Annotated in this window: 74 protein-coding genes and 1 tRNA gene; 15 read left to right on the top strand and 60 right to left on the bottom strand. The window is 45.4% G+C overall.

The window, feature by feature from the left end; translation table 11 throughout:
* The 21 genes from AC58PQ_RS23475 to AC58PQ_RS23375 form a co-directional block, all read right to left on the bottom strand.
* Positions 1 to 961, bottom strand: a 961-nt coding sequence (locus AC58PQ_RS23475; RefSeq protein ID WP_497245893.1) for a discoidin domain-containing protein, incomplete at its 3' end; no start/stop codon positions are given.
* Positions 962 to 1,133: 172 nt separating this feature from the next.
* Complete coding sequence (locus AC58PQ_RS23470) at positions 1,134 to 1,982, bottom strand: carbohydrate ABC transporter permease (RefSeq protein ID WP_497245891.1); 849 nt, start codon at positions 1,980 to 1,982, stop codon at positions 1,134 to 1,136.
* A 14-nt stretch (positions 1,983 to 1,996) separates the two neighbouring features.
* Positions 1,997 to 2,920, bottom strand: coding sequence for a carbohydrate ABC transporter permease (locus AC58PQ_RS23465; protein ID WP_497245897.1), 924 nt, complete (start codon positions 2,918 to 2,920; stop codon positions 1,997 to 1,999).
* A gap of 112 nt (positions 2,921 to 3,032) precedes the next feature.
* Complete coding sequence (locus AC58PQ_RS23460) at positions 3,033 to 4,406, bottom strand: ABC transporter substrate-binding protein (RefSeq protein ID WP_497245889.1); 1,374 nt, start codon at positions 4,404 to 4,406, stop codon at positions 3,033 to 3,035.
* 308 nt (positions 4,407 to 4,714) lie between these two features.
* A complete protein-coding gene (locus AC58PQ_RS23455) occupies positions 4,715 to 4,885 on the bottom strand; it encodes a hypothetical protein (RefSeq protein WP_497245887.1) in 171 nt (56 codons plus the stop codon).
* A gap of 827 nt (positions 4,886 to 5,712) precedes the next feature.
* Positions 5,713 to 5,949: a cohesin domain-containing protein gene (locus tag AC58PQ_RS23450; RefSeq protein WP_497245885.1), complete on the bottom strand. Its 237-nt coding sequence runs from the start codon at positions 5,947 to 5,949 to the stop codon at positions 5,713 to 5,715.
* A gap of 890 nt (positions 5,950 to 6,839) precedes the next feature.
* A complete protein-coding gene (locus tag AC58PQ_RS23445) occupies positions 6,840 to 11,171 on the bottom strand; it encodes a GH92 family glycosyl hydrolase (protein WP_497245883.1) in 4,332 nt (1,443 codons plus the stop codon).
* A gap of 60 nt (positions 11,172 to 11,231) precedes the next feature.
* A complete protein-coding gene (locus tag AC58PQ_RS23440) occupies positions 11,232 to 12,053 on the bottom strand; it encodes a carbohydrate ABC transporter permease (protein WP_497245881.1) in 822 nt (273 codons plus the stop codon).
* A 1-nt stretch (position 12,054) separates the two neighbouring features.
* Positions 12,055 to 13,038 carry a carbohydrate ABC transporter permease gene (locus tag AC58PQ_RS23435; RefSeq protein ID WP_497245879.1) on the bottom strand — a complete coding sequence of 328 codons (984 nt, stop codon included), beginning with the start codon at positions 13,036 to 13,038 and terminating at the stop codon, positions 12,055 to 12,057.
* Positions 13,039 to 13,096: 58 nt separating this feature from the next.
* Positions 13,097 to 14,446: an ABC transporter substrate-binding protein gene (locus AC58PQ_RS23430; RefSeq protein WP_497245877.1), complete on the bottom strand. Its 1,350-nt coding sequence runs from the start codon at positions 14,444 to 14,446 to the stop codon at positions 13,097 to 13,099.
* A gap of 72 nt (positions 14,447 to 14,518) precedes the next feature.
* Positions 14,519 to 15,340, bottom strand: coding sequence for a response regulator transcription factor (locus AC58PQ_RS23425; protein WP_497245875.1), 822 nt, complete (start codon positions 15,338 to 15,340; stop codon positions 14,519 to 14,521).
* Positions 15,333 to 16,688 carry an ABC transporter substrate-binding protein gene (locus AC58PQ_RS23420; protein WP_497245873.1) on the bottom strand — a complete coding sequence of 452 codons (1,356 nt, stop codon included), beginning with the start codon at positions 16,686 to 16,688 and terminating at the stop codon, positions 15,333 to 15,335. Before AC58PQ_RS23420 ends, AC58PQ_RS23425 begins: the two co-directional genes overlap by 8 nt.
* The gene (locus AC58PQ_RS23415; protein ID WP_497245871.1) at positions 16,685 to 18,451 is read right to left on the bottom strand and encodes a sensor histidine kinase; all 1,767 of its coding nucleotides are present in this window, start codon (positions 18,449 to 18,451) and stop codon (positions 16,685 to 16,687) included. The genes AC58PQ_RS23420 and AC58PQ_RS23415 overlap by 4 nt, the downstream gene beginning before the upstream one ends.
* Positions 18,452 to 19,786: 1,335 nt before the next feature.
* The gene (locus tag AC58PQ_RS23410) at positions 19,787 to 20,950 is read right to left on the bottom strand and encodes an S-layer homology domain-containing protein (RefSeq protein ID WP_497245869.1); all 1,164 of its coding nucleotides are present in this window, start codon (positions 20,948 to 20,950) and stop codon (positions 19,787 to 19,789) included.
* A gap of 315 nt (positions 20,951 to 21,265) precedes the next feature.
* The gene (locus AC58PQ_RS23405; protein WP_497245867.1) at positions 21,266 to 25,684 is read right to left on the bottom strand and encodes a discoidin domain-containing protein; all 4,419 of its coding nucleotides are present in this window, start codon (positions 25,682 to 25,684) and stop codon (positions 21,266 to 21,268) included.
* 220 nt (positions 25,685 to 25,904) lie between these two features.
* Complete coding sequence (locus tag AC58PQ_RS23400; RefSeq protein WP_497245865.1) at positions 25,905 to 27,029, bottom strand: HupE/UreJ family protein; 1,125 nt, start codon at positions 27,027 to 27,029, stop codon at positions 25,905 to 25,907.
* A gap of 57 nt (positions 27,030 to 27,086) precedes the next feature.
* Positions 27,087 to 27,428, bottom strand: coding sequence for a DMT family transporter (locus AC58PQ_RS23395; RefSeq protein WP_497245863.1), 342 nt, complete (start codon positions 27,426 to 27,428; stop codon positions 27,087 to 27,089).
* Positions 27,418 to 28,218 carry an HAD family hydrolase gene (locus AC58PQ_RS23390; protein WP_497245861.1) on the bottom strand — a complete coding sequence of 267 codons (801 nt, stop codon included), beginning with the start codon at positions 28,216 to 28,218 and terminating at the stop codon, positions 27,418 to 27,420. The genes AC58PQ_RS23395 and AC58PQ_RS23390 overlap by 11 nt, the downstream gene beginning before the upstream one ends.
* A gap of 34 nt (positions 28,219 to 28,252) precedes the next feature.
* A complete protein-coding gene (locus AC58PQ_RS23385) occupies positions 28,253 to 29,950 on the bottom strand; it encodes a putative 2-aminoethylphosphonate ABC transporter permease subunit (protein ID WP_497245859.1) in 1,698 nt (565 codons plus the stop codon).
* Positions 29,951 to 29,963: 13 nt separating this feature from the next.
* Positions 29,964 to 30,998 carry an ABC transporter ATP-binding protein gene (locus AC58PQ_RS23380; RefSeq protein WP_497245857.1) on the bottom strand — a complete coding sequence of 345 codons (1,035 nt, stop codon included), beginning with the start codon at positions 30,996 to 30,998 and terminating at the stop codon, positions 29,964 to 29,966.
* A 74-nt stretch (positions 30,999 to 31,072) separates the two neighbouring features.
* Entirely contained in the window at positions 31,073 to 32,167 is a 1,095-nt protein-coding gene (locus AC58PQ_RS23375) for a putative 2-aminoethylphosphonate ABC transporter substrate-binding protein (RefSeq protein WP_497245855.1), read from the bottom strand.
* A 353-nt stretch (positions 32,168 to 32,520) separates the two neighbouring features.
* Here AC58PQ_RS23375 and AC58PQ_RS23370 point away from each other — a divergent pair, with 353 nt between their 5' ends.
* Both AC58PQ_RS23370 and AC58PQ_RS23365 read left to right on the top strand, forming a co-directional pair.
* Complete coding sequence (locus AC58PQ_RS23370; protein WP_497245853.1) at positions 32,521 to 33,069, top strand: GbsR/MarR family transcriptional regulator; 549 nt, start codon at positions 32,521 to 32,523, stop codon at positions 33,067 to 33,069.
* A 597-nt stretch (positions 33,070 to 33,666) separates the two neighbouring features.
* Positions 33,667 to 34,443 (top strand): ThuA domain-containing protein, encoded by a 777-nt coding sequence (locus AC58PQ_RS23365; protein ID WP_497245851.1) that lies wholly within the window; start codon positions 33,667 to 33,669, stop codon positions 34,441 to 34,443.
* Positions 34,444 to 34,486: 43 nt separating this feature from the next.
* Here AC58PQ_RS23365 and AC58PQ_RS23360 read toward each other — a convergent pair whose 3' ends face one another.
* From AC58PQ_RS23360 to AC58PQ_RS23340, 5 genes are all read right to left on the bottom strand, one after another.
* Positions 34,487 to 36,106 carry a GMC oxidoreductase gene (locus AC58PQ_RS23360; protein WP_497245849.1) on the bottom strand — a complete coding sequence of 540 codons (1,620 nt, stop codon included), beginning with the start codon at positions 36,104 to 36,106 and terminating at the stop codon, positions 34,487 to 34,489.
* An 85-nt stretch (positions 36,107 to 36,191) separates the two neighbouring features.
* Positions 36,192 to 37,712 carry a GMC oxidoreductase gene (locus AC58PQ_RS23355; RefSeq protein WP_497245847.1) on the bottom strand — a complete coding sequence of 507 codons (1,521 nt, stop codon included), beginning with the start codon at positions 37,710 to 37,712 and terminating at the stop codon, positions 36,192 to 36,194.
* Positions 37,713 to 37,767: 55 nt separating this feature from the next.
* A complete protein-coding gene (locus tag AC58PQ_RS23350; RefSeq protein ID WP_497245845.1) occupies positions 37,768 to 39,225 on the bottom strand; it encodes a GMC oxidoreductase in 1,458 nt (485 codons plus the stop codon).
* Between the two features lie 1,096 nt (positions 39,226 to 40,321).
* Positions 40,322 to 44,677 carry a DUF7402 domain-containing protein gene (locus tag AC58PQ_RS23345; protein ID WP_497245843.1) on the bottom strand — a complete coding sequence of 1,452 codons (4,356 nt, stop codon included), beginning with the start codon at positions 44,675 to 44,677 and terminating at the stop codon, positions 40,322 to 40,324.
* A gap of 222 nt (positions 44,678 to 44,899) precedes the next feature.
* Positions 44,900 to 45,994 (bottom strand): putative 2-aminoethylphosphonate ABC transporter substrate-binding protein, encoded by a 1,095-nt coding sequence (locus tag AC58PQ_RS23340; RefSeq protein WP_497245841.1) that lies wholly within the window; start codon positions 45,992 to 45,994, stop codon positions 44,900 to 44,902.
* A 293-nt stretch (positions 45,995 to 46,287) separates the two neighbouring features.
* Between AC58PQ_RS23340 and AC58PQ_RS23335 the strand changes: the two genes are divergently transcribed.
* Positions 46,288 to 46,674 carry a GbsR/MarR family transcriptional regulator gene (locus tag AC58PQ_RS23335; RefSeq protein WP_497245839.1) on the top strand — a complete coding sequence of 129 codons (387 nt, stop codon included), beginning with the start codon at positions 46,288 to 46,290 and terminating at the stop codon, positions 46,672 to 46,674.
* A 52-nt stretch (positions 46,675 to 46,726) separates the two neighbouring features.
* On the opposite strand, the gene AC58PQ_RS23330 is transcribed toward AC58PQ_RS23335, so the two are convergent.
* The 5 genes from AC58PQ_RS23330 to AC58PQ_RS23310 form a co-directional block, all read right to left on the bottom strand.
* Positions 46,727 to 46,894 carry an S-layer homology domain-containing protein gene (locus AC58PQ_RS23330; protein ID WP_497245895.1) on the bottom strand — a complete coding sequence of 56 codons (168 nt, stop codon included), beginning with the start codon at positions 46,892 to 46,894 and terminating at the stop codon, positions 46,727 to 46,729.
* 124 nt (positions 46,895 to 47,018) lie between these two features.
* On the bottom strand, positions 47,019 to 48,638 hold the full coding sequence (locus tag AC58PQ_RS23325; RefSeq protein ID WP_497245837.1) for a type 2 periplasmic-binding domain-containing protein: 1,620 nt from the start codon (positions 48,636 to 48,638) through the stop codon (positions 47,019 to 47,021).
* Positions 48,639 to 48,688: 50 nt separating this feature from the next.
* Positions 48,689 to 50,422, bottom strand: a complete 1,734-nt coding sequence (locus AC58PQ_RS23320; RefSeq protein WP_497245835.1) for a sensor histidine kinase — start codon at positions 50,420 to 50,422, stop codon at positions 48,689 to 48,691.
* Positions 50,419 to 51,975, bottom strand: coding sequence for a response regulator transcription factor (locus tag AC58PQ_RS23315; RefSeq protein ID WP_497245833.1), 1,557 nt, complete (start codon positions 51,973 to 51,975; stop codon positions 50,419 to 50,421). Before AC58PQ_RS23315 ends, AC58PQ_RS23320 begins: the two co-directional genes overlap by 4 nt.
* Positions 51,976 to 52,639: 664 nt before the next feature.
* A complete protein-coding gene (locus AC58PQ_RS23310) occupies positions 52,640 to 55,270 on the bottom strand; it encodes an adenosylcobalamin-dependent ribonucleoside-diphosphate reductase (RefSeq protein ID WP_497245831.1) in 2,631 nt (876 codons plus the stop codon).
* A 289-nt stretch (positions 55,271 to 55,559) separates the two neighbouring features.
* Here AC58PQ_RS23310 and dat point away from each other — a divergent pair, with 289 nt between their 5' ends.
* Positions 55,560 to 56,390 (top strand): D-amino-acid transaminase, encoded by an 831-nt coding sequence (gene dat, locus AC58PQ_RS23305; protein ID WP_497245829.1) that lies wholly within the window; start codon positions 55,560 to 55,562, stop codon positions 56,388 to 56,390.
* 715 nt (positions 56,391 to 57,105) lie between these two features.
* On the opposite strand, the gene AC58PQ_RS23300 is transcribed toward dat, so the two are convergent.
* A complete protein-coding gene (locus AC58PQ_RS23300; protein ID WP_497245827.1) occupies positions 57,106 to 57,945 on the bottom strand; it encodes a lipoate--protein ligase family protein in 840 nt (279 codons plus the stop codon).
* A gap of 209 nt (positions 57,946 to 58,154) precedes the next feature.
* On the opposite strand from AC58PQ_RS23300, the gene AC58PQ_RS23295 reads away from it, so the two are divergent.
* The 3 genes from AC58PQ_RS23295 (at position 58,155) to AC58PQ_RS23285 (ending at position 62,007) form a co-directional block, all read left to right on the top strand.
* Positions 58,155 to 59,945, top strand: a complete 1,791-nt coding sequence (locus AC58PQ_RS23295) for a DEAD/DEAH box helicase (protein ID WP_477589801.1) — start codon at positions 58,155 to 58,157, stop codon at positions 59,943 to 59,945.
* Positions 59,942 to 60,949: a YqhG family protein gene (locus AC58PQ_RS23290; RefSeq protein ID WP_497245825.1), complete on the top strand. Its 1,008-nt coding sequence runs from the start codon at positions 59,942 to 59,944 to the stop codon at positions 60,947 to 60,949. The genes AC58PQ_RS23295 and AC58PQ_RS23290 overlap by 4 nt, the downstream gene beginning before the upstream one ends.
* Before the next feature lie 116 nt (positions 60,950 to 61,065).
* Positions 61,066 to 62,007 (top strand): hypothetical protein, encoded by a 942-nt coding sequence (locus AC58PQ_RS23285; protein ID WP_497245823.1) that lies wholly within the window; start codon positions 61,066 to 61,068, stop codon positions 62,005 to 62,007.
* Positions 62,008 to 62,082: 75 nt separating this feature from the next.
* On the opposite strand, the gene AC58PQ_RS23280 is transcribed toward AC58PQ_RS23285, so the two are convergent.
* From AC58PQ_RS23280 to AC58PQ_RS23265, 4 genes are all read right to left on the bottom strand, one after another.
* Positions 62,083 to 62,274 (bottom strand): YqzE family protein, encoded by a 192-nt coding sequence (locus AC58PQ_RS23280; RefSeq protein WP_497245821.1) that lies wholly within the window; start codon positions 62,272 to 62,274, stop codon positions 62,083 to 62,085.
* A gap of 91 nt (positions 62,275 to 62,365) precedes the next feature.
* The gene (locus AC58PQ_RS23275; protein ID WP_497245819.1) at positions 62,366 to 62,647 is read right to left on the bottom strand and encodes a hypothetical protein; all 282 of its coding nucleotides are present in this window, start codon (positions 62,645 to 62,647) and stop codon (positions 62,366 to 62,368) included.
* Positions 62,648 to 63,124: 477 nt separating this feature from the next.
* Entirely contained in the window at positions 63,125 to 63,778 is a 654-nt protein-coding gene (locus AC58PQ_RS23270) for a Bax inhibitor-1/YccA family protein (protein ID WP_497245817.1), read from the bottom strand.
* 142 nt (positions 63,779 to 63,920) lie between these two features.
* Positions 63,921 to 64,004: transfer RNA gene (locus AC58PQ_RS23265), tRNA-Leu, on the bottom strand.
* A 112-nt stretch (positions 64,005 to 64,116) separates the two neighbouring features.
* Here AC58PQ_RS23265 and AC58PQ_RS23260 point away from each other — a divergent pair.
* Positions 64,117 to 64,302, top strand: a complete 186-nt coding sequence (locus tag AC58PQ_RS23260) for a hypothetical protein (protein WP_497245815.1) — start codon at positions 64,117 to 64,119, stop codon at positions 64,300 to 64,302.
* A 322-nt stretch (positions 64,303 to 64,624) separates the two neighbouring features.
* Here the strand turns inward: AC58PQ_RS23260 and AC58PQ_RS23255 are convergent, their stop codons facing one another.
* Together AC58PQ_RS23255 and AC58PQ_RS23250 are read right to left on the bottom strand one after the other, a co-directional pair.
* Positions 64,625 to 65,410, bottom strand: coding sequence for an adenosylcobinamide amidohydrolase (locus tag AC58PQ_RS23255; RefSeq protein WP_497245813.1), 786 nt, complete (start codon positions 65,408 to 65,410; stop codon positions 64,625 to 64,627).
* Positions 65,397 to 65,660 (bottom strand): hypothetical protein, encoded by a 264-nt coding sequence (locus AC58PQ_RS23250; protein WP_497245811.1) that lies wholly within the window; start codon positions 65,658 to 65,660, stop codon positions 65,397 to 65,399. The genes AC58PQ_RS23255 and AC58PQ_RS23250 overlap by 14 nt, the downstream gene beginning before the upstream one ends.
* 177 nt (positions 65,661 to 65,837) lie before the next feature.
* Between AC58PQ_RS23250 and AC58PQ_RS23245 the strand changes: the two genes are divergently transcribed.
* Positions 65,838 to 66,155 (top strand): hypothetical protein, encoded by a 318-nt coding sequence (locus AC58PQ_RS23245; protein WP_436237542.1) that lies wholly within the window; start codon positions 65,838 to 65,840, stop codon positions 66,153 to 66,155.
* A gap of 73 nt (positions 66,156 to 66,228) precedes the next feature.
* Here AC58PQ_RS23245 and AC58PQ_RS23240 read toward each other — a convergent pair whose 3' ends face one another.
* Positions 66,229 to 66,555, bottom strand: coding sequence for a hypothetical protein (locus AC58PQ_RS23240; protein ID WP_477589817.1), 327 nt, complete (start codon positions 66,553 to 66,555; stop codon positions 66,229 to 66,231).
* A gap of 80 nt (positions 66,556 to 66,635) precedes the next feature.
* The gene (locus AC58PQ_RS23235) at positions 66,636 to 67,205 is read right to left on the bottom strand and encodes a xanthine phosphoribosyltransferase (protein WP_497245809.1); all 570 of its coding nucleotides are present in this window, start codon (positions 67,203 to 67,205) and stop codon (positions 66,636 to 66,638) included.
* Between the two features lie 267 nt (positions 67,206 to 67,472).
* Between AC58PQ_RS23235 and AC58PQ_RS23230 the strand changes: the two genes are divergently transcribed.
* A complete protein-coding gene (locus AC58PQ_RS23230) occupies positions 67,473 to 68,186 on the top strand; it encodes a DUF4309 domain-containing protein (protein WP_497245807.1) in 714 nt (237 codons plus the stop codon).
* Between the two features lie 52 nt (positions 68,187 to 68,238).
* Here AC58PQ_RS23230 and AC58PQ_RS23225 read toward each other — a convergent pair whose 3' ends face one another.
* Positions 68,239 to 68,874 (bottom strand): DedA family protein, encoded by a 636-nt coding sequence (locus tag AC58PQ_RS23225; RefSeq protein ID WP_497245805.1) that lies wholly within the window; start codon positions 68,872 to 68,874, stop codon positions 68,239 to 68,241.
* Positions 68,875 to 69,003: 129 nt separating this feature from the next.
* Between AC58PQ_RS23225 and AC58PQ_RS23220 the strand changes: the two genes are divergently transcribed.
* Positions 69,004 to 70,044, top strand: a complete 1,041-nt coding sequence (locus tag AC58PQ_RS23220) for a YkvI family membrane protein (RefSeq protein WP_497245803.1) — start codon at positions 69,004 to 69,006, stop codon at positions 70,042 to 70,044.
* Here the strand turns inward: AC58PQ_RS23220 and AC58PQ_RS23215 are convergent.
* From AC58PQ_RS23215 to AC58PQ_RS23195, 5 genes are all read right to left on the bottom strand, one after another.
* Positions 69,976 to 70,413: a hypothetical protein gene (locus AC58PQ_RS23215; RefSeq protein ID WP_497245801.1), complete on the bottom strand. Its 438-nt coding sequence runs from the start codon at positions 70,411 to 70,413 to the stop codon at positions 69,976 to 69,978. The genes AC58PQ_RS23220 and AC58PQ_RS23215 overlap by 69 nt on opposite strands.
* Positions 70,414 to 70,442: 29 nt before the next feature.
* Positions 70,443 to 70,721: a hypothetical protein gene (locus AC58PQ_RS23210; RefSeq protein WP_497245799.1), complete on the bottom strand. Its 279-nt coding sequence runs from the start codon at positions 70,719 to 70,721 to the stop codon at positions 70,443 to 70,445.
* A 156-nt stretch (positions 70,722 to 70,877) separates the two neighbouring features.
* A complete protein-coding gene (locus tag AC58PQ_RS23205) occupies positions 70,878 to 74,102 on the bottom strand; it encodes an AAA family ATPase (protein WP_497245797.1) in 3,225 nt (1,074 codons plus the stop codon).
* Positions 74,099 to 75,376, bottom strand: a complete 1,278-nt coding sequence (locus tag AC58PQ_RS23200) for a metallophosphoesterase family protein (RefSeq protein WP_497245795.1) — start codon at positions 75,374 to 75,376, stop codon at positions 74,099 to 74,101. Before AC58PQ_RS23200 ends, AC58PQ_RS23205 begins: the two co-directional genes overlap by 4 nt.
* Positions 75,377 to 75,402: 26 nt before the next feature.
* Positions 75,403 to 76,566, bottom strand: a complete 1,164-nt coding sequence (locus AC58PQ_RS23195; RefSeq protein ID WP_497245793.1) for a glycosyltransferase family 4 protein — start codon at positions 76,564 to 76,566, stop codon at positions 75,403 to 75,405.
* Positions 76,567 to 76,737: 171 nt separating this feature from the next.
* Here AC58PQ_RS23195 and AC58PQ_RS23190 point away from each other — a divergent pair, with 171 nt between their 5' ends.
* Positions 76,738 to 77,874, top strand: coding sequence for a GGDEF domain-containing protein (locus tag AC58PQ_RS23190; protein ID WP_497245791.1), 1,137 nt, complete (start codon positions 76,738 to 76,740; stop codon positions 77,872 to 77,874).
* A gap of 45 nt (positions 77,875 to 77,919) precedes the next feature.
* Here AC58PQ_RS23190 and AC58PQ_RS23185 read toward each other — a convergent pair whose 3' ends face one another.
* The 12 genes from AC58PQ_RS23185 to AC58PQ_RS23130 form a co-directional block, all read right to left on the bottom strand.
* Positions 77,920 to 78,216 (bottom strand): DUF6509 family protein, encoded by a 297-nt coding sequence (locus tag AC58PQ_RS23185; RefSeq protein WP_068669800.1) that lies wholly within the window; start codon positions 78,214 to 78,216, stop codon positions 77,920 to 77,922.
* A gap of 123 nt (positions 78,217 to 78,339) precedes the next feature.
* The gene (locus AC58PQ_RS23180) at positions 78,340 to 78,813 is read right to left on the bottom strand and encodes a DinB family protein (protein WP_497245789.1); all 474 of its coding nucleotides are present in this window, start codon (positions 78,811 to 78,813) and stop codon (positions 78,340 to 78,342) included.
* Positions 78,810 to 79,985, bottom strand: coding sequence for a CaiB/BaiF CoA transferase family protein (locus AC58PQ_RS23175; protein ID WP_497245787.1), 1,176 nt, complete (start codon positions 79,983 to 79,985; stop codon positions 78,810 to 78,812). Before AC58PQ_RS23175 ends, AC58PQ_RS23180 begins: the two co-directional genes overlap by 4 nt.
* A 48-nt stretch (positions 79,986 to 80,033) precedes the next feature.
* Positions 80,034 to 80,621 carry a cysteine dioxygenase family protein gene (locus AC58PQ_RS23170; protein WP_497245785.1) on the bottom strand — a complete coding sequence of 196 codons (588 nt, stop codon included), beginning with the start codon at positions 80,619 to 80,621 and terminating at the stop codon, positions 80,034 to 80,036.
* A gap of 14 nt (positions 80,622 to 80,635) precedes the next feature.
* Complete coding sequence (locus AC58PQ_RS23165; RefSeq protein WP_497245783.1) at positions 80,636 to 81,406, bottom strand: CoA-transferase; 771 nt, start codon at positions 81,404 to 81,406, stop codon at positions 80,636 to 80,638.
* 15 nt (positions 81,407 to 81,421) lie between these two features.
* Positions 81,422 to 82,243: a CoA transferase subunit A gene (locus AC58PQ_RS23160; protein ID WP_497245781.1), complete on the bottom strand. Its 822-nt coding sequence runs from the start codon at positions 82,241 to 82,243 to the stop codon at positions 81,422 to 81,424.
* A gap of 36 nt (positions 82,244 to 82,279) precedes the next feature.
* Positions 82,280 to 84,316 (bottom strand): ABC transporter ATP-binding protein, encoded by a 2,037-nt coding sequence (locus AC58PQ_RS23155; RefSeq protein WP_497245779.1) that lies wholly within the window; start codon positions 84,314 to 84,316, stop codon positions 82,280 to 82,282.
* A gap of 3 nt (positions 84,317 to 84,319) precedes the next feature.
* A complete protein-coding gene (locus tag AC58PQ_RS23150; protein ID WP_497245777.1) occupies positions 84,320 to 85,216 on the bottom strand; it encodes an ABC transporter permease in 897 nt (298 codons plus the stop codon).
* Positions 85,217 to 85,237: 21 nt separating this feature from the next.
* Positions 85,238 to 86,161 carry an ABC transporter permease gene (locus AC58PQ_RS23145; protein WP_497245775.1) on the bottom strand — a complete coding sequence of 308 codons (924 nt, stop codon included), beginning with the start codon at positions 86,159 to 86,161 and terminating at the stop codon, positions 85,238 to 85,240.
* A 21-nt stretch (positions 86,162 to 86,182) separates the two neighbouring features.
* Positions 86,183 to 87,826, bottom strand: coding sequence for an ABC transporter substrate-binding protein (locus AC58PQ_RS23140; RefSeq protein WP_497245773.1), 1,644 nt, complete (start codon positions 87,824 to 87,826; stop codon positions 86,183 to 86,185).
* 20 nt (positions 87,827 to 87,846) lie between these two features.
* Entirely contained in the window at positions 87,847 to 89,178 is a 1,332-nt protein-coding gene (locus AC58PQ_RS23135) for an LLM class flavin-dependent oxidoreductase (RefSeq protein ID WP_497245771.1), read from the bottom strand.
* 16 nt (positions 89,179 to 89,194) lie between these two features.
* Complete coding sequence (locus tag AC58PQ_RS23130; protein ID WP_497245769.1) at positions 89,195 to 90,523, bottom strand: LLM class flavin-dependent oxidoreductase; 1,329 nt, start codon at positions 90,521 to 90,523, stop codon at positions 89,195 to 89,197.
* 253 nt (positions 90,524 to 90,776) lie between these two features.
* Here AC58PQ_RS23130 and AC58PQ_RS23125 point away from each other — a divergent pair, with 253 nt between their 5' ends.
* Positions 90,777 to 91,670: a LysR family transcriptional regulator gene (locus AC58PQ_RS23125; protein WP_497245767.1), complete on the top strand. Its 894-nt coding sequence runs from the start codon at positions 90,777 to 90,779 to the stop codon at positions 91,668 to 91,670.
* A 59-nt stretch (positions 91,671 to 91,729) separates the two neighbouring features.
* Here the strand turns inward: AC58PQ_RS23125 and AC58PQ_RS23120 are convergent, their stop codons facing one another.
* Both AC58PQ_RS23120 and AC58PQ_RS23115 read right to left on the bottom strand, forming a co-directional pair.
* On the bottom strand, positions 91,730 to 92,002 hold the full coding sequence (locus AC58PQ_RS23120) for a transporter suffix domain-containing protein (protein WP_497245765.1): 273 nt from the start codon (positions 92,000 to 92,002) through the stop codon (positions 91,730 to 91,732).
* 12 nt (positions 92,003 to 92,014) lie between these two features.
* Positions 92,015 to 92,968 carry a substrate-binding domain-containing protein gene (locus AC58PQ_RS23115; RefSeq protein ID WP_497245763.1) on the bottom strand — a complete coding sequence of 318 codons (954 nt, stop codon included), beginning with the start codon at positions 92,966 to 92,968 and terminating at the stop codon, positions 92,015 to 92,017.
* A gap of 166 nt (positions 92,969 to 93,134) precedes the next feature.
* Between AC58PQ_RS23115 and modA the strand changes: the two genes are divergently transcribed.
* Complete coding sequence (gene modA, locus AC58PQ_RS23110; protein ID WP_497245761.1) at positions 93,135 to 93,923, top strand: molybdate ABC transporter substrate-binding protein; 789 nt, start codon at positions 93,135 to 93,137, stop codon at positions 93,921 to 93,923.
* Between the two features lie 3 nt (positions 93,924 to 93,926).
* Positions 93,927 to 94,604, top strand: coding sequence for a molybdate ABC transporter permease subunit (gene modB, locus AC58PQ_RS23105; protein WP_497245759.1), 678 nt, complete (start codon positions 93,927 to 93,929; stop codon positions 94,602 to 94,604).
* Positions 94,605 to 94,756: the final 152 nt, after the last annotated feature.

Raw genomic sequence — 94,756 nt, 5'->3', positions numbered from 1 at the left:
CCACGAAAATTTTTTGCAACTTGGCTGCGGTATTCAAACCGACACCATTTTCAATCACCAGATTGATCGTTTTTCCCGCAAGCTGCAACTCTCCGTCGCCATATGCACTACTGTGCAGCTTTGGATAAAAGCTGTATTTGCCTCCAACCGTGCCCCGGACTACAACCGTGTAGTCCTTCGTAACCAACGCATTGTTCTTCGTAAAGGTCGCGGTCAGTGTAAGGGCTCGATCCTGCTCGCCTCTTGTAACTGTAGCGCTGCCGCCGTCGATAGCGATGGCATTGTTGTTCGACGTCCATGCGATGCTGACACCATCTGGATAGGACAGCGGAAGATTGAAATTGTTAAACACCCGCTCGGGCACCGTGACTTTTTCCTTAGCGATCGCAATGTAATCGCTGTCTTCGAGCGGTGCTTGAAACACGCGTAGCTCAAATAGCGAGTATCCCCAAGGCCATATATTTCCATTTGTTTCCTTGCGAGGCCGTACGCCCTGAAACTTTACATAACGCGCTGAGACTGGCGTTTGAAGCTCATAGGTATCGGTTCCTCCCGCCGCCAATTGGGCGCTGTTCTCGCGCACTTTCGACGCGATTTCCGTCCACTGATTTGCGTCGTCGGACACCATCAGCTTGTACTCCGTGGGGTACATCTCTAGAACCGCATCGATCTTGTTGAAACGGTACCGCTGTCCCAGATCGACATAAATCCATGATGCATAAACCGCGGGAGTATTGCCCGATTGGGATGCCCAGCGTGTGCCTGTATTCCCGTCAACTAATCTTTCTTTTACGAAGCCGCCATCATGTCCACTCTCGAACACTGGTTTCCCCAACGCCAGATTGTTATTGGTCGTCTCGATTCCCGCCGCCGACACGATAATTCCCAGGAACATATTCACTGTTAACAAAAGAATGCAAAATATGGCGAAATTAATTTTACCCCTTGCCCTGATTTCCATGTAAAGCCCCCCCCTTAGATGTCATTCACGATCATATATTCAAATGCTAAGGAAACAGCAGGTTGAATATCACCTACTATTTCCGATGTTGAATGGATCAATAAATGGTTTGTATTGACTGCATAGTCCGCCCTCATTCTCAACCTCAATTGGCCAATCGTTTGAGGACTTTCTAACCTTTTAATGCGCCAGCAGTCATCCCACCTGTAATTTGTTTTTGGAAAATACTATAAAATATAATCGTCGGACCCATAGAAATGATTAGGGCAGCGAAGAGAGGTCCCCATTCTGTTCTGTACTGCATTTCACCCTGCATAACTGCAATGGCTACCGGTAACGTATATTTACTTGGATCATTAATAAGCACTAGGGCAAAAACATACTCATTCCAAATATTCAGCACGGTAATAATTGCAACCGACATCATTCCTGGCTTAGCCAGTGGAAGCATGATCCGGAAAAAGATGCCGTAATGGGAAGCGCCGTCTAAGGCAGCTGATTCTTCTAATTCGCCGGGCAATGATTTGAAAAAACTAACTAATACAAATACAGCAAAAGGTACTGCCGTTACCGTATAAACTAAAGTGAGGCCTAACAGACTGTTTGTTAGATGAAGATCATTCAACAGAAAGAATAAGGGAATAATGCCAAGAAAGGCAGGAATCATCATATAGGATAAATAGGAATAATAGAGCAAAGCGTTTCCTCTGAATGTAAACCGGGCAATCACATAAGCTGTCGTAGCTGATAGGAGAACGCCAATTATCGTGCTTACAAGCGTAACAACGAGTGAGTTCACAAAATTGTGCCCAAAATTATATTTTTCCCAAACAAACGAAAAATTGGACCAAAGCAGCGGAAGCTTGGGCAGATCCCATGGTTTGCCTAAGAAAAACTGCTTATTATCTTTCAGTGAGCTAAAGATCGTCCATATCAGGGGATAAAGGACACATAAGGACCAAGCGATGAGACTGAGTTTGAAAAACAACCGAAATACTGGATTGACTACTCGTTGATTCATTAGATAAAACTCCTCTACGTTAATTCGATGGTATCCTTTTTCATTAGCCTCTGAAGACCTGCTGTGGTAATTAAGGAGAGCACCAAAATGAGGACGCCAATCGCAGACGCATAACTGAACTTACCGAACTTGAATGCGTTCAAATACAAATAGGAACCCATAACCTGTGTAGCATTGTCTACTCCGCCATCAAAGGTCATAATCGTGACGATGATGAAGGAACCATTGAGTGTCGTCATGACAATCCAGAGAACCGATGTCTTGATTTGTTCCCACGACAGTGGAAGTGTAATCATCCAAAATTGATGCCACTGTGACGCTCCATCAATCTCCGCCGATTCATATAACGACGACGGAATGCTTAGAATACCTGCAATCAGTAAAAGGATCGTAAAGCCTACACCTGCCCATATGGATGGCGGTATCAGCGCGAATATCGACCATTTGTCGCCTAACCAAGCGAAATTATACGGTTTATCTGTAAATAAGGAAATAAAGGAATTCAAGAACCCAAGGTTAGGGTTATACACGTAGCGCCATAGGACACCGACTACAACAACCGAGAGCACATTAGGTATAAAGAAAATGATTCGATAAAAACCGGAACCTTTGAGGTTGAAACGAGTTAGTGCAACTGCGAAGAACATAGACATGATCATGAAACCTATCACTTTACCGACGAGTAAAATGTAGTCGTTTCGGATTGACTTCAAGACGACACTATCCTGTATCATTTCCTTGAAGTTACCAAGTCCTATAAAGTTATAGGTTTCGGAACCGCCCGACCAATCGAATAAACTCAGATAAATCCCTTTGAACAACGGGTAAACCGTAAACACGAGATAAAGAAGTAAAGTTGGAAGGATAAAGGAAAGAATGAACATATTACGCTTCATTTTTGCAGTGCCGGTTCTACGACTTATTTTCTGATCTTTCATGCTAGTTATGTCGATCTTACTCACATTCATACTTTCCTCCAATCTAAATTTCTGAATGATAATAAGAGAGTCTGACTATTTCCCTTATTATCATTCAAAACTGTATCATTGCTTATTTCTTTTCTTTGGAGCGAATCTTATCTGTTGCTTCTTCCATGCGATCTGCCCATTGCTGCGGTGTAATCTCACCTTTCGTAAGCGCAAGCGTCGCGTTATTTCTCGCTGTTACCAGCTCCTCAGGGATAACGATTTCAGGCGCAACGACGGTGTTCGGTGAGTTATAGAATCTAGCTGCTTCTTTCGTTAGAGCAGGTGCATTCGTTCCTTCCAGATCCGCTTTGATGTTCGAAGGCGCTTTGGAAAGCTCAGCCCAAGCCTTGCTCTGTTTTTCTGTGAAAATATATTGCATGAACGCTTTAGCCGCTTCTGGGTTCTTTGCTTTCTTAGCGATCCCTACAGTAGACGTGTACGGATTAGCAACGAACTTTCCGCCTTTGTCTTGGCCGATGGAAGGTAAGAATCCAAATTCAAATCCTGCTGGAGTATCTTTGGCCATCTCGCTTTCAACCCAAATGCCAGTTGGAATAAATGCTGCTTTGTGCTGCAACCATTGGGATTGGGATTCCGTGTGATTCAACGCCGGTGCCCCTTTATCGATGAGACCTTTGTCTCTCATTTCCACAATTTTAGCAAGTGATTTCATAACCGGCTCGCTCTTCCAAACGCCTTTTTCAAGGGCATTGATTTTCTTAGAGATGGAAGTGTCATAGTTGTTCATGGCAACAATCGTTGGGTCTAACAAGCCCCCGTTGATGTAGTAGGGATAAACCCCCGTATGAATGTAATCGCTCATTTTACCATCAGCTTTAATCTTATCTCCTAAAGCCATGAAGCTTTCAAAGTCGACAGGTGCTTCCCACCCTTTGCTTTTGAATAATGCTTTATCATAGAACGTCCCCCAGGAACCGAAGACTAACGGAACTGCAAAGGCTTTCCCTGGTTTATACTCCTCCGGTTGTGCGATCAGAAGATCGAGGATCTTCTTCCCATCTACGTTCTTAGCATCCTTCAACCAGTCTGTAATATCCATCAGCTGATCATCCGTTACCATTTGCCTAGTATTGGAGCCGGCTCCGTCAATATAAACAAAGTCAGGCGGGTTACCTTGAATCCAGCGAGGTTTCATTTGATCATTAATTTTGGGACCCGCAGATTCTTTGATCTTTAGGTCAGGATTCAGCTTCTGGAACTCACCAATAGCTTGTTTCCACCATGCATCGCCATACCCACCGATAAAGTATTGAATTTCAAAATCCCCGGTAAGCTTTGTTCCCGCAGGACTTGTACTAACTGCCGGTTTGACACTCTCCACAGGTTTTGTGCTTTCAGCAGATTTACTCGCAGTATTACTGCCACAACCCGTCAGTGAAAGGATAACGGTCGACAACACCATACCCATTGCCACTGTTTTTTTTGAATTTCTCATGTTAATGACCTCCTAGTTTGTTTGCGTTGCTACTCTTTTATCATAGTTTTTTCGACAAATTACTACCATTGAAATTAGTACTGTAAATAGTTGAAAAACTACTGTCTTTTTGTTTGGGCAACAATACAAAGGCCAGGATCTATTCCTGATTTTTGAATTTCCCCCGTCCTCTTAGTGGATCTTTGCTTCCTTGACATAGAATAAATATAGATTAGCAGTAATACGCAAACATCACACTGAAATACGATGGATTCATATATATGTGCTCTGAGATCGCAGACAAGGTTAAATTTCGATTAAAATTTTCTCTAATGACTGTGTCGCTTGTTCAACTGTGCGACTTTCAGTCGTTCTTCAGGCGATTGTATCACTTGGTGGTTCAACACATTGCGTAAGAACTCATTTCGGATCATATATTGATGCTCTTGAATTCCCCCAATCCGCAAAAGATTCTCATCCTCGACGATCATGATTTTCAAAACTGATCCTCCTCGACACCTCAAGATAAATAACCTTACCCGGTGGTTGAATAACGTAATTAGGTTGCATAGATAGACTATTGTATCCGTAATCCGAGTAAAAATTAATCCCGAACAATAACTCGATCATACCTTCGCTCTAAGACACCCGGAACCTCATATAGTAAATAAAAGAGACCGTTAACTTCTCCGCGAAACGAAAAAGGAAAAGACAAATACTCATCTTTTGACAGGATTGGAAGTACAGAAATATCTCTGGACATTCCGCATGCAGTCTTCAAATTAAAAGCTAATTGTATACTGTTTTCTATAAAAAGAACCCGTTCATGTTGGTTATCATATAAGCAAAATTTCAAATGATTAGCTCTCCTTTTTCCACTTTTCCACTTTATTTCTTTTTGGTCGTTCCGCTATAATCACTTCTAGAACTATTCGCACAGATTCGCCGAAGAGAATTTTTCCTGATCCTGCCTAAAAATTATAGCATTCATCTTTACAAGGCATCATTATCAGTTTTTTGACTTCTATATTGATTTTTTGTCCGTTTCGGTATCCATGTCCTTTAATGGTTCCAACTGCCATGAAAGAAAATATCGGTGTCGAGATGGACTATGTACAGCATTTCGGGCATGCGAGAAATACGATCAAAATAGCAAACAAGCTGATACTGGTCCAATCACCAATGTCAGCTTTAGTTGAATAATCGATTATGTTTCGTCGGGCCTAGAATGTCATATTTCCCTTTGCCTATGCTCGTAATATTTCATAACTTTCGTCAGACGATTTTTGAAAACGTCTTTCCTTCCTCTCCATATGTGAGCGCATTTTTAGCCTTTCACAAGAGGCCCCACAGCAAATCCACTACTACCACTAGAACCATTGATATACTTCAAATGGCTGGTATCATAAGATAAATTGATCTCATATGCGTACAAGTCGCTTACTTGCTTTCCACTCACCGTCACTTGGAAGTGATCGCCTGCTGAAATGCTGTCATCCGAGATGGAGAGCAAAAAGGCCGGGCCTGAGGTTGCATGTATACCGAGTGGTGGAAGTACAATCATTGTTAAAAGAAATATCAGACTAAATACGTGTATTTTTTATCATCGAAGAAATTCTCCCTTTCGTATAACATAGTATGGGTTGGTTTATTGCAAGATCGTTTTGGCTGCCCTGACAACATCAATAATGTAAACTTTGCCGGCTTTCTCCACAGTGCCAACTAGACTTAGATTTCCGCATCTATATAATGAATTTTATACGTCGTCTAGGTCTGTTCCAACATTTTATCCATAAACCATTTTGGTCATCTCGATAAAAACGAATCCCGATTAGTTCAAGTGGCGTCCATAACTGCTCGAAATAGTATACAGGCATGTGATAATATCCTCCTAATTTCTCATCGTTTCGAAATAGCCATTTGTGATGTATAGCAGAGCATGCGATTGCGAAATACCGACGGAGATCGAAAGTTTCAAATATTCCCGAGATTTCACCTGTAGATCATGACAAATCCCAATCGCTGATTCTAAATCGGAGGTTTGCACAAAAATGGCAAGACATTCATCATCGTCATAAAAACACGCAGATGAATTCGTAAATGGATGGCGGTAACAGCGTGAATACCGACCACTTATCGCCTAACCAAGCGAAACTATACGGTTTATCTGTAAATAAGGAAATGAAGGAATTCAAGAATCCAAGGTTTGGGTTATACACGTTGCGCCATAGGACACCGACTACAACAACCATAGTGATTTTCACGATTTAAGATCATTGAAATTAGTATTGTAAATAATTAAAAATCTACTGTCTTTTTGTGTCGTCTTTTGGGCGACAAAACAAAGGCCAGTTTGAGCTACGTGCAACACGTGGAAATGCAAGAGGGAGACATTTGGTCTCCCCCTTGCATTTGTTTACCGATTCATCTAATCCATAATCATACGAAGCTGTTTCAGTGTATGATCGCGTACGCCACGATTGCCATATCTTCAATGTCAACCTTGCCGTCATGATTTACATCCACTTTCTCATTCCAGCCTTCTTGACCTCGATTTTTACCATAAGCTACCGCAACTAAAGCCAAATCTCCAATTGAGACACCGTTTCCATTGATATCTGCGGTTATTAGCATGCTTTCAAACTGCTGAGCTGCTGCTTCCAATGCGGCTTTCGCATTATCCACCTGCTGCTGAGTCGCGTTCGAATTATTCGCTGTTGCACTAGCCGTATTGATAGCCGACTGCAATTGCGCTTTGGAGCCAAACGCATAGAGCCCGTCCCTATTCCCTTCTACTGCTGCATTGTACTTCACCTGAGCGCTTGCAATCGACGCATTCAAGAGGGCCTTGTCTACAGGTATACTAGGCATAGTTATTTGTACTTCTTGAGAGGAACCGTCAACCTGCAGCTCATTCCCCTCCCCATTAGCAATAGCAACATTGCCTACAGAAATTGTCGTATTGGTTGCCTGAGCTGCAGTTTTGGCTGTAAATTGGATTGCAAGCAAATCGCCTTGGGCAGGCACGTTTGCACCCACGCTGGCAGCCAAAATATGGATTTCCCCTGGTACTGTCTCCTTTTTATCAATGACTTGAAACCCTTCTTTTAGAGATGTAACCGAAATAAATTGCACACTTGCAGGGTCATACTGTAGTGTGAATTCTTGGGCATACACTTGCTGGTATACGCTTTGCGTAACGTCTGTCAGCCCCATCGTCATAATGAAGGTTTGACCAGACAATATCTGCTGTACACCTGATAATGTCGACTTAGGAGAGATGCTCTCCCCGACCGTGAAATTAACATTGTACGTGCGCTTCGTGCTGCCGTCTTCCGCTGTAACCACGATCGTGGTGGTGCCCGGCAGGCCAGCCGCAACGGTTACGATGGCAGTTGCATTCGAATCAGATTTCGTAACAGAAACTGTCGGTGCAATCTGTGTTCCGGCAGGTAGGACAACATTATAGTCGTAATTGCCGCTGTTGAACCCAGCAAGCGCTGTGCCGCCGATGTCGATGCCGGTCAAGATCGCATCGTTGCTCTTCTCGACCGTGAAATTGATACTGTACGTGCGCTTCGTGCTACCGTCTTCAGACGTGACCTCAATCGTAGTCGTGCCCGGCAGTTTATCTGCATTCACAATCACCTTCTGAGCATAAGCATCAAGGGTTGTTGCTGTAACAACAGGAGTCTGTTTGGTTCCGGCTGGCAATTTCACCTCGTAGTCCAGCTTATCTTTGTCGAACGACAACTGCCCCTGTGAAAGAGAAAGCGAGTTCAGACGCGCCTCTTTACTTTGGGAATATAACTGAAGTTCGTAGATTCTGGCCGATACTGACGAGGCTCCAGGTTGTACCGGATTTGTGATATAAAGCCTGACGTATTTGGCTATGAAAGGCTTTACCGTTCGATCCGTTACATTTATTGTATTCCCCGTTACCGTATCGACATCTGCCCAGTTGACTCCGTCCTCGCTTGCCTGGAGTTTAAAATCTCTTGTAATATAGTTCGAAGACTCGGAACCCGCATGTGTTACAACCCAGCGTCTAATCTGGTATGGATTCCCAAGAGATAACTGGACCCAATAAGCCCCATTGATCGCTTGTGTGGATCGACTAGACCATTTCGTTGTGAGAATCCCATCGACAATTTTGCCACCCATCTCGCCTGTGCTCGCGTATCCATTTTCTGTCGCTGTTTTGCCAATAGCAATATTGCCGGTGCCCACAATGCCCGTCGCTGTACTGCTTGTAATGGAAACTTGATTAGAAGGCAAGGATTCGTTGTTGCTCGAATCCGTTGCCGTTACTTTGTAATAGAACGTTCCTCCTGATCCCGGAGTAAAATCCGTAAATTGCGTTCCGGATGTTTGAACAAGCAGCGTAGAAGAATCCGGAACGAAGTTATCCGTATTACTCCGATACACACTGTAGGAAAGGATATCCTCATTATCCGTGGAAGCATTCCAACTTAAATCGACGGTTCTTCCAAGACCAGTCTTGAGGCTCGCACTCAAGCCCGTCACCTGGGTCGGGGGTTCAAAATCGTTGAATCCCCATTTGCTTGGGTTCGGTCCCATTTCAAATACAAGCGTGCCGCCATTGACGATATCGGCATGATGAATCAATGGGTGGTTCAGCGCTTGCCCATTTAAAGTGGCGGATTGTACATATTTATTCGTGTCTGAGGCGTTGTTCCCAATAATCGTAAAGCTCTTGCCGTTATCCTGTTGGTAAACAGTCTTGGGATTGGACGGTCCATGCAAGTAATAGCTATCCTGTCCGGCAATCGGGAAAAATCCACTGGTCAGGAAAATATAAAGGGAACTCATAGCCCCATTATCCTCGTCACCAGGATATTTTTTGTCAGGGTATTTGTGAAGCAATTCCCGTGCCCAGAACGAAGCTAAATCAGGTCTGTTTATATTTTCATTGGCAAATAACCAAATCGTCTGGAAGGAAGGCTCATTCGTAAAATCAATCAAATTGGTTGTTAATGCATACTGAAGCCGATCGATAAAGGCTTTCTTCCCTCCAATTTTGTCAACCATGCCTTTTACATCATGCGGGAGAACATAGGAATAAATCCAGCTTGAACCTTCATAGAAATTTTTATCGGTTGTGACTGACTTCAGGTTGTTATTTTGGAAGGTTCCGTCTTGATTTCTCCCTCTGATAAATCCCTTATAGCCATCGCTAGTAGCCGTGCTGTCCCAAACATTTAACCAATTTTTCGAACGGTCATTGTACTTAGTATAGTCTGCCGTTTTACCGAGCCCCTTAGCCACCTGAGCAACATTATAATCGTTATAAGCGAATGCAATCGTTCCGGATCCGGAAGCCATTCGATAGGAATAGTCATACGGCGCCGCAAACGGTTCATTGAAATAATGGTAACCATTTGTTCTGTAACTCGGAGTACGCATGTTATCGGCATTGAATTTCAAAATGTTGTTATAAACCTTCTCCCAATCTACTCCCGGAATTCCTTTGACGTAAGCGTCCGCAATAACATTGTCGATCTCATTGCCGCCCTGACCAACATTATACTCTTTTCCCATGATAAAAGCGTCCGTTACCTTGCCGTTATGAGCTTGTCTATCCAAAAAAGCATTGATGTTATCCCTTACGAAATCGGGACGGATAATAGACATTAGAGGAAACATTGTTTTCCACGAATCCCAGATCGTGTAGTAATCATCGAAAAACGGTTCGTTGGACACCCAATTTCCGTTGTCCCCCGTCCTATTCCGAGGATGAGTCAACGAATGATACAAAGCCGTATAAAATTGCACTTTTTGGGGATCACTGATTCCATCAACTTTAATTTTATTGAGTTGCTTATTCCAATCTTCCGCTGCTTTGCTTTTTAAATTTTCAAAATCCCAAGCCGGAATCTCTTGGGTGAGCCAAGATTCAGCTTGTTCCACGCTTTTGAACGATACCGCAATCTTCATAGAAATCGTTTCATTGGCTACGGTATCATACTTGAAGTAAGCACCTAGCTTATTAGCTCCTGCAGACCTGGTAGCTTGTCCATCGTAAGTACCGTTCTGATCCCATGTTCCATATATTTTGGCAGACTTGCTGAATTGTACGGCAAAATAAACATTGTAATCTACAGGATTCCAATTACCTCCGTACGTACCTCCGCCGGTTATTTTATTGTTAGCTGAATCTATTGTAATCGAACCCGATTTCAGCCCCTGTCCATTGAGCTTTCTTCCGATATCCATCAGAATACTCGAATCGCTTCCGGCGGGAAAAGTAAACCTATATAGCGCCGCATGCTGAGAGGGGGTTATTTCAGTTTTAACGCCGTATTTGGTCAAATTTACTTTATAGTAATCAGCTTGTACGACCTCATCTGATTTCCCGGAAGCATGGTTCGCTTCAATCGTATTCAACGTACCTGTCTGAGGGGATACCAGAAAGTTCCCATAAGTCATAGTCCCCCCAGATCCCTGCACATGCAATTGCGAAAAACCGGTGATATTCGCCGAATAATTATACCCTCCATTATAAGGGCTAAGTGTATCTGGACTCGGCCAGATCGATCCATTAGGCAATGTAGGGCCTGGTACAGTCGATCCTGTCCCGCCTTGCATATTTCCAGTTAACGGATCAACATATTTTACCAGGTCGTCGAGCGACTCCGGTTCGGCTGCCTGAGAGCGGTTTACCCCCATTGGTTGTACTAATGTGAGCACCATAATCAATAAGCAAAGGAAAGTTACTATTTTTTTAGAAGAAGTAAGATTTAAATTAATTGTTTTGTTTGACATCTTTGAATTCATCCCCTTTCAAAATGTAAATGATTATTGATTTAACCTTACGGATAAGGTTTATCCCTTAATTGAACCTGCCAAAAGTCCACGAATAAAAAAACGACTGAGTAAAATGTAGATTAGCAATGTCGGCAACGCAGCAAGCAAAGCTCCAGCCATTTGTACATTCCATTGCACGATTTGGCTGCCGGATAAGTTTTGTAATGCAACCATAATCGGCTGCTGCTTCTGCGTCGTAAGTGTCACGGCAAATAAAAATTCATTCCACACGCTGGTGAATTGCCAGATAGAGACGACAACAAATCCCGTAACGGATAAAGGCAGCATTACATGACGATATATACCGAAAAATCCGTTTCCATCAATTTTTGCCGCTTCCAGCACTTCCGTCGGCACACCTACGTAAAAGTTACGGAACATTAAAGTGCAAATTGGAAGACCATAAGCAACATGTACCAGAATGAGACCGGGAATGGAATTGTACAAATGAATCGATTGCAAAAATTGAATCAGTGGGATCAAAATACTTTGATACGGAATAAACATGCCGAAGAGCATCAAAGCAAACAATACTTGAGAACCCCTGAACTGCCATTTCGATAAAATATATCCGTTCATCGAACCGAGTAGCGCTGAAATCAGCGTTGCCGGAATGGCCAGTAAGAAGCTGTTCGCTAAATTTGGAATCAGTTTGTGAAATGCTTCAACGTAACCAGAAAAATTGAGATGTGTCGGCAAAGCCCACATTTTATCTAATGTAACTTCACTTAGATCTTTCACGCTGGTCACTAACAATACATAGACAGGGATCAGATATATGACGGCAAGAACAGCCAATATCATGTAAAGGAGTGTGCGACTAAGATGCCGTAATGTCATGTTATGCCCTCTCCTTTCGCATGCTTGTGACTAAATACGGAACAATGAACATAGAAACCATCAACAACATAATGATGGAAATACTTGCGCCCTGGGCATAATTATTGCCACGGAACGTCGTCTCAAACATATACACGCCGGGAACATCTGTGACAAACATGGCTCCTGGACCGGTCATTGCGTATATCAAATCAAATATTTTCAATGACAGATGAGCCAAAATAATGATTAGACTCATGGTGATTGGTCTTAGCTGCGGGATAATCACTTGGCTGATCAATTGCCATTCGTTAGCTCCATCGACTCTTGCAGCCTCTCGCAAATCTTCGGAAATACTGCGCAGCCCTGCTAAATACATCGCCATGGCGAACCCGGACATTTGCCATACAGCGGCAATAGCAACAGCAATAATTGCAACGGGCAAGCCGAACTCGATTTGCCCCCAATGGATGTGGGGGATTACATCCGTACTTACGTACCACTGAGGAACATTGTTAATCCCGAGTGATTTCAGAATCAGGTTAACGCCAGTGGTCGGATTCAGAATCCACTGCCACACAGCACCTGTAACTATGAAAGAGAGGGCCATCGGGAACATAAACACGTTGCGGAGAAACGTCTCGCCTCGCACTTTACGATCGACCATAAGCGCGAGAAACATGCCGATGATTATCGTAAAAGCAATGAAAACGATTGTAAACATTAACGTATTGCGTAGGTCAGACTGAAAGCGAAAATCCTGAAACAGCACCTTATAGTTGTCTAACCCAACAAAACTCATGTCTTTGACCATCGTTTTCCAAGCGGTAAACGATACCATGCTGGTCCATGTGATAAATCCGTAAACAAAAATACCGATTAAAATTAAAGAAGGAAGTAACACCAGTATGGGGACCAATTTCTCGGACTTCCAGATGCTGCGCTTTAGTGGCACTCTGAGCTCAGAAAATGCCTGAATTTCACCTGATGTATTGGAAGTATTCATGTTTCACACTCCTGTAAAATAAGGTCAGATGCTTAGTCCGTCATCTGACCTTTCTATTTTATTTCTTTATACCGTTAGCATCAGCCGCTTGTTTAAGTGATTTCAATGCTTGATCTACGTTGCCTTGTGTGACGAAGATATTAATAATTTGATTTGCTTGAGTCGCGAAACCTTCAGATGCAGCAGAGCCATGAGCCAAGCTTGCTGTCAGCTTGCTTTTCTTGAAGTCTTCGATTGTTGCTTTTCCGTAAGCGTCATACTTGGAAGGATCAGCATCGACGCGAGCTGGAATCGAACCCTTTAATGGGTTAAATACATCTTGGCCTTCAACAGAACCTAGAACTTTTAACCATTCTTTAGCACTAGCTTTATCCTTGGAATCTTTAGGGAGCGCAAAAGTATCCGTAATAACCATGAAATCCCCGCTTGTATTCGGCGTCGTCACCCAACCGAAATCTTCATTCGGTTTTAGCTTCAGATCCGTTGTAAAGTATCCTTTCGCCCAGTCGCCCATTACGTTCATAGCTGCTTCCCCTTTAGCAACCAGTTGAGCAGCATCCTGCCAGTTACGTGCAGCATGGTCTTTGTTCGTATAAGTCAGCATTTTCTTGAAAGTTTCTAAAGCATCTTTTACTTGTAGATCATCGAAAGAAAACTCGCCGGTCCACAGTTTGTTGTAATTATCAGATCCTAACTTGCCTAATAGTACATCTTCAAACAACATTGTCGCCGCCCAAGGCTCCTTATCACCAAGCGCAAGCGGCGTTACTCCTTTTGCCTTTAATGCGTCTGCTGCCGCAAAAAACTCATCAAATGTCGTAGGCGCTTTCAAACCGTTACTATCAAACACTTTCTTATTTAGGAAAATGACATTTCCGCGATGGATGTTAACCGGCACGGAATATATGTTACCGTTCTTACTGACCATATCGATCAAGTCTTTCGGGAATTTACTTCTCCAACCTTGTTGATCGTACAGATCGTTGAGCGGACTCACTTTATCTGCAACCACCCAACCTGTATTCAACTCAGCGCCACCATGTACTTGGAAAGAAGAAGGCGGATCTCCACCCTGCATACGACTAGCCAATACGGCTTTCGCGTTCGTGCCCGCTCCCCCGGCTACCGCAGCGTTGATTACCTCAATATCAGGATGCTTATCTTTAAAGAGTTTGATCATGCCTTGCAAGCCCGCTTCTTCGCCGGCACCAGTCCACCAACTGAAAATTTCTACTTTATTAGCACTTACATTCCCTTTAGGATTTGCCGACGCTTGTGCGTTTTGTGCTGTAGTTGAGCTTGGTGATTGAGAAGCGCTAGAGTTCGTCGTGGATGTGCTTCCGCAACCTGCCAACACCACACTTGTCAGAGTTAAAGCCGAGATAATTACACCAAATTTACGTTTCATATTTCTTCCCCTTTCGATTGTTCCATCATGTAATCGCTTTACATAATTTATTGTAATCGAAAGAAAAATCACTTATAACGTGGTAAAACCATCATTTATTCTGTTTTTCCATACTTGACTATTATGCTTTCTAAATTCTGCCGGCGACATCCCCATCTGCTTCTGGAACCATTCACTGAAATATCGGGGGTTGGGATAGCCCACGGCATCGCCGATTTGATAAATTTTCAATGTACTTGACTTTAGCAAATCAGTTGCCTTTTCTACGCGCAAATCAGATAGGTAGTCGCTGAAGTACCTTCCTGTCTCTTCCCGGAACAATCGGCTTAAATAATTTGGAGTCACACATAATTCCTCGGCAATAATGTTGAGATTAATATCATCTGTAAATCTCTGGCTCATGATACCCAATGTTTTCTGGATCAAGTAAGAAGCTGGCTCCTCGATCCTATTCATACCTTCCTCGTTCCGCTGATCTGATGATTCCGAGCTTTCGCAAAGCTCCTTTGCTTTCAATAATGCTTGTTCAATTTCTTCCACATCTGAAGGCTTCAGTAAATAATCAACCGCCCCTAGTCGAAGAGCCTCCTGTGCATACTTAAAATCGCCGAATCCACTTAAAAAAATGACTTTGATATTGGCAAACTGCATATGCTCTTTCGCTTGTTCTCGGATGGTCGCTACCAATTCCAGGCCTGTCATGTTCGGCATACGGATGTCCGACAACAAAATATCCACGGGATTTTCACGAATATAATTGATCGCATCTATCCCGTCTTCAAATACTTGAAGAAGTTCAATTCCGAGACTCTTCCAACTAACATGCTTGCTCAGCCCATCCCGAATCCAGGCTTCGTCATCAATGATAATTGCGCGACATATCGATTCATTCATTTGGACTTCCTCGCTCACTTGGTCTTTTTATTAAAATATGCTCAGACAGGTTGCGCAAATCCACCGCTGCAGCTTTAAAGGCTTCCGAAGGACGAGCATAAAACGTCATGATTTTAGCGAGAGCGTCCTCCTCGACTGCCAACATCGCGGGATAATAAATAAGCGATGGCTCGCTCTTCGCATTAGTCATGCTCTTCAAAATGAGTGCAAAATCCGGTCTGCTTTCCCGGAACACTGGATCGCTCAGGATAGATCGTCTTGCTGGAACGCCTCCGTTCTGGGCATAAATCATTCCGCCCTGTTTTCCCGTGGCAAACTCAAGGAATTTCCAGGCGTTGGACTGGTTCGTAGAGCTTGCATTCATAGCAAGCATCCAACCATGCTGGAACGGAACGCGGTGTACTCCCCCGTTTGGATCGCGTTTACCGGGAATCAGCGCAATGCCAATATGATCCTTAAGAAACGATCTGCTTTGCTTTATTAACGGATAGGCGGAATTCCAGTAAGGAGCGGCCATCGCAACATCACCATTGAGTAACCCATCGCGAACCCGTGAGAAATCCCATGACATCAAGTCACTAGGGACGATCTTATCCCGTAACAGCTTCTCCAAATACTCCCCGGTGCTTATCGATTCTTTGGTATCGATAAGCACCTTCCCGTCATCCCTCATGAAGTCCCCACCAAAAGACCATAAAATCGAATCAAATATTTTCCCCCGTTCCTCTGGAACGACCGCAGGCATGGCGAGTCCCCAACGGGTAGGTGATTCCTGATTCAGACTCTTGGAAAATTCCTGAGCTATTTCGTATAGCTCATCCCATGTTTCAGGTGGTTTCGGGATCAAATCATTGCGATAATATAAAAAGTGTGTACTGATATCGGTCGGCAGCGCATAAATTTTTCCGTTATAACGGTACATGGAAAGAAAATCATTACTATCAACCGAGCCCCTTGAAGTTGCTTCAGCCATTTCAATATAATGATCTAGCGGCAAGAGAGCGTTTGCAGAAGCGAATTGGGCAATGGATGTGCTGGGTAGCATGACGATATCGAACGCATTCGACCCTGCAAAGAGCTGCGTCCCAACAGCCGTAAAATAGCTGTCTCGCCCGACTTCAATAAATTCCACTTTAATCCCCATTTTTTCTTCGAATGGCAGTGCAATTTCACGCAGAGCAGTTGACTCCGTGCCAGTACGAATCAGCACTTTGATTATATCTTTCTGCTTAGGCGAATTCGGTACGTTCATCATTTCCCGGTTCATTAGCACGAATCCCGCCAAAGCCCATAAAACCAACAGAAAAAACGAGATTACCATGAGCTTATTCAGCTTTAAATAACTCATTGCATGACCTCCGTTCGATAAGGGATATACACGAGAACTAAAGCCCCTTCATCTTGGGATGGGGGAAAGAAAATGCCGTATTCAGGCCCGAACGCCATCTTAATTCGTTGGTCCACATTCCGCATCCCCAAATGATCGACTGAATTGGAGGTTTGCAGAAGCTTCTTCGCTTTGTCGATATTAATCCCGTCGCCCGTGTTGAATACAGCCATCCGTACACGCCCCCCCTCTCTGGTAACAGCGATTGACACTTTCCCTCCCTTAGACATTTTGGCAATCCCGTGCTCAAGAGCATTCTCCACTAACGGCTGTAAAATAAGGGGCAAGACAAAGACATAATTAAGCTCTGGTTCCACCTGAATTTCGTAATCCAACTTGTTCTTATAACGAAAAGATTGAATCTGCAAATAATTCTCAACATGCTGGAGCTCCATTTTCATGTTCGTCCATTCCTTACCCGAATGTAACGTAAATCGAAAGAACCTCCCCAACGCCGTTACCAACTTACTTATGGACTCCGCTCCATATTCCTTGGACATCCAATAAATCGTATCCAGTGTATTGTACAAAAAGTGAGGTTGAATCTGAATCTGCAACGCCTGCATTAGCGCATCACGCTTCTCCTTTTCCTGGCGTTGATTATCGTGCAGTAGCTGTTGTATGCGCTCTCGCAATCGGTTGAAATTGTGCTGCAATATACGAATTTCACGGATCGAACCGATATTCTCTCGAAAATGTAAATTGTCAATCGAGGTCGTTGACATTAGCCTTGCTAGATGATATACCGGCTTGGAAATGGCCTGGGCGAGCAGCATCGAAACAATGATAAAGATTACAATTCCCATTCCTGTTATAATGATTAAATATTGTAAAATCCTTTGATTCGGCTCGAATAATTCACTTAAAGGAACGACAGCTGTCATCTGCCATCCATTCGTTTTAGAGGTGCTGTAAGCAAGCATCCACTTACCGTCCACCACCTGGATCCCTTGTCCCTGTTTGGGCAGCTTTCGGATCGCTTCTGACGTGCTCGCGTTTTCAAATAGGGTGGAATCTTGCTGATAAATAACGTCTCCCGCATCATCCGTTATCATGAACGAACCTGTGGAACCGATACGTACGCTTCCCACTATCCCACTTATAAAACGGTCGTTAAGTTGTACAAATAAATAACCTCTAAGCTGAGATAGGTTACTGTCATTCAATCTACGTACCGCTGTAACTGAAGCGTGGATCGGAGTCTGGAATCCTTCCTGCGGACGAAAAATTGCCCATTTGTCTCTAAACCATTTCATCTTCAGAGGTTGGTTTTCAAGCTTTTCTGTTATATATCGATATTGATCGATCTCTATCTGATTAAAGGTATAAAATGACGTATTCGTAGAAAGTACTTGATGATCCGCTGTGACCAAATAAATATCGCGAATATGATCAAGTCGGCCGCGGAACAAGTACGTATACACCATTTCGCGAAACTTCTGGTTAGCCTGAAATAACTGATAGGGTGTGTCAAGAGGACTAACCAAAAAATCAAGCGATTGTTGGTAAAGCAAAGGCCAAGTTAAACGGTCAATCTCGGCTAGATTGGCGTCTAGCGCCCGTTGTGTCTGCTCGACTGTCTGAAGCAAATATTGACTAACCTGCTTTTGAGAGATTTCATTTTCCTTCTTGTAAGTAATAATAGCTACGAGTAAAGGAAATATCAGCAGCAGCAGAAAAACAGCAAGAAGCAGCGAACGGATGGAAATAGATTTTTTTAACATCGGGCAGGGTTAACATTCCTCTCTAATTATTCCTTCTTTTAAACCCGAATAAAACCTAATCCTGAACAATAACTCGATCATATAAGGATAATTTGGGTGCTCCTTGCAGTTGCACAATAGTATCCTATTGTTCGCCATACATTTCAATAGAGAACATATAGATTTCTTGTAGTATTCACAGAAAATACCTTCGCCTTGTTGTGACGTGTTAATATCCCTTTAGCCATACATGCTGCGCAAGCGCCGCACCACAGATGATGAAAATGGGGTGGGAAATCTGTCAATACTGCTACTATGGCTGGGAGAGGAAGGTCGATCAACTATGGTGCCATAGTGCCCATCCTTTAGTCTGACTCCAACGACCACGGTGCATCACAGATTGTCGCTCCCTTTTGGGAAGCACTCATGGGAGATTAATCCTACTCTGATTGTTGCACCAGCCTCTACTCTGATTTAGCCATAGAGAGGATGTTTCACTATGGAAGTTGTCATTGAACGAGCATGCGGTATGGATATTCATAAGGACAACATAACTGCATGTATTCTTACGTCGAAGGGAAAGGAGATTCAAACGTTTTCAACTAAAACGACCCGTTCATGTTGGTTATCAAATAAGCAAAATTTCAAATGATTAGCTCTCCTTTTTCCACTTCACTTCTTTTTGGTCGTTCCGCTATAATCGTTTCTAGAACTATTCGCACAGATTCGCCGAAGAGAATTTTTCCTGATCCTGCCTAAAAATTATAGCATTCATCTTTACAAGGCACCATTATCAGTTTTTTGACTTCTATATTGATTTTTTGTCCGTTTCGGTATCCATGTCCTTTAATGGTTCCAACTGATTCACTTCCAACTGCCATGAAAGAAAATATCGGTGTCGAGATGGACTATGTACAGCATTTCGGGCATGCCAGAAATACGATCAAAATAGCAAACAAGCTGATACTGGTCCAATCACCAATGTCAGCTTTTTTCGAACGGGAATTAGAGATTTATTTATCGTGTTAAAATTTATCAATTCTTCATTGTAATTATCGTTCCAACCACCCGGTACCGAGTATGATCCATCAAAGCCATATTGTTGCTGTTCTTTCTGATCGTAATACGGCGGAATATATTCATAACTTTCGTCAGACGATTTTTGAAAACGTCTTTCCTTCCTCTCCATATGTGAGCGCAATTTTAGTCTACTCCGAATGGAGCGTTGGGCTGCACCACGCTGAACTTCCCACCGGGCCCTTGTAACTTGCCGTCTGCTCCAATCCTGCGAACAATGCTTGCTGCGTGACTAGCCCTGTTTTAACACAATAAATATAGACCATATTACCTATTGAATTAGTTCAAACTTTCCAATAATGTTTTTATTTGAGGATTTAGGTTCAATGCATTCAGAATGACCGTAAGCGCTTCCGAACGTGTGGAGTTGCCCTGCGGATCAAATATGCCATCGTTCTTGCCGCTAATGAGGCCAGCTTCAGCCGCATCTTTGATTTGATTCACTGCATCGGAACTTGCGCTTGCCAAATCTGTCAATTTGCCCTTGGAAGGATCTTTATCCAGTTTACTCAAGTTGACAACACGGGATAAAATAACGACCATTTCCTCACGGCTGATTGTTTGATCCGGCTTAAAGGTTCCGTTTTCGTAACCGGCAATCACCCCTGCGCTAGCAAGCTTCTCAATAACGCCCTTAGCCCAGTGACTGTCGATATCTTTCAGAACAATGGCATGATTAGCACCGCTGCTGATATCAAATATACGCGCGATGATCGCTGCAAACTCAGCACGTGTAATGTTGCCATCCGGATGGAACGATCCATCCTCATACCCATCAATAACGCGCAATTTCATGAACGTACCAATGGTCTTTTCGGCCCAGTGTCCTTGAATGTCAGACAGTTCAATTTTCGTATTAGATGTCTTGGCTTCCTCTACCTTGGATTGGATAGCTAGAACCAAATCTTTTATACGAACAATGTCACTATTAAACACATCGCTATTTAACACATCATTTGGATTCTTGTTGGTTATATTAGCCGATACCTTACTGTTGCCAGAAATAACATTGGACGTTAACTGCGAATTCACCAGTTTCAAGCTGTCGAGTGCAATTTCAGCAGATCCTTGACTAACTGCTTGAAATGTCAGCTTTGCTAGTAGCACATCCCCGTTCTTGCCTGGGACTTTGCCTGTTTGCGTATGCGCAATTTGAATTTTGTTTCCTTTCACAAGAGGCCCCACAGCAAATCCGCTACTACCACTAGAACCATTGATATACTTCAAATGACTGGTATCAAAAGATAAATTGACCTCATATGCGTACAAGTCGCTTACTTGCTTTCCACTCACTGTCACTTGGAACTGATCGCCTGCTGAAACGCTGTCATCCGAGATGGAAACCAAAAAGGCCGGGCCTGAGGTTGCATATATACTGACTGATGGAAGCCAAAGCATTGTTAAAAAAAACATCAGACTGAATGCGTGTATTTTTTTTATCATCGTAGATGTTCTCCTTTTCATACAACAAAGTGTAAACAATGCTAACGAACTACTTTTAAATGTTTGTTTGTACATTGCGTATCCTAAACATATATCTAATTATCACAAAAAGTGAAGTTTTCGGCTTTACAATATTTTAAAGAAATATGGGGATACTAAGCATCCATATCATTCGAAAGTTTTCGGAAACATGGTACTCTTCGCAATCTTTATGTTGGCGATATCAGAAGCCAAAAATGAAAGGGGGGGGAGACCTTAGATCACCCCCCTCATTTCTTTATCGATCCATCTAACCCTTAATCATTCGAAGCTGTTTTATTGCAGGATCGCTCTAGCTACAATGGCAAGGTCTGTAATGTCAACTTTGCCGTCATGGTTGACATCCGCTTTCTCATTCCAGCCCTCTTGACCTTGTTCTTTACCGTAAGCAACTGCTACGGAAGCCAAGTCTCCAATTGAGACACCATCTCCATTGAAATCTGCTGTTATTAACTTGCTTTCAAACGATTGAACGGCTGCTTCCAATTCAGCTTTCGCATTATCCACCTGCTGTTGCGTCGCGTTTGCATTATTCGCTACTGCACTGGCTGTATGGATAGCCGACTGCAATAAAGCTTTGGAGCCAGTCGCATACAGTCCATCATCATCTCCTTCTTTTGCTGCATCGTACTTCGCCTGAGCGCTTACGATCGCCCCGTTCAAGAGCGACTTATCTACAGGTATACTAGGTACAGTTATCTGTATCTCGCGTGAGGAGCTGCCTACCTGCAGTTCATTCCCCTGTGCATTGGCAATCTTAACATGATCTACAGAAATTGTCGTATTGGTTGCCTGGGTGACAGATTTGGCCTTAAATTGGACCGCGAGCAAATCGCCTTGGGCAGGCACGTTCGCGTTCACGCTGGCAGCCACAATTCGAACGGTTCCTGGCACCGAAACATCTTTATCAATGACTTGAAATCCGTCTATCACTGACGTTACTGAATTGAACTCCAATCTTGTCGGATCATAGTGAAGCGTCAAGTCTTGCGCGTACACTTGCTGATATACGCTTTGCGTAACGCTAGTCAATCCCATCGTCAGATTGATAGTTTGGCCAGAATCTACTTTCTCCGCTCCAGTTATAACCGTCTGCGGGAGTACAGGTGCTACCGGTGGTTCCGTAAATACACCGATCTCCGCGGCGCTTGCCCACCCATTGACGCCCGCTGTTGCTTCGAGTTTGAGATAGGATGCATTTGTCGGATCAAAAGTTACTACTTTCTCCACATTGTCGTTTGCCCAAGTTCCGCTTGCAACTTTAGTAAAGGTCACTCCATCCGTACTCACATACACATTATAGCTTGTAATATTTCCGTTACCGCCTGATTGCCTTGGTAAATACGCGACTTTATTGATCTTGTAGGTTCCTCCAAGGTTTAAGGTAATCGATTGGGGGAGAACATCGGATTTATTCCATTTTGTATGCCAGAACGTTCCTGGGTTTCCGTCAATCGCCATGGAGGCTGCATTGTTTTCCCCAGCCGTTTCCTGACTTGTCGCCGTTGCCGTCATTTGGGATGAAGGGATCTTATTAACAATTACGCTAATGCTTGTTGTCAAAGACATGCTGTTGGGATTTGCCACCCCATTTGGCAAAGCTACAGTTCCATTAACAGTGAAGGTCTGTGCTGTCTTTACATTCGGATCATAGTTTGAAGCATCTACTTGCCATGTCACATTAGCATCCACACTGTATACATCGGTATCCAATGATACTGTCGTTGGCAATCCAAGGGCGTTCGATGTCTTCGCCGTTCCGATGTTCACTCCTGTGATGGCTGCCGGTGCTTTGATGCTCGTGAGATTCAAAGGTACCCCAGCCGGAACAACCCATGAAAATTCAATTTCCGACAAACCGTTATTTCCCGCTCTATCACTGGATACCTGGAATTTGACCCATCTCACGTTCCTGGTAGGGAAATGTACAGAATAAGCGCTCCCGTCATTCGGAATTCCTGAAACCGTCACAGTGCTTCCGTCACTGAAGGTAAGCGTTCCGCCCTGCGCCATGTCGCTCAGATTGGCCCGATCATAGAAGGTAATCTTGTTGATCGTTTGAGTCGTCGGCCAATTCACCTGGATCCATGGATTCTGTTCTGAAATGGAAACCCATTCGCCACTAGTCGCATTCCCTTTGATGCCATCGAGCGCACCGCGGGGATTACCGGTTGAAGCAGTAGCGGTAGCTGTGGCGGTCGGCACTGAGATTTGATTAACCGTTACACTAATGCTTGTTGTCAAAGGCACGTTATTGGGATTTACTACTATAGTCGGCAAAGTTACATTTCCATTTACATTGAATGTCTGTGGAGTCTTTACAGTTGGATCATAGTTTGAAGTATTTACATTCCATGTCACATTGGCATCCACCCTGATTCCATCTTCGGTAACCAAGGATACTGTCTTTGGCAATCCAAGGGCGCCCACTGTCTTCGCCGTTCCGATTGGCACATCTATTACGTCAGAAGGCATAGTGATGCTGTTTAAATTAACATTGTGATCCATAATGACAATGTCCTGCGACGAACGGTTATACATGGAATCGTCGGCAAATACCCTGATTATATATGGCGTATTCGGCGACAAACCTGTAACCTTATATTTCTTGTATACCTCGTATGGTTTCTCCATCGGCATCGAAAGGCTGTTAAACGATTTGTCCACTTTCCCCGTAAGCTTGTTGATAAGCTGAATGTTGTATTCCAAATTTCGCACATTGTCATTTGCTTGCTTTAATGTAAAACCAATTTCGTTTTTATTGAAGTCCATGTAATCGACCTTAATACTACCCTCATCAAGCTGCGGAGCTATGAGATCTCTTGTATCGCTCTTGTTATAGGTAAAGGCATCTTTGCCATCGCCAACGTTGACTACACGTGGTATGCTTACAAATTCATCTGTAGCTAAATTATACTGTTTGATGATAATTTTCGTACCGTAAATCTCCATGAAATTCGAGATGCGAGGTGTGGTATTATATGCGATATACGAGCCTTCTATATATCCGCCGTACGGACCACCATCAATATAACTGGAATAGTTCGACCCACCGGAATCGAGGAACGTAGCCGAGCCTTGAAAGAGAGAACGTTCGTCGGTCGGGTCGTATTGCGTATGACCTGACATATAAAACACCTGCGAGAAGTTATTGTCGGCAATAAATTTACCGAAACTATTACTTGCACCGCTGCTCCATTGCTGTGACCACACGGTTCCGCCTATCGGGAAGTGAGACATGGCAAGTATGGGTTTTGTTGGATCATAATCCGGTTCACTTTTAATTTGGTTGAGAAAATTGGTGGCTTTTCCCACTGTGTTACTGTTGTTAACATTTGCATCAAAACCAATCAGATTATATCCTTTTATCTTTACCCGATAAGCACTATTAGAGAAATCATTATTGTACGAATTCGTCGATTCGTTCCACGCGCCCGCCGTACCTTCAGGTATGAAGGTTTCGGTGCCGCCCATATCATGATTGCCTTTTACTACATAGAACTTCGTCGTGTTAAATAAGCCCTCAGCTTTAAGTTTATTGTATACGGTTTTAAAACTACCCATCCACACATATTCATTGGCGTTGTTACCGCCAGTAATGTCGCCAGGCTGCACAATGACGTCGGCCTGCGGAAATACTCGCAAGCTTTTTCTAATATCTGCTTCCTGACGCGTATTTACAGCATTACCATTGTATTCCGGGTCGCTGATATCCGCTAAATTTAAATCGGCGGGAGTTAGTGTTTTATTGCTTTTTTGATAAATGAATATGGCGTTGCTTAGTTCACGTACGTAATAATTGATGGTTTCCTGTGTATATAATTTTACATTTTGCGTTGTTGCAACCGAAGTTGCCATATTATTAACATTTTTCAAATAATCAAAATCAGTTTGGCTGAAGCCATTGCCGAGACCGCCTGTTACTATTGTATTTGCTTCAGATATGGCGTCGTTAAGTGTCTTCATATCTACTTTATTTAAACCGTAACTTTTATAATTAGCTTTTACTACATCACTGCTAATTGCACCTTTCCAAACCTTCAGATCATCGATATCGAATGAGTTACTACCATTGCCGCCCACTCCGTCACTGCCTATATTTAATGGGTTCGATGTATCTAAAGATCCGATCCCCAGCGAAGTTTCAGCCATTTCGTAACCATCAATATACAACGTCCCGAGCATTTTATCTCTGTCTACAACAAATGTCACGTAACGCCAAGCGGAAACATTAAACGTGTCGCGTCCAAAACTTACGGATGCGGCTGGGAATCCTAAATTCATATTGACCGAATTGGGTGATGTATAAATCGCCCATCCTGCATTAGAGCTCTTACTAAAATCCTTGTTCGATAATATGACCTGATTATTCTTCGTGTCACCCTTATACCAGAAGGATGTGGTAAAACTCTCATTGCCAACATTCAAACTTTGCGTAGTACCGACATAATTGCCGTTTCCGCTTTCTACGTGCAGCGCTTTAGTCCCGGGTAATACACCGTCTACATAACTAACATTTCCATGTGCCATCAACGACTGCCCTTGGTTTGCATCGTCGTTTAAATTATTGTCGAATTTAATCGATGCCAGAAGGGGGTTGGCATTTACTTCGTTACTCTCTGCATGTACTGCGGTGTTCGATAAAGTACCAATTAACATCATTGATGCGAGGGTAAAGGATATACTTCTTTTCACTACAGAAAACCTCCATACTTTAGTTTTTTTAAGCGTTTGTTCAACAATCTTGTAAAATTGATTAAAAACAAAGCAATCCAAAGTCTGATGCGTGAATACAGGCCATTTCAATCGGTAAACACCACCTCCTAAAAACTCTCTCATCCCCGCAGAAAAATTTTACATATTTGAACTAGCAAAATAGAGCTAACTCTCGTATTGATCAATTAATGGGGGCTACTTACAATCTTTGAATCAACCAATAAAATGCCATCACAAAAATAAGGCAAGACGTCAAAATCATCATTTTACGATACCAAGGGAACCTTCGCAGCCAAATCAAGAGGGGCAGTAATAGGCATAAGATCATCAACTGGCCCGTTTCAACACCTAAATTAAACGTCAAGAGCGTGCCAATCAGATTGCCTTTTGGCAGTCCTGTTTCAGCCAAAGCCCCTGCGAAGCCCATACCATGAATCAGGCCAAATAGGGCTGTCAGTGCCCACCGCCATTTCGCCTTTTGAACAAACATATTTTCCACGGCCACGTAACAGATCGTCACTGCAATCAACGCTTCAACCCAAGACGAGATGACTTGGAGGCGGCCCGACGCAACCAAGAATAGTGTAATGCTGTGGGCGATTGTAAAAGCAGTAACAATTTTCAATGCATCCTTGAAGCGAGAGGCGATTAATACTAAAGATAACAAAAACACCAAATGATCATAACCTGTCAAAATGTGTTCGATTCCAAGCTTATAGTATTTCCACAAAACAGCGCCAAGCTTAGGCTGGGGAAGATGGCTCGGATTATCACTTTTAGTGCTCTCTTTCATATCCTGCTGGGGAGGTTTGGGAAGGTTGATCAGAATATCTCTTTTAGTACTATCAATCAAGTCCTGCTGGACATATTCCCCTGCATGGACCAAGAGTCCACTCGTATGAGCAGGCACATGGTCAAACAACTCCAGATCGTAATGAAGCGTACATTGTTCGATCACTTTATCGGCGGTAAACTTCAGTTGAAGTTCCACGCCTCTTATGTTAGCCTTATTCGCCATCTTCATCGAAAGCAATTCCATCGTGAAGGGCTTCGAATCCGCATCTATGCGAAGTCCTTTCTGTAGAAAAGATTCAACTTTTTGCGAGAACTGTGCCTCGTTCACCAGATTATCCAAGTTGGTGTTGATACCGAATTGTTGAAGCAAATCTCTTTCATCAAGAAAAAGATCATAGAGAATCTCGTTCTGTTCAATCTTTAAATCCGAGAAACCCATACTTTGAACATGTGCGAACGAAGTTGTGGAAGTCCCAAAAAATAAGATGAATATGATAATGATCAAGGACAGGAATGATCGTTGCTTCATAGCGGGACCTCTTTTCATGAAATGTAAGTATGACTTCCGATTGATCCGCTTTTCATATCAATGAACCTTGCTGCTTAACTTCAAGCCGATGACACCAACAACGATGAGTAACGTCCAAGCTACTTGCGTGATATTGAATGATTCCTTGAACAGCACAAATCCCACAAGTGTAATTAGAACAATACCGACGCCTGACCAAATCGCATAAGCAACGCCAACTTGAATGTAGGTTAGAGCAAAGTTTAGCAAGGTAAAGCTGAAGCCATATAAAACAAACATCAAAATAGACGGCCAAAATCGGGTAAATCCTTCGGAAAGCTTCATTGATGTCGTTCCCGATAATTCAAAGAGGATAGCAAGTATTAAAAGTACCCATCCCAATCCGCTCTCACCCTTCATCTGTGGATTCCTCCAAATGAAGTTCAGCGTACGATGAGACTAGCACATTCGCGTCTTTTAGCCAGCATTCGTTAAATTTAAATTCTGGCTCATCCTTACTCATTAACCCTATAGTGACTGCAACCCCTGCAGATTTCCCCATCTGCATATCGCTGTTGGTGTCCCCTATCAAGGCCACCTGGTTCGGTGCTAATCCAAGCTCTATGCAAGCCTTATTTACCATTTCCGGAAAAGGCTTCCCCTGTTTCACCAGATCGTTCCCGACAATAACCTTGAAACAATGCCGAATGCCCATCCACTGCAAATGTTTCTCCGCATCCGCCGTCTCATCAGCCGTTACAATGCCCATTGGTATTCCTTGATCATGGCATTGCTTCAGAAAGTCTATAACTCCCGGCAGCGGATAAGCTGGACGAACCTGTTCCATTTCTTCATCCGCCAAATGCTTACTTTCCCATGCAAACCTCATGGATTCACTCCAAGGGAGTCCTAGCCGGTAGCCTTGCCATGCTAAAATAGCGAGTAAATCGCCAATCGATCCCATGGAGAGTGGACCGTTTCTATTATAATCCGTCGTATGCCCTGCCGCGTCATGAACCATTCCCCACAGATCCGAGATGGGATCGATGACCCCATTCGTTACAGCAGCCAAGACTTTACTTGAATAATTCCGGTATAACGACTCGCTCCAATATCCCCAAAGACTTATAAAATCGAGTAGTGTGCCATCCTTATCAAATAAAATCCCCTTTACAGAATAACTATTATTGTTAATCATTAATTGTGGCATTCCAATCACTCCCGAGATCCTCATTTGGTGAAAACTAATCTTTCTTAATTAATAATGCTTCCGTTCTCCGACGCATTCTCCCAGACGATAACATGACAATTGTTCGCATAATCAGGTTGGCCAATATAATTAACAGCGACATGGCTGCCGCCTGAGCGATATCACCGGAGTCCTCCATGTTAACAATCGCCACGGCAGCCGGTTTCAGGTCTGGCGCATACAAAAATATGATGGCCGATACCGTCACCATACTGTTGATAAAGTAATACATCCCAATCTCCAAGATACATGGCAATGACATGGGCAGTGTAACTCTGACAAGTGTCCTATACCAGGGTACATTCATCGTTTCAGAGGCAGCCTCGAACTCGCTATCCAGCTTTTTAAGCGCCGAGGTCATCGTTAAAAATGAAACGGAATAGAAATGTACAATATTACATATAATCATGATCCATATGGTTCCATATAACCCATTGAAGGGCTGGTTCGGATTATTAAAGAAGAATACATAGATGAGACCTAGCACTAAACCCGGTAATGCAAGTGGCAGCATGGACAGAAAATATGCCACATTTCGCAATACTACATAACCGCGAGATTTTTCAATAAGATAGGCAAATAGGAATGTCACTACACTGCCAGTCAACGCAACACCTGCCGAAATAATCAAACTATTCACAAACGGTCCTGCCCCGTCAAGAAATCCATCGTAATGGGACAAAGAGAGCTGTAGGTTATAAGGCCATACTTTCACGATTGATCCATAAAGCGCCACAAGAATTATGCTTAGAATGACAGCTGATACAACTGAGCAAAGTAGGAATAATAAGACGTCGCGCAGCTTGTTTGCTTCAATTCGATACGGCATAGATTTTGCGCTTAGCCACCCGCTCTGTTTCCGTTGGGAAATTCGGTCAATGATAAACGAAAACACTGCTGGAATTAACAACAGCACACCGACGGCGGCTCCCATTTGCATATTCTGTTGACCAATCACTTGCTTGAACAAATCGGTCGCAAGAACATTGTATTGTCCTCCTACAACCTTAGGAGCTCCAAAGTCAGTAAACGTCAGGACAAAACAAACAAAAATTGTGCTAATGAGTGCAAACTTGGTACTTGGTATGGTTACCGTCCAAAAGGTACGCCACTTCGACGCACCAAGCGTCTCCGCTGCTTCATATAAGCGATAATCGGAGCTCGCAAAAGCAACCGAGAGGATCAAGAATGCCTGTGGAAATGTATATAAAATTTCGGATAAAACAATTCCAATCGGCCCGTAAAGCTGGATTCGAAATTCAGGCAGTAAACCAAAGAACCCCGTTGAAATCAGTCCTTGATTGCCAAACAAATAGATTAATGCTAATCCGTGCAGCATCGAAGGCGCAAAAAGCGGTAACAACGCTACGGAACGAAAAAACCATTTCCCTCGGATTCCGCTTCTCTCAAGCGCATAGGCAAATCCGAAACCGAGTGTCACAGCGACTATAGTCGTAATCAATGAAACCTTTATGGAATTCCATAATGAAGTTACAAGTGTCGGTGTAGAAAAATATTTGGCAAAATTAGCTAGCCCAATAAAACTTCCATCTTGGTTACTAACGGCTTTGATCAAGAGTTCACCAAGCGGCATTAGGATCGTAAAAAATAAGGTCAGTATCATTATTAAAATGAAAAAGTTTTGACTCCATTCGTTTGCATTCGGTCGTATTCGTTTTAACCACGTTTCCATACCATTCACCTCCTCACCCAACCGCAATATCGGATACCGTATCAAATCGGATGACATGTTCAGGCGGCAAATTAAATGTTACCTTCTGACCTAGTTTGATGTTAAAAGTCACCATAGCTTGCGCCTGCAGATCAACAGTAAGAAACTGCATAAGCGGTGAATCCTGATGATCCACTAATTCTAAAACCAAGCGATAATGTGTCCCTCGATATTCAATTTCCCGTACGATTCCCTGTCTGCCTTTCTCATGACCTTCCCGAACTAATTGAATATGCTCTGGACGGATAGCCAGTATAGGGTTACCTTGCTTTCCGTTATTTGTTTCGATAAAGCTGACTGCTCCAATGAAATCGGCAATAAAGGGACTATTCGGACGTTCATACACATCATTCGGGGTGCCGATTTGTACGATTCGCGATTGATTCATAACGACAATGCGATCAGCCATCGTTAAGGCTTCTTCCTGATCGTGTGTCACCATAATTGTCGTCATCCCAAATTGTTGATGCAGCCGGCAGATTTCACGTCGCAATTTAACACGAACTTTTGCATCAAGAGCAGATAATGGCTCATCTAGCAACAAACAATCCGGTGAAAATGCGAGCGCTCGCGCAAGAGCTACCCGCTGTTGTTGGCCGCCCGATAACTGTGAGGGTACTTTATGCCGCTGTTCTTCTAATTCCACTAATCCAAGCAGCTCGTCCACGCGATCCACAATTTGGGACTTGGTTAAACGATTGCGAAGTCCGTACGCAATATTCTCGGAAACCGATAGATTAGGAAATAGCGCATACGATTGAAACATCATGCCGAAATTCCGTTTGCCAGCCGGTACAGAGGTGATATCTCTTCCCTCGATGGTCAAATGGCCACCATCTGCTTTTTCCAGACCCGCAAGGATGCGCAACAATGTTGTTTTCCCACATCCGCTTGGCCCCAACAAACAGATAAATTCGTGTTGATGAATATCTAAATTTATTTCCTGCAGCGCAGTTTGTTTCCCAAAGTGCTTAGAAAGATTGCGAACCGATAAATACCCTGGCTTCATAACGAATGCTCCTTTTTAACTAAATTCCCGAAAATGGGAAGGATGCCAACTTCGGCATCCTAGTAATCCACCTTCTACTTTTTCGGCTCTGATTTGGCATCATATTTCTTTGACCAGTCCGCCAGCACAGCTTCACGGTCTCTAGCAGCTTGATACAAATCTAACTTGGTCAATTGCGATACTGGATCTTTACTGTAGCCTTCAGGAATTGTATTTCCTTCTTGTTTAATACTTAAGATAGCGTAATTTTTATTGTATTCCTTCATAGGCTCAGCGCTGATCGCCCAATCCAAGAACAACTTCGCTTCCGGCTTAATGTCCTTCTTTTTCACTAATGCATTGGCTTCCATATCCCAACCTGATCCTTCTTTAGGGAAAATAACTTCAATCGGTGACCCTTTTTTCTTCTCTAAGATGCCGCTGTATCCATATGAGATACCAATCGGAGCTTCTCCTGAAGCTGCCATTTTCGCAGGTTTGGATCCAGAATGGGTATAAATCATCATGTTATCATGCAATTTATCCATAAAAGTCCAAGCTTTATCCTTACCGTACAATTGGATAAGTGCATTAACCGTCAAGTATCCAGTTCCTGAGGATGCAGGATTCGGCATAGCAATTAATCCTTTGTATTCCGGCTTACCTAGGTCCTCATAGGATTGGGGAATCGCCAAGTGGCGTTTTTCCATTTCCACCTTGTTTACAATGATGGCTGTCTCCCAGATATCAATACCGACCCATTTGGGAATACTCGATTTATCTTTAAATTCAGGGAGTACCTTATCGACACCTTTAGGCGCATAAGGCTCCAACATTTTTTGATCATCCATAACAAGCAAACTTGTTGCGGCCAATCCCCAGATGACGTCGGCTTGAGGATTTTCCTTTTCTGCAATCAACTTGGCTGTCATAATCCCTGTCGAATCACGAACTATGTTCACTTTAATCGTAGGATTCTGAGACTTAAAGGAAGTAAGATACGTTTTAATTTGTTCTTCTTCCATTGCGGAGTAGACAGTGATTTCTGCCGGTTTACTTGCAAGGGCTGCTGTTGTCGGACTCGGTTGGCTGCTGTTTGGAGCAGTGCTTACCGGCTTTGCTGTACCGCACCCTGCCAACAATCCAGTAATAAGTAACATAGACCCAAGTGATTTCCATTTCGTTTTCATCGTTAATCCCCTTTTCCCGATATCATAGTTTTGAGACGAATCTACTTCGATGCGATTGTGTTGGTCGATACGAACTAATTAAGCAGAGAAGCAAAGCTTAAAAATTCAATCATTTTTGGAATTTCAAGATAAGATTGCTTTTTGTTTCCGATTAACTATTACGTACAATAATTATTGTACACTTAGAACGTAATCTGTGTGTCAACCGAATGTAAACTCACCATTAAGATTATGTAAATGCACATCTGCATTTTCTTCATTTCTCTCAAGTGTTTTTTTGCTATAATAGTTGTAATCCAAACAAATTTTTTTGAATCTATCAGTCGATCAAGAATAGGGAAGTGAGCATTCTAATGTCACAAAAAGAAGAAAATCACGCATCAGAACAAAGGGGGCGTATCAGACAAGACATCATAGATGCTATTGCAGAAACGATGGATTTGTACGGAGCAACTCATTCATCTGGTCAATTGTACGGGATTATGTTCTTTGAAGATCGGCCGATGACTCTCGATGAGATGAAAATTCGAATGAATATGAGTAAAAGTAACATGAGCTATGCGGTTAGATCATTGGTGGAATCCCAAATGGTGAAAAAGCTAGACGAAAAACAGGAGCGAAAAGAGCTGTATGTTGCTGAGGTTGATTTTTTTCTTGCGTTTCAAAACTTCTTCACACTAAAGCTCCAGCGTGAAATCAATGTAATGACCGAAGCCATAAGTAAAGCGCTTCCTGAATTGACAGAATTGATTCTTGACGAACATATAACAGAAATGGAGCGTAATCTTGCTCTTCAAGATTTATATAAACTTCGGCATGGGCAAACCTACTACGATTGGCTTCAGCAGTTTGTCGATGCCCTGAAGCGTGGGGAATATTTTTCCGACAAACCCATTTTGTGAACTGTGACCGGGAAGGTGGACACGTTGAAAACGTGTCCACCTTCCCGTCTATAGAGATGCAAGAAAACCACTTTTAGCCTCTTTTATTTTTATCCTATCTCTTATTTGATTGACCTTTTGCATCACATGCATGCCTTCCCGACAATAACCTGATCATACCTTGGCTCCAAGACACCCGGAACCTCATATAGTAAATAATAGAGACCATTAACTTCGCCTCGAAACGAAGCGGGAAAAGATAAATACTCATCTTTTGTCAAGATGGGAAGTACAGAAATATCACCGGACATTTTGTATTCCGTCATTTTATTTGAGGGTTAAGGTTCAATGCATTCAGAATGACCGTAAGAGCTATAACGAGGTGAATCTATCATTTATTCCCATTTTCATTCTAAATTAATAACGATTTAAGCATAGTTACTATCACAATAAACTTTCAATAATTCTTCTGCTACCTTCATTTTCTGAAAGATACCTCCAGAACAAAATAAATTCATAAAAGTCCTTCCAAATCAATATGATTTAGTTAAAGCACATAAGGAGATGGCTTAAGGACAGAACTCATCATTAGCATACTGGAAGCGGGGGCAATTCTCAATGATACGAGCGATCATAGGAAGTCGCATGTTTTGCGAAGCGCCATTGATCAAAGTAACAGTCTGGAATGAAAATGTTTGGGAAACTACCCATGGATCTAAATCAGACCAGGTTAGGAAAATTTATCCCAAAGGCATACATGGCGCGATCGCCGATGGCTTGCTTCCCTACGGGTTCGAAGTCCGGACGACCGTTTTGCAGCAGCCGGATAACGGCTTGTCAGAAGCTGTGCTAAACGATACCGATGTGTTGATCTACTGGGCGCATATTGCCCATGCGCAAGTATCGGATGAGATCGTCGACCGCCTTCAGCGCAGAGTGTTGGAAGGCATGGGGCTCATTCTTCTGCATTCGGCACAAAGTTCCAAAATATTTAAAAGATTGATGGGCACCTCTGGCAGGCAGAAGTGGCGTGAGTATGGAGAGAAAGAACGGCTGTGGGTCGTCAATCCCGCTCATCCGATTGCGGAAGGAATCGGGCCCTATTTTGAATTAGAGAAAGAGGAAATGTACGGTGAGTTTTTCGATATTCCCGCCCCCGACAGCCTCATTCTGATAGGCTGGTTTCAAGGCGGGGAAGTGTTTCGCAGTGGATGTACGTTTTACCGGGGATTAGGCAAAATTTTTTATTTCCAGCCTGGCCATGAAACGTTCCCAACCTATCACAATCCGACAGTACAAAGAGTTATGGCTAATGCCGTACGATGGGCGGCCTCTCCACATGGGGAGGTTGTTTATGGAAATACATTGCCATTGGAAAATATCAGCAAGTTCTGAGCTGCAGAAGAACCCTTCGATTCTCGAAGGGTTCTTCTTTACTTTATTTTATTTGCCCTGCCACATAATCTGCTGTTCGCAGTGCCAAAGCCATGATGGACAGAGACGGATTAGCCGACCCGCTGCTTGGAAGGACGCTGCCGTCCGCTACATAAAGCCCTAACACTCCATGAATTTGGCCGTAACGGTTTGTAGCCGAAGTCATCGGGTCGCCTCCCATGCGGCAGGTTCCCATCTCATGGAGCTCTGCACCCGGATCGGCCGTATTCATGGAGGTCAAGGACACCCCCATCGCCGTAGTGGCCCTCTCGATCCCGACTTTCATTTCTTGAATCGTCATCATATCTTGCTGGCTGTAGGAGAAATCGATGTGTAGCTTTGGCACTCCATACGTATCCCGTATGCAGGGATCCAAAGCAACTTTATTCTCATACCGTGATTCGACTGCACCCGATACTCTAATATCAACATCCCGTATTTCCATTAAAGGTTCAATATCGTACTGGGCAATAAGGTACTTGCCTTCGATTTGCATCTGAAACTGGCGTTTATTCGTTCCGGGAACCAGGATGCGCAAAGGACCAAGAATTTCAGGGAACTCCTTGCGGGAGATGATGCCTGTCGCATTTACCCTGGAATGACCGGATAAGTAATGTCCGATTGCATGACCAGAAATGCGGGAATTCAGTAGAATTTGCGGCGTCGAGAGCGCGCCTGTAGATAGAATCACATTTTTTGCGTTGATATAATAGGAATGCAAGTCTGGGGTCATCACCTTAACTCCCGCAGTTTTGCCCTTCTCTGTGAGAACCTCAACTACACGGGCATTGACGGCCAAATCATAGGAGGCGTTCATCGCTTGAGCTAACACTACGATCGAACTGTAAAAAGCATTGGACCGAATCAGGCCATTGTTGCTCGGTTGGAGGTTGAGAGCCAGAGGCTGGTCGACAGCTTCCGGAAACCCTCGATTTTGAAGCCTCTTAAGCAAGATTTGGGTGAAAGAAGCCTCCTTGGTAAAGTCCTGAGTAACACATATCATTCTTTCCGCCAATTGATAATAGAAATTCATCTCTTGCATCGTGACAGGCCATGAGGCAATGACTGAATCATGCATTCGCGGACTTACTATTCCCCAGAACAAAGTTCTTCCCCCGAGGGCAAAAACTTGCTTAGATTGATAATTCGGCGTGTCCGTGGGTACCGCCACACTGTTGAAATAATCTCCATATAAGGCATCGGTCATCGTTGCAATATTGACAAAGTGGGTTGGCAGAAGCAGTCCGCCTCTCTCCAACACACCAACTCGTTTCCCGCTTCCTTTCAGTTGCTCGATCAACCGCCAGAGGACCGCTCCTCCCCCAATCCCGGTTCCAACAATCAGGACATCGTATTCGGTTTTTTCCATGTCTTCCAATGATGTAAGAGGAATCCATGTCGGTTCTTGTTGAACTGCATGAGCTTGGGGATAGATAGGAGGCGGGGGACACGATTGGGATTGCGTCTTAACGAGGGATTCGGGAATTCGCAGCTGCTTCCCTTCAAGATCTGTTTCCGAATCTGCAACATGCGGGTTGATCGCGCGCAGTTCATCCATATGAACACTAAGTCTCTCACAGATAGTAAGTAGAGTATCCCCGCGATTCGCGACATAAATCCTCATAATCGTCCACTGCTCCTTTCGATTGCCGTGTATGGTCATGAATACTAAAATGATTCATACTCACTTGGTTTGTCCTTCCATTCGGCTAACCTTTCGCTTGAGCCGCCAAGTAATCCGCCGTACGTATGGCCAGAGCCACGGTAGTTAGTGTCGGATTCGCGGCTCCCCCTGTCGGAATAACACTGTTATCGGCTACATAAAGTCCGCTGATGCCGTGAACTTGACCGAAACGGTTCGTGACTGATGTTGCGGGATCCAGTCCCATTCGACACGTACCCATTTCATGGCCATCCTGTCCAGGCAAACTCAAACACACAGGCGGGATGCCATCGGGAGCGACCAATTGGATACGCATAGCGTTGGCTGCCCTATGGAGCCCTTCCTCCATGTGGTTGATAACCTCTATATCCTTTTTGCTGTAAGTGAATTGAACGTTTATTTCGGGGATGCCATCATCATCCTTTTTATTCGGGTCAAGTGAGACATAGTTCTCAGCTCTTGATTCCACCATCCCCAAGCATACTCCTAATATGTCTAGTTCGTCTTGGAGCGGTTCTTGTCGATAATGATACCAGTAATAGGACCCAGGACCATTAAATATGAGCTGGAATTTGCGATCAACGGATCTTGGAATTAATATATTACAATTGCCTAAACTCTCTGGAAACTCACTGCGACTGACTTTTGTATTGCCGATAATGCGAGAATGATTCATCAAATAATGACCGATGGCCGGGTTCTGTATGCCCGAACACAAGAGAATGCGCGGGCTTTCCATCGTACCTGCTGAAATGACGACCTGCTTGGCACGAATGACATGCGGCGATTTGTCCGGAGTCATAACGACGACCCCTTCTGCCCTTCCTTTCGTTGTAAGCACTCGGAAAGTGCGTGCTCCCACAGCAAGATCAAAAGGAGCGGTATGATAGGCCATGGCCAAAAACAAGAACGAACTGAAAAAAACATTGGAATGTACCCTGCCGAGCTGCGTCTGCTGCAAATCGGCTGCCATAGGCAAGTCGATCGCATCCGGAAATCCGTTCCCACGCAGTCGATCAAGCAGCATTTGAGTCATTTCCGCCCCTTTGGTATACTGATTCGTTACGTTCATTACGTTCTCGGCGATGTTGTAATAGCCTTTCAAGTCTTCATAAGTGATCGGCCAACCGGTAAAATCCATAGGATCCAGTCGGGGAGCGGTCACGGCCCACAGCAGCGTTCTTCCTCCTAACGCGCGGAATCGTTTCATAGCCCATGGCAGCGACTCTATTGCCTGCTCTCGAATAGCCGAACGATCAGGCCAGTGCAGCCCGACTGTTGTGCTGTTCCATAATTCCTGCAATCGCTCAAATGTATAAGTGGGCATATTCATGAGATGGGTGGGAGCAAGAGGGTAACCGGCTTCAATGACCCCAATCCGCTTGCCGCTTTTGGCCCATTGCTGCGCCAATCTCCACAACACCGCCCCTCCGCCAGCCCCCGTGCCTACAATGATGGCATCGTACTCCTTCTTCCCCATTTGTTCGATCGGCGTTAGCGGGATCCATTCATACGGATTTTGTGCAGGAGCAGGAGTAGAACACACTGGAATCGGTAAAGTCCACATCGCCAAACCTCCCTAAGACTTGATTATGCCGCATATTCCGTCATGACCTGGTCTTTCAATTCTTCGTTTGGCTAACGATATGATCGGCTGTCCGCATCGCCAAAGCAACGGTCGTCAACATCGGATTTGCCGGTCCAGACAGTCGGACAACGCTGGTATCGGCAACGAACAGGTTTGAGATGCTATGGATTTGACCATAGTGATTCGTTGCAGACGTTTCCGGATCAAGCCCCATTCGGCAGGTGCCGCATTCATGATTGTCTTCCCCAGGCTTGATCATCCAAGGCTCTTTTTCTAAATCCAATTGCATACTGCCAACCGCGCTTCGCATCACATGGAATAACTCAGGAATCCTCGCCCTATCCTGATTGCTGTGCGAGAAATTTACTTGCAAGCGCGGAACTCCGTATTCGTCCTGAGTGCCTGGTTCAAGGAATACTCGGTTTTCATATCGCGGTTCCACCGTCCCTGTAGATACAAATCGAAATTTCAGTTCTTCCAAGATCGGTTTTTGTTCATAGGAATACCAATAATAGTTAAAAGGACTTGTGCCGAAGCCGTAAAGACTCATCCAATTGTTTCTGGGTACGGGAACCCACATGGCGGCTACGCCCGCCACTTCACCGAATTGGCTCCGTTTGCCTTTCGCATCCGCAAAGACTTTCATATGATTGACTACATAATGCCCTATTGCTCGCCCAGGAACGCCGGAATGAAGAAGCAGCCGCGGCGTTTCCCATGCGCCGCAGGAAAGAATGACCGTTTTCGCACGAATCGTATAGACTTTCTTGTCCCGGGTCATGACTTGGACGCCTGCGGCTTTCCCTTTATCTGTCAGTACTTGCACCACACGCGTATTGACGGTCAAATCGAAAGGTCTCCGATTCAGCGCATAAGATAAAAAGTTAATCGAACTAAAAAATACATTCGAATGGACCTGTCCGTACTTGGTAGTCTCGAGATCGACGGCCAAAGGTGTATCAGTTGCAGCGGGAAACCCGTTCGAGCGAAGACGGTGAAGCAGCGCTTCCTGAATCGATGACCCGGCGGTATATCTGGTGGTTACATTCATGAATTGTTCGGCGATCAAATAATAGGGAACAAGCGCATCATAATTAATCGGCCAAGACTTAAAATCTTCCTGATTTAAACGAAGCGACATCAAATACCACTGTAGTGTTTTTCCCCCTAATGCCCTAATGAGTTTAGCTCCCGGGTATTCCGGCCAAGCCTTTCCGATATACTCTGAATGCAGCGGATTTTCAAAATATTGGTTAAACCGCGCATCATTCATTGTAGGCATATTCATCCCGTGCGTCGGTAATAAAAGGGGGCCCGATTCGATCATACCGATCCGTTTGCCGTTTTTTCCCCACTGCTGACATAGTCTCCAGAGTGCGGCTCCACCACCGGCCCCGCTGCCGACGATGATTACATCGTATTCGGTCTGCGACATCTTCTCGATCGGTGTTAAAGGAATCCAATGATCCATGTTATCAGTTTCTTTGCTCATTGACGGTTCACATCCTTTTATCAATCATAAATGGAGTTCTACTGTCAGACTGGACTCAAAAAGCTGTATATCACGTAAAATAATTGTATGGCTACTTTCAATTATTTGAATATCTCGTAATGAAATAATGGTAGCCTACCACATGCGTAACAAGATCCTGAAGTAACTCCTTCATGTAATTGAATTTTTTATTTCCAACAATTGTTTGGAAATACACTGTTACGTACTTATATAGTGGAAATATTCAGAAAATTTAGCATCTCGTCATCCTTTCAAGATCACATAGTTTGGCACCCCAAATCGTAATAGCCTTGTAACCTTGGAATAGTTTTCTTTTACCAAGAGGAATATTTCCAGATACTGCCTTGTTAGATAGTGGGAAGAAACCCATTTACTCGCCAGTCTTCTTCTTCATCAGTTCGAAATCATAAATGACCCTTGAATAACAAATGCAGCTTTCCCGTCCAGAATTCATCCTCCTTCAAAAATGTAAGATATATCGCATTACTAGACCTTTCGCTCTTTCAATGTTGAAAGGGCTTCACTCATTATAGTAACCGAAAGGATAATCGCTTTTAATGAGGTATATTTATCATTTATTTCGTTTTAAGACACATCTTTCTTGTTCCTTCACACTTTCTCACATTTACTAATTTACCTATGCTCGGTACGCCGTCGCGATGTTAGCGAAGCATCCGTTTTCCTAAAATAACGACCATTTCCTCTCGGCTGATTGTTTGATCCGGCTTAGAGAATCCGTTTTCGTAACCGGCAATCCCCCCTACGTTAGCAAGCTTCTCAATAACGCCCTTAGCCAATTATCTTAAAAAAGGATCAATCAGGAATTTATTTGTCAGCGTGTGTAAATAAAAGGGAGAGATACTAGATCTCCCCCCCTAATCTGCCAATGAAGATCTAACAGATGATCTCTAACTTCTGGATTAGAAATAAAGCGTTTTCATTTGGTGACTAATACATAAAATAAATATCTCATTGAAGTGAAATGAGATAAACGAAAATAGTCGCTATACAGTACTTTTCGTACAGGTACTGTATAGCGACTATGAGATTCTGCTTACCTACAATTAAAGTTGTTTTATTGCAAGATCGCTCTGGCTACAATGGCAAGGTCTGTAATGTCTACTTTGCCGTCATGGTTGACATCCGCTTTCTCATTCCAGCCCGCTTGACCTGGTTCTTTGCCGTAAGAGGCTGCTACGGAAGCCAAGTCTCCAATTGAGACACCACCTCCATTGAAATCTGCGGTTATTAACTTGCTTTCAAACGATTGAACGGCTGCTTCCAATGCAGCTTTCGCATTATCCACCTGCTGTTGCGTCGCGTTTGAATTATTCGCTATTGCACGGGCCGTATCAATAGCCGACTGCAATAAAGCTTTGGAGCCAATCACATACAGTCCGTCATCATTTCCTTCCACAGCTGCAGCGTACTTCGCCTGAGCGCTTGTGATCGCATCGTTCAAGAGCGACTTATCTACAGGGATGCTTGGTAGAGTTATTTGTATCTCGCGTGAGGAGCTACCTACCTGCAGTTCATTCCCCTGTGCATTAGCAATCTTAACTTGGTCTACAGAAATTGTTGTATTGGTTGCCTGGGTGACAGATTTGGCCTTAAATTGGATGGATAGCAAATCGCCTTGAGCAGGCACGTTCACGCCCGCACTTGCAACCAAAATACGGAGTTGTCCCGGAACTGTATCATTTTTATCGATGACTTGGAAACCGTTTACCAGGGATGTCACCGAATCGAACTGTACACTCGCAGGGTCATACTGTAGTGTGAAATCTTGGGCGTACACTTGCTGATATACGCTTTGCGTAACGTCACTCAGTCCCATTGTCAAAGTGAAGGTTTGGCCAGCAAGTACCTGCTGTACACCTGTCAATGTAGACTTTGGTGTTGCTGGCGCTGGCGGTGCAACCAGCTCAAACCAGTTAATATTCCATGCGCCTACTTCTACGCGCAGCCTTATCGTATGTTGGCCGGCACTTAAGGAAACTTCGTCGGATACGGTACTCCAATTCTGCCAACCCCCGGTTGACGGCAGCGATGTTATTTTTTGAGAAACACCATCTACAAGGAAATTAACTCTGCCTGTATTCCCAGTGTTTACAGATACCCTGTAATTTAGCTTATAAACACCTGTCTCTGGCACATTTACAGCGTAGTCCATCCAATCTCCCGGATCTGTATATCCTACATTTTTTGTACCCTCTGAGGCGTTCTCTAACTGAATCCCAGACATAGCAACATAATTTTCTGCTTCAACTTTACCAACAAATTGTACAGCTACGCTAATGCTTGTTTTCAATGGCACGTTGTAGGGATTTGCCACCCGTGTTGGCAAAGCTACAGTTCCATTAACAGTGAAGGTCTGTGCTGTCTTTACAGTGGGATCATAGTTTGAAGCATCTACATGCCATGTCACATTAGCATCCACACTGTATACATCGGTATCCATGGATACTGTCTTTGGTAATCCAAGGGCGTCCGCTGTCTTTGCCGTTCCGATGTTCACTCCTGTGATGGCTACCGGCGCATTGATGTTCATGAGATTCAAAGGTACCCCAGTCGGAAGCACCGGCGTGATAAATTTCATTTCCGACAAACCGAGATTCCCCGGTCCAAAACCGGCTACCTGGAATTTGACCCATGTCACCTTCTTATTAGGGAAAGTTACAAAATAAACGCTCCCGTCATTCGGGATTCCTGAAACCGTCAAAGTGCTTCCGTCGCTGAAAGTAAGCGTTCCGCCTTGCGCCCAGTCGTCTTTGTTGCGCCGATCATAGAAAAAAATCTTGTTGACCGTTTGATTCGTCGGCCAATTCACCTGGATCCATGGATTCTGTTCTCCCCTAGATATCCATTCGGTTTGCCCTATGATGCCATCGAACGCTTTGGAGGGAGAATCGCTACCGCTATACGATGAAGCGGTAATTGTGGCGGTCGACGTTGAGATCTTATTTACAGTTACGTTAATGCTTGTTGCCAAAGGCACGTTATTGGGATTTGCCACCCTAGTTGGCAAAGTTATAGTTCCATTTACAGTGAAGGTCTGTCCAATCTTTGCAGTGGGATCATAGTCTGAAGAATCTAGACTCCATGTCACATAGGCATTCCCCCTGCCTTCATCGGTAAACAAGGATACTGTCTCTGGCAATCCAAGGGCGCCCGTTGTCTTCGCCGTTCCGATTTCCACCTCTGTTAGGGCAGCAGGCGCAGTGATGCTGCTTAACTTACCACTGTTAACATTAAGTTCAATGTCCTGCGATGAACGGTTATACATGGAATCGTCGGCGAATACCCTGAGTATATATGGCGTAGTCGGCGACACACCTGTGAACTTATATTGCCTGTTTTCTTGGTATGGTTTCTCTAGCGGCAGCGAAAGGCTGTTAAACGATTTGTCCACTTTCCCCGTGAGCCTGTTGATAAGCTGAATATTATATTCCAAATTGCGCACATTGTCATTTGCTTGCTTTAGTGTAAAATTAACTTCGCCGTTATTGAAGGAATCGATCTTAATACCCTCGTCAAAGTGCGGAGCTATGAGATCTCTTGTATCGCTCTTGTTATAGGTAAAGGCATCTTTGCCATCGCCAACGTTGACTACACGTGGTATGCTTACAAATTCATCTGTAGCTAAATTATACTGTTTGATGATAATTTTCGTACCGTAAATCTCCATGAAATTCGAGATGCGAGGTGTGGTATTATATGCAATATACGAGCCTTCTATATATCCGCCGTACGGACCACCATCAATATAACTGGAATAGTTCGACCCACCGGAATCGAGGAACGTAGCCGAGCCTTGAAAGAGAGAACGTTCGTCGGTCGGGTCGTATTGCGTATGACCTGACATATAAAACACCTGCGAGAAGTTATTGTCGGCAATAAATTTACCGAAACTATTACTTGCACCGCTGCTCCATTGCTGTGACCACACGGTTCCGCCTATCGGGTAGTGAGACATGGCAAGTATAGGTTTTTTCGGATCATAATCCGGTTCACTTTTAATTTGGTTGAGAAAATTGGTGGCTTTTCCCACCGTGTTACTGTTGTTAACATTTGCATCAAAACCAATCAGATTATATCCTTTTATCTTTACCCTATAAGCACTGTTAGAGAAATCATTATTGTACGAATTCGTTGATTCGTTCCACGCGCCCGCCGTACCTTCAGGTATGAAGGCTTCGGAGCCGCCCATATCATGATTGCCTCTTACTACATAGAACTTCGTCGTGTTAAATAAGCCCTCAGCTTTAAGTTTGTTGTATACGGTTTTAAAACTACCCATCCACACATATTCATTGGCGTTGTTACCGCCGGTAATGTCGCCAGGCTGCACAATAACGTCGGCCTGCGGAAATACTTGCAAGCTTTTTCTAATATCTGCTTCCTGACGCGTATTTACAGCATTACCATTGTATTCCGGGTCGCTGATATCCGCTATATTTAAATCGGCGGGAGTTAGTGTTTTATTGCTTTTTTGATAAATGAATATGGCGTTGCTTAGTTCACGTACGTAATAATTGATGGTTTCCTGTGTATATAATTTTACATTTTGCGTTGTTGCAACCGTAGTTGCCGTATTGAAAACTTTTTTCAAATAATCAAAATCGGTTTGGCTGAAGCCGTTGCCGAGACCGCCTGCAATAAGTGAATTCGCTTCTGCTATGGTGTCGTTAAGTGCTTTCATAACTACTTTATTTAAACCGTAACTTTTATAATTAGCTTTTACTACATCGCTGCTAATTGCACCTTTCCAAACCTTCAGATCATCAATATCGAATGAATTACTACCATTGCCGCCCACTCCGTCGCTGCCTATATTCAATGGGTTCGATGTATCTAATGATCCGAGCCCCAGCGATGTTTCAGCCATTTCGTAACCATCAATATACAACGTCCCGAGCATTTTATCTCTGTCTACAACAAATGTCACGTAACGCCAAGTGGAAGCATTAAACGTGTCGCGCCCAAAATTTACTGGAGCGGCGGGGAATCCAAAATTCATGTTGACCGAATTGGCTGATGTATAAATCGCCCAGCCTGCGTTGGTGCTCTTACTAAAATCCTTGTTCGATACGATTACCTGATTATTCTTCGTGTCGCCCTTATACCAGAAGGATGTAGTAAAACTCTCATTGCCAACATTCAAGCTTTGCGTCGTACCGACATAATTGCCATTCCCGCTTTCTACGTGCAGCGCTTTAGTCCCGGGTAATACACCGTCTACATAACTAACATTCCCATGTGCTGTCAACGAATGCCCTTGGTTTGCATCGTCGTTTAAATTATTGTCGAATTTAATCGATGCCAGAAGGGGGTTGGCATTTACTTCGTTACTCTCTGCATGTACTGCGGTGTTCGATAAAGTACCCATTAACATCATTGATGCGAGGGTAAAGGATATAACTCTTTTCACTACAAAAAACCTCCATACTTTAGTTTTTTTAAGCGTTTGTTCAACAAGCTTGTAAAATAGAGTAAAAACAAAGCAATCCAAAGTCAGCGCAGTTTGCTTCCCAAAGTGCTTAGAAAGGTTTCGAAGCGATAAATACCCTGGCTTCATAACGAATGCTCCTTTTTAACTAAATTCCCGAAAATGGGAAGGATGCCAACTTCGGCATCCCTAGTAATCCAGCTTCTACTTTTTCGGCTCTGATTTGGCATCATATTTCTTTGACCAGTCCGCCAGCACAGCTTCACGGTCTCTAGCAGCTTGATACAAATCTAACTTGGTCAATTGCGATACCGGATCTTTACTGTAGCCTTCAGGAATTGTATTTCCTTCTTGTTTAATACTTAAGATAGCGTAATTTTTATTGTATTCCTTCATAGGCTCAGCGCTGATCGCCCAATCCAAGAACAACTTCGCTTCCGGCTTAATGTCCTTCTTTTTCACTAATGCATTGGCTTCCATATCCCAACCTGATCCTTCTTTAGGGAAAATAACTTCAATCGGTGACCCTTTTTTCTTCTCTAAGATGCCGCTGTATCCATATGAGATACCAATCGGAGCTTCTCCTGAAGCTGCCATTTTCGCAGGTTTGGATCCAGAATGGGTATAAATCATCATGTTATCATGCAATTTATCCATAAAAGTCCAAGCTTTATCCTTACCGTACAATTGGATAAGTGCATTAACCGTCAAGTATCCTGTTCCTGAGGATGCAGGATTCGGCATAGCAATTAATCCTTTGTATTCCGGCTTACCTAGGTCCTCATAAGATTGGGGAATCGCCAAGTGGCGTTTTTCCATTTCCACCTTGTTTACAATGATGGCTGTCTCCCAGATATCAATACCGACCCATTTGGGAATACTCGATTTATCTTTAAATTCAGGGAGTACCTTATCGACACCTTTAGGCGCATAAGGCTCCAACATTTTTTGATCATCCATAACAAGCAAGCTTGTTGCGGCCAATCCCCAGATGACGTCGGCTTGAGGATTTTCCTTTTCTGCAATCAACTTGGCTGTCATAATCCCTGTCGAATCACGAACTATGTTCACTTTAATCGTAGGATTCTGAGACTTAAAGGAAGTAAGATACGTTTTAATTTGTTCTTCTTCCATTGCGGAGTAGACAGTGATTTCTGCCGGTTTACTTGCAAGGGCTGCTGTTGTCGGACTCGGTTGGCTGCTGTTTGGAGCAGGGCTTACCGGCTTTGCTGTACCGCACCCTGCCAACAATCCAGTAATAAGTAACATAGACCCAAGTGATTTCCATTTCGTTCTCATCGTTAATCCCCTTTTCCCGATATCATAGTTTTGAGACGAATCTACTTCGATTGTGTTGGTCGATACGAACTAATTAAGCAGAGAAGCAAAGCTTAAAAATTCAATCATTTTTGGAATTTCAAGATAACATTGCTTTTTGTTTCCGATTAACTATTACGTACAATAATTATTGTACACTTAAAGCGTATTCTGTGTGTCAACTGAACGTAAACTCACTAATAAGATTATGTAAATGCACACCTACATTTTTTTGAATCTATCAGTCGATCAAGAATAGGGAAGTGAGCATTCTAATGTCACAAAAAGAAGGAAATCACGCATCAGAGCAAAGGGGGCGTATCAGACAAGACATCATAGATGCTATTGCAGAAACGATGGATTTGTACGGAGGAACTCATTCATCTAGTCAATTGTACGGGATTATGTTCTTTAAAGATCGGCCGATGACTCTCGATGAGATGAAAATTCGAATGAATATGAGTAAAAGTAACATGAGTTATGCGGTTAGATCATTGGTGGAATCCCAAATGGTGAAAAAGCTAGAGGAAAAACAGGAGCGAAAAGAGCTGTATGCTGCTGAGGTTGATTTTTTTCTTGCGTTTCAAAACTTCTTCACACTAAAGCTCCAGCGTGAAATCAATGTAATAACCAAAGCCATAAGTAAGCGCTTCCTAAGTTGACAAAATTGATTCTTGACGAACATATAACAGATATGGAGCGTAATCTTGCTCTTCAAGATTTATATAAACTTCGGCATGGGCATGCACGTGTAATGTTGCCATCCGGATGGAACGATCCATCCTCATACCCATCAAAAACGCGAATGCTGTCATCCGAGATGGAGAGCAAAAAGGCCGGGCCTGAGGTTGCATGTATACTGACTGATGGAAGTACAATCATTGTTACAAGAAATATCAGACTGAACGCGTGTATTTTTTTTTCATCCAAGAAGTCTCCCTTGCCTATAACCAAGCAAAAAAGCTGACACTGGTCCAATCACCAATGTCAGCTTTTCTCTACCACTTTATTGCTTCTTCAGTTTTTCATAACCTTGTTGGGCTTCCGCCATCACCTTGTCGCCACCCATTTTATTCCATTCACTAACGTATTTGTCAAAATCGTCCACTGGTTTTTTGCCAATAATCATATCAGTAAACGTTTGCATCGTCAGCTTGTCCAGCATTTTTATATAATCGTTATAAATCGGTTTGTCTATGGGGCCAAGAATGTCATATCTCCCTTTACTCATGTTCATCAGCTTGTTTCGAACGGGAATAACAGATTTATCTTTCGTGGTAAAATGAATCAATTCTTCATTAAAATTGTCGTTCCACCCCCCCGGTACTGAGTATGGTGCATCAAAGCCATATTCCTGCCGTTCTTTCTTATCGTTATACGGCGGGATAAATTCATAACTGCCATCAGACGATTTTTGAAACGTCTTGCCTTCCTCTCCATATATTTCCGCGATTTTAGCATCGATATCAAAGGAAGCATAATCAAATACCTGCAAATATTTGATCATTTTGTTATGATCATTTTCCAGGTGCTTACCAAACATGATGTCTACTCCGAATAAAGCGTTGGACTGCACCATGCCGAACTTCCCACCCGGCCCTTTAGGTCCTGGAGTCATGACGAACCCTGCATTCGGATTTTGCTTATGAAGCGCTGCATACGTATCATTGCAGCAGAACACACCATCTTGAGCTAACCCCCACCAAATATCCACTATAGCTCCGGCTTTCCCCTGAACTATTTTCTCTCGAACATTGTTTTTTTTATTAACAATAAATTCAGGATCAATCAACCCATTTTGGTACCAACGGTTCAAAACCTTCAATGCTTCTTTCGCTTCAGGCAAAATCTCGCCGCGTACGATTTTGCCGTTATTTTCAATAAACGCTCCGGGATATACACCATACGCTCCGAATACAAAATCAAACAAACTGTCGACTCCTAAAGCAGTTCCTGTAAGACCGTAAGTATCTTTCTTACCGTTTCCGTCCGGATCGTTGTTTCGGAATTTAGTGAGCGTATCTTCCATCTCCTCAATCGTTTCCGGCGTTTTAGAAATTCCAACTTTCTTCAGCCAATCTTCTCGCAACCCGACAACTTTCCCAGTTGGACCCATGTCAAAAATTCCTGGAAGTCCATATATCTTGCCGTCTCTGCGCAAGTATTTAAACGGATCGTCACCTAATATCTTTGTGATGAAGGTCCAATATTTCGGTGCATACTTTTTCAAATCCTCTGGCTTGATTTCGGCTACCACATCTTGGCTTACCATCCTGTCATATTCCTGGAAATTCAAATTCTTCCACCAATCTGGAATATCGCCGGAAGCAATTGCCAAACTCAGCTTCTCTTTGGCTGTGTCCGGAGATGCCACATAAAAATCGGCGTCAAAATTGAATTTGTTTTTCAAAAAATTCATGTAATACCCGTCGATTTTCGTCTGGTCGGGATAAGACGTCCAAAAATGCAGCTTTGCCTCGGCAGACTTCGTGGTCTTCTGAGCATTGCTTGATTCCGGTTTGTTGTTTTTCTTCCCAGCAGATGACTCGTTCGAACATCCAGCTAACATCATAGCTAGCATGCTAAAACTATAAAGCACAGATAAAACGATCTTCTTTTTTATCATTTACCCCTCTCCTTCACTACACCTAACATAATGTCTTGTATCCAATGAAATTATACGTGCGCATCTTCGGCATCCTTGTGTGGTTCTTGTTTCAACTGTTCCCTGAACATGGGAATGACGACCTGCATCGTCGTACCTTGTCCCACTTCGCTGCTCACCGTAATTCCATAAGCGGTGCCAAAGTGAAGCTTGATCCGCTCATTGACGTTTTTAAGCCCGTACCCCATTGACTCCATCTTCCTCACTTTGTTCAAGACATCGACTTCCATCCCCGGCCCGTTATCCTTTATGGTAATCTCTATCGTTTCTGTGCCCAGGCTCGCTGATATGAACAGTTGGCCCCTCCCCTCAGTCTTCTGGTTAAGTCCGTGCTTGATCGCATTTTCCGCAAGCGGCTGCAAAATCATATTGATCACATCGTATCGGTACACTTCCTCATTAATACTGTAAGAAACGTCAAAACTATGATCATTCGTGATCAACATAATATCCAAATAGGATTTCACATTCTCTAATTCACTGTGGATTGACGTATAATTTTCTCCGTTGTTCAGCGCCGTACGGTAATACTTCGACATGGCCGTGACGATGTGGCTGATTTCGTAAGATTTCATTTTCAGTGCCTTCCAGTTGATGGACGATAATGTATTGTACAAAAAATGTGGATTCATTTGCGCTTGCAATGCAATAAGCTCCTTGCCGCGAACCTCGCGAAGAAGCTCCTTGATACGGATAAGCATATTACCAAAACGAATGGTAAGCTCGCCAATCTCGTCTCTGGAAGAGCTGTGAACATCGATTTCCAGTTCTCCGTTTTCCACTCTTTCCATCCATCCATTGAGATTGTAAATACGCCGAATCATTCCGCTCGTGAAGATTGAAATGATGACAAGAAGAATGACAATGCATATACCGATGATGATAACGGTCGCATACAAGATTGGAGTCGCATCCCCCGACACCTGGCGAATGGGAACGAAACAATGAAGTGTCCATTTGGTATTGGCTATTTCTCTTTTATACACCATCATCTTGATGCCACCCAACACAGAGATTCCTTCCTGCCTGCCAACCAGCTCGGAAGGCACGAGTCCGTTTACTTTACTGACATTCGAGTATATGATCTCGCCTTCGGGACTCTCGATCATCACCACATAGTCCTGCAGGAGATTCGCGGCATCTTCGAATATTTGATCCGCCACAACGCGCATATACAAGATATGGTGGCCTGACAAGAACGTTTCTGGAAACTTGTTGACGACGACAAGCTCGTTAGGAGAAGTATTCGTGGAATGATTGACATACCAGTGAAGTCCGGATTTGCCGACCGCTTCCCGATACCAGACTTGATTGAGCTCGCCTGCTGAAGAGCGTACATAATCGCCGTATTCCGGAATATTGCTATCGGTATAGATAGTCAATTTCCTAATCCGATTATTTGACGTGAGCAGCATACTGAAATAAGGGTCCAAAAAATCTTTCAATTGATTGGCAAGTGATGAAAGGTTCGCTTGTTCTTCATTTCGGGAGGATAAGATCCCTTGAATAGTTCGGTTTCCGATAATCAAATTGACCAGGTTATGGAAGTGATCGATTTTGTAAGCAATATTATCGGAGGCTGTTCCGATATTTTTTTCAATATTTTGCATAGCCTGACTTTTCAACAGTTGTATGGACTGGACATACGAGAAGATGCCTAGTACCAAGATCGGAATGATAATAACGATGAGGTACGACAATAGTAGTTTTTGCTTGAATTTTAGTCTGTCGATTAGTTTTTTCATAGTCCTTGCTCTTCTCTGTATTGAGAAGGTGTCTTTCCATATTGATTTTTAAACAAGGCTGAAAAATAGGCGAAATTGTGATAACCGACTTCTTGGCCTATATCCGTAATCTTCTTGTTCGTCCCAAGCAGCAATTGATCCGCTTTTTCTAACCTCAAAGAGGTGATATATTTGATGATGCTCTTCCCCTTGTATTTCTTAAACAAGCGGCTTAAATAAGCGGGACTTAAATAAACCTTCCCAGCTAAGCTTTCGAGCGAGATGTCGCAGCTGTAGTTATCTTCGATCATGCGAACGACATCTTCAATTACTTTGCGATGCGATTCAGACGAACTGCCCTGAGCCATTGTAGACGACTCAATAGCCGAGATCATCACTTGTCGTAGTTCGTTCAATGTCATCGCATTGTGAATTTTCTCCAAACCGATTGAGAAATCGTTTACATACTGTTGAATTGGGTTGCCCACCAAAGATTTAAGCAGCTCAGTAAATACATATTTCACTACATTTTCTGAATAATAGGCATTACTTCTGATGATATCAACTAGCTCAACCCATTTCTCACGCATGCTCTCTCCGGTTTTATGATATATTTGCAAAAGCTGTATCATTTCCAACACGATGTTGACGGCATACTCAGCGCCCTTAAAACCCTCCTGGGTACCTCCTGTAAATAGAACCGATCCACCATCCAGAAAAAAACGGTTTGCTAATATCGTCTCCATCTCAGCGTACTCCTCGGGTATTTGCCGAAGTCTTGAGAGCAAGCCGCTAAAGATCATACATCCATCTTTGCCGTTATTTTCTTCGATCCATTCGATCAATTTGGCACCTGCAAGTCGCAGCTCCTCTTCTGATTCTTGTCGATTACCTTCATAAAAAAGAAGACTCTGCCGTTCGTTCAGATGGATCATATCGACCTTGCGATCTATGATTCCAGTCACAGTCTGCTCCATATCGTAATCCGATCGGTCAAAAAAACGACCGCCAGTGTCAATCATGATCATTCGCAAATATTGAAAACCACTGAAACCTATGACGGAATCACGATCCTCTAGGTCATCTTCCGTGTGTAAAATTCGACCATGAACAAGGTCATATAGAACCTTTTGCTTCTCAAAGCGCAGCCCCATCCCGTACAATTCCTGTATGTTTTCCCAATTCTCTTTTTCTAAGCGCTCCTCCTCACACATTCGAATCACCTGCGAAACCACACGCATAAATTCACCAATCTCAACTGGTTTCAGAATATACTGAATGGCATTCAAATCGATCGCCTTACGTGCGTATTCGAACTCGCCGTAGGCGCTCATGAAGATGACTTTCACGGAAGGACGTGCTTCCTTCACTCTTTCGGCCAATTGGAGCCCATCCATCGATTTCATTTTAATATCTGTCAATAAAATATCAATCTCGTGGTGCTCCATGTATGCTAATGCCGACTCTCCGCTATCGGCCTCGGAAACGTTTACATTCCAATCGAATTGATCAATCAGGAATTTAACCCCTTCTCTTTCCGATCGATCATCATCAACGACAAGTAAATTAAACACTTCTAACTCCTCCAGTTACATAAACTGCTAACTACTTAAGTTGATAACCTGATGGTGCAGTTCGTATAAATCCGAGTCATTCATACACAAGGATTCCCAATATAAAAAGGGACTTCCCCCCATCTCGAAGAAGTTCTTCGGTAACTAAACCAAAAACTCCAAGAACGGTGGGAAATCACCTTATATGTTGTACATATTTAAATATCGGATCGTTATATTGCCCCTACATGACGAAATTAATACATCAAGATAATCATCAGTCGTTTTAATTGTCAAACATGGACTTACAAGTTGGGTAAGTATACTATAGAACAATTAATATTATTGTAAATCACAAGCTTTCCTAAAGTCTATGGAAAGTATATCCAAATATACTGGTACTCGTTCCAACTTCGGAGTCCTATCATTCTCCGATGGCGCGTTTTCATTTTTCTGAAGTAGTTTGATTCTTCTAAACATAAGGGGTTCTTTCTCCTTCATTACAAATATCACAAAATATTTTTAATGAACAGTATGTATTAACTTTAGGTACTTTAAACACAAAAAAGCCAGAGATTAGTGAGAACTCTCTGGCTTTTCATCGAATCACGCGATGTATAATTATACATTTTTATGCATACTTAATAATAATGTGATGACATTGGGCACCCGCCCTGTCTTTTTCCTAATTACATCTGCTATATCCGCAGTTGATACAATTCTTACACCCTTCGCTGTTCACCAGCGAAGCGGAACCGCACGACGTACACAGGTCCTTCGACGCGACACTTGTCGCGTTCGAAGCTTTGTGCCCGCTAGCGGCAGCGGCCGGCGCCGCCTCAAGCACTTCGCTCGTCGCGGTCACGTAGTTCCGCGCGTCGTCTGACTCGCTCATCACTTCGTCGTGCTGCTCGAGCGCTTTAGCCACCGCATCGGCGATCGATTCGACGCGGTTACTGCCGAAGCCAATGGCGCCGGAGCCGCCAATACCCTTTAAGTGCTTCACGAGCAGCTTCACTTTGTCCCCGTGATCGCCGTAGCGCAAGAACAATGAACACACGCGTCCGAGTGCTTCGGCCATCGCGAACACGTCTGAGCCCGCTTTACCAACATTCAAGAAAATCTCGCTTGGTGTGCCGTTCATATCATTGATCGTGATATACGCCATACCGAATGGGGTATTCACTTTATAAGTAGCGCCACGCAGAATTTGCGGACGGCGCTTGTATTGCTTATCGAAGACTTGTTCCGTCTTGGCGTCCACATTAACCGCTAATTTACCAGAAATAGAAGCAAAACTTTCTGTTTCCACAACAGCCTCTGCTGCAACTGCTACTGGAGCAACCTCTGGTTGAGCCTCAACTTTCACGTCATCCTTCTTATCCGAGCTCGTGCTTAACACCTGAACATCACGACTGCCATCGCGATAGATCGTCACGCCTTTACAGCCAAGATCATACGCCAGTTCATAAAGTCGTTTCGTTTCTTCAACGGTGAAATCAGCTGGGCAGTTCGCTGTCTTCGAAATCGAGCTATCTACCCATGTTTGAATCGCTGCTTGCGCACGAATATGGTCCTCGGCGGACAAGCTCATCGAAGTAACGAAGTAATCAGGCAGCTCCTGATCTGGATTCGCATCCTTCCAATTCTGTGCAATCGGTACATACTGCTTATCGAAGCCTAGACGGCTTTGACGATAGTATTCGAATGCGAAGTATGGCTCGATCCCCGTGGATGTGCCAACCATCGTACCCGTGCTTCCCGTTGGCGCTTGTGTAATAACGGTAACATTACGCATACCCTGCTGACGAATCGCTTCACCAACCTCTGGATAGACCTCCGTCATTTTACGCATAAAGCCGCTTTCCATAAATTTATCTGCGATAAAGGCTTGGAAGGATCCTTTCTCACCTGCTATTTCAGCTGAAGCCAAGTAAGCTTCTCTCGCCATGAACCCATAAATCTTGTCCAAGAACACAAGAGATTCCGGACTGCCGTAACGAATTTTCAATAGGATCATAAGCTCAGCAAGCCCCATTGTACCCAGTCCTACGCGACGTTCATTTTGCTGATTCGCACGATTTTCTTCAAAATGATAAGGTGTTTTATCAATAACATTATCTAGGAATCGTGTCGAGTAGCGTACCACTGTTGCCAACTCATCCCATGCCACATCTTGCTTCTCAGCATCATAGAATTTGGACATATTAATCGCAGACAAGTTACAAACGCCCCAAGCTGGAAGTCCCTGCTCCCCACATGGATTCGTACAGATAATCGGGTTGAAGTACCAGCTGTTCGACATTTGATTGTAATATTCCAAGAAGACAACGCCTGGCTCTGCCGACTTCCACGCCGACTCAATGATCGAGTGCCAAACATCACGCGCGCGCACAGTACGATAAGGCTTAACAGCCTTGCCTAATTTCTTCCACGCATCTAAATTACCATCCCACAGTTCATTGTACTCAGGATCCGTCGTGTCTGGGAAAACTAGCTCCCACTCCAAATCTTCCTTCACAGCTTTCATGAAGCCATTACTGACGCACACGGATAAGTTCGCGTTCGTAATTTGCCCCATCGTAGACTTCACCGTAATGAAATCCTCCAAATCGGGATGCCAATCATTAATCATCAGCATCAACGCGCCGCGACGGCTTCCGCCCTGCTCAATCAAGCCTGTTGTGTAGCTAAATAGACCGCCCCAAGAGACAGCACCACTGGAGGATCCATTTACCCCTTTCACCACCGAGCGTCTCGGACGAAGTGAAGATAGGTTGATCCCGACGCCACCGCCGCGTGACATAATCTCCGTCATTTCGGACAATGTGCTCATAATACCGCCACGACTATCCTTCGGCGATGGAATAACGTAGCAGTTAAATAGCGTCAATTCATCACTCGCATCCGCGCCAGCGGCAATACGGCCCCCTGGTACAAGCTTCCAATCGTTCAGAATGTATCTGAATTTATCTGTCCATTCCTGACGCTTCTCCGCTGTCTTCTCGACCGATGCCATAGCGCCTGCCAAGCGATCCCACATTTCTTCCGGTGTTTTTTCCATATTTAACGTTAGCTTCTCAACGGCAGATTCTACGGTTTCCCCGCTGCGTGTTCGAACCTTCACGGTATTTCCTTCACGACTCGTAATTTCGCCAACCTCTTTGGCTGGAAATTTGGGATCATCCTTGGTCAGAACGAGAACGGTATCTCCCACCTTCGCATGACTCGTATCTGCATTCTTAAGTGCATACCGATCCAAAAATATCTTTTCACTCAATCCCGTTAGCTTCTTACTCTCAAAAACATTCCCCATGTACATAATCCTCCCAATAGACTGCATTTTCAGCTGCAATTAAGATACGAATTGCAAGAAACGATTTCCAACAATTCACAATATATGGTATCGCCATAATATTATACTACACAAGATATGGTTCAACCATTGGCAAAAGTCCTAAAAATAAAATTTCGTAATCTTCTATTGAATTTGCTAGCTTTGACGCGGCACTCTTCCTTTGATACCCTATTAGTAGGATACCACATCAGGACATTTATTAGAGCATATGTTCCGTAAATATTTTTTTATGAAGGAGCGCGCCCACATGTATTTTTATAAAAATGAATTCGTACATAAAAAGGACATTCAGATTTCACCTGATGATCGCGGCTATTATTTCGGTGACGGCATTTATGAAGTATTTCGCGTTTACAATGGACTCATTTATGAGGGCGAAGCACACATGCAAAGACTCGTTCGCACAGCCAGCGAAGTTCGTCTTCAATTACCTTACTCGAGGGAAGAAATCATAGACATTCTAAACAAGCTTATTCAGCAAAATAACCTCATCGAAGGCACGGTTTATTTGCAAATCACCCGGGGTGAGGCCCCTCGTGCGCATCCTTTCCCGACACAGGCTGAGCCCATTTTATTGGCCTACTGCTCTGAGGTAAAACGTCCGTTAGTCACGATTCAGAACGGAATCAAAGCCATCACGCAGCCCGATATTCGGTGGCTTAGATGCGATCTCAAAACCTTGAATCTACTCCCTAATGTCCTCGCGAAACAAGCTGCGCTTGATCATGATGTGCAAGAAGTCGTGCTGCATCGGGAAGGCACAGTGACAGAATGCAGTGCCTCGAATCTGATGATGGTTAAAAATCAGGTTCTCTACACTCATCCTGCGAATCATCTGATCTTGCATGGTATTACGCGTGCGGTGGTATTGCGACTAGCGCATGCGCTAGAAATACCAGTTAAAGAACAAGCCTTTACGACCGAGCAGCTTCTTCAAGCGGATGAAGCTTTTATCTCCGGTACGACAGTAGAAATCACACCGATTGTACAAATCGACGGACAAACCATAGGTACAGGTACATCTGGGCCGATCACCCAGAAACTTCAAGCTGAATTTGAAAGAACCTTTCTCAACTAAAAGGATCCATCCCCGAATATCACCCTAACTTTTAACCATCAATCGCAGTCCTTCCAATTTCCCGACACTCTGAGATCTCACAGCGGAGCAGCTTCTCGGTGAGTTTGAGAACATCAGCGGTAACAAGCTTTCGGATGACCGCTTGGTACTTGGTTAAACACAAATGGGCAGCCTCAGAAGCCATCTGACATGGCGACTGGGACTGTCTTTTCTACGTGCAATTACGGGAACTTTTCCTGATTCCACAGCCCTCAGAAATAGAGTAACTGGAAAATTGGACCCCAAAATATGTCTAAGGTAAATGGCAATCCGAAATAGGCTCGCGAATAGTTTAACAATTCATCATTATCGATTCATCCCCCACAGTTCCAGCGGATTGACGCAATTATGCATCATTTCATCCCGTCAGCCACCAATTCCAGTGGATTGATGCGATAACTTTTGCATTATTCCTCTTCCGAGGAGCAGGGTTGGAGGAGGTTTGCCTTGTGTTGAGGTGTTGAGGTGATTCAACTCAAATCAGTATGCCATAAGCAGCTAGGATGTAATCCTCTAGCATATACAAGGGACTGCCCGCATGTAGATCCATCTACATGCGGGCAGTCCCTTGCTTGAAAGAACATCGATGTTCCACATCATATTTCGGCTAGATTCCCCCATAAACGCACAAGTCCTAGAAGGACAGCGGAGCCGTTCTTTTCATCCCTTCCATCCCCTACCGCCGTAAATTCCACTCATCCGTGCCATACTTCTCACTTACAAGACGCTCCGTTAGTTCAACTTCATAGTCCGTCAAAGACGACTCAACGAGTTCAACTCCAAGGCCTAGCGCGATTTCACGTCGGAACGCATCCTCTACTTCTCTAAGTGTAACTTCTGCTTTCCCTTGCGCACGCAGCAAATCATTAATGGCTACTGCTTTCTTCAAGAAGCTCTGTTTCATCCGATCCCCGACTTTCTCATTCGAAAAGCGCAGCATCCGAAACAATTGATCCGTATCCATATCAAGCAGGATGGAGCCGTGCTGCAGCACGACGTTTTTCTGCCGTACTTGCGCGCTGCCAGCCACTTTGCGGCCTTCCACGACCAGCTCGTACCACGAAGGTGAGTCGAAGCAAGCCGCTGAACCCGCAGATGCGTATTTCTCCTTCTCTTCATCACTCGCCAGCTGTACCATCTCCGCTTGCAAGCCCAATGCACGAAACCCTTGCAGCAATCCCTCACTCAATACTCGGTATGCTTCGGTCACGTTACGTGGAATGCCCGGGTAATCCTCAGCCACGATAATGCTATACGTCAGCTCTTTATCATGCAGAACGGCTCTTCCCCCTGTCGGGCGTCTCACAAAGCCAATCCCCTCGTTCGCTACTGCTTCCTGATCTACTTCTGCCGCCTTTTGAAAATAGCCAATCGATAAGGTAGCTGGATTCCATCCATAGAAACGCACCGTCGGAGGAACCTTACCTTCACTATGAGCGGTTAGTATCGCTTCATCTAAAGCCATATTTTCAGCAGGAGAACGATCTCCTGTATGTATAAATCGCCAAGCTGTCATGTCCATTCATCATCCCTTCTTGCCAAGCTTTTCCCAAAACTAACCTCTATCATAGCATACTACAGCCCCTCGTTACGACCTCAGACCTCTACCTCACAGTAAAACTCTTATATGGGAAAAGTTATGAAAGATTCTTCTCTGGACATACTAACATGTATGCGACGTTTGCGAGGGTGGCGCAGTATCAGAACGTTTAGGAGGGCACAGCCATGCGTCAACATGATCAGCAAGAGAACATTCGCCCCATTCATAAACAGCTGGATATGCATTTTGAGAGGGACTGGTTTACCGAGCTGGACAATCGTGAACGTGGAGGAGGTCCTTGGGACGACTGGACCTTATATCAGCTTGCCTACGAATCGGAAGAGTCGGGGCTTATTTCTACGTTTGATGAAATGCAATGCCTCGCGCATCTGGGGACCCTTGAGCCTATGGCGCATCAGATTGATACAGCCAAGCGTGTGTTGAATGAGATGCGTGGACGCGCCATTTTGGCCGATGAGGTTGGACTTGGGAAAACAATTGAAGCTGGTTTAATTTTAAAAGAATACATGATCCGCGGGCTTGTCCGCAAAACGCTCATCCTTGTACCCGCTTCCCTTGTCCTGCAATGGGTTCGGGAATTAAATACCAAATTCGGCATCCCTGCCGTTGCACATAAGAAAGCCTACATGTGGCAGCAAGCCGACATTATCGTAGCCTCCATGGACACAGCCAAAAGAGACCCGCATCGCGAAATCGTGATGGGGCTTGAATACGATATGCTCATCGTCGATGAAGCGCACAAGCTGAAGAATAAAAAAACGACCAACTACACCTTCGTCAATGAGCTGCGCAAAAAATACTGCCTGCTCCTCACAGCTACGCCCGTGCAGAACGATCTCAAAGAGCTCTACAATCTGATCACACTGCTTAAGCCAGGTCAGCTTGGCGGTCAGAACAGCTTCAAGACCAACTTTGTTGTTGGCAAGCGGACGCCGAAGAATGAAATCCAGCTGCAGCAGGAGCTCTCCAAAGTGATGATCCGGAACCGACGCGGCGACGGGGGTGTTCACTATACGAAGCGGATTGTACGTAATATCCCCCTCACGCTCTCGGATGATGAGCAAGCGCTCTACGATGGAGTTACGAATTTCGTACGAACTCGCTATTCCGAGAGTGGCGGGGATCTTAGCTCCATGCTTTCAATGATTACCCTTCAGCGTGAAGTGTGCAGCTCGCGGGACGCTGTGTTCATTACGTTGGTGAATTTATTTAAAAAGACAGCCGAAGACTCCCCCGTACGACCTAAAATATGGGAGCTCGTCGAGCTGATTCGCAGCATTAAGTCGAATAGCAAAGCCGAAACCACGATGAGACTCATTCAAGACATCAACGATAAAGTGATTATTTTCACGGAGTATCGGGCTTCGCAAGAATATTTATTGAACTACCTCAAAGAACGCAAAATCACGGCAGTCCCCTATCGTGGGGGCATGAATCGCGGCAAGAAAGACTGGATGATGGATCTATTCCGTAATCGCGTTCAAGTGCTAATTGCAACTGAGGCAGGTGGCGAGGGCATCAATCTCCAATTTTGCCACAACATGATCAACTTCGATCTGCCGTGGAACCCCATGCGCGTAGAACAACGGATCGGCCGGGTTCATCGGCTCGGGCAAACGCATGACGTCAACATTTACAACTTATCCACAAGGGGTACCATTGAAGAACATATCCTCTCGTTATTGCACGAGAAAATCAATATGTTCGAATTAGTGATCGGGCAGCTGGATACGATTTTGGAGAAAATCGAGAAACGGGGCTCGCTTGAAACGTCGCTATTCCGCATGGTGATGGAAGCTGGCTCAGGCGAGGAAATCCGCCGTAAAATCGATGAGCTTGGGCATTCCTTCAGCGAGGTGAAGGAAGAAATCGAACAGAATCCGCAGTACGGCGCCAAGTTCCAAGACATCCTTGACGCGGTAGGCGGTTCTCAGAGCATGGAGGTGGGCCCATGAATAAACGAAACATCCATTCGTTTGTGCTGCGTTTTCTGGAAGCGTACGACTGCACGATTCTGGAGAAGACCCCTGCCTATGTGACGGCCAAACTATCTCCTGAAGCAGATCGGGAAATGACGGGTCGTCCTTATTATTGGAGCTTCATTGAGCGGACAGGCGCAGCAGCGGAGACGATGACGTATAAATTTGTGATTGACCCGGAGCAAATGAAGCTGGAAGCGAAGCCGAAGGCCGCCGTGACCACTTCGATCCAAAGCCCCCCCTCAACCGGCTACGGACCATCGGGTTCAGGCGGAGTTGCTGCGAACCCACCTGCGGGTAGTGCGCCGGATAGCATTCTCGGCCGTTATTTCGGCTTCGTTCCGACGACCATCACCACGCGAGTTCCACAAGATGAAGTCACCTTCGGCAGCCGACGACTTGACCAAATCTTTGGTATCGTTCGCGAACGCGGTCGATTCATTCACTTATTCGAAGAGCCCTTTCCTACGGGGGCGACTTATCATGCTTCCCTCGTTTACAATACGTGGCTCTGTGTGAATTACAAGGTTGAGCTTCTCTGTGACCGGAAGCGGACGGAAATTCATTCCCTTGCGATTCAGCTGAACAGCGGGGAAATGCGAGAGCATTTTCATAAGCATATGTTAACAAAGAGTCTTTCTCCGAAGCTTCCTGCGAATAGTCACATTTTACCGGATACGATCTCACTGCCGAAGGCGATCAATGCCTTGGAGATGACGCTTGAACGCAAAATCAGCACCTACGACCACCGATGGGCCGATGAAGCGAATGCGCAGCACCGTAGTGAAATCGATCGTGTAGAAGGGTATTACAATGGGCTTTTACTCGCTGCAGAACCCGACAAAAGAGACGAAATCGAAATCCAATGTCGGAATCGGTTGGAAGAGATCGATTGGCAGCATAAGCCACGAATCGCCGTGTCCGTCATTAATGGCGGTTTATTTCACTTAAATGCGAGTCGATTGTCGTCCAGAAACTGACGCCAGTCGCTAAAACCTCGCAAATAACACGCAACAGGTTCTAACATTCTTTTCAAGGCATACGAATTACAATAATCACATACACTAAGAGGTTAGCGAGAGGCAGGTGAACGAAGATGAAATCGTGGATCCCTTGGACAGCCACTTGTTTCATTTTGTGCAGTATTGGCTTCATGCCCTTACACACTTCGGCAGTTGACAACTTAGGTGGGACAAGCCTTACGCAGGCCGAGGTTAAAGAACCCAGCAAAGCAACAACCTCAAAGCCTGACTTAACGAATACATCTTCATTCGATTCAACCATCAGTCAGTGGCAATCAACGCTTGCGAAGGAAGCAGGCTTTGAAGGCTGGCAGCAAGCACGTTGGAACAGCTATCCGCTCGGACCAGGCACCCATGGATGGGTCATCATCCTCACCGATCAGGGGCAAGAGGTGGGCTATATGATTGTTCATGCCGCAGAAAACGGCGGTTACCGTTTAACCGAATATGGGACAGGCACATCACCGCTATTTAGCTTGGCCACGTTGTATCGTTCCTTGATACAACAGGAACTCATTCCTTTTACGACCTTATACAACGATTTTGTGCAAAATAAAACGATCATTGAAGACCGCTTATATATGGATACCCTTACTTCTGTTTGGAAAATCGCACTTGATGACGAGACGTATTATCTCGATGCCAAATCGGGCGAAGTACTTCCTCTCACAGAGGATCCAACGCAACGTATGACAGATAGCCTAGTCATGGAGACAGATGTATCGCAGGGTGCTGAAACCCTCATACGTCCCGCATTTGATCCCTACGAACGACTTCCATGGATTGAAGGCACACCGTTGCCTGTTACATCCTTGCCTGACCTTCAGGTCGCTTTGGAACAGGAAGAAAATCTCACCTACGTTACTGAGCTGTATGATGGGCAGGTAACGATGCCATTAGCTGTGCTCGGTTATCAACATTGGGTACTTGGGGATAACTATCTTGTCTTGGAGCACGAAGGCCCGCGTTATGTGCGATTAGATGCCACCCTTGGTCTAGGGCAGATTTATCCATGATACAAAGATTGCAGCCAACGAGGTGTACTCAACACGAAAGGCCAACCAGCGTTCTGGTTGGCCTTTTTACCACTCTCATTTTTTCGATTTCGTCCGTCCGAACAACATCCGTGCAGCTAACGGCAGCATCCCGAACCAACGGGTTTGCCAACCCTCGCGTTGTTCTTTGATCGACGCTTTCGCTTGTTGTCGTACTTCCTTCGGTGTGTCGATATAAGTGACGACTTGTTGTGTTATGTACTTCACGAGATCATCGCTTTTTGCCATACGTCCACCTGCCTTTTACCCTTATTCTAACCAGAGCAATAAGGCTTTAAACTTCACAAAGGCAGGTGATTGACCTCCTACACACCTGCGTTCATGCTGGCCTTCCGCCGCTCTCCGCAATAATTTTATCAGCGAAAGTTTTAATCGTACCGCAGCCTAGCAGCATCGGCTTATTATCACACTGCAACATCAAGGTTTGTGCGCTCGTATCCCAGGCATATTGAAAGCCAACATTCATGCTGACCACTGAAATCGTAAATTTGCCTGATGCTGTGTTAGGAATAGCAAACCCTTGTCTCCTACCTACCTGCTGCAACGCTCTGAATACCGAAGGCGAAATCCCTCTATACATCCATGTGCTACAAGTTGCCATAGGTCTTCTCACCTCTTTCAATTAGGATCATTAAATTGTATGAGGCATGAGGTTAAATCGTGCATATTTCCATAAAAAGCATCCGTCCGGTTCGTTGCTTCTACTTCTAATCTCGTCCAACACACATAAGCTAGAGTAACAGAGAGAGAAAGAGGTGTTGGTTTGAATGTGGGAACTAATGCTAGCAACCGAACAGCTTGACATTTATATGGATGAAGCAAATCTAAGGCTTGAGATACGCATAAAGACAGAAAAGAATTCAGCCCCCTTCACGATTCGCATGAACCATACAGACCTGACCCAGTTAATCCATACTCTTCTGGAAATCAATCGAAGTTTTCGAGGAGATATCCCTTTTTTTCATACGAAAAAGCTGCCGGGAAAGCGCTAGGTTGTCGCAAAAAAAGCACGATGCACTCCCCCACATTCTGTGGTTCGGAGCCATCGTGCTTTTTTAACATGCGTTTGATCGCATGGTTAGTTTCTATTGATTCCTGCAATCGAAGCGATGAAGCGCAAAATATAGAGGAACAAATTAATAAAATCAAGGTAAATATTCAATGCCGCGAGCGGAACAGCTTCCGATGCGACACCGTTGCGATACTGCGCAACATCATACAGTACCCACCCGCTGAAGATCAGAATCCCAGCCATGGACCAAACCAAATTCATCATGGAACCGAAATTTAGGAACATGCCAAGCACACTCATCAAGACAAGTCCAATCGTACCTGCAAACAAGAAGCCGCCTAGGAAGCTAAAATCACGCTGGGAACGATGTGCATAGAAGGCCAACGACCCGAAAATAACTGCCGTTGCGAAGAACGCACCCGAAACCACACTAGCTCCAAGCTCACCACCGTAATACATGATGACGGGATAGAGCGTCACGCCAGAAATGGCTGTAAACGCATAGAGGAATCCGTAGCCGATATGTTTACCGCGAATTCGAATGATGATCGCAGCAACCAGCATCACAACCTCTGCAATGACGAATAGCATAATCATCGATGGTGGTACTACCATCGCGCCGATCAAAGTCCCGATGAATGAAACCAACAGTGAGATCGCGAATGTTTGAAGCACATGTGCAAAACTGCCGGATTGTGTAATCGTAACGGTTCTATCCATGAAAAATTCAGCTCCTTTTGGTATTTAAAGATGTACAATCTATGCTATGTATTATACCTGCATTTCATGAAAATCGCTACAGGGTGGCAATTGGACATCAAAACACCCTTCTCTGAGAAGCTAGAAAAGGGTGTTTTAGGAATGCGATCAAGAGGACTCGAACCTCCACGGGGGTAAGCCCACACGGACCTGAACCGTGCGCGTCTGCCAATTCCGCCATGATCGCGTTTACAAAAATAATATACCATGTGACACGAAAGCTCGTCAATGAAACTTTTGCCTCTTGTGTATAATTCTCCAGCCTGTTCCTAACCCTAATCTCAAAGGAGGTATGAGCTATGAATGAAGAAGAAATCAAAGCTTTGGAACCGAAGTACACAGGCAATCAGCGGCATCTAACCGAGGGTGAAGCAGAGGGGATCGTACATGATCCAAACTTCAAAAGTGAAAGTGAAGACGAAGATATCACGGATTTCGATGCGTTAGCCATTGGACTCGCTTATGGCGTAACACGCAGGACGTAAGTCGTATATTGCATAAGCGCAAAGGGGGTTCTAAGCCATGAGTGTGGCGGGGAACCCTTTTTCGTTTCGTAACTAGCTGCGTCTCCCGTAAAATGCAAAAGTACAACCTTTTTAATCGAGTTTGCCTCTCGATCTACAATGTGTGCGAAAGTGAAACTATTTCTCCAGCATTCATCCATAAGACACTATTTCGATCCTAAAGGTTGCACTTTCGCAATAATTCAGCTAGGATTAGCCGTTTTGCGCAAAAATTAGTGTACTTTTGCATCTTTGAGCATTTTTTCACCATAAAAGCGCGGAGGGCAGTCGATTCTGATTCTGGTTATTCCTTCGAAGCTGCAGCAGCGCGTTTGCTCATTTCAAGTTCATATAACTTTCCGGATGCTAAAATAGCTTCATAAACCGTTCTGCCAATAAGGTAGCCCAGTGTTGTCGCTGTACCCGCGTACCGAAACGTAGTCGCCCCTCTGCCCGTTGCGGCAATCAAAACGGCATCTGTCGTCGTTCCTGTTGCAATTTGACCATTGATCATGGTGTTCAACTCTTGAAGTGCAGCAGCCTTGGCTTCGGTAGCAGTAATAACCGCATTCACCATCGCAGCGTCCGTCAGCTTGCCCTCAATGACCACGATCGTATTGATCGTGCCAGGATAGAGGGAGGCAGCTGGCAGCGTGGCCCCTGCTCGTGCTTTATTGCCTAGTCCGACAGTCACCCATGCGGCAACTCGAAGCTCGTGCTCAGCATGCACAGCACTAACATTCCGCTCGTTATACTCCTCGTCTTCTGGCGGCCAAGCTAGCTCCTTGAATCCAACATCCTGCACCCACGCCGCGGTAAGCATCCCAGCCGTATCTTGAGGTTCCAACCCTTCTCGTGCGATGAAAGCCTTCATCTCCACCAATGGGTCGACCTCATTATAGGTCTTGTCTACTTGTCGATTCATCAAAACACGATGATGCCCAAATCCTCCACCCCAGGGAGAGGAATTCAGTGTTCGCAGGGGTGTTTCACTTGTGATCTGCATATAACGACCATGTGGAGAATGTACCCGCTCCAACTCAACACCAGCAATTAAACAACGTGTAGAAGCTCCATCACTCTGCATCATCGGACAGATCATCCGGCGCAATCGTATCCTGAGGCAGCATGAACGCTGGTGGCCTTTCGTTCTCATAAGGCTGATACACGTATCCGCGGGCAAGCTTGACGACTCTACGGTTTTTTTTGCGTATAAGGACCGTCTCATCATCCCAAGCTACAACAATACCACGTACATCGTTCGCCGGACTTACATCTCTAATCACTCTTAGCAATGTGCTATCTACGCGATATTGATCCAATTGGTCTTCCGAAATCATCTATGTAGCACCTCCATTATAGACATGGTTAAAATCAATCGTTCTTCCTTAGCATACACCAATTTGCGATTCGGTGAAACTTTACATAAATCCGTTCATCTTCGGTTACCTTAACGAGGACGAACACGCGACAAGGCAAAGGCTACCTCATGCCTACCGTAAGGGAGGACATTATCAATGGAGAAGCGAACGTACTACATCAATGTAGGCACGGGAGAAGTACTCGAAGACAGCACCGCGCTTGATTATGAATTTGAAATATCCGCAACGGAAGATGACATCGCTAAGCTGCAAGAGCTTTTTGAAGAAACCGACAATTCTTCTCAGGGCAGCTATGGGACTTCCTGGCTCCCTTGGAAAGTATACTACTCGAATGAAACGAATCAGGAATATGATTACTACTTAACGGAAGTGTATCGAACACTGCACAGACTAGGCTCTGAACAGACCAAGAGGCATATCGAAACCATGAATGTTTTAGAAAATGGCATCTGATCCTCGTCTTCCGAAACAACAAAAAGGCCAATTATCCTGATGGATTCATTGGCCTTTTTTCATATATGGTTGGTTAGCTTACATGCTCTTTCGAATCATTCGTTTCAAACCAGAAATCAAGGACTTTGCTCGACATCACACGTTTCTTAATATAATCCGATTGTGCATCAGAGAATTGCTGCTCCCACTCGATCGTTAGCTCCGTACAAAGCTTCACGACTGTTAACAACTCGGACCAGGCCACATAGCGCTTATACCAGAAAAATTGAGGGTGTTCAATCATATACGGATACAGGTCATCAAACTCTGTATGTTTACAATCAAGCGCACGTTCAAAGTGAGTCTTTGCTTCCCCAAGCTTTGTCATAAAATAGTCAATGGAACCATTTTCGATACCCATAGATGTCAGCCTCCTCTCTTACCTTGTAATCATTATAAAGGATAAATCGGTTTCAGGGAAGTCATTGGACAGATGTAAAATCAGTCAAAAGTGATCTGCCCGTTCGCCAGAGAAGCAATTCGAGCGAGCGACTCCACGCGGATACCGCGTTCGCGAATGGATTTACCGCCATTTTGAAAAGATTTCTCTACAACAATACCGACGCCGACGAGCTCTGCTTCTGCTTTTTCCACAATACGGATTAAGCCGCGGGCTGCATCCCCATTTGCAATGAAATCATCGATCAATAAGATCCGTTCCCCTTTGCCTAGCAAATGCGTGGACACCATAATGTCGGTAACAATCCCTTTAGTAAAAGAAGGTACTCGTTCACTATACGTATCTTGATCCATCGTTAACGTCTTCTTGCGACGTGCAAATACCATGGGAACACCGAGCTGTAAAGCAGTCGTATAAGCAATAGGAATACCAGATGATTCCACAGTTAATACTTTGTCTGGTTTCGTTTCTCTAAACAATCTTGCAAATTCTTTCCCCATCTCCATAATGAGAACAGGATCTACCTGGTGATTCAAAATCACATCAAGTTTAAGTACTTGATCTGAAGTAACGACGCCGACCTCTAAGATCCGCTGTTTTAATAACTCCATGAAATCGGCCCCCTATAGCTGTCTATTATGAGTAAGTTACCATATTGCTCCTGCCTCTTTCAAGTCCATTTAGAAAATAACAAAAAACACTGAAACTTTTTGGGCTTCAAAGGTGTCTAATATATATAAGCAGATTTCATTCAATTGGAATTCGTTCTAGAATTGCTCACATTTGGGCACGAAGATGCATTGAAAACCTTCGATAAAACAGTATCATTAATCTTACTTGTATTTATTACTTCAATTACTCCTCGGAGGAAAGGAAAGATGGCAATGAACAACTTAATTAGACCCATTCTTGTAGGCTGTTTGCCTGTTGCAATTGCATCATTCTTGGTTAGTGGATGCCAAGAATCATCTGCTCCTGCTCCAAAGGCTACAATAGACGCAACAACGTACTCGCCATCCCAGATTTACCACGAGCCAACGCCTTCCATCGTTGTCTCAGCGCCGACTTCCACACCTGCGATTGACGAAAGTATCAAACACGAAGCCCAAGTTGCCGGCATTACCAAAGTAGATCAAGGAGAATTATCGCAAGCGCAAGCCTACACGAGCCCGAAACCTACGGCCAAGCCGAAGGTAAAAGCCGAGGATGCGTACCAGCAAGAGAAGCCGACCTTGATGGGGTTAAAGCTTGGAACACCGAAAGCATCGGTACTGGAGCGTTTTGGCAAAGTGAAGAAACAATTTGATATGGAAGACGATAACATTGAGGTTTACGATTTCACCGACTTTTCGGTTGGTTTCAATAGTAAAGGAACGCTTGAATTCGTCGATGTGCACTCCATTGATATTGACCCTGGCTTGCATGGTTTGCGTTTAGGCCAAAGCCTACAGGATGCGATTGCTATACTTGGCAAGCCTGATACAAACTCAACCTATGTGCTATCTTATAAGGCTCAGGGCACCTTGCTCAAGATCGATATTGATCCGCATGACAATACGATTCAATCCATTAAGCTTTTTGCAAATTCGTAAAACCAACACGTAATTAAACATAAGACCATGAATTCACCCTTAAAGGTTGAATTCATGGTCTTTTTTTCGATTTTCGTCTCAGCACAACAACGTGATGTTTCCGAAAGCGAAGGTAGATAAGCACGCCTATGGCAGCAAGAATAGCTAGAAAGAATAATGAAATTCCCATATAGGTATGCATCAAATGTAGAAACGCTTCCCAATTATCGCCGATAAATCGACCCAGCGTCAGAAAGGTTGTACACCAGAGCAGCGCTCCCGTTCCCGCAAACAAAATATACTTATAAAACTTCACACCGCTAACGCCTGACAAATAGCAAGTGAAGTGACGAACGCCAGGTACGAAATAACCGAAGAAAACCGTCCACAGCCCGTATTTCTGAAACCAACCTTCCGCTCTCTCGATTCGGCTCGGTGTCAGCTTCACCCATTTGCCATAACGAGTGAGAAAAGGCTTCCCCACACGATGACCGATTACATAACTAACCGTCATCCCCGTCATTGTCCCTGCATAAATAACGGCTAGTGTTGGGCCGAAGTCAAAAGGGCCGCCCCAAGCGGTCAAAGAGCCGATGAACACCATTAAGGTTTCATCCGGAATCGGGACACCAACCATACCAGCGGACAACAAGAGATATAAGGCAACATAGCCGTATTGGTTAATAAAATCAAACAGGAATTCCTTCACAACCTACACACTCCCGAGAATAACGTCATCTGCCCAGTTCCTCAGGGGCTTGCCCCTAAGTTCCAGTCATGCAAGCTTGCACACAAACATACCTTGTACTATACCAAACGAAAGAAAGCGAGGCAATATATGCGAAATGGTGCACAGATTGTCCGTGTCGCCTTCACCTACATCGGAACTGTCGTTGGGGCTGGTTTTGCTTCTGGACAGGAAATTCTTCAATTTTTCACTCGCTATGGCTCGCTAGCCACATTAACGATCGCTTTATCTACGATGCTGTTCATTTGGATTGGCATACAGCTTATGCTTATGGCACATGACTTGAAAGCAGAATCCTATGAGGATTTGAATAAGGTGCTTTTTGGTGAAAAAATAGGGAAATGGATCAGTTTGTTTATGATGGTTGTTCTTTTTGGCATTACAACCGTCATGTTAGCGGGTGCTGGCACGGTATTTGAAGAACAGCTTCATCTCTCGTATACGACAGGACTAGTGATCACACTCATTCTTTCGTATGTGATTTTGACACGCGGGATCAAAGCCATTATGACCGTAAACTCCGTCGTAGTTCCTATCATGCTGATCTTCAGCTTCGTCATTGTTGTCTATACCTGGCATTCACCAGCGTCTGGCAACTGGCTGCGAATCACAAGCGATGATCATCTGATTCGTATCTGGTTTGCACCGTTTCTCTATACGGCATTTAATTTGGCGATGGCGCAAGCTGTACTCGTTCCCATGGGTGGAGCGATTCGGGATCGTTCCGTGCTTTATTGGGGCGGATTACTTGGCGGAGCAGGCATAGGGTTGCTTCTTTTAGCTGCACATTATGCCCTATCCGCACAAATGCCAGGTATCGCACAATTTGAAATACCCATGGGTAATATTATGACCAAATTAGGTTATTTCCCACAAGTTGCTTATTTGCTCGTTATTTATGGGGAAATATTCACAACCTTTATCGGCGATGCCTACGGCTTATCCATGCAGCTACAGCAGCGAATTAAGCTGCCTCCGAAAGTGATTCTGATCTTCATCTTACTTCTTAGCTATGCGATCAGTCACATTGGATTCAAAACATTGCTAACCGCTTTATATCCGCTATTTGGCGTGGTTAGTGTCGTTTGGCTCGTGTTGATGATCTGGCGTAACCGCCGAAGTACGTTGTGAGGCATTCCCCGAAGGGAAGCTGAGCACGACAATCAAACGAATGAACAACAGCAGCATGCCCATCGTGGAAAGGATAATACCCGTAAGCAAATATGCCCAATGGAAATTCGCTATTTCTGTATGGTCTCGTCCAACTGCCACAAGCTCTGCCACCATTAATAAAAGTCCAATGATAAATAGACCAACGAACGAATAATCGATGATCGTCCATCTAGAGAGATACGTACCTGCAATTTGGGCTTGGCTGACAGCTCTCGGCGACGCAGCTTGCTGCCGCCAGAGCTGATGTACTGTCCAAGCTGTATAGATACCGGCTCCTGTTACAAATAGCCCAACTACCGCACCCATAATAGCTAAAAATAAGTTCATTTCGGTCCCCCCTCCTTCAGCATCTTAGACTAGCGTTGACGCAAGCCATAGATGAGTAGTATTGTACAGCCAAAGCTAATGACTGGAAGTGCATATAGCAAGGGAAGCAACATCACAGGGGGAAGCTTCATGGCAGGAAACCAAAGCAGCTGTAGACGCTTCCTTTCGGTCGCTCCATCGTCATGATCTTCCCTGCGAGCTCGAAGCGTCTCCGTCGCGCCCTCATTCCATTGGATCTTTCCCTTTTTCCATCCGACCTGATAGGAAATTTCCCGGTGTTCCTTCCGCTTATCGTTACCTGATTCCACGTTTCATGCCCCCGTCCCATTGCTTTTATAAATACGTGTTCAAAAAGTCCGATTTTCAGCACCGAGAAGATTGAATTTCCGGCTGAATTCAATATTTGATGTCGAATACGCTTCTTGGACTACTTCGTGATCAACATTGGACTTATTGAACAACCTCTATAAATGAATATAAAGGTGACCAGGAATGACTCTGGCTGCCGCATCGCGCACATGTCCATGGCATGTAAATAGCAGCACCTGATGACGCGTGCTCAAATCCGCCAGAACACGTAAACAGCTTTCCATCCGTTCCTCATCGAAATTCACTAGAATATCGTCCAGCACTAAGGGTAAAATCGCCTTCCCCCCATATTCCTCGACAAGAGCAAAACGCATGGCTAGGTACAACTGCTCGGCTGTCCCGCGGCTAAGCTGATTCGTGTCTACCGTTTGTCCGTTAGCTCTTACAGCCAGTAATCGTTGCTCGCCAAATGGCGCTTTAACGGCCATAAATGCCCCATTCGTCATCTTCGCAAAATACTCAGAAACCCTTAGCAGCACACCTGGCTGACGCTCCTGTTCGTAGACATCGCGTGCTTTTTTCAATAAAAGTGCGGCAAACGAAGCCACCGCATACTGATTCACGTGGTGCGACAGCGTCGTTCGAATAGACTCCGCCTGCAATCGTAGATTCGCCGCTTCTGCCCCCTGCTCTAGCTTCTCGATCTGACCTGTAAGCTTTCCAATGACCTCTCTAAGCTCATTGGTTTGAGAGATTGTTTCCGGTAGTTTCTCCTGTAGAGAGGCTGTTAACAGGGCTAGATCTTCTTCCCCCTGTGTTTCCATCAACTCCATAAAGCTTGCCAATAAAGAACGGCTCAATAGCGATTCAAGGGAAGCTTCCAATACGATTCTTTCGTCTTCAAGCTTTCTTTGTTGAAGCTGCTCGCGTTCCAAAATGCGCAGATGCTCACTGTCTACCGCAGATGCTTCATCTAGGAGCTGTTGAACACGAGCTAGTGTCCGATCCGATTGTTGCTGGGTTAGCAAGATCGCTTGTTCAGCTTCTAAGTGTAACTGCTCGTTATGCCTTTGTTCTGCGATGAGCACTAGCTGCCGCTGCTCCGCTCCTTTCCAGCGCTTCAACGCAAACAAGCAATCGTGATAGGATGCTGGCAAATCAAGCAGCCTCCTAACCGTTTCTTCAAATGTATGGACGTTTGCAGTTAACATGTCTAGTTTGAATGCCATTTTGTCAAATTGACGCAGTCCCTCCTGCGCCTGCTCGATGACCTGAATCGTTTCTAGCAAGGCATCTGTGGATAACTGCGATCCTAACCCAAGGCTTTGCTGCCATTCCTGCCAGGCGGCTTGAAGTTTCATACTCTCCGCTTGGACTTCGTCAGCATAACGCAAGCGCTTCTCATGATGCTGCCCAAGTGTGTGCAGATTCTCCTTAGCATCCCTTAATTTCTCAAGCTTACGGAGCTGTTCGCTATGTTGATGCTTACTCTTCTCCGCTTCCCGGAACCATGCATCCAGATGAGGCTGAAGCGCTAGAATCGACACAGTAGGAATTTGGCTACGATCCAAGCTTGTCAATTCCGCTGTCGTTGCAGCAGCTTCCTGATAGCTAACCTGTTGAAGCTGCTGGCGCTGAAAATGCTGTATCTGCTCCTGGATGCGACGTTCGAGCTGCTGGAGCTCCTGCTCCAAGCGATGATCTTGAGCTATAGCGGGTGGTATCACACGGGATGCTCTGCTTCCGTGCGTTTGACGACCCGAAAACCAAATATAGCCAGAAGCACCTGCGAAGATAAGGAAGGCAACTATTGCTGCTAGCCAGTTGCCCTGCCAGACGAAAATTAACGGTATGAGAAGTGCTAGAAGACCAGCAGCCATCATCATGCGTTGACGCAATTTATGAGCAGAATCTCGCCCTGCCTTGGCAGCTTCTTCGAGGCCCTGGAGGTGGAGTTTTTGCTCAGCTTGACGCTCTTGCTGATGTGCAATTTGACTTGTTACTAGTTGCCAACGCGCATAATCAGAAGCCAGCTTCTGCAAGAATGCAGTTGGATCGGAGTCAAGTGTCCCCTTGTCGTTTTGAATGCCTCTACATGTTGCTTCTAGCCCCGCTACCTGCTCTTGACCGCGAGAAACCTGAGCCTGTAAGCTCTCCAGCTCTGTCTGCAGACGCAGCTCGGTTTCTGATCTATGGCGGAACTGCTCTTTATACGTACGTACCTGTTCACGAAGTGAAATTGTTACAGCGAACGAGGTGACATCGGTTTCATCCCATTGCACATCCAAATTGGATAACAGTCTATCCACTTGCGCACGATGGTGCGCAAGCTCAACCTGAAGCTGCTCAATCTGGCGTTTATGCTCCTCGTAGCCAGCCGCTTGCTCTAGCCAATGGTTCAGCTCGACTTGATGCGCGAGCACCTTTGGATCCCTCGGGAGCGCAGCAAGCTCGCTGCGCAAGCTCTGCAGCCGCAGCTGCAGCTTGTCGCGCTCCGCCTGGAGGCGCTCCTGCTCGGCCTCGAGCGCCTCCAGCCTTGCCGTGGCCTGCTCCGGGAAGCCCGGCCGAGCCGGCAGGCCCTCCAGCTCGCGGCCGATCTGCCGCAAGCGGAGCCATCCGCTGCGCGCCTTGCCGGCCAGGCCGAGCTTGTGCAGCTCCGCGCGCAGCGCCTCCTGCTGCCCCTCCAGGGCAGCAGCGCGCGCCTCCGCGGCGCAGCGCTCTTCCTGCAGCCGATCATAGTCGGCTGCTCCGTCACGGCTGCGGCGCAGCGACTGCTCCAGACCCTCGAGCTCCTTTAGGAGACGGTTCATCTCCTGATTGCGTCCGCGGGGTCTGTACAGGCCGTCGGCCTGCGCCGTCAGCTTGCGCTCGGCCTCCATGATGGCCGAGCCGCTTACACCAAGCCCAGCGCTATACAGATAGCCGCTGAGCTCGTCCGTCTGCAGGGTGCGTAGCTCCTGCAGCTCGGTTAAACCAAAAGCGAACAAGCTGCGATAGAGGTCGGCCGATAGGCCGCCTAGCAGCGTGTTCAGCAGCTCTTCGCCGCCGGTGGTGCCATCACCGAGCGTGACCTTCACGAGCCCCGCAGAGGCTCGTTTGCCGCCTGTGGCGGGCGCGTCGTAGCGCTCGACGCGGATGCGCTGCCCCTGCTCATCGAGCAGGGTTAAGGCGCCCCCGTGGGCGCCGCCGCCAAGCGGCTCGTAGCGCTCCGACCGATTCGTTCGCGTCGGAAAGCCGAACAGCACTGCGCGGACGAAGCCCATGAGCGTGCTCTTGCCCGCTTCGTTAGCGCCATAGAATACGGCCAGATGACTGTCCGTATTCAGCTGACGATCACGCAAGCTGCCAAATCCATCGACTTGGATGGCTATGATTCTCATCCAGCGTTCCCTCCATCCGCGGTAAGTAGATCCGCAACAAGTACTTCCGCGGAACGCAGCCATTCGCGCAGCTGCTCTGGTGTTGCCGCTGTTGGGTTTCCTGCGGATTGAGGCAATCCCTGCAGGGCAGCAAGGGCCTCGCTTGCGAAGCTACCCAGCAAGTGTTCGTCATTCTGCAATGCTGCGGCATACCTTAACAGATCGCCTAAGAAGCTCTTCTCTTCCAGAGCTGCTGCCAGATCAAGCTCACTCGCCGTTCGGTCCTCGATCGATTCGATCCACACGAAGCAACTTCGCTCCACTTCTTCTTCTCTCAGTTCATCCATTAATTCTTGTAGGGCACGTCCTTTACGCAGCCGTTCATGAATCTCGCTGCGTCCTTCTAGAACAATACGTACAATCCCATCTCGGCCCTCGGCCTCTTGACGCAGCCGATCCAAAAGTTCACCTAAGCGATCTTTCAACACTTGCTCCGTCCGAATCTGGGTCACTGTTAGTTTTTCTTGGAACCAACGAACCGTATCTAAGGTATAAAAAGTAAGCTCTGCACGACCATTTTCATCCATGTCTACCAGATAACAACCGCGAGGTCCCGTTTCCCGAATACTTCGGCCTTGGATGTTTCCAGGGTACACGATGGCAGGCTGTTGATTCAAAACATGTCTTGAATGTACATGGCCAAGAGCCCAGTAATGCATGCCCGCGTCCAATAAATCCTGCTTGCTGCATGGCGCATAATTATCGTGATGCGGATCTCCATCGACATTCGTATGCAAGAGTCCGATCTGGCATACTTGTGCTTGTCCTCTTTTAAATTGTAAGGCAAGATTCTCGGTTACCGCTGAGCTCCCATACGAAATCCCATGTATCTCGGCGATTAGACCGCGATCTTGCTTCACAATCTGGAAGGTTTCCACCTTCTCAGACGCAAAAAAATGGACGTCTGCCGGCCAAACCAGCTTTGCGGCACGTCCATCCTCGGGGTCATGATTACCATGTATGATATAAACAGGAATGCCTCCAGCGGCTAATTGTGCCACTGCTTTCTGAAAGCGAATTTGCGCCCGCAGCGAACGATCCGACACATCGTAGACATCCCCGCTAACCAACACAAAATCCACTTGTTCTTGTATAGCAAGCGCCACAAGCTCCTTCAACGCTTCGAACGTCGATTCTCGAACTCGCTCTCGAACCCGCTCAGGAAGCGCCGACATGCCTTTAAAGGGGCTATCTAAATGCAAATCGGCAGCATGTATAAACCGCAGTCGTTTCATGGCTCGAACGCCTTCCTTATTAAACTTTATTCCTGTTGACCTGTTTCCTCTTGCTCCGTTGGCTCTGTCACTTGATAGCGCTCATACACACTTTTCAATTGACGAAGTACACGATTTAACGAGTAGGTTTTTTTCGCTTTTTCCCACGCTGCTCGCGCTAAATTATAGCGGAAGGTAGGGTCTATCACGACTTTCTCCAGTGCATGACTCAGCGCCAAAGCGTCCCCGACAGGTACTAGTAAGCCATTGTGACCATGCTCAATTTGCTCAGCGATCCCGCCAACATTCGTCCCGATCAAAGCTAACCAGCACAGCGCTGCTTCAGCGAACACGGATCCGAAAGCCTCTGCACGGGATGGCAGAACGAATACATCGAAGAATGGCATGAATTCTTCCGGATGGAGCATATACCCATAAAAAATCGTATCTTCATAAATATTGTGCTCAATCGCTAATTTCTCAAGCTCTTCGCGGCTTGGTCCATCTCCAATAATATGGAGAACAAACGGATGACCGCGCTTCTTCAGCTCACCACAGGCAATAAGCAGCGTATCCAACCCTTTGGCGGGTACTAACCGACAGACGGTAATGAATTGCGTCACTTGATTTTCATGTGAAATCGGACGGAATCGCTTCTCATCAAAGCCATTTGGAATGACGCCAATGCGTTCACTATCCTGAACGTATTCAGCCATATACTGCTTAAATGAATTCGATACGGTAATAATCTGATCAACCTTCGCTTCCAGCTCCCCATAGATCTGGGTAAGAAATTGATGCTCGACCCCGTTCTCAGCAATGCGCCCATTAAGAATGAGCTCTCGCTCAAAGCTGGAATGGATCGTCAGAATCACGGGTGTATCCGGAAAAACCTGTTTCATAACCAGTGCAGCTATCGGATGATGGGCATGTATAATATCAAATTTCTTAGAAATTCTGAGTTTTGTCCACCATACATAATCTTTATAGGTTTGAATGTATTTATCGATAATCGGGTTTCCGGCATACTTCCGCCAATCGAAAGTAGTGAAAGTTACCTCTTCAGTCCCTTTGCCGCGAATCCGCTTAGGCAGCGAAAACAGTTCCAATTCCCATCCTTTTTTATTAAATCGGTCCAAAATATAGGGAACCATGGATGACACCCCACCCGGTTGTTCCGGGGGAAAAAACAATGCTTGCAATATGTTCATTGCATGAGCCCCTCTCCCAAATCCTTGAGCTTACCTTCTTATTGTAACTTGTGTCAGACGAATAGAAAAGAGAACACAGCCTTAACAGCACAAATGTTCTATCCCTAGACCTCATTTTCCTTTATAATAGAGTCTACTTATGACGAAAAATAAGTTTTCTTGGAGGAAGACATGAACATCATAGATCTGCTTTACGGTGAACTAGCCTCATTTCTCTCGCATGCGATAATCGTTGTAATGGTAGCTCTTATGTTCGTCATTTCACTTCGTTTGTTTCTGGACCGACGCAAAAAAGCGTATATGTCCATGACGATATCGCTCGTTTTTGTCGGCATCCATTGTTTGCTTCAATTGTATGTAACGCTATACGACATCAATACGAGTTTAACGGATTATTTGCAGCTCATGCTCAAAATGATTTCATTTGTTCTTATAAATATGGGGATTTATCAATTATATAATCGCACGAACCGCAAGCAATATATATTTTTCTATGGCTTAATTGTCATGGGGTTCGTCGTGTCTACACTCCACTTCATTGTGCCTAATATGTATACCGGGACAGAGCAACAGGTCCGTCTCCTACAGGATATCGGCCTCGAGCTCTATGTATTCGTACTCATTTTTCTTTGCTTCTATACGATTCCTCCGTTCATTGGTCAGCAAATGAAATACCAACTGGCTCTGACGATTTACTTTTTCTTTCAGACGGTTCATCTTCTGAATATCTATATGTATGAAAATGCTCAGCCAGCGCTTACCCTTGCAGTCAATTTGCTGCCCATCATTTATTATTTTCTCTTATTTATGATTCTCTTTGAACGGGTCGTTGAGCTCATGCAAGCCATCTATAATTCAAGCATTACAGACGGTCTAACACGTCTCTATAATCGCAAATTTTTCTACAACCGCGTTACACAGCATGTTCAGCGCCATTTGCCTGTTACTATTTTGTTCAGCGATATCGATAATTTCAAGAAATTGAACGATACGCAAGGACACCAGATGGGGGACAATGTTCTTAAACAGGTCGCTCAAATTATGAAGGATGAAGCAGAAGAATGCGGGATTGCCGGCCGTTATGGCGGTGAAGAAATGGTCATCATGGTTTCCGATCCCAGCGTGAAAATGGACGCTTTTGCTGAACGAATCCGCAGCCGCATTGAGAAAGAAACCATTGTAACGGCCAGCATTGGATACAGCAAATACAAAAATGGTTTAAGCACAGAAGAGCTTATTAAACAAGCGGATGAAGCGATGTATCGTGCCAAGACGACAGGTAAGAACAAGGTTGTGAAATTCGCCTAATGAGTTGAGTGAACAAAAAAAGAGGAGCAACAGCGCTCCTCTTCCTTATTCATTACCTTCCAAATAATGCTCCTTACAGAACGCTTCCACGACCGCGACTTCATCGTCCTCCAGATCAAAATCCAGATAAAGCTCCGTCGTTTTCTCGTATAGCTCATATTTCATAAGTGCTGACGTTTCTTCGGTCACATTGTAGATGGCTCTGATATATAGACCACTCTCGGAATATAGCTCATCATCTTCTTCAACTTCAATATCGATGATAAATTCATATCGTTGCCCCGTCAATATCCCAAAAGGATCCCTGACCAATTCCACTGTGTAGGTTGTAATTGTAAACATCGTACCGCCCCTTTCTCTTCTGCACCTGTTAGTATACCCGAAAAACGAGCAAAAGAAAAAAGAGCATCTCAGTATCAACCTGAAATATGCCCCTATTGGTATTGAACTTTCATATGTTTACCTTTATTTAACCCCTAAGGCATCCAAATTCCGCTGGATCTGTAGCAGATGCGTCTGCACATGACGGATAAAGCCTTGAAATAAATCGGCGACCGAGATTTCTTTGCCGTTATTATTCCCCTTCCGCTCCCACTGCTCCTCCGTCAAACGCGCATAGAACAGCGCATTATAGGCAAGCACCGCATCGAACGCAAGTAAAATGTCACTCAGCTCCACCTGGTTCGCTCGCGAGCTCGCAACCCAGGCATCCTGATCATAGAGGAGAAACTCTTTGCCATTTTCCGCAACAATTTTGCGTATACGCACGGCGTGTACGAAGCTGGCATCCACGAGATGAGCCACTACTTCTTTGATGCTCCACTTTTCGGGCGCGGGCTTCCATTCCAACTGTTCACGTGAAAGCACACTTATACGTTGTTTAATTAACTCCGAAGTCGCTCGGTATATATCGATATGAAGCCTTGTTGTCTCACTCACGATCTAACACCCCATTCTTGAAAAATTTCTGCCGTATGCTCACCCTTGTGAGGCGGCTTGCGATAGATCTGAAACTCGTAGTCCGTTAGCTTAACGGGATAGCCTACTGTCGTGGTTCGTGTGTGATTCGGCAGCTCTAGCTCATGAATTAAACCACTTTCCGTCACGGCCGGATCCTGCAAAATATCCTCAAACGTATTAATCGGCGCACACGGAATACCCCGCCCATCAAAGATACCGAGCCATTCTGCTGCGGTTTTCCGACTGAATACTCCCTGAAGAAGCTGTGCCAGCTCCTTCTGATGCTTCGCGCGAAGTGTCTGATTCTGAAAACGCGGATCGTCAGCTAACGCTGGCTGCTCCACCGCATCCACCACCTCACGCCACAGCTTTTCATTCCCAGCCGCAATGACAAATGGCTTATCACTCCCGTGATAGCCTTGGTACGGCGCATTGCGTGGATGAGCACTGCCCAATCGCTTCGGCGCCACGCCATTGCCGTAATATTCACTCGTCTGCAGCGCGGATATCCCGAGCACACTAGCTAACATTGAGCAATCAAGGTAGCTGCCTTTCCCGCTCCGAGAAGCTTGATGAATCGCCGCAACGACCGTGTAGGCCCCATAGAGTCCTGCAACGAAATCAGCCACAGGAACACCGCATTTGACAGGCTCGCCAGACTCTTCGCCCGTCACACTCATCAACCCGCTAATCGCTTGTATGGTTACATCGAAAGCGCCCTTTTGCGCGTAAGCACCCGTTTGGCCGTAACCAGAAATGGAACAATAGACGAGCTTCGGGTTCGTTTCCGCTAATCGCTCATAGCTAAGCCCGAATTTCGCGAGCACGCCAGGACGATAATTTTCAACGATCACATCGGCCCCCGCACATAACTCACGCAGTCGTTCAAGCTCATCTGGCGCTTTAAAATCAACCGCAATACTGCGTTTATTTCGATTCAATGAACTGAAATTGGAGCTATAGCTATCCCCTTCTTCGTTTGTAAAAAATGGCGGCCATTCCCGCATGCTATCCCCTACATCAGGTCGCTCCACTTTAACAACATCCGCACCTAGATCCGCGAACAGCATACCAGCGAAGGGACCTGCCGCAATTTGCCCAAATTCAATGACTTTTACGCCTGCGAGAGGGCCTTGATTGTTACTACTCATATTCTCTTCGCTCCTCTTTGTTTGGTGGTTAGAGATCGTTCGAGGTCATTAGTTATAAATAGGACTTGCATTATCATGCTTCGTGATGACATCTCGCGCGTTTCCAGATGCCACGTCATGGATATGCCTAGGCTGCTTCCCGATATCCGTCCCATAGATGTGAATCGTAATGGCTACTTCATCAAACGGATTAGCAACGCCATGGATATCATAATCAGGCGGATACACAAAGGAGATATCACCTTGCGTAGCCGTGACCTCGGATACCTCACGAATCGTGTAGCGTGGCTCAGCGGATTCGCCGAGATCTTCTCGACGATAGCGTTTCTCCACAACCGAACCGCGGTAAACGCCCACTAGTCCCCAAACCAGATGATCGTGCACCGGTGCCACCTGCCCCGCTCCCCAGATGAAAGCGATGACGGAAAAAGACTCGTTCTCCGGCTTATATAACAAATACTGAGCATATTTATTCGGCAGCGGTACTTGCAAGTCCTCAGGAAGCAGATGCTCATTGGTCAACAGTTCCTGCAAATGCGGCCGCACTAGATCAATGATCGTGCGATGATCCTGATGATGAGCCAGAATGCTTGAAATATCAGCTTCCAGCTGGCTAAATAGTTTTTTACCGCTCATGTCCATCCCTCTTTCTATGATTGAACTACTGCGCTTTTCATAAAGGCACCAAAGTGCTGTTTCGCAAACAACGGATAGATTCGGCGTAATTCCTGGCTTACCTCATAACGAAGCGTCGCCAGCTCGATATCTGAAGGAGGTTCGAGGGTCGGAATCGATGTGTCATCCTCGTTGCTCAATCCCAAATCAAATCCTGTTCTGCCTTGCACCTCAAAAGGTTTCACACCTGGAACGGTTGCAGCAAGCCTTAATCTGCGATCCGGTCCGTTAGGCTTCATGACACCAAGGGGCGTGTAGACGCCAACTAGTCCGTTTTGATGATAAACGCCTTGCCCAGCTGCAGGTGTCGATGTGACGAAATCGAGCGTTTCTGGAAAACCTTTGATCCCGTGGTCCGTTTTAAATAGGAAAATGCGCTTGCAAGTGAAATAGACAACACCTGAGCCTGCCCCTCCGGGGAGTCTCACCTTTGGCTTCCCATAATCGCCAATCACATGCAAATTGATGCGTCCGTAGCAATCGATTTGAGCTCCACTCAGAAAAAATACATCCATCCCCCCGCGTTGCATGAGATCAAAGAACTCTCTCGTGCCCTGGAAGGGCCAATCACATTGCCCGAGTATATACACGGAAGCTTGCTTCGCATGCATCGATTTCGCAAGCAACGCAGCCGCAGCTGGAATCGGTGAGTTGTTCCCTACCCCAATAACTTCATGATTGCGCAGCTCTCTAGCTAGGTAACAGATCATGGACTCTTCCATGGAATAAGATGACATACGACTCATACAATACCTCCTCCGCTAAGTGTTAATCATGCTCTTCACATACACCTCAAAAGCAGCATCTGACGCCGAAGCTTCCATATAAAAGGAAATCGCCTCATCGTCTATGTCATAAAAACCTGGACAAGCCGTTGGCGAAGCGCCGCCTGGTGCATGAATAACTCCGCTGAGAAACAGCGAAGGGATATAGGCACCAAATTGGTTCGCTTCACTTCGCAGCGCATCAGGAGATACGATTTCTTCTACCGTAGCGAATGTCTTCCTTGAGGCTTGCGCTAACAGTCGATTGTTCTGCGCAGGATGTGCAATGACATTGCCGAACGCATCCGCCTTGTAGCCGTGAAAAATCGCTACATCTGGTCGAATCGCTGGCACAATGGCAATGCTCTCCTCCGCATGATACGGATTCGGTATTACATGGAAATCAGGTCTAAATTTCATATAATCCGTACCGATTAACCCTCGCACGGGTGTGAAGGGGATGCCTGAAGCACCAGCCCCAATCGCTGCTGTCAGCGTTGGACAAGCATGCTCCAGTCCAACAATCGCGCCTTGCTCGAATTTTCGCCTAAAGTTCAGTCCAAGCCCATACTCCCCCATCGAAATCTGTGAGAATTCCACGGTCGAAACCGCCCCAGCTCCGATCAGAAGATCGGCATTCACGGCTGCAGCCCCCAAGCAAACGAGATATAGCTGTCGCCGCTGTACGCGTATGATTTCACGTATGATAGCCATGGGAGACATCTCCATGTTGCCGCTAATGGCAAGCTTCGTACCATCCGGGATCTGTGCAACCGCTTCTTGGATGGAGATAAGCTTGGATGGCACAATTGATGGCACAAACGTCACTCCTTTTTCCTAGTAAAATTCCATCTCCTACAATGGATAATGGCAAGCCGCATAGTGACCTGGGGCAATGGCCGTAAGCTCCGGAACAACCTCACGGCAGAGCGCCGTCGCTGCTGGGCAGCGTGTATGGAAACGGCAGCCTGATGGCGGTCTAGCTGGCGATGGCATTTCGCCTTCGAGTGGCACGAAGCTGCGCTTACGTTTCGGATCCGGCACTGGAATCGCGGATAGAAGCGCCCTCGTATAGTGATGGGCAGGATGCCTGAACAACTCATCCGTTGGCGCAATTTCGACCAGCTTGCCTAGGTACATCACGCCAATGCGATCCGAAATGTAGCGAACAATATTAAGCCCGTGGGCAATGAACAAATACGTCAAATTCATCCGTTGCTGAATATCCTGCATCAGGTTGACGATCTGAGATTGAACGGAAACATCCAATGCCGAGACGGCTTCATCGGCTAGGATAAACTTCGGATTCAATGCAATCGCTCGTGCGATCCCGATCCGTTGTCGCTGCCCGCCTGAGAATTCATGCGGTAACCGATCATACCAGGATGGATTGAGACCCACCAATTCCATCACGTTCTCGACTTTGGCTCTTTTCGCTGAACCGCGTAAGGACTCATGCACCCAGAACGGCTCACCGATGATATCGCCCACTTTCCAGCGAGGATTAATGGAACCATACGGATCTTGGAACACCATTTGCATATCTCTTCGCGTTTCCTTCCAACCTTTCGAACCTGCCTGAATCAGATCTTTGCCTTCAAAATGAATCGAGCCCTCTGTCGCTTTCTCAAGCTGCAACAGTACGCGTCCTAGCGTTGATTTCCCGCAGCCGGATTCCCCGACAAGACCAAAGGTTTCCCCTTTGCGAATATCAAAGGAAACATCATCAACCGCCTTAATGGAGGTTCGGCCTCGACCAAACAAGCCTTGACGAATCGGGAAATATTTCTTTACATTCTTCACTTGGAGCAACGGTTGCTCCAAGCCCAGTGTCCAAGCATTCTTACGAATGTCTTCGTCAGCAATCAACTCGACAGGTGTCGGAGTAACGGTATCTCCGAAAAACTCAGCTGCCAAATGATCAATCCGCTCCGCATTCCAACAAGCGACCTCACGGCCGTGAAGCTCCTGCATGGGCGGATCTTCACTCAAGCAGCGATCCGTTGCATAAGGGCAACGGGGGTGGAAACGGCAGCCTGTCGGCAAATTAGACAAGCTGGGGATTGTGCCTTTTATCGTGTACAGCTTCAAGCCACGAACGTTATCAAGCGTTACAATAGATTGCAGAAGCCCTTGCGTATAGGGATGTGCGGGATTTTCAAAAAGTTGATGTACGGGTGATTGCTCAACTACCTTCCCCGCATACATGACCACAACACGATCGGCCATTTCAGCTGCAATTCCAAGATCATGTGTGATGAGCAGAATCGACATTTGAAATTCATCTTTTAACTCACGAAGCAAGCTTAAGATTTGGGCTTGAATCGTCACATCCAGCGCCGTTGTAGGCTCATCAGCAATCAGCAGTTCCGGTCCGCACGCTAGGGCCATCGCAATCATCGCCCTCTGGCGCATACCGCCGGAAAGTTCATACGGATATTGACCCATGCGAATTTCTGGCTCTGGAATGCCTACTCGGCGCAGGAGCGAAATGGCTTTCTCACGCGCGCCAACCTTCGAAATTCGCTCATGACGAACAATTACTTCTACGATTTGGCTACCAATCGTGAAGATCGGATCCAGCGCAGTCATTGGCTCTTGGAAAATCATCGCGATTTTCTTACCTCTGAAATCACTGATTTCCTTTTGAGACAGACCCACTAGACTTTGCCCATCAAGCTTGATATCTCCATGGGAAACAAAGCCGCCGTCATAATTAATCAGACGCATGATCGACAACGAAGTAATCGTCTTACCGCTGCCTGACTCCCCGACCAAGCACACAATTTCGCCAGTTCCAATCTGTAAGCTGATATTGTTGATCGCGTTTAGCGAGCCCTTGGATGTTTGGAAATCTACCGACAATTGATCAATCTCAAGTAATGGCTTCATCTTCTATGCCCTCGATTTCTTAGGATCCATACGATCACGAATTTCATCACCGATGAGATTGACAACAATGACCAAGAGCGTGATAGCGAGACCTGGGAAGGTAGCAACCCACCAGGCAACGGTCATGTAACTGCGTCCTTGAGATAGCATGTAACCCCAATCCGGTATCTCCTTCACTACACCAAGACCCAGAAAGCTTAATCCTGTGCCGACGAGTATGGAGCTTCCAACGCCGATGGTCATCATGACTAGCAAGGGGGAGAAACAATTCGGTAAAATGTGTCGGATCATAATTTCCAAATGAGAGGTTCCCACAGCACGTGCTGCATCAATAAAGGGACGATTACGAATCGAGATCACTTGACTGCGAACAACCCTCGCTTTACCCGGAATTGTTGCGACGCTGATCGCCAGAATGACATTGAAAAAGCTAGGTCCAAGCGCTACCGAAATCGCTATAGCGAGTAGAATCCCTGGTATTGTCATTAAAATATCATTAAATCGCATAAACAAGGAGTCCACTGTCCCGCCCCAATATCCTGCGATGAGACCGAATAAGGTGCCAATGCATCCCCCGAGTACAACGGAAACAACGCCCATAATGAGCGATTGCCTGCTGCCGTAGATGACGAGTGTCCATACATCGCGTCCAAATTGATCCGTGCCTAGCGGATGTGACAAGCTTGGTGATTTCAAGAGTTGATCCGTCAGCATATCGGTTGGCGAGTAAGGAGCAATCCATGAAGGGATGATGGCACACAAGATCAGAAACGCTAAAATAAAGAGCGAAGAACCAAGAAGCACCTTCGACAAGTTCAGCTTTTTCAGCCGAAATGAGAACGTGAGAAGCTCTTGCCTCTTCCGTAATAACCTTTCTGTTGTCACCGTGTTAAATAGCATATCAGCCAACTCCTTTCCTCATTATCCAGACTTACGCACACGCGGATCGACGTAGGAATACGAAACATCTACCATCAAGTTGACCAAAATATTAAAAAGTCCTGTAATCAGAATCGCCGCCTGAATCACCGGGATATCCTTCTGATTGATCGCATCTACGACTAATTTCCCTAAGCCCTGCCTGGAAAAGACGGTCTCCGTCACAACAGCGCCTGAGAGCATCTCGCCGACTAATAAGCCTAGAATTGTCACCGCCGGTAGAAGCGCGTTACGCAGCACGTGCTTATAGAGCACGATGTTTTCAGATAATCCTTTAGCACGCAGTGTTAATACGAATGGCTCATTGATGACTTCCAACACACTATTGCGAACCATCCGAGTTAACATCCCAGCTCCTGTCACACCCAACGCGAACGACGGTAGAATCAGTTGTTTGAAGCTGCCATTCCCAATTGCCGGAAGGAGCTGGAAATGCACAGAGAAAACGAGAATTAATAGAATGCCGAGCCAAAACTTTGGCATGGATACACCTAACAAGCTGATGACGCGCACGATGTAGTCCAACACCCGATTTTGATATACAGCTGATAAAATTCCTAGTATAAACCCCACAACGATCGCGAATAACGTGCTCAGTGCGGCTAAAGAAAGTGTGGCGGGAAGTTGAGCAATGAGTCGATCAATCACTGGCTGGCTGTTGGCGAAAGAATGCCCGAAATCTCCCCGTAAACTATCCCACAGATATACCGCATATTGCTGCCACAACGGACGATCTAGGCCTAATTGATGTCTCAAATAGGTAATACGCTCTGGTGCGGCATCATCACCTGCAATCATCTGGGCCGGATCCCCGGGAAGCCAGTGAATGATTAAGAAAACAAGCGTAAGCGAACCTATGATGACTGGAATAGAAACGATAAGCCTGTTCAATATAAACTTCACCATCTGGGACTCCCCCTCGTGTTCTTATTTTTGAATCCAAGCGTCGTAGAAGACAGGCCATGCTGGCGAGTCGAATGTTATCCCTTTGACCTCTTTGGTTGAAGCAACGGAATAATTAAAGACATACGTAGGTATTCCATATACTTGATCGATAATGTATTCTTGTGCGTCTTTGTAAATGGTTTTCCGCTTCTCAGGGTCCGTTTCCAAATACCCTTGTTCGAGCAGCTCATCCAGCTTCGGATCATTCGTTTTGGCAAGGTTATTTTCCTTAGACGGGCCTTTGGCCGAATACAGTTGTCTAAGCACATCAGGATCTCCTGAGAATTGACTGCCTGCAATTAAATCGTAATCCCCTTTGTTACGGCGATCCGTGTAGGTTCCCGTAGGTAGGGTGATCACCTTCAGCTCTATACCGACCTGTTTCAGCTGTTGCGTGAATATCGCGATGAGATCCAGTCGTTTCTCGCGATTTCCTTGCGTGTCGATGACTTCTACTGTTAGACGCTTGCCGTCTTTCGCACGGTAGCCATCTGCGCCCTTCGCCCATCCTGCCTCATCAAGTGTTTGATTCGACTTGGCCACATCTACTTGATAGGACTTTTCTCTCGTTGGCGTATAACCGAACTGTTGCGGCGAAATCGGTGACCAACCTTGCTTAGATGTACCTAGATAAATCGTCTTTACCCCAGAATCGATATCGAGTGCCGAGCGAAATGCTTGTCGTATTTTCAGATCATTCCATGGCGCTTTTTTAATATTCAAATACAACGTGAAATTGGCTTGCAGAAGCTCTGTTTCCAGTACATTGAAATTCTTATCTGCCTTCAGTGCGACGAGATTTTGCGGAGGAATAATGTCTGCCACCTGTACCTGTTTACTTTGCAAAACGCTGACGCGGGTCGCTTCTTCTTCCACATATTTGACAGTTAATTTATCTAAGTACGCAGGGCCTTGATGCTTCGCATTCGCAGGACCCCAGTTATAGTCGGGATTTTTCTCGAATTCGACTTGTGAGCTAGGTGTGATTTTCTTGAGCTTGAATGGACCTGTACCCACGGGATTCTGCGGGAAAGCCTCACCGTACTTCTTCACCGCTGTCGGTGAAACGAAGCCCAAATCCACTTTAGCCGCATTACTTAGGAATGGCGCGAAAGGCGATTTGAAATTCACCTTCACCGTGAATTCATCAATGACATCTGTCGATTGGTAGGTCCCCAATTCGTTGAGCGAACTGTACGCTTTCGTCGCAGGGTCGATAATGCGATCGAAGTTAAATTTAACAGCTTCCGCATTGAATGGTGTTCCGTCATGGAATTTCACATCCTTGCGTAAATGAAAGGTATAGCTCTTCTTATCCGAAGAAAGCTCCCAAGCTGTCGCTAACCACGGTTTAAACGTGTGATCAGGAAGCTCCACGACTAAGCTGTCATAGAGCGATCGCATGACTCTCGTCGTTGGGGCGAAGCCCGCCTTGTGTGCATCCAAGCTATCTGATGTGACCGTTCCTGCCAATGCCCAAATGAGCTCTCCCCCCGGGGTTACCATCCCCGTTCCTTGCTCAGCCGTGTTCTTAGCTCCTTCATCCTTTGACGCATCTCCACAGCCTGATAATACTAATGACGTAATGATTAGTGCCCCGACGATTGATCCGATTCTCTTTTTCATATCATTTCCCCCTCTAAGCTCTATGCTTGGGCTATTCTCTGTTTCGTATAGCGGTTTACTGGGATTTCGAGCCCTAAGTTGCCTCGCAATGTATCACTTTCGTACTCTTCTCGATAAATACCGCGCTCCTGAAGGATCGGGACCACGAGTTCCACGAAATCCTTGAGCACACTAGGTATGCTAGTATGAATAATAAAGCCATCGGCTGCGCCTTCTTCAAACCATTGTTGAACGGTATCCGCAATCTGCTCCGGTGTGCCGACGAAACTGCTTCTTGGCGTTGCAAAGCGCAGCGCTGTTTGACGAAGCGTTAGCTTCTCTTCCTTCGCAATCCGCTTGATACGATCCGTTGAGCTGCGATAGCTGTTACTACCGAGATCGCCGAGATCCGGGAAAGGTTCGTCCAGTGGGTATTGCTTAAAATCATGATAAGTGAATGGTCGGCCTAATTGATCGAGCGCATCCTCTAACGTTACTAATGCCGCAATTGCCTGATACTTGCTCTCTGCTTCCTCCTCGGTCCGACCAATAATTGGACTGATGCCTGGGAACACGAGGATTTCTTCACTCGCCCTGCCATACGTTTCTGCCCGTGTCTTAATATCTTGATAGAAAGCTTGTGCTTCCTTGATCGATTCATGTCCTGTAAAAATCGCATTCGCACTCTTCGCTGCTAAATTACGACCATCGTCTGATCCGCCTGCTTGGAAAATGACGGGCTGACCTTGCTGCGAACGGGCAATGTTGAGCGGACCCTGCACGGAGAAATGCTTGCCTTTATGGTTCAACGCATGCAGCTTGCTCGGATCGAAGAAGACGCCGGTTTGTTGATCACGAACGAACGCATCATCTTCCCACGAATCCCACAGACCGCGCACAACCTCCAGATGCTCCTCCGCAATCCGATAGCGCTCATCATGGGCATAATGCTCATCCCTGCTGTAATTGCGAGCAGCACCTTCAAGCCCCGTCGTCACGACGTTCCAACCTGCACGACCTGCACTGATATGGTCAAGTGAAGCAAACTGTCTTGCTACGGTGAATGGCTGTGTGAAAGACGCGGTTAGCGTCCCGACCAATCCAATCTTGGAGGTAACGGCTCCAAGCGCCGATAATACCGTCAATGGCTCCAAGCGATTCAAGTAATGAGGGGCTGATTTTTCTGTAATATACGTACTATCTACGATGAAAACAAAGTCAAATTTGCCTTCCTCCGCCAGTAACGCTTGCCCCGCATAAAAGTCAAAGTCAACACTTGCATCCCCCGGTATTTCTGGGTTCTGCCATGTATATTTCGAAATACCTACGCCTGTGATCGTTGCTCCGAGCTTAAGTTTTCTAGGTTTGGACATGTGGTTTTCCCCCTTATTAGTTCAGTACTTTGGCTTTGCTATTCCGATTGACCGGCACTTCCAGACCCAAATGGCCTCGCAGTGTGTCATGCTCATATTCGGTTCGATACAGCCCGCGCTCTTGTAAAATAGGCACAACCAGTTCCACGAAATCCTGTAATGCTCCCGGTATTCCCACGGCAATGATGAAGCCGTCGGACGCTCCTTCTTCCACCCATTGCTGGATCGTATCTGCGATCTTTTCTGGTGTTCCAACGAAATTTCCTTTCGGTGTTGCAAAACGAAGGGCTACTTGGCGCAGGGTTAAATTGTGTTCTTTCGCCAATCGCTTGATCTTCTCCGAACCGCCTTGCTGGCTGTTCGTGCCCAAATCACCTAGATCTGGGAAGGGTTCATCTAATGGATAAACACTAAAGTCAAAATCATTGAATGGACGACCCAGCGCAATAATCGCTTTGTCGATGGACACGAGGTTGACCGTTTCCAAATATTTGCGCTCTGCTTCCTCTTCTGTGCGTCCAATGATGGGTCGAATCCCTGGAAGGATAGATAAATCGTCTGCGTTACGACCGAAGGAAACAGCTCTCCGTTTAATATCCGCGTAGTAAGCTTTCGCTTCCTCTATATTCTCGTGACCAACGAAGATCGCATCCGCATTTTTGGAGGCAAAATTACGACCGTCCTCGGATGTTCCTGCTTGGAAAATGACGGGCTGCCCTTGCTTCGAACGGGCAATGTTTAGCGGACCCTGTACCGAGAAGAACTCACCTTTGTGATTCAAGGTATGCAGCTTCGCCGGGTCAAAAAATTGACCTGTCGCCTTATCCCGCTTGAACGCGTCATCTTCCCACGAGTCCCATAACCCCTTCACCACATCCACATGCTCTTGGGCGATGCGGTAACGCTTCTCATGCGGGGGATGCTCATCCTTGCTGTAGTTATTCGCGCTGCCGGATAGCCAAGAGGTGACCACGTTCCAACCGGCGCGCCCTTTGCTGATCAAATCCAGCGAAGCGAATTGTCTAGCCACCGTGTAGGGCTCGCTATAACTGACTGTCACCGTCGCAACTAGGCCGATGCGTCTCGTAACGGCTGCTAGCGCCGATAGAATGGTCAGCGGCTCGAAGCGATTCAAGTAATGGGGGCTTGATTTTTCCGTGATATGAACACTATCTGCGATGAAAGCAAAATCAAACTTCCCAGCTTCTGCCGTTTGCGCTTGATGCTTATAGAATTGAAAATTTGTGCTTGCATCCGTAATCGCTTCTGGATGCTTCCAATCTTCCCAGCCTCCGCCTACGCCATGAATCATTGCACCTAGTTTAATTTTTTTTGCATTTGCCATTCGAATCAGCCTCCGTTTGTTTTATATTTGATTATTCCGATGGACTTAATGGTATTTATCATAAATCAGGATCTTTCACATGTACAATTCAAAAAACTGAATGTTTGATTCACTTTTTATGAATATACAAGTAAACCGCTTGGATTAAATTGGATTTATGATATGATAGTTGTAAGAGTTTGTAAAATCAGAAAAACCGATCGTTGAATTCATAAATCATGAACCATTAGTTTGGGAGAGGACGGGGATCCCTATGGATATTCGAAATATCAAAACATTTCAAAGCATCATCAAGCTCGGTAGCTTCCAACGGGCAGCGGAGGAACTGCAATATGGGCAATCGACTGTTACTATGCATATTCAAAAGCTTGAGGCTGATCTAGGGGTTAAGCTTTTAGAACGGGGAAAGAAATTGACGCTGACCGAGGCTGGTCGACTTTTTCATCAAAATGCCGATCTCTTGTTAAAGGAGTATGACTATCTACAAGCTTCTATGGATGAACTCGTCAAAGGGGATGCAGGGGTCATTCGTCTCGGTGTCATGGAACCCACGGCTAGCTATCGACTACCACAGCTGCTTGGTCCCTTTCTTCGTCTGCATCCCAAAGTGAAGATTAGCATTCACATTGGCAACACCACCGTGCTAGGCCAAATGCTCCATGAGGGGAGCATCGATATGGCCATTTGCTCAACGCCTAATACGGGATTAGAACATACCTTCGAGCCCTTATTCATCGAAAAACTCGCACTACTCATCCCAGAAACCCATCCGTTAGCATCCCAATCGTCCATTCATTTGCGGGATATACAGCATGAGCACTTACTTATCACGAATTCCCAATGCCCTTATCGTCAAAAATTGGAAAACGCGCTGCTCGAAAATGGCGGCAGTCCCTACTCTGGCATGGAGATCGGCAATATGGCCGCGCTCAAATATTATGTCCAAGCGGATTTCGGTATCGCGGTTGTTCCCATTATTTCGGCAACGCCTAGTCCGCAAGGCACTGTTCTTAAACCCATCGATGATCTCGATTCAGGCTTAGTCACGGGCTTGCTGCGCAAATTGAATGGCAGCACGTTTAGCCTTGCAACGGAGAGCCTCGTTGAGATTTTTCGTAACGAGCTGAAGAGCTCGGTATCTGCTTAATGAGCGGCGGTGACAACAAAAAAAGCAGTATTCCTGTAGGATTAGGAATACTGCTTTTTTCATTCGTCTTGTTTAATGGACACCTTGTCTTGATTGTCTGACACTTTCTTACGTGACCAGTTTTTCGGGTTGAGATAGCTTCTATATTTCTTGGCGACCTCTTTGCCTAACAGGATGCCGCCCGTCCAGAAAGTAACCTCGCTGACAATGAGCAGACCCGCAATCCATCTAGCCATCCCGCCTCCTGTGTGTATGAAAATTGGAATCGTAAAAGCACTTAAGAATGCGATTGTCGATAGGATTAACAAGCTGATGCCAAGCTTTTTGACCACATCATTTCCCCCTTATGTTTCATATAAAACATGTCCTGTCTGCGATATATCGTAGCCTTGAATCGGACGCAGTTCATGATGGAACGCCTCCGACTGCAGCACTTGCTTGACTGCCTCGATCCATGCGAGATTGCCTGGCTTCTTGAGCATAACAAGATCAACTCGCTCTTGGATCAGCGGAATGAAATCAACGCCGCCGACCATATAGGCTGCTTTCTCTATACCCACACCGAAATCCGCTTCACCAAGCGCAACTTTGCCCGCGACACCCATGTGATTGGATTCTTCTTGATCGTACCCCTGTATCTGTTGATAAGAGATACCGTGCAACCTAAGCTGTTCATCTAAAAGAACGCGAGCCCCTGAGCCTTTCTCACGATTGGCAAGCTGTAGACCTGGTTGCTGGAGATCAGCCCAGCTCCGAAGCTGCTTGGGGTTCCCCTTTTGAACATATAAACCCGCTGACCGTGAGACCAGATTGATGACGATATATGAGGATCCGATCAGTAATTTGCGTATATAGGGGATGTTATATTCACCTGTGTCACCATCCAATAAATGCGTGCTGACGATGTCTGATTCACCCTTGTACATGGCAATTAAGCTGTCCAAGCTGCCAACGTAGGAGCGAAGCGGCCTGATTTGAGGGACTTTCTTCTCCATATGCTTGGCCAAAATATCCAAACTAACATCCTGCCCCGTAATGACGAGCGATTGTTGGGACATGGAATGGCTTGGGACAAGTTGGGTTGGGACTGTTTCTATGGGCTCGGTCTTGACCGCATGCCCTCTCCCACCTTTGGCGCGCGCTTTATACGCCTCCAGATCTGTCGCATCGACACGCATTTGCTTGCCCACTCGATAGGCGGGGAGATCCCCTTTTTTGATCAAATCATAGACCGTTAGCTTGGAGATTTTCAAAAGTTTGGCGATGTCTTCCGTTGTATAGGATATATCTGTTGTCATCATTTTCCTCCATGCATGGAATGTCTTCTTCTATCATAAGCGCAAGGTCTATGTATTTCAAACTTTAGTTATTTACGAAATCGCGACGTTCAACTATAATTATTTATATCTAAATCATACTATTTATATCAAAATAGATAGATAAATTAATCTTGGAGGGGTTACTATGCTGAAAAAAGTAATGTTTCGTTCTATGTTTTTTCTTCTTATTGTCTTATCGATTGTATTATCAGGGTGCTCCAAGCAAGTTGAACAGCCCAATGTAGAATTAACTATTTCTGCTGCTGCTAGCTTGACGGATGCCATGAAAGAAATTCAAACCAACTACGAAAAGAAACACACACACATAAAGCTTCAGTATAATTTCGGTGCTTCTGGCGCCCTGCAGCAGCAAATTGAGCAAGGTGCACCGGCTGATGTCTTCCTATCTGCGGCTAGCAAAAACATGAAAGAACTCGTCGATAAATCGTTGATCGATGCTTCACAGCAAAGCAATTTGTTGTTGAATAGCTTAGTCGTCATCGTTCCCGCAGATAGCAAATCGAACGTGCAAAAGCTTGAGGATCTATCTTCTGCTGGTGTAACTCATATTGCTGTCGGCGAACCGCAAACCGTTCCAGCTGGCAGCTATGCGAAAGAAGCTTTAACGAACGCTAAGCTGTGGGACCCGCTTCAAGCCAAAATCGTACAAGGCAAAGATGTTCGACAAGTACTCACCTATGTGGAGTCAGGTAATGCTGAGGCAGGCTTTGTGTATAAAACGGATGCGCTAACCTCTACGAAGGTGAAGGTTGCTCTCACTGTTGATCCCAAATCATACAAACCGATCGAATATCCTGCAGGCATTGTCAAAGCGAGCAAACATAACAAAGAAGCAACGGAATTTTATACGTATCTGAAAAGCAAAGAAGCACAGGATGTATTCGTCAAATTCGGCTTCACAGTCGCGCAATAGAACATGGAAAACTTTACATGGAGTGAATTTGCTTCACCCATTTTGCTTTCATTGAAGGTTGCCTTGGTTGCCAGTGTTTTCGTTCTGCTGCTTGGCGGGTTCGTGGCATGGCAAATGTCAAGGCGGAGCTTTCGCGGGAAGTCCTTGATTGAGACTGCAATTATGCTACCGTTAGTACTGCCACCAACTGTTGTTGGGTTCATCCTGCTCGTGCTGTTGGGCAAGAAGAGCTGGATCGGAACGGTGATGGACACCCTCATCCAGCAATCGATTATTTTCACTTGGGGGGCGGCGGTGATCGCTTCGATCGTCGTCGCTTTCCCCCTCGTTTATCAAACGATGAAGACGGGCTTTGCCTCAGTCAAAATAGATCTGGAGAACGCCGCTCGATCCGCTGGCGCTAACGAATGGCAGGTGCTGGCGTACATCACTTTGCCGCTCGCCTGGCGTTCTGTACGCTCAGCGTACATCCTCGGATTTGCTCGAGGCCTCGGCGAATTCGGTGCCACCCTGATGATCGCGGGTAATATTCCGCATCGCACGCAAACCTTACCCACCGCCATCTACATTGCGGTTGAAGCCGGAAATCACACGCTAGCTTGGTGCTGGGCGGGAGCGATCATCGCCATCTCGTTCGGATTCTTGCTGCTGGCGAATCGGAAGGCGCGGGGGGTGGAATGAGGATGGGTGCGGCGCCACACACAAAAAGCCACCTTTTCCGTTATGGGGCTGTTGACAAAATGGGTTGAGGATATTGTCCTCAACCCATTTTGTTGTTTTTATAGACTTTTTGTTAATTGTAAGGCCAACTATTCCATCTATACCGTGGCCTT

It is taken from the genome of Paenibacillus sp. J22P143 (genome assembly GCF_059692035.1).
This window is presented reverse-complemented; position numbering and strand designations above follow the sequence as displayed.

Coding starts and splice junctions, on each gene's coding strand:
- AC58PQ_RS23470 (WP_497245891.1), bottom strand. CDS start 1,982: ATGAATCAACGAGTAGTCAATCCAGTATTTCGGTTGTTTTTCAAACTC.
- AC58PQ_RS23465 (WP_497245897.1), bottom strand. CDS start 2,920: ATGAAAGATCAGAAAATAAGTCGTAGAACCGGCACTGCAAAAATGAAG.
- AC58PQ_RS23460 (WP_497245889.1), bottom strand. CDS start 4,406: ATGAGAAATTCAAAAAAAACAGTGGCAATGGGTATGGTGTTGTCGACC.
- AC58PQ_RS23450 (WP_497245885.1), bottom strand. CDS start 5,949: ATGATTGTACTTCCACCACTCGGTATACATGCAACCTCAGGCCCGGCC.
- AC58PQ_RS23445 (WP_497245883.1), bottom strand. CDS start 11,171: ATGTCAAACAAAACAATTAATTTAAATCTTACTTCTTCTAAAAAAATA.
- AC58PQ_RS23440 (WP_497245881.1), bottom strand. CDS start 12,053: ATGACATTACGGCATCTTAGTCGCACACTCCTTTACATGATATTGGCT.
- AC58PQ_RS23435 (WP_497245879.1), bottom strand. CDS start 13,038: ATGAATACTTCCAATACATCAGGTGAAATTCAGGCATTTTCTGAGCTC.
- AC58PQ_RS23430 (WP_497245877.1), bottom strand. CDS start 14,446: ATGAAACGTAAATTTGGTGTAATTATCTCGGCTTTAACTCTGACAAGT.
- AC58PQ_RS23425 (WP_497245875.1), bottom strand. CDS start 15,340: ATGAATGAATCGATATGTCGCGCAATTATCATTGATGACGAAGCCTGG.
- AC58PQ_RS23420 (WP_497245873.1), bottom strand. CDS start 16,688: ATGAGTTATTTAAAGCTGAATAAGCTCATGGTAATCTCGTTTTTTCTG.
- AC58PQ_RS23415 (WP_497245871.1), bottom strand. CDS start 18,451: ATGTTAAAAAAATCTATTTCCATCCGTTCGCTGCTTCTTGCTGTTTTT.
- AC58PQ_RS23410 (WP_497245869.1), bottom strand. CDS start 20,950: ATGATAAAAAAAATACACGCATTCAGTCTGATGTTTTTTTTAACAATG.
- AC58PQ_RS23400 (WP_497245865.1), bottom strand. CDS start 27,029: ATGAAGCAACGATCATTCCTGTCCTTGATCATTATCATATTCATCTTA.
- AC58PQ_RS23395 (WP_497245863.1), bottom strand. CDS start 27,428: ATGAAGGGTGAGAGCGGATTGGGATGGGTACTTTTAATACTTGCTATC.
- AC58PQ_RS23390 (WP_497245861.1), bottom strand. CDS start 28,218: ATGCCACAATTAATGATTAACAATAATAGTTATTCTGTAAAGGGGATT.
- AC58PQ_RS23385 (WP_497245859.1), bottom strand. CDS start 29,950: ATGGAAACGTGGTTAAAACGAATACGACCGAATGCAAACGAATGGAGT.
- AC58PQ_RS23380 (WP_497245857.1), bottom strand. CDS start 30,998: ATGAAGCCAGGGTATTTATCGGTTCGCAATCTTTCTAAGCACTTTGGG.
- AC58PQ_RS23375 (WP_497245855.1), bottom strand. CDS start 32,167: ATGAAAACGAAATGGAAATCACTTGGGTCTATGTTACTTATTACTGGA.
- AC58PQ_RS23370 (WP_497245853.1), top strand. CDS start 32,521: ATGTCACAAAAAGAAGAAAATCACGCATCAGAACAAAGGGGGCGTATC.
- AC58PQ_RS23365 (WP_497245851.1), top strand. CDS start 33,667: ATGATACGAGCGATCATAGGAAGTCGCATGTTTTGCGAAGCGCCATTG.
- AC58PQ_RS23360 (WP_497245849.1), bottom strand. CDS start 36,106: ATGAGGATTTATGTCGCGAATCGCGGGGATACTCTACTTACTATCTGT.
- AC58PQ_RS23355 (WP_497245847.1), bottom strand. CDS start 37,712: ATGTGGACTTTACCGATTCCAGTGTGTTCTACTCCTGCTCCTGCACAA.
- AC58PQ_RS23350 (WP_497245845.1), bottom strand. CDS start 39,225: ATGAGCAAAGAAACTGATAACATGGATCATTGGATTCCTTTAACACCG.
- AC58PQ_RS23340 (WP_497245841.1), bottom strand. CDS start 45,994: ATGAGAACGAAATGGAAATCACTTGGGTCTATGTTACTTATTACTGGA.
- AC58PQ_RS23335 (WP_497245839.1), top strand. CDS start 46,288: ATGTCACAAAAAGAAGGAAATCACGCATCAGAGCAAAGGGGGCGTATC.
- AC58PQ_RS23330 (WP_497245895.1), bottom strand. CDS start 46,894: ATGATTGTACTTCCATCAGTCAGTATACATGCAACCTCAGGCCCGGCC.
- AC58PQ_RS23325 (WP_497245837.1), bottom strand. CDS start 48,638: ATGATAAAAAAGAAGATCGTTTTATCTGTGCTTTATAGTTTTAGCATG.
- AC58PQ_RS23320 (WP_497245835.1), bottom strand. CDS start 50,422: ATGAAAAAACTAATCGACAGACTAAAATTCAAGCAAAAACTACTATTG.
- AC58PQ_RS23310 (WP_497245831.1), bottom strand. CDS start 55,270: ATGGGGAATGTTTTTGAGAGTAAGAAGCTAACGGGATTGAGTGAAAAG.
- dat (WP_497245829.1), top strand. CDS start 55,560: ATGTATTTTTATAAAAATGAATTCGTACATAAAAAGGACATTCAGATT.
- AC58PQ_RS23300 (WP_497245827.1), bottom strand. CDS start 57,945: ATGACAGCTTGGCGATTTATACATACAGGAGATCGTTCTCCTGCTGAA.
- AC58PQ_RS23295 (WP_477589801.1), top strand. CDS start 58,155: ATGCGTCAACATGATCAGCAAGAGAACATTCGCCCCATTCATAAACAG.
- AC58PQ_RS23290 (WP_497245825.1), top strand. CDS start 59,942: ATGAATAAACGAAACATCCATTCGTTTGTGCTGCGTTTTCTGGAAGCG.
- AC58PQ_RS23285 (WP_497245823.1), top strand. CDS start 61,066: ATGAAATCGTGGATCCCTTGGACAGCCACTTGTTTCATTTTGTGCAGT.
- AC58PQ_RS23280 (WP_497245821.1), bottom strand. CDS start 62,274: ATGGCAAAAAGCGATGATCTCGTGAAGTACATAACACAACAAGTCGTC.
- AC58PQ_RS23275 (WP_497245819.1), bottom strand. CDS start 62,647: ATGGCAACTTGTAGCACATGGATGTATAGAGGGATTTCGCCTTCGGTA.
- AC58PQ_RS23270 (WP_497245817.1), bottom strand. CDS start 63,778: ATGGATAGAACCGTTACGATTACACAATCCGGCAGTTTTGCACATGTG.
- AC58PQ_RS23260 (WP_497245815.1), top strand. CDS start 64,117: ATGAATGAAGAAGAAATCAAAGCTTTGGAACCGAAGTACACAGGCAAT.
- AC58PQ_RS23255 (WP_497245813.1), bottom strand. CDS start 65,410: ATGATGCAGAGTGATGGAGCTTCTACACGTTGTTTAATTGCTGGTGTT.
- AC58PQ_RS23250 (WP_497245811.1), bottom strand. CDS start 65,660: ATGATTTCGGAAGACCAATTGGATCAATATCGCGTAGATAGCACATTG.
- AC58PQ_RS23245 (WP_436237542.1), top strand. CDS start 65,838: ATGGAGAAGCGAACGTACTACATCAATGTAGGCACGGGAGAAGTACTC.
- AC58PQ_RS23240 (WP_477589817.1), bottom strand. CDS start 66,555: ATGGGTATCGAAAATGGTTCCATTGACTATTTTATGACAAAGCTTGGG.
- AC58PQ_RS23235 (WP_497245809.1), bottom strand. CDS start 67,205: ATGGAGTTATTAAAACAGCGGATCTTAGAGGTCGGCGTCGTTACTTCA.
- AC58PQ_RS23230 (WP_497245807.1), top strand. CDS start 67,473: ATGGCAATGAACAACTTAATTAGACCCATTCTTGTAGGCTGTTTGCCT.
- AC58PQ_RS23220 (WP_497245803.1), top strand. CDS start 69,004: ATGCGAAATGGTGCACAGATTGTCCGTGTCGCCTTCACCTACATCGGA.
- AC58PQ_RS23215 (WP_497245801.1), bottom strand. CDS start 70,413: ATGAACTTATTTTTAGCTATTATGGGTGCGGTAGTTGGGCTATTTGTA.
- AC58PQ_RS23205 (WP_497245797.1), bottom strand. CDS start 74,102: ATGAGAATCATAGCCATCCAAGTCGATGGATTTGGCAGCTTGCGTGAT.
- AC58PQ_RS23200 (WP_497245795.1), bottom strand. CDS start 75,376: ATGAAACGACTGCGGTTTATACATGCTGCCGATTTGCATTTAGATAGC.
- AC58PQ_RS23195 (WP_497245793.1), bottom strand. CDS start 76,566: ATGAACATATTGCAAGCATTGTTTTTTCCCCCGGAACAACCGGGTGGG.
- AC58PQ_RS23190 (WP_497245791.1), top strand. CDS start 76,738: ATGAACATCATAGATCTGCTTTACGGTGAACTAGCCTCATTTCTCTCG.
- AC58PQ_RS23185 (WP_068669800.1), bottom strand. CDS start 78,216: ATGTTTACAATTACAACCTACACAGTGGAATTGGTCAGGGATCCTTTT.
- AC58PQ_RS23175 (WP_497245787.1), bottom strand. CDS start 79,985: ATGAGTAGTAACAATCAAGGCCCTCTCGCAGGCGTAAAAGTCATTGAA.
- AC58PQ_RS23170 (WP_497245785.1), bottom strand. CDS start 80,621: ATGAGCGGTAAAAAACTATTTAGCCAGCTGGAAGCTGATATTTCAAGC.
- AC58PQ_RS23165 (WP_497245783.1), bottom strand. CDS start 81,406: ATGAGTCGTATGTCATCTTATTCCATGGAAGAGTCCATGATCTGTTAC.
- AC58PQ_RS23155 (WP_497245779.1), bottom strand. CDS start 84,316: ATGAAGCCATTACTTGAGATTGATCAATTGTCGGTAGATTTCCAAACA.
- AC58PQ_RS23150 (WP_497245777.1), bottom strand. CDS start 85,216: ATGCTATTTAACACGGTGACAACAGAAAGGTTATTACGGAAGAGGCAA.
- AC58PQ_RS23145 (WP_497245775.1), bottom strand. CDS start 86,161: ATGGTGAAGTTTATATTGAACAGGCTTATCGTTTCTATTCCAGTCATC.
- AC58PQ_RS23140 (WP_497245773.1), bottom strand. CDS start 87,826: ATGAAAAAGAGAATCGGATCAATCGTCGGGGCACTAATCATTACGTCA.
- AC58PQ_RS23135 (WP_497245771.1), bottom strand. CDS start 89,178: ATGTCCAAACCTAGAAAACTTAAGCTCGGAGCAACGATCACAGGCGTA.
- AC58PQ_RS23130 (WP_497245769.1), bottom strand. CDS start 90,523: ATGGCAAATGCAAAAAAAATTAAACTAGGTGCAATGATTCATGGCGTA.
- AC58PQ_RS23125 (WP_497245767.1), top strand. CDS start 90,777: ATGGATATTCGAAATATCAAAACATTTCAAAGCATCATCAAGCTCGGT.
- AC58PQ_RS23115 (WP_497245763.1), bottom strand. CDS start 92,968: ATGACAACAGATATATCCTATACAACGGAAGACATCGCCAAACTTTTG.
- modA (WP_497245761.1), top strand. CDS start 93,135: ATGCTGAAAAAAGTAATGTTTCGTTCTATGTTTTTTCTTCTTATTGTC.
- modB (WP_497245759.1), top strand. CDS start 93,927: ATGGAAAACTTTACATGGAGTGAATTTGCTTCACCCATTTTGCTTTCA.